Below are 109,152 nucleotides of genomic sequence, written 5' to 3' on the forward strand. Positions count from 1 at the left end.
CGCGCTCCCCGAACCACCCGTGGGCTGCCCAGTGGAAGACCAACGTCCAGAACTGCGCGCAGGCCCTCGCAGACCGCCGTGGGACGACCGTGGAGGCCATCGTGGAGCCGATCAAGGCCCGCGTCGAGAAGAAGGTCGCCAAGGAGAACAGCGGCTGGTGACAAGCACTTCGGTGGGGCGGCTTGACGGTCGCCCCACCGAGGCCTCATACTCGGAGCACCCACCCGGCCCACGAAGGAGCCTCCAGTGCGACCCAGCAGCATGAAGAACCACGTCGGCGAGACCAGCGCCTTCCGCGCCACGAAGCGCACCACGCGCATCCACGAGGCCCACGCCCTCATCGCCGAGCGCACGGCCGAGATCGAGGCCCTGCTGGCCGCTCTGGACGTCGAGCCGGACCGGAAGGCCCGCCGGGTGCTGACGCTCCGTCTGCAGGGCACACGCCGCAACCTCGCGTCGTGGGAGGCCTACGTGGCCAAGGGCAGCGAGCGCGAGGGTCGGGCGGTCATGGGCAGGGCTGCCTGACGACACGCCGACAACCACTTCGGCTGAATGAGTTGACAGCCCCCCACATCGTCTGCGCATAATGGACCCACACCAACCGACCGGCCCACGAAGGAGCCCCACATGAACCACAACTACGCCACCCACACCACCGCCCTCCCGCGCGCTGCCGCTGACGACGCCCCCCAGTACAACGCGGTCTCGTGGGCCTTCGCCAAGGGCCGCAAGGAGATCACCAAGGCGGGCCTCCCCATCACGGCCGGGCTCGTGCTCGTCGCCTTCGCCCAGCACGCCGAGGCCGCGCTCGCCTCGCCTGAGGGCTACGACCAGACGCAGTTCACCGACATGACGGCCCTCACCGGCCTGAGCATCTCGACGATCCGCACCCACGCGAAGTCGCTCGCCCGGCTCGGTCTCCTGCGCGAGCGGTCCTTCGGCTACCGCCTCCCGGAGGTCGCCTTCAACGCGGAGTGGCTCGCTTCCTGAGCCCCACCGCCCCCGCCCCGACGTAGGTCGGCACCGGTGTCACGGCCGAGCGGGAGGCACTCAGTCCCAACCAAACCCGACCCATGAAGGAGTCACACATGTTCCTCTCCGTCCCCGCCATCTCCGCCCCCACTGCCGCCGGTCGCAACGAGCGCCGTATGGCCGAGGTCCGCCAGAGCATCGACGACGCGCTGGCTCAGGCCAACGCCCTCGCCGACATCATCCGGGATGTGCGCCTCGACCTCGCGGCCAACGCGGACGCTCTCGTCGCCGACATGGACGAGCGTCGTGGCCCGGTCAACATGACCCAGCACTTCGCCAACAAGGCCGACGACGTGAACCGGCAGATTCTGAAGGTTCAGGAGGACATGCTCCGCGTCCTCGCCCTCGCCGCTGGCTTCGAGGTCACGGCCTGATGGGCGCGTTCCGGATCACCTTCAACGTCATGGTCGACGACCGCGAGAAGGCCCGTGACGCCGCCACGCACGCCATGCACGAGGCGGGCGAGGAGATCGAGATCGTCCGCTTCGGAACCCCGCGTCTGGCCCCCTCGGTCTACGGCGTGACCCTCTGGTTCCGCGCAGCCGACGCCAACGTCGCGGCCGACTACCTGAAGCGCCTCCAGCGCCTCCCCGGGCAGCCCCCGAGCGACGCCTACACCCTGCACCTCTGAGCCACCCCGACGCCCGTTTGGACCACGGCACAACGGCCTACAGGGCCACCTCGCACGACACACCGGCTACCGAGCACCAAGAGGATCTCGGGCAGGTGGGAGGGCGTCACAGACCCGCACACACAACCGACCCCCAGAAGGAGATCACCATGTCCCAGTTCCCCACCCAGCACTTCACCCCGACGAGCACGCAGGACAGCGCGAACGCGTGGGACCGCCTCGCCGACGGCGTCATCGGCCACGTCGGCACCACCACGACGCCGGAGCGCGCGCGTGCGGCCTTCTCCGCCCTCGACGAGGACGACAAGCGCCTGCTGCTCCACATCCTCAACAACGTGCCCGCGATGAAGACCCAGCACCTCAGCACGGCCCTCAGGTCGACCATGCAGCACACCTCCCGGCCCCACGCCGTCGCGTGGAAGGACGAGGTCGCCATCGCTGCCCAGCGGCTGCAGGACGCCCTCACGCTGGTGCCGAGCAACGTGGCCCACTACGCCGTCGAGCAGGCCCGCCCGCTGCTCCGTGTGCTCGCCAAGATCAACCTCCCGGGAGCCTGAGTGGAGACGCCCACCTTCCGCACCTCGTGCAAGGGCTGCTCGGCAGCAGCGTCCGGGCTCTTCGAGCAGACCGTCCCATGGTGGGTCGAGAACCACGCCGCCGTCGCTCACCCGCACTGGGACCCCCGGGTCGTCGAGCGCAACGTGACGGTCGAGCGCGACACGCTGACAACCAGTTCGCGCGTTTGAGTTGACGGGTGGTGGGGCCAGACCCCATACTGGTCTCACCACCCCAACCGGCCCACGAAGGAGCCCCAGATGAGCATTCGCCTCACGCACGCAGAGTTCGCCGCCACGCAGGACAAGGTCGCCAAGATCAACACCCGCGCCGCCAAGCGTGGCTTCACCGGCCGCTTCGAGGTCGTCGGCACGCCCGTCACGGTCACGAAGGTCGACGAGTCCACCGGCTTCGAGATCCGCCTCGCCTACATGGAGACCACCATCACGGGCGAGGCCCCCAAGTACAACGGCTGGACCTTCCTCGCCACGCTCGACTGGGACAGCGTCGCCGACGGCCTCATCGTCCGCGCCTTCTCGGAGGACGTGCAGGTCGACCGCGACGCGCTCGTCAAGGGCCACTGCGACCACTGTGGCGTCCAGCGCTACCGGAAGAACACCTACGTCGTCGTCAACGAGGCGGGCGAGCAGAAGCAGGTCGGCTCCTCGTGCATCAAGGACTTCCTCGGCCACGACGCCACCGTCGTCTTCATCACCTCCAGCGAGGTCTCCGAGGACGCCATGGGCGGCGGCTCGTTCGGTGACCCGGTCGCCGACACGCTGAACGTCCTCGCCATCGCGTGGGCAGCCACCCGCGCCTTCGGCTACGTCCCCGCCTCGGCCTTCTCCGGCTCCACCAAGGAGGTCGTCTCCGGCATCCTCTGGGGTCGCTCGAAGATGGACAACGAGGCCCGTGCCGCCATCACGGAGTACGTCGAGGGCTCGGACGCCGCTGCCGTCGAGGTGCGCGACTTCATCCTCTCCGACGCCTTCTCCGGCACCAGCGACTACGTCCTCAACCTGAAGGCCATCGTGGGCTCCGAGACGGTCACGCCGAAGAACATCGGCTTCCTCGTCTCCGCTCCGCAGGCCTTCGCCCGGGCCATGGAGAAGACGCTCATCCGCGAGCGCGAGAAGGACGCCACGGCTGACAGCGTCCACGTCGGCACGGTCGGCGACAAGGTCGAGATCGAGGCCACCATCACGCGCATCAACTTCATCGAGTCCAACTGGGGCGTCACGGTGCTCTACACCCTCCTCGCCACGGACGGGAACGTCTACAAGTGGTTCGCCTCCCGCGAGGCCCTCGGCGAGAAGCAGGGCGTCGAGGTGAAGGTCAAGGGCACGATCAAGGACCACGACGAGTACAACGGCACCAAGAGCACGGTGCTCACCCGCTGCAAGGCCCTCTGAGCCCACAGAACGACCCGGGAGGGGCTCCGGCCCCTCCCGGCCTCTCACAGCCCCGTACACAGCCCACGAAGGAGCACACAGCCATGAACGAGCACCTCACCGAGCAGACCGTGAAGACCCTGCTGGCCAAGCGCCTCCTGCGCCACAGCAAGCGCTGCGACGAGACGCGCGAGAGCCTGAAGCACGCCTACAGCCCCGAGGACATCTACCAGCACAGCCGCCGTCTCTCCGAACGCCTCTCGGCCATCGACGAACTGCAGGAGGTGTGGGAGCGCCTCTTCGGCAACACCCCCACCCTCGCCGAGGTCCACCAGCACGCCACCCACGAGGAGAACTGACATGCAGCCCCACGAGATCGCCGACGCCGCTGACAAGGCCCGCGTCTACCCCGGACCCAAGGACCGCGAGGCGATGGCCGCGTACCGCCAGCAGGGGTACGACATCCGCGACCAGTTCTCGGCCGACCTCTCCCGCGAGTACCTGCCGAACGAAGCCCGCCACGCCGCCACGAAGATCTTCGACAAGGCGTGGAGCGACGGCCACAGCGAGGGCTACCACCGGGTCGAGGAGATCTACGAGGAGATCGCGGACATCGTCCGTGTCGTGGTCGACGGGCTGCGCTGACAACCACTTCGGCGGTTCGGCTTGACGCGCCATGGGTCTAGGCCCCACACTGGACCCATGGCCACCAACAGCACCCACTCCGTCCGCATCTCCCGCATGAGCATCGAGCCCGGCATGAAGATCAGCCTCCCCGAGTACGACGTCCGCCCGTACGTCGTCACCGTCGGAAGCGTCGAGCACACCGCCGACAGCACCCGGATCGTCGCGGCCCGGTCCGGCGTCATCATCAACCTCAAGCCCGGCGAGCCCGTCGAGGTGTTCCCGAAGCCCGGCGAGATCTGGGCCTGAACGCCACCACTCCCACCACCCACCAACCCGCCCGAGAAGGAGCACACACCATGGGACACAGCACCGCATCCGACGCCGCCAACCTCGCCCGCGTCGGCGACATCAGCCTCCAGCGCGCTGTCGCGATGAACCTGCAGAGCAACCACTACCCGCCCATCCCGACCGCCTACGTCGAACCGGTCACCGAGGCCATCGCAGCCGCGCAGGACGACGACGCTGACCGGCTCATCTGCATCAACGGCGTCGAGAGCACGGGCATGCTGCCCCGGCAGGCGGAGACGGACGAGGACGGCATCATCACCGTCCCGGCGCGCGTGCTGCTGGACATCACGCACTCGTGGGTCTTCGTCGAGCAGGACGACGAGCCCTACGGCGACGAGGACGAGGACTGGGACCTCGACGGCCCGGCGCACGTGCGGGAGGCCTGAGATGACGCGCATGGTGATCGGCGACGACCTCTCCCCCCACTTCATCGACGACGGCCCTCAGCGTGACCGCTGCGACTTCTGTGGCCGCGTCGCCGTCGACCACGACTACGGCATGGTCATCGAGGGCCCCACCGGCCGCAGCAGCGAGGACGACGAGGGGCAGGACGGCTGGGGCCACGTCCACTGCATCGAGCAGGCCGGGCTCACCGTCGTCCACACCGACGACTGGTCCGGCAAGGACGATGGGATCCACTACGAGGATGTCCGCGAGGTCGAGCCCGACTTCGACTACGACGAGTTCTACGGCCGGAAGGGGCGCTGACCATGGCACTGCGCGAGTGGGGCATCTGGACCGAGAACGACGGCGGCTTCATCGAGGCCCAGATCTACAGCACCGAGCAGGGCGAGGCCCGCCTCGTCGAGTACTTCGAGGAGGACCCCGACAACGTGGGTGACCTCTCGCTCGTCGAGATCTGCCCCGACCACGAGCAGCAGCCCAAGGACGCGTGTGAGGAGTGCGCAGCCGAAGAGACCGACGACGACGACGAGGAAGAGGAGGACTGAGCATGCTGGTCTGGACCGCCCTGAGCATGGCCCACGGCATCGCGAGCAACCCCGAGCACCACAACTACCCGCTCGACGACATGGTGGCCGCACACGAGCGTCTGGAGCGCTCGGAGAAGAACGACCACTACCAAGAGGAGATCGAGACCCTCGCCCGCGCCATCCGACTGACCGAGGAGGTCTGACCATGGCTGAGACCACCACCTGCCGCAAATGCGGGAAGCGCATCAGGTTCGAGAGCCCACACACGGGCTGGGTGGAGACGCTCTCCGGCGATGAGGGCGGCAACTACGACCTCTGCATGAGCAACCAGCCGGACCTCGTCCACGTGCCCAAGCGCGCGACTCACGAGTTCGCCGCATACGACGACTGACCACCACACAGCGAGAGCCCCCAGCCGAATTGGCTAGGGGCTCTTCGCGTTATCGAGCGGGGATCTCGGCGGAGGAGAATGGTCCCAGCAGCACCAGCACACAGGGGGCCACCATGGCGCACATCCCAGACGAGTCCGACTTCACCAGCCGCGCATTGCGCGACCGCCTCATTCAGGCACCTGCGTGGCCCGCTGAGCGCCCTTTGCCCCCTCCGACGACCACGGACACCCAGCAGCCCGTTTAATCGCCGTAAATGGGCGCACAGCGCTGATTATCGGGGAATACGCACGGGCTTGTGGTGCGCGCGAAGAGGAGCGTTCAGGATCTCCACTCCAGCACCCTCGTCCGCGAGCATGTAGACCCACACCCGCGCGTGCCCTGCAGCCCTCACGATGTGGGTCGAGATCTCGTCCGGCAGGGCCATGACCTGCGCGTAGTCGAGCGGCTGCCGCTGGTCCCCACGGGCCGCACGCTGTGGGTAGCGCGACTTCGCGTAGGGCGCTGAGACGAGCACGTCCACGGTGTCCCGTAGGCGTGGCTTCTCCTCGGTCGCGTTCATCGTGCGGCTCAGGCCGTCGCCTTCTCGAATTGCGCGCGGACGTCCTCTGGGATACGCCCCTTGGCACCGACCGTCACACCCTCCTTGGCAGCCCACTCGCGAATTGCCGCCGCGTTGCCGTCGCTCTTCTTCGAGCCGCTCGGCTTGCTCGTCGACTTGCTCGCCTGCCTGATCGAGCCCGCCTTTCGAGCGTGCCCCACGAACGACGCCAAGGCCGCACGGAGCGCCTTAGCGTTCTTGTCGTTCAGGTCGATCTCGTAGGCCTTGCCGTCGAGCCCGAACGTCACGGTCTCGGTGGCGTCCGAGCCGTCGATGTCGTCGACCAGCAGGACTTCGATTTTCTGTGCCATGGGATAACGCTCCTCTGCGCTGCGAATTGGGTCGCGACGAGATTACCCACATGCGCCTGATAAAGCACGCTCAGGGCGTCAGCAGCCCGCGTGTCACGCGTACGCGAGCACGACACGGAGCGATTTCGGGCGGGATGAGAGGTCCTCCAGTTGCGGCACCACCCACACCCCCATACGGTCGACGAGCAACCGGTCGGCCTGCAGCCCCCGGCCCACGCGCTGACCCCCTTCCCAGCCGCGCGGTCCGGGGGTTGCCGTCGTCACCAGTCGCTGTCCTCGGCCCACGCGCTGACCCCCTTCCCAGCCGCGCGGTCCGGGGGTTGCCGTCGTCACCAGTCGCTGTCCTCGGGCACCCGGTCGTGCACCTCGCGCTGGTAGGTCCAGAACATCGAGGCCCACACGGTGCGCCCCTCGTGCTCCCGGAACCACCGGTACGAGTCCCACCAGAACGACGCCCGCAGGCTGACCTCACGCCACCTCTTGCCCATGCTGCACAGCGTAGGGCGAGGAGCCCCCCGAACAGATTTCGGGCGAGGCTGAGAGGTCCTCCAGCACCACCACTCCCATACAGCACACCACCGAGCGCCATGGCACCGACAGCCCTCCCGGCCACTGGCTGCACGCTCAGCGTGCGCTGTGCATTTACATGCGATTAATGCGTGAATACATTCATGAGTTGCTACTGACAATTCGAATATGTGTAGGATCAGGGCACAATCGCGGAGTCTCAATAATCGGAATATGTGCAGTGGTCGATTTACTCGATAATCGCGATAACTCACATATGAGATAATGGCGATAACTCACAATTGGTATGGCCGAAAGCCTTGACACGCGGCGATAAGCATGCGTCCCCCCTGCGAATGTGCTGATAAGGTTCATTATGTTCGATTGCTCGGCGGTTGCATCCACATCCGATGTGTGCATCATGGGATCTGGGCTTGACAACCACATCGTCGGTGTGCCTTGCAAGCGTGGGCTCATACCAGATATGAGTTGCGGCTATCGAAGAAATGCACCTGAAATGCATTTAAATATACCCGAGGGGGGTACCCTTAAACGCGCCGCGCTGGGGGGAGGGGCCTGATGACTCGCGAGACTCGAACCCATACGCGTACGGGACAGTGGTCGGAAGGGGCTGGCGCACAGGGAAATCGGGGGAATTGGGGGAGTCGGGGCACTGGGGAGCACGAGGGCCGACAAGTGGTTCGCGTGATACGGTTGCGGGCATGACCAAGACGAAGCACTGCTCGCGCTGCGACACGACCAAGCCCATCGACGAGTTCTACGCGAACAAGGCCACAGCCGACGGCGTTCAGACGTACTGCAAGGCGTGCTGGAAGACCTACCGGAGCAAGCGCTGGCACGCGGGCGAGCGGGAGTCGCAGTACGCGTGGCGTCGGGCAAACATCGAGAAGGTGTGTGAGTACAACCGACGCGCTGGCATCAAGTACCGCGCGAAGAAGCGCGCGGCTGCCACTGCAAAGCACATCGACTGAACGACTTGACGGCCCATAAATCACCTGTCACCATAGGAATATGAGCGATTTTGAGCCGGGCGTGGCGCAGCCCACGACGACAGACCGGGCGGATGCCTACAAGGAACTGATCCTGCGGCACTTCGGGCCCAAGCACGGCACGTGGCGCATCAGCATGGGGACGCTGCTCCCGGAACTGCTGAAGGCGGTGGACGTCGAGCGGGCTGAGGCGCTGGAGGATTTCGCGGCTGGCGAGAACACCGGCGACTACGGCTACGGCGATCAGGGCAGCGGCTGGTACGAGCGCTCGGCCGAGTCGGTGCTCGACGCGGCACGCAGCATGGCCGACACGATCCGGGAGGGGAAGAAGTGAGCGACGACAGGATGAGCGCGGAGATCCAAGAGGCCATCGAGCAGGAGCGGGAGGCTGAGGCGCTGGAGACGGCGCTGCTCGGCAAGACGACCCCGCCGGAGAAGCACGTGCACCCCGACCCGCTGACGGCGCTGCGGGACCGGTTCCTCGAACTGAGTGACGAGGTCGAGGGGGTGTTCGACCGGACGTTCGCGCTGCTGCACGAGGCCAAGCCGAAGTACGAGTACGCCCACCTGTACATCCTGAGTCGGGAGGTGCTCGACGACGAGCGCTACGAGACGCCGGAGCAGGCCACGCGCGCGTTGTCGGCATGGACGAAGCCCCACCACTACAGGGTCGTGCGCCGACCGAAGCCGCAGGAATGGGAGGAGATCTGATGGGCATCGGAGACAAGCAGCGCATGGAGGACGAGCGTTACCTGAAGTACTCCGAGGCGATCCACAAGGACGACAGGGTCCGGAGCGCCGTCGACCGGGTGCTGGCGCTGGTGGATGCTGAGACCGAGCCGCTGCAGGAGCAGATCGAGGCCGACGGCATGCGGATCGCGAGCCTGATGGGGCAGTCGCAGGCGCTGCGTGACCTGCGGGAGGGCGTCGCGGCGCTGTCGAGCCGGTTCGAGCGCGAGGGCATCACATGCGAGTGCGGGCACTTCGTGGGCAGCGACCACAACGGGCTCGGCTGCTACGCGAGGCTGTCGTACCAGCCGGTGCTCGTGACGTGCCCCTGCAAACTGACCGACGACCAAGACGAGTCCGAGATCGTCGCGAAGGCCATCCGGGCCCTCCTCGACGAGACCCCCGAGCCGGAGTACGACTACACCTTCGTGAGCACCGACGGCTACGTGTCTGGCATGCGCTACGACACGGTCGAGGCGGCTCAGAAGGCGCTGGACGACCTGAAGCGCCCGCACGACTGGCAGATCGCGCGCCGCCGCAAGGCCGGACCGTGGGAGGTCGTCGGTGCCTAACGTGCGACACACGCCCAAGCGGCGTCGCGCAGCGTGCCCGGGCTGCGGCCGGGACGTCGCCTACACGACCCCGTACTTCCGGGACACCGAGAGCGTGGCCGCGAGGGTCTACGGGGACAAGAAGATCTTCGTGCGCCACAACACCCCGGATGGTCAGCCGTGCTCGGGGAAGGAGACCAAGTGAGCGCGTTCATCGACACCAAGCGCCTCATCGTGGACTGGCACCGCCGCCCGCGTCCGGACGGTCGCCGATTCAGGGTTCGCCGCAACCGCCGAGCCGGGTCGGTCTATGTGCAGGTGCTCCGGCTGGAGATCGTGGTGTGGTACCGATGAGCGGCGTACGCATGCGCGCGGACCACTGCAAGTGCGAGCACTGCGAGGGCAGCGGGTACATCGACGTCGTGGAGGTCCGCAAGGTCGACCAAGGCTACGGCCACAAGTCGAAGCACGCCTTCAAGGAGTCGTACCCGTGCGGTCATTGCGACGGGCTTGGGTACACGTTCTGCTACCACACGGATACCACCTGACAAGCAGTACAATCGCTCCGGTTGCTCACGGGACACTAGGGAGAGCATTCAGCCCTAGGAGTCACCGTGAGCAACCGCCGATCACACAGCCGCTACACCGCGCCCACCGGGCTGCCACAGGTCAGTCGAGAGGACTCCGGGCAGACGTACTCGGGGCAGGACCACACCGGCGCGGCGTTCAAGCCGCTGCTGCCGGACGCGTGGCGGAACCAGTTGCGCGGCCCCAGTCAGTCGGTCGCCGTGTCGGGCAAGGATCGCGGCCCGGTCGGCCGGGTGCTGTCGCGGCTGCAGTTCGGGGGTGCCGCATGAGCAACCTGAGCCCCCAGCAGTTTCGGTACGAGCCCGAGGCGACGAAGATCGACCTCGGAACGCACCACCTGAACGCGTCGTTCGACCGTCAGGAGCGCACCAAGTCTGAGCGCGCGCACCGGGTCGGCGTGGAGCCCGCTCCGGACGGCTACTACCACCAGCCGCCGAGCGGCCTCCGCCAGCAGGCGCTCCCGGGCATGGAGATGTCGGTGCAGGACCACCTCGACGCCCTGAGCAAGGCCTCCGGCCACGAGGCGCGGATCGACAGCGGCAAGGTCAGCCACCGCCTGTCGCTGTACGACGTCTCCGAAGGGGCCCGCTACGGCGGCACGGAGAAGGCGCACCTCTCCTACAGCAACGAGCGCCCCGAGGAGGGCGTCCGCGACAACAACGACACCATCGGCGTCGGCCACGTGAACGCCTACCACGCGGGCGAGATCCGGATGGTCAAGTCCCACGTGCCCAACGGCGCAGGCATGATGCTGGAGACGGCAGAGCGCCTCGCGTCCGAGCACGGCATGGCCTACCCGAAGCACTCGTGGGACCGTTCCGTGCAGGGCGTCCAGTGGTCGCAGGGGCAGATGCGCAAACGCGGCGAAAAGGTCTGGTAGCACGTACACTCCCTCCATGGACACAGGGGTGCGTGCAGTGGCGGGCGTGTTGACGGTGATCGGTCTGGCAGCGGGCATGGTGTCCTGCAACGCCGACCGGCCGGAGGCCCCGAAGCCGGGCTACCAAGAGCGCTGCGAGTCGTGGGGCGGGACCTACGTGCAGGCACCCATGAACGGGGGAGCCGGGCGGTGCCTGAACCCCGACGGGCAGGAGATGGGTTTCGCGCTGTAGTCGCTGGACGGCAACCGGATCGACTGGTACGGTTGTCACATGCAACGACCGACTGAAGACCCGACCACCGACGCTGACGGCTGGGAGCACCACCCGGCCTTCGGCTCGATCACCGCCCACCGGATCAGCACGACCCCGGGCGCGGTGCTCTTCGACTCCGAGATCCGCCACACGTACTTCGTGCGGGTGACCATCTCCCCGATGCAGCGCAAGCGCGACCTCAACCGCGACTGGCTTCACACCGGCAACCGGCCGCTGATGGAGGTCGACATGTCCGAGGCCCAGTGGGCGTCGTTCGTGTCCTCGATGAACACCTCCGGGGTGCCGTGCACGATCCGCACCAAGGAGAACGACCACAACATCCCCAACCTGCCGTTCGACGCCCGGCTGGCCCTGAGCGCCAAGGAGACGCAGGACGCTGCTCAGCACGCGTTCGAGGGCATCAAGGAGGCGATGGACGCGCTGGAGGCCCTCCCGAGCAACGCCGGTGTCAAGGCCCGCCGCGAGGCCATGCGTCGACTGCACTTCGCCATCGAGAACGCCCCGAAGAACGTCGAGTTCGCCGCGAAGTCCCTGACCGAGCACACCGAGAACGTCGTCCAGAAGGCCCGGGCCGACATCGAGGCCATGGTCGTGTCCCGCGCGCAGGCGCTGGGCGTCGAGCCCTCGCAGATCGTCCGGGAGATCACGGCCGGAGGCGAGGATGCCTGACTACACCGACACCGAACTGAAGGTCGCGCGGCTCTACGCCGAGGAGCGCTGGATGAACCTCGACGCATCGTTCAGTGTCCGCTACGGCGCGGGAGTGCACCACGCGCGCCAGTACGGGAAGCAGGACATCCTCGACAACATCAGGAAGGCGCGAGAGGCCCTGAAGCCCGAGCCCAAGACGCTCCTGTTCCACCCGCGTCACGCCGAGCAGTTCGCCCTCTACGGCTCGCTCCTGAGGGAGTTGGGCTACACGGTGTCGACGAGCCCCGCCTGCCCCGAGGACACCGCCTACACCTTCCCCACCCGACTGACCGAACTGCCGAAGGAGGAGACCGATGCCTGAGAGCCACCCCAACAGCCCGCTCGGGCCGGGGGAGAAGTCGCTGCTCGCCGACCTCTACGCCGCAGACCAGCGTGTGCAGACACTCCGAGCCCAGATCCTCGCGACCCGGGACCTCGTCGAGGCGCAGCACCCCGTGCTGACCAACGTCACGAAGGGCTGCTGCGCGCCGCCCAAACTGTGCAACGGCCACGCCGACGAGTGCGGGGGGTCCCACGACTTTCTGAACCGTCCGCCGTGGCCCTGCCGGGACCTCCGCGCGCTGCGCGAGGCGCTGAAGGAGATCCCGTGAAGCCCCTGCTGTTCCTCGACGTGGACGGCGTGCTCAACATCCTCCCGGGGGTGCTGAAGGCCAAGAAGGCCCCGCCCACGGGCTTCCACGAGGCGCGCGTCGACCTGCGCAACGGGGACCTGCGCACCGTGCTCATCAACGAGGAAATCGGCGAAGGGCTCCGGTCGCTCAGCGACGACGTCGAGATCCGCTGGGTGTCGCACTGGAACAGCCGGGCCAACCTCCTCGGCAAGATGCTCGGCCTGCCCCGGTGCACCTTCGTGGCCATCAGTCCGTGGATGGGTGGGTCCAAGGCACCAACGATCTTCTACGAGATCGGAACGCGGAGCCCCAAGCGCCCGGCCATCTGGGTCGACGACGAGTGCACCTCCGACGACGTCTTCCAGATGCAGATCCGGATCTCCAGCCCGTTCTCGGCGCTCCGGACCGATCCGGCCGTCGGTCTGCGGCTGCAGGACATCGAACTCATCCGTTCCGAGTTCGCGCTTTTGGGCTAATTTTGCCCCCGCGCGTGAAGTACAACAACCCAACCACTTGACAACGCCGACACGAGGAAGCGACAATTTCTGCATGACCGACCCGACCATCCTCCCGCGACCGATCCAGCAGGCTGATCTCGCGCGCACCGACCACGTCCACGACGACATGGGCGTGTGCATCAAGAACCGCTACGCCGAGCGCTGCGCGCCCTTCTACTGCGAGAAGTGCCACCACCCGAGCGGCTACCACGACCCTGAGCGTGGCTGCACGATGCCGATCAACCACCGGGGGCTGCCCGCCAACGCCGGGGATCCCTCGCGCCCGTGCGCGTGCGGTCGGCCGCGCGACCTGCTCGTCGAGGACATCATCAACTTCGCCGAGGAGCGTCTCGGGATCGACCTGCTCCCGTGGCAGAAGACCCTCATGCGGGCCGTGCTCGGCGAGATGGAGGAGATCTGATGTTCCCCCGGATCAAGCGCCAGCACCGGCGCTACTGCCCCCGCTACCGCAGCATCTTCCGACGCTGCATCTGCAACAAGACCCCCGCTCGCCCCTTCGAGATCCACCCGAACTGGCACGAGCGGCTACCCATCGAGGAGGACCGGTGAAGCGCATGCTCGCCATCGACTTCGGCATCCCCAAGCCCGCCCCCGCGCGGGAGGAGGAGTTCGACGTGACCCTGTTCTACGACGGCTTCCACCTGAAGCGCCGGGTCACCGCCAAGACCCACTTCGACGCGCTCGACGTCGCCCACGCGGCCGAGAGGGCTGGCGACCCCGCCGTCCCCCGGCTCTACCGTGCGGGCAACGCCTCGCGCGTTCATGGCAAGGCCGCGCGGCAGGAGGCCTTCGCGTGAAGATCCACGCCACCTTCATCAGCCGCAAGGACGCACCGAAGGTCCCGGAACTCGTGGTCGCGTGGGACGAGTACGCCATCGACGAGGCCCCCGACGCCTACGCCAAGGACGTGGAGACCTCGATCCGGGTCTGCGGCGACGACGTGCACGCCCACGCGACCGTGGTGATCGTCATCCCCGAGTCGCAGGTCGTCGAGATCCTCAACCGGCGCGTCGTCCTCTACTCAGGCGACATCAAGGAGGCCTCGTGAGCCGGGACATCGTACGCGCGCTCACCGTCGACCGGGGACACCTCTACATGCACAGCCCCTACTTCAAGACGGCCATCGACACGCTGGCCACCATGCTGCCGCTGTGGGTCGAGGGGATCGCCGCCCAAGCGACCGAGCAGGACCGCCAGTACCACCGGGCGATGGAGTCCATCCGTCTCGACATGCAGCCACGCGTCTTCGTCGACCTGACCAAGGACGCACGCCGCGACATGGGCTTCCCGGGCGTACGGGACCTGTAGTGGCCCGGGTCATCCGTAGCAGCGCCTCGGCAAGGGAGACACCCCCGTGCACGGTCTGTGGGATGCCCTCCACCTCGCGCTGGAAGGCGCGTGCAGCCTCAGACATTCATCTGTGCGACGAGCATCTGGAGCGCCACAGAGACGCCTTGAAGAAGGCGGAGTACAGCCGGGTCGAGCCAGACTGACCCGTCGGCGGGAGCCGTGGTTCCGGAGGGGGAGCCACGGCTCCTTCATTTTGGCCAGATGAAGCAATCGGATCAACTGAACGAGTTGACAGAACCGGATCGAGACCCCATCATTGATGACATGACCACAGCACTTCAGGTCGCCGAGAAGGCGATTCAACTCGCAGACCAGAACCCGCACTTCGTCTACAAGTCCCCGCTCACCGGACCCGTCAAGGACTGCCTCTACGTCCACGAGGGCAAGGGCTCCTGCATCTTCGGTCAGGCGCTGCTGGCCCTCGGGGTCGCCGACGCCGAGTACCTCGACAAGAACAAGGACCTCCGCATCGGCACACTCCTCCGGCGCATGGCGGACGCTCGACTCATCGCGCCCATCCCCACCATCGACGATCAGGTGCTGCTCACTCGGATGGGGAGCGCTCAGCGCGCACAGGACGACGGGATGGAGTGGGGCGACGCGGTCGCGACCCTCCGCGAGCACGTGGGGAAGCAGGCGGCGTGAAGGCCCTCCTCTTCGCGATGCACCACGCGCAGGCCATGCACTTCATGCGTGAGATCTCGCCGGAGCAGCGACGCGAGTTCATCGTCCTGACCGGCGACGCGTCCCTTCACCGCGCGCAGGGCTTCCGGGTAAACCGAGCGCTCTTCCTCGACGACTGGTTCCGAGGTTGGAAGCCACAGGTGGCGCAGGACATCCACGCGATGCTCTACGTCATGGGCGTCACCGACGTTTGGGAGCGCCTCGACACCCTCCGCCAGAATCGCGCCCGCGAGGCGTTCGACCTCGGATTGACGGGCGAGAGCGAGTGGGTCTGCTTCCACATCCCGAGCATCGACCCGCCCGTGGAGCGGTACTGGTCGACGGCGAGATCCCGCAAGTTCCACGGCATGCTGCAGGCCGATAAGGGTCGCGCAGCGCTCAACGCCCTGCCCGGGCTGGACGACAAGAAGGGCAGCAAGAACCCCGTCGGCGGAATCGTCTTCAAGGAGATCCTCGACATCGACAGCCCGGACAGCACCTTCGCGTTCTACGCCGACTGGTACATCCGCCGCAACATCCGCACCCCCGAGCCCTACCTGAAGGAGATCAAGCGTGACAACATCAGCGCAGCCCTCGACTGGTTCCGACCGGCCCCTTCATCCCTCTGAGGTCCCCGCGCTCGTCGAGCGTCTGGAGGCCAAGATCGCGGCCGAGCCGCGCTCGGAGCGCAACCTCGCCCTCGACGAGGCGGTCTTCGTCCTCGACGACATGCGCCTGAAGTGGGACGGCGCGACGTGGGCGGGCATCCGCGCCCTCTTCGACGAGGCCATCAACCGCATCAACGCCCTCCGGGAGGCCTGAGATGGCTCAGACCATGGACGGTATCCGCGCCAGCGTTCATAGCGCCGCCAAGGTGGGCTGGAACGGGGCCATCAACCGGGTCGTCGAGCGCCTCCGGGCCGAGGCAGCAGCCCGTTCCGACGAGAAGGAGCGCGCGGCCTTCGTGACCGCCTCCGTGCTGGTCGAGGGGATGGCGAAGTGAGGGTCGCAGGCCTCATCCCGACCGTCGCAGAGACCGAGCGGGTGACCATCACGGCCCCCGACGGCCTCCAGTACGCCGTCGAGGTGGTTCAGGAGCGCAAGGGGTACTACCTGAGGGTCTCCACCCTCGACGGAACGCCTCTGTCGTCGCACCATCCGGCCTCCTACCCCTTCCAGAGTGTGCTTCTGGTCGGTCCGAGGTCCTGATGACGAACGAAAACGCGATTTCGTTCGATGTGGACGCCGAAACGGCCTCCCTCTGGCTCACTGAGCACGCCATCAGCGCCGGATTCCGCCCCTACGTGGGCTTCCAGCACTCCGTGACCGTCCAGATCGGCGAGAACGAGCGTGCGTGGAACCCCGACGGCCCCTACTTCAAGGGCCCGGACACCATCACGTACATCAAGAACACCACGACGGGCGTCGTCAGAGCCCGAGTCGCGGCCGAACTCTTCGAGTGAGTGTCAACCGGCACGCTCGAACCGCATGACCAGAACCGAAAGGCAACCATGACCGCTGCAATGCTCGAACCGCCCGCCCAGCACCCGGAACTGCCGGTCCTGCTGGAGGAGCCGGAGTACGACCTCTCCCACCTCGCCCCCAACATCACCCGACCGCTCGCGCTGGCCGTCGACATCGACGACGTCATTCATCCGTGGTACGCCCTCGCGCACAAGGCCTGCGTGGCGGCGAACCTCGGCAAGGCACGGAGCGTCATGCCCACCTCGTGGACCATGCACGAGGCCTACGAGGTCCCCCTCGACGAGTGGGTCAAGGTCATCAACGAGGCCACCCTCGGCGGCGACCTCTACACCGCCCCGCCGCTGCCGAACGTCGGCTACTGGCTCGACCTCCTGCGCGAGGTCGGTCACGAGGTCCACTTCGTCACGGCGCGCGGCCTTCATCAGGGCGAGGGCGTCATCGGCGACCTGCGCGACATCATCCGCAAGAAGACCGTCGACTACGTCTTCGAGAACGACCTCGCGCACGACTCGCTGACGTTCCTGAAGGACAAGCGCCGCTTCCTCGCCGACATCTACGTGGACGACGGCGTGCACAACATCAAGGCCCTCTCGGAGGCTGGCCGGGTCGCGTACCTCGTGGACGCTCCGCACAACCAGCGCTTCGACTACGCCCCTCGCGTGCCGTCCTTCGCGGCCTTCGCCAAGATGATCGTCGAGGCAACGTGACGGCCGTCGCCCGGGCTACCGACCCGGAGACCAGCCACGAGGCAGCCGCGTCCGTCGGCGACGTGCGTGAGTCCCAGCGGTTCGTCCACAGCCTGCTGAAGGCCTCCGGCGGCGCGACCGACGAAGCGCTCGTCAACACCACCCAGAACCTCGGGTTCCCGATCAGCCCGTCGGGGCTGCGCACCCGTCGCTCAGAACTCGTGCGGCTCGGGCTCGTGGAGGACTCGGGGGAGCGAGAGCGCCTCGCCAGCGGACGCCGAGCCATCGTCTGGCGGGTGCGCCGATGAGCGCCCACGCCATCCTGCGTCGCGACCTGATGGGGCTCAACCTCATCGTCAGCCCGGCACCGGGTCAGGTCATCCACTGGAACGCCCTCGGATACACGCTGGCAGAGGGGACTCGCCCGGGGCCGGAAGCGGACCTGCGGCTGTCCGAGGAGACCGCACGGGCCATCTACGAGGCCCTCGCCGAGCACTTCGGTCTGGCGGGCTCCACGGCCCTCCTGAAGGCCCACACGGAGGCCCTGCAGATCGAGCGGCAGCGCGTCGACAAGTTCATCAACCACCACCTCGACACCTGAGGAACGCCATGAGTGACAAGCCTCTCGGAGCGAACTGCTCCTCCGGCTGCAAGACGAAGAACCATGCGTCGTACGGCGAGTGCCTGCGGCAGAAGAACACCGGCGCACAGGGGATGTCATCCGCCCCCAGCGTCTTCTCGAAGAACACCCCGACTCCCAAGGAGAGCAAGTGAGCACGACCGTGAAGACCGTCACCGAGATCGAGTACGACGCCGCAGGCCGGGTCGTCAAGGAGACCAAGACGACGACCGAGACCCCGACCTACAACCCCGGGGGAACCGTCTGGGTCGACCCGCCCTACGGACACGGGCTCGGTCTCGGCGGTCATATCCGCCGCGTGACGCCGCCGTACACCGCCACCTTCGTCAACGACAAGACGGCGGGGGACAAGTGAACCGCAAGCGCAGGGTCACCCTCGCCGTCGGAGCCGCCATCCTCGCCTTCTTCACGCTGACCGCTGAGGGCTGTGACAAGGCCGTCGAGCAGTATCAGGACGCGCCCATCGGCCAGCGCATCAACAAGGACGTCACCATCGTCGAGATGCCGGACGGCTACGCCAACATCGCCACGGTCTGCAAGGCAGGCGTCCGCTACTCGTCGGCGACCGTCGGCGGGCAGACCGAGGCCCGGGCCATTCAGGTCACCCTCGACCCGGCCTGCGACGGGAAGTGACATGAGCCGCCAGACCAAGGAGAACGCCACAGCGGCCTTCCGCGCGGTCGTCATGACCCACTACCCCGCCTCCGATGGGCGAGAGGCTTCCGTCGTCATCAACGTCTACGGCCCGTACCAGAACATCGGTGCTGCCCGGGCTGCCGCCAAGCGTGAGGGTCAGGTCTGGGGCTACTCCGTCCAGCGCGGCATCACGAAGACGTCGAAGATCCAGCGCTCCTCGCTCGCGTGGGAGGACATCGAGCCGTGAGCGTCATGTGCCAGCAGGGCCTGAACCAGCGCAACAAGGCCCGCTCGGACTACGGGGTTCTCGCCCGTGCAGCCCGCAAGGCGGCGAGCACGAGGAACCCCAAGCACGAGGCCGAGGCTCTCCGGCTGAAGGCAGAGATCCAAGAGACCAAGCGGCTGCTCGCCGATCACGTGAGCCGCTGCATCACCTGCTCCACCTCATCTGACAACACCATCTGACGTTCGAGGCCCGGCATCCACGTAGGGTGCCGGGTCTTGACGTAAACCGGAACACCTGTCACGATTGACGCAACCGATTCGGAGAAGGGATTCACATGACCACTGTGATGTACGAGACCGACGCTGACCTTCATCGCGAGCAGGTCACCATCGACCGCTTCCTCGCCAAGTTCCCCGGAGCCACGGCCGAGAAGTTGGAGCGCCACTTCCACGCCGACTTCGCGATCCTCAGCGCCAAGGGCAAGACCGTCCTCTACGTCGAGGTGAAGGAGCGCTTCTGCTCCCGCCGCCGCTACAGCACGTACTGGATCGGGGAGTCCCGCCTTCAGCGCCTCGCCCGCACCGCTCTCCGCGACGGCGTGGAGCCCCTCCTGCTCGTGCAGTGGACGGACGGGCTCGGCTACGTCGACCCCCGTGTCGCGCTGGAGAACTCGACCATCTCCATCGGCGGGCGCACCGACCGCAACGACGAGCGCGACGTCGAGCGCATGGCCTCGTTCCCCTTCAGCCTCTTCACCTTCATCTGACCAAGGAGACCCTCTTGCTGCTTCGCTCACTCATCGAGCCCCTGCTGCTCCAGAACGAGATCGACGCGGGCTACATCACCGTCCGCAGTCATCCCGACGACGCGGACCTGAAGATCCTCAACTACACCGACAACGCCCAGTACGACGACCACTGGACGCCCGCCACGCTGCAGTGCCGGGGGCTCATCGTCCACGGCAAGACGTGGGAGACCGCCGTCGTCCGTGCACGCCCGTTCGACAAGTTCTTCAACCTCGGTCAGGCGTGGGCCCCGACCCTCTTCCCGGACACGTGGGTGACCGCGTACGACAAGATGGACGGCTCGCTGGGCATCCTCTACGTCGCGCCCGACGGGCTGCTCTCCGTGGCCACCAGAGGCGCGTTCACGTCCGAGCAGGCCCTTCATGCCACCCGTGTCTACCGGGAGCGCTACGCGGGCAAGTGGCACGAGGAGTCGGCCAATCTGGGGATCCTCACGTACCTCTTCGAGATCATCTACCCGGAGAACCGCGTCGTCCTCAACTACGGCGAGCAGGACGACCTCGTGCTCCTCGGCTGCCGGAAGATCAGCACCGGCCTGACCGACACCCCGAAGTTCGTCAGGGATGTCGACGGCTGGCCCGGGCCCATCACGGAGACGCTTCATCGCGGGTCCATGGCTGAGGTCATGGCGGCTCCGGACCGGAAGAACGCCGAGGGGATGGTCCTCGTCCTGAACGGCTCCGAGGAGCGTGTGAAGGTCAAGCAGGAGGACTACGTCGCCCTGCACCGGATCATCTTCGGCCTCAACGAGCGTGTCATCTGGACGCACATGGCCGTCGCCGCGTGCAAGGACCTCATCACTGAGCCCAACCACTGGGGCTCGTACCTGCGCATGGACCCGGCCGACGCAGCCGCGTCCCTCGCTCTCGGCGACGACTGGCTCGCCGGGCTCGTCGCGGGCGGCAAGGTCCCCGACGAGGTGTTCCCGTGGATCGAGGCGACCACCCGCAGGATCGCGGCCGAGCGCCGCAACCTGTTCCGGCACGGGCTCGGACTGGCGGAGTCAGTACGGGACATGTCGCCCTTCGAGCAGCACGCCGCTCTGCGGCACCACCCACTCGTCAAGGAGGTCCTGCACTACGTCCGCACGGGCGACCCCGACCGCCTCCGTATCCGTTCATGGGCGGAGAGCCAGCCCGAGGGCAACCGACCCTTCACCTACACCGCAGCAGCCTGAAAGGACCACCATGACCGACCTCATCATCACCCGGGGACTCCCCGGCTCGGGCAAGACCACCTTCGCCAAGAGCCTCGTCCAGTCGACGAATCATCCGATGCAGCGGGTCAACCGCGACGACCTGCGCGAGATGCGCTTCGGCAAGACCCACGGCCTGACCAAGGAGCAGGAGGAGCAGATCACCACCCTTGCCAAGGCGCAGGTCTCCGGGGCTCTGAAGGCGGGCATCAGCGTCGTCATCGACGACACCAACCTCAACAAGATGACCGTGAAGCAGTGGCAGCGCATGGCGTTCGACCACGACGCCGACTTCCGCTCGGTCGACTTCGAGATCCCCGTCGAGAAGTGCATCGCGTGGTCCATGCACCGCTGGTACGAGGGCGGGCGCAAGGTGCCGGAGGACGCCATCCGGAAGATGCACAAGCGCTACTTCAAGAACGGGGAGTTCCCGCTCCTGCCCGAGATCGAGACCCCGCCGGTCGAGCCGTACGTCGCGCCGAAGGGGAAGCCGGAGGCCTATGTCGTCGACATCGACGGGACGCTCACGCTGGGCCCGCACAACCGTGGTCCGTTCCAGTGGCACAAGGTCGAGCAGGACCTCCCGAACGCGGCAGTCATCGACGTCGTCAACAACCTGTGGTCGGGCGGCGACGAGATCATTTTCCTGTCCGGCCGCAGTGAGGAGGCCCGTGCGGGCACCAAGCGCTGGCTGGAGAAGCACACGCTGGTGTCGGCCCCCCTCTACATGCGCCCGGCGGGGGACTGGCGACGCGACGACATCGTCAAGCAGGAGTTGTTCGACCTGCACGTCCGCTACGACTACCACGTCCTCGGCGTCTTCGACGACCGTGCGCAGGTCGTCCGGCAGTGGCGTCGCATCGGGCTCCCGGTGTTTCAGGTCGCGGACGGTGACTTCTGATGGGCCCCGTCGACCGAGAGATCGCGGCCATCAAGAAGGTCATCGGCATGTTCCAGCCGGGCCTGCAGTACACCGCCGTGCAGATCCGCCAGATCGCCGGGTACGCCATCGCGGAGTACGAGCGAGAGGCCGAGAAGCAGGAGCGCCAGAAGGCGGCTCAGCAGGTCGTCAAGAACGCGCTGAAGGTCAAGGGCACCAAGGTCCACATCGGTGGCGTCACGCTCCACAACGTCCACCTGCCCTTCACCTGCCACGGCGAGACGTGCTGGATCCACAAGCCCTCCGCGCACCACATGCGGAACTGGGACGTCTCGTGGCGCGCAGACCGCCACATGCTGGAGCGCCACTGCCCCGAGCACGGCGTCGGTCATCCGGACCCGGACCAGCCCCTCTGGGACTGGACCCACGGATGCTGCGGCTGCTGCCTCGGTACCCACTACGCCCCAATCTCGGACATTTCATCCGAAAATGCGGCGTCAACCGTATCGGGTGAGCAGATTGCCTGATACGATTGTCGAAGACGCCTCAGGGAGAGTCGCCACCCACGTGGGTCGGTTTCTCGCCCTTCCGGTGTCACGGACCAACCTCAGCAAGGACCTCGCGGGCTTCTTCACCGAAGTCCTCGACGACGAGGATCACGACCAGATCCACAACCTCGTCAACTCGCTCATCGTGAACGTCCTCGACGCGCACCTCGACAACGCCTACTGGCAGGGTCGTAGGACCGGACACGGCGAGCACCACGGCACCATCCCCGGTGTCAGCACCACGTGATTCACTCCCATCAGACATCATCAACAGACCCTTCAGGAGCCGTCTTGACCGTTCAGCCCGAGGCCACCACGTACTCGCACTACTCGCCGTTCCCGTCCGAGCCGGAGAACCACTTCCGCGCCATCAAGGGAGAGGTCTTCACGGACAACCAGCAGTTCGTCACGCAGATCGACATCGCCTACCAGATCGGCTTCGCCGGACAGGTGACGAGCGTCCGCCTCAACGTGGCCGTGGACACCGACGAGCACGGCGTGCCGCTCTACGACGGCATGGACGAGGTCAACGCCGCCAAGGCCGATCTGGAGTTCATGCATCAGCACTGGATCGAGTTCTACGCGGCGGCGAAGTCGGCCCTCGAAGAGATCCCGTCAGCCGCCTGACCAACAGCACCACCCGCGAAGCGCTCCAGACACAGTGGTTGTCTGGGGCGCTTCGTGCGTTACGGACAGGTAACGGAATCCGCAAGCCAAGTGCAAGATTCGTATGAAAGGGCTTACATATATCGGCGAGAATTGACATGACAAGCGGCTCCTGCCACGCTGTTTCCAACAGGGTCGACACACAAATTGGAAGAGGAGCCATGGCAGACGAAGTCATCAAGCGTTGTGACTTGCTGGTCGGGCGGGGCCGGAACCGGAAGCCACACGGTGAGGTCATCGAGGACGGCCAGAGCACGAAGTTCCGAGTGAACGGCAGAGACTACGAGGCGGACCTGTGCACCGAGCACCGCGCCGCGCTGACCGAGGCGGTGTCCGACTTCATCGCGGTCTCCCGTCGATCTGGCACCAGCCTCCCGAGGAACGCACGAGGCCGCGCAGTGATGCGGGCCAAGGGTGGGGTGATGTTCACGACCAAGGACGTCCGGCGCTGGCTGGAGGACGAGGCCGCAGCAGGCAGAGGTGAAGCGCCCTCCCCCTCGGGGCGTATCCCGAACTCCGACATCGAGCGGTACAAGATGGCCAACGGCCTCGCCTGACCACCCGACGACAGAAGCCCCGATCCGAACCGGATCGGGGCTTCTGCGTTACCTGCATCAGGACGAAGAGACGACCGCCGTCACAGTGTCCACGACGGGGTCGACGACCGGCGTGGTCACCTCGGGAACCGGAACCGCCGGAACCGGAACATCGACCGGAGGGAGGGACACCTCGGGGATAGGGACGACGGGGACCGACGGCAGCGTGACCGGCGGGTTGGTGATGACCTTGGTGACCGACTTCGTGATCTTCTTCGGGAGGCTCGTGACCTTGGCAACCGCCTGCTGCGCTGCCTGCGCGGGGAGGGTCTTGGCGGGCTTGCTGATGTTCTTGACGGCCTTGTACGTGAGACTGGACATCTTCTCGGTGTGGTGGGAGGCCTTGGGCTTCTCGCCGCTCGCTGGCAAGGAGACCAGCACCCACAGGGGAGTGGTGATGGCTTCGATCCCCGCGCTCACCGACGGCTTGCGCTCTTCAGCCTGCCGGAGGGTGGGGGTGCTCGTGATGGCCTCGGCCGTTCTCTTGGCCGCGCTGGCGCTCAGGTGACCGCTCGCCGCCGGGGCAACCGCGCCGCTCCGGTTGCTGGTCATTTGCTGCGCGGCGTACGCGGCCGAGCCGACGAGCATGCTGGCTGCCACAGGGAGGGCCGCGCGGCGAAGGCGCTGGGTGGTTCGACGGGGGGCGGCATGCCTCGGCGCATAGTGCGCGAAGTGGACCTCGTCCTCCTCGTCGACCTCTTCGTGCCCGCACGCGGCGGGGAGGAAGGCGATCTGACCTGTCTCATCTACGACCGTGTCGATGAGTCCGAACTCGGAGGCCCACAGGATGAACGCATCCGTGGTGTTGGCGAGCCGCGTGTTGCGGTCCTCGGTGCTTTCCTCGGGACGGTGGGTGAATGGCATGTGCGCGCGTCTCTCTTGGCTGGTGGGGGGAAAGCGGAGGCCCCCGCCGGGCTGCTTCAGCGGAGATGAGAGGGGTGTGCACGTTGCTTCCAAGACCCCACTGGAGAGTCGTGCGAGTGGAACCATACGTCCGCTTTGTGGTACTCGCAAGTTTTTGCGGGAGCGACCTACGGAATGGGTATGTCCCGGCGTCGGCTGGAGTAGGCAATCAGATCGTGTGATACAGTTGACGAACTGCGGACCGATCAGGCCGTGGCGGGCCTCTAGCCCAACGGCAGAGGCGACGGACTCAAAATCCGTTCAGTCCGGGTTCGAATCCCGGGGGGCCCACTCTCGACACAGCGGACAAGGCTTAGGCCCGTAACCAACCGGGATGGGAAGCGCGTGGCTGACCAGTCGAGAACACGGGGCGCAATAGGCTTCGACGGCAGGTAGGACCGCATGCGGAACCGGCCGGAGACGGGTTCGACTCCCGAGCGCTCCACGCAGAGGTGCAATCCTTCCCGCACCAACCCGACGGCCTCTACAGCCGCGAGCGAGTATCGGGCGATCAAGGGTGGAAGGCGCGGCAGCGCGAGGGCTGCCACCTTGGTGTGTATCTCAGATGGCAGAGAGTCCGGCTGTTAACCGGAAGGTCGCAGGTTCGAGCCCTGCCGCACCAGCGCAGCACGGCACTTCCCGTAGCGGGCCACCACGAGCCGCTGGCACAAGACCGTGCAGCACTGGACCCGTACCTCAGTTGGTAGAGGGGCGGACTCTTAATCCGAAGGTCGCTGGTTCGAGCCCAGCCGGGTCCACCTTGTGTCAAGCACTTCGACGGTGTAGCATTACAGCATGCGAGTCGAGCAGATCATCCACACCGGCACGGTCCAGACGACTGGAGACCTGACCGGCAACGAGCGGTTCCTTCGTGTGGGCCCGCCCTTCTTCACCGTGCGGATCGACCCGGGCGAAGAGGCAGTGGTCGAGAACCCCGAGACGTGGGTCGAGCCCCTGCAGAGCGACGTGGTCGTCGACCGCCTCGTCGAGGCCTATCGTGAGTGGCTAATCAGCCAGCGGTAACCGATACCATGGAACCACTTGTCGCGTCAATTCAGGTGGTTCGATGCTCAACTCCGCGCAGTTCTCTCAGCCCGCGCTCCCCGGCATGGACGATGCTCCCCGGGTCGAGCGCGCGAAGGCTGCCCTGCCCTTCGTCGAGCACGCCCGCAGCAAGTGGTCGGGGGCCATCCCGGGCCAGCAGGTCATGGGTGTCCACGACCTCGGCGGTGACGGTCCCCGCAAGGTGACCTACGAGGTCGACAAGACCGGCATGGTCAACGAGAACGTGCTGATCCACGACGGCGAGCACGTCAAGGCGGGCGCGCGGATGAGTGGCCCGGCCACCACCGGCCCCGAGCAGCACCTCTTCGACTCCAAGCCCGCGCGCTTCATGTACGGCACCCACGGTGGCGCGCTGGCCAACAACGTCATCCAGCGCCTCCAGTCGGCGCACGGCCCGGGCCCCTTCGAGATGGAGGGTCACACCACGCCTGAGAGTTGGCTGAAGCACGAGGACGGCTGGAACACGCGGTCCATCGAGAGCGACGTCAACCGCACCAAGGCGCTGCACGAGCACTGGGCCTCCCAGCCGCTTCGGCAGATCCGCACGGACGCCCCCATCCACTCCGCGCAGTCCTCGGGCGAGACGGAGATGGAGAAGCCCTCCAGTCAGGGCCTGCGAGCCTCGCTGCAGAACGGCGAGGAGATCCGCGAGCCCGCGTGGATCATGAAGAAGGCCGGACGGCTCTACGCCCTCGACGCCCACCACCGCATGCACGCGGCCCGTCAGGAGGGTCTGGGGACCTTCCCGGCCCGTGTCTGGGACTGGGACGCCGAGAACCGCCCGGCCAAGGGGAAGCCGAAGGCTGCGCTCTCCGCCATCGCCGCGATGCCCAAGCCCAAGGGTCTCTGATGGTCGCCGTCGACACCCCCACCTACACCTACGACGCCGAGATCCTTCGCTGGGTCGACGGCGACACTGTCGACCTCCGTGTCATCTTGGAGGACGTCACGCAGGACTACGGCTTCCGCTTCTTCGAGCAGCGCAAGAAGTGGGTCGAGGACCGCTTCCGTCTCGCGCGCGTGGACACCCCTGAGCGCGGCCAGCCCAACCACGCCGAGGCGACGGCGTTCTCCACTGCGGCTGCACCTCCTGCGGCCAAGGTGAAGGTGCAGACCTTCCAGTCGCTGCAGGACAAGTACGGTCGGTACCTCGGGCTCGTGGAGCCGCTGCCGGTCGTCCTGCAGTCCGACGGCACGCCGCTCTCCGTCAACCAGATGCTCGTCGACAAGGGGCTGGCGAAGCCGTACTTCGGGGGGACGAAGGCATGACCGAGCAGTGGAACCTCCAGACGAACCTGAAGCCCAAGCCCAACGCGCAGGGGACCCTCTTCTCCGGCGGCAAGAGCCAGATCCCGGCCGAGAAGCGGTACCCCCGGGGCTACACCCCGGAGCGAATGCGTGCGGTGCAGAGCGCCACCATGGTCGAAGGTGCACAGATCTCGCCGAACGTTGGGCCCTACATGGCCACGCGCCACGACGTGCTCTCCAACCTCGCCAGATCTTCCGCTCCCGTCGAGGACATGCGGAAGTTACACGTGCAGGTCGGAAGCCTCACCGAGTCTCAGGAGATGGCAGAGCAGGGCAAGGCCGGGGACTACCGCTCCGGCGGCGGTGGCTGGGGGAGGGCCCGTGTGGCTCTCAACCAGATCCACGGTGACACCGTGATCCATGAACTGGGCCACCACGTCAGCCACACCCAAGGCACTGAGCACTCGGAGTACGCCCTTCCGAGCCAGCGCGGCCGGGAGGAGGGGTTCGCGGACGCCTACGCCGACAAGCACTTCAACCCCCACCCCTCCGCCAAGAAGTTGATGCTCGACGACGACCGCCGAGGAACGCTGCCCTACCTGCCCAGCGACCGGCAGGCGAGTACGCGGTTCGCCAAGGAGCACTTCGCCTCCGGGTACAACGCGATGCGTCCCATGGAGGGTCGCGTCCCCAACGGGGCGGACGAGTCGATGGCGCGCACAGCGGCGCGGGCAAGGCAGGAGATCCACATGGATCGGAACGTCCCCACCCTCCCGGGGCTCTGATGAGCAGCCTGATGAACGCCGACAGCATGAAGCGCCACATCACGGACATGCGGACCTTCGGCTACCCCTTCAACGAGGAGCACAAGCAGAGGCTCCTCAACGAGGACCAGTTCGGCAAGCAGGAGGGTTCGGAGCCCGCCGACGAGCGGCTCTAATTACCCTGATTTTCCCGACTAACGGCCTTCCACTCGGCCCACACCTCGGGGCTGAGGTGCCGGTAGAAGTCGTCGTAGCGGGCCAGATCCTCGCTCTGGACGTCCTGTGCGTCAGCCATCTCCCCAGCGTCTGAGGGCGTTTGCGCAGGTCAGAGGCCTGCCGACACGACACGCCGACGAAGAGCAGTTTGAACCAGTCTCACACCAGATGTCGATCTTCACGGTCGTGCAACCTACCCGCGCGCGCCCCTGTTCCCCGCATCGGGCGAGGCGTCCGTCACCCCCCGCGTGAGCGGGCGTATGCCGTTCAGCCGGCTCGGGCGATCCGGTGCAGGATCGCCGCGGCGGACTCCGCATCCCGGGTCTCGGGCAGCCAGTGCCCCGCGTCGAGCTCGACGAGCTCGTAGTCGCCCGTCACGTGCTCGTGCGTCAGCTCCGCCGCGGTCCGGCCGAGGAACGGGTCGCGCGAGCCCCAGACGTAGGTCGTCGGCACCTCGACCCGGTGCGCCCCGACGCCGGAGTGCCGGGCCGCCCGGTACCAGTTGATCGGCCCCGTGAGCGCCTCGGCGTGACCGAGCCGGACGGCATACCTGCTCCGGTCGGCGGCCGGCAGGCCCGAGCGGGCCATGAGGCCGTCGAAGCGGGCGGCGAGCGCCCGCTCGGGCAGCCGCGGCACCTGGAAGGCCGCCATGTACCAGGACTTGCGCTTCTGCTCGGTGCCGGACCGCCAGGCCCGCGACATCGCGGCCGGGTGCGGCGTCGACAGGACGGTCAGCGACGCGATGCGCGTCGGGTGGTTGCCCGCCACGAGCCACGCGAGGGCGCCGCCCCAGTCGTGGCCGACGAGGTGGACCCGCTCCCGCCCGGAGGCCTCGATGAGGCCGACGACGTCGCCGACGAGCTCGTCGAGGCGGTAGGCGTCCCGGTCGGGTGGGCAGGCCGTGGGGGAGTAGCCGCGCTGGTCCGGGGCGAGGGTGCGCAGGCCCGCCTCGTGCAGCCGGGCGGCGACCCGGTCCCAGCTCGTGCGGTCGGTCGGGAAGCCGTGGAGCAGCACGACGACGTCGCCGTCCAGCGGTCCCGTGTCGGTCACGTCGAAGCGGAGACCGTCGCGGCTGAAGGTCGTGATCCGGCTCTCGAGGGCTCGCATGTGCCCATCGTGCCCCGGCCGGCCGACGCGTGCCCGGCAGGGCACCCGGGTCAGGGTCGTCACCTAGGGGCCAAACCCGAGGCGGCGCGACACCGCGGCAACCTACTGTGGATCCATGCCCGACGTGTCCGACCAGCGCATCCGGCCCGGAGCGGGCCGCGCCTGGTGGCACGTCTCGCGCACCGGGCTGTTCTTCGGTGCCGCCTACTTCCTCACGTCGATGGCCCCGAGCCTGCTGCCGCGCACGTGGTACTACCAGGGCCTCATCAGCGGCCTGTGCGCCGTCGCCGGCTACGCGCTCGGCGTCTTCGTCGCGTGGGTCGTCCGGCGGGTCGCCCGCCTCATCGACCTGCGCGTCACGGTGAGCGGGGAGGCCCGGCACTGGCTGCTCGTCGCCGCACCGGTCTTCGGAGCGGTCGCGGTCCTCGGGCTCACGGTCGCCAACGTGCGCTCGCAGGCGCGCACGGCTGCGGTGGTCCGCCTGACTCCGCTCGACCCGATCGACTGGGCCCTCGCGCTCGCGCTCGCGGCCGTCGTCGCCGTCCTCTTCCTCGCGATCGCGCGTGGTCTGCGCGGCGCCACCCACCAGCTCGCCGAGGCCGCCGGTCACGTGCTGCCCAAGACGATCGCGACGCTCATCGCCGTCGTCGTCGTGGCCCTCGCGGCGGCGTGGGTGACCGACAGCGTGCTCTTCCACCGCGGCATGCAGGCCTTCGCCGGCGTCGCGGCCCAGGTCAACACCGCCCCGACCGGCCGGGCCGCGCCGACGTCGCCGCTGCGGTCGGGCGGTCCGGGGTCCCTCGAGTCGTGGGACAGCCTCGGCTTCCAGGGCCAGATGTTCGTCACGAGCGCGCCGACGCCCGCCCAGATCACCGCGGCGACCGACCGCGGGGCCATCGAGCCGATCCGCGTCTATGCCGGACGCACGCCGGGCCGCACGGTCGACGACGTCGCCGACGCCGTCGTCGCCGAGCTGCAGCGCACGAAGGCGTTCAACCGCCGGGTGCTCGCGGTCTTCACGACGACGGGCACCGGATGGGTCGACGACTGGTCGGCCCAGTCCGTCGAGTACCTCAGCAACGGCGACAGCGCGATCGCCGCGATGCAGTACTCCTACCTGCCCAGCGCGATGTCGATGATGACCGACCGCGACACCCCTCGCGAGGCGGGCAAGGCGCTCTTCGACAAGGTGTATGCCGTGTGGCGCACGCTGCCGCCCGACGACCGTCCGCAGCTCGTCGTCGGCGGGGAGTCGCTCGGGTCCTACGGCGGCCAGGCGGCCTTCACCGACGCGGACGACATGCTGGCGCGTGCCCAGGGTGGCGTCTGGGTCGGCACCCCGAGCTTCACCGACATCGCGGAGTCGCTGACGGCCCGGCGCAACGAGGGGTCGCCCGAGATCGTCCCGGTCGTCGACGCGGGCCTGCACATCCGCTTCGCCGCGAGCGGCGACCAGCTGACCCACGACTACTACGGTCGCGACTACGGCGCGTGGGACTTCCCGCGCTTCGTCTACGCCCAGCACCCGTCCGACCCCGTCGTCTGGTGGAACCCGGCCCTGCTCGGTGCCGAGCCCGACTGGCTGCGCGAGCCGCGGGGTCACGACGTCAACCCCGACGTCACGTGGATCCCCTTCGTGACGTTCTGGCAGCTGACGACCGACATGGCCGTCGGCCACGACCCGCCCGACGGCTACGGCCACCGCTACGGTCCCGAGCTCGTCCCGGCGTGGGGCTCGGTCCTCGGCGGCTCGCCCACCGACGACTACTCGAAGCTCGTCGCGGGGATCGAGGAGACGGTCTCTCGGGTCGAGTGAGGGCGGCTCCTCGCCTGACCTACGCTCGGACCGTGCCAGCACAGCGTTTCCACGGGCAGATCGCGGGCGTCGGCTCCACGTCCGGCGTCCGGGTCGTCATCGGGTCGTGGCTGCGCACGCCACTCGGCTCGTTCGGCGACGCGATGGTCGAGACGGCCGGTGGGCACCGCGTGCTCGTCGCGCCGACCCCGGAGGTCGCGGCGTTCATCGGGGCGACGTACGCCTTCGACGAGGTGCGCCTCGAGCCGATCACCGTGCGCGCCGGACGCGACCACTGGCAGGTCACGTCGTCCTCCCTCTCGCTCGACCTCACGGTCGGAGGGCGTATGCCGCTCGGCCGGCTCCTGCGGGTCGTGCCCGCGCGCGTCGCGTCGAGTCCCGCGTGGGCGACGGTCGTCGACCCCGTCGCCCGGGTCGTCCTGCGCGGGGTCCGCACCCGCGGCACGGCGCTCGAGGGCCGTCAGGAGTTCTACGGAGCCATCGACCTGCACGCCGTGACGGCGCTCGACGGGCGCTTCGACGGTGCGGCGCTGGGTGCTCTCGCGCCGGTGGACCCACCCTGCCGGTTCGGCTTCTCGTCGACGCCTCGCCGCCCGTCGGTGACGTCGGTCGTGACGACCGTGGTCACCGGCGACGAAACGAGCACCCTTCAGGCAGAGACGGATCCGAACCGCGCGACGTAGTGCCAGACCCGCTTGAGGGACTGCTCGTCGTGCCGCCCGGCTCGTGAGGCGTCCCCGATGACCTGCGGCGTGACGATGCCGTCGACGGCGAGCGACTCACCGAGCGCGACGAACTCCGGCCCGCGGTAGCCCGGGTGGGCGCGAAGGGTCCCGACATCGAGGCGGTAGCCCGGGTGCCACTCGACGGGCACGCCGAGCCGGAGCGCGTCGGCCTCGACGTCGGTGCCTCGGTAGCCGGGGTCGAGCACGAGTGCCTCGACGTCACGGGCGAGCTCGAGCACCCCGTGGGCGTGGGCCTCGACGTAGTCGTCGAGGAGGTCGTGGTCTGCGGCCTCGGCCTGCTCGCCGAGCGCGAAAGCCGTTGCGGTGCCGAAGTGCTCGGGCTCGAAGACGCTGTCGGGGAAGCAGAACGTCGTCCGCTCGAGCGTGTGCGCCGCGAGCCGCAGATGGGCCGACCCGAAGCGTGGCGCGGCGCCGTACGGGCGCCGGTGCAGGTCGAGTGCGCCGTACTTCGGCCGGAGCGCCGGCTCGGCGTCGTCGTACGCGCCGCCGAAGATCCGGCTCTCCCAGCGCCACCGGTCACCGCCGGGGTGCGCCGTCAGCCCGCCGTTGCCCGTGCCCGTCTCGAACTGGGAGCGGTAGACACCGTCGCGGGCCAGGACGGCGAGGATCGGCTCGCCGCGCACGAGCCGGTCCGGGTGGAAGTTGAGGGTGACGCGCAGCGTCGGGTCGAGCGGGCGTCCCGTCGAGAGGCCGCGCACGTGCTCGAGCGCCCTCGTGACGGCGGTGGGCTGGGTGGGCACGACGTCATCCTCACACCCGCGACCCGGCACCAGGGGGTAGGAATGGGGCATGGGCACGATGATCGACCTCCCCGAGCACGACCTCACCGCGTACCGCGCCGACCCGCCCGGGACACCCCGCGGCGCCGTGGTCGTCATCCAGGAGATCTGGGGCCTGGCCGACCACGTCAAGGACGTCACGGACCGCGTCGCCGCGCAGGGCTACGTCGCCGTCGCGCCCGACCTGCTCGGGCACGTCGGCCTGACGCCCGAGGTGGGGGCGCGGATCTTCGAGCTGATGTTCAGCGCGTCGGAGGAGGACCGGCTCGCGGCTCAGCCGCAGATGCGCGCGGCCACCACGCCGGCGCGACAGCCGGAGTTCGCCGCGTGGGCCGTGCCGGCCCTGCGCGCGGTCGTCGACGCGCTCGTCGACGAGCCGGGCGTCGACGGCCGGGTGGGCGTCGTCGGCTTCTGCTTCGGCGGGACGTACGCCTTCGCCCTCGCGGCTGCCGACCCGCGGCTGCGCGCGGCCGTGCCCTTCTACGGCCACTTCCCCGAGAACGCCGACCCCGCGACGATCGGGTGCCCCGTCCTCGCCTTCTACGGCGAGGACGACCACGGCATCACCGACGGGGTGCCCGAGCTCGAGTCACGGATGGAGCAGGCGGGCGTCGACTTCACGGCGCGCGTCTACCACGGCGTCGGGCACGCCTTCTTCAACGACACCTCGCCGTCGAAGTACAACGCCGAGGTCGCCGCCGACGCGTGGGGCCGGACGCTCGCCTTCTTCGACGAGCACCTGCCGTCGTGACCGGCTGCCGGGTCGTCGCGCCCCTCCGCGCCGGGATCTCACAGCCGGTTCGGTCCCCGGCTGCCCTTCGTGGGAGCAATGCTGGGGCATGACCGAATCCGACTCCGCACCTGACTCCACGCCGGACGCCATGCCTGACGCCACGCCCGACGCCGGGCCGAGCTCCGGGCCGCTCGTCCTCGGCCCGATGCTGCGCTACATCGGCGAGACCGATGCGACGGTGTGGGTCGAGACGTCCGCTCGGGGAGTCGTCGCGGTGCACGCCGACGGTCGCGACTGGACGGCTCCGACCTTCGCCGTCAAGGGCCACCACTACGCGCTCGTCGTCGTCGACGGCCTCGAGCCGGGCGGCTCGTGGGACTACACCGTCACCGTCGACGACGCACCGGTCTGGCCGCAGCCTGACAGCGCCTTCCCCCCGCCACGCATCCGCACCATCGACCGCGGTCGACCCACGCGGCTGCTCTTCGGGTCCTGCCGCACCACCGTGCCGCACGACCGCGAGGGTCACCGCACCAACGGCGTCGACGCGCTGCGCACGCTCGCGCTCGCCCTGGCCCGGGGCGAGGAGATGTGGCCCGACCTCGTGGCCTTCCTCGGTGACCAGGTCTACGCCGACGAGACGTCCGAGGCGATGCGCGAGTTCATCGCCGCCCGCCGCGACATCACCGAGCCGCCGGGGGAGGAGATCAAGGACTACGAGGAGTACTCCCACCTCTACGGGCTCGCCTGGGGCGACGCGGCGAACCGCTGGCTCCTCTCGACGGTGCCGAGCTGCATGATCTTCGACGACCACGACATCCGCGACGACTGGAACACGTCGTGGACCTGGCACGAGGAGATCAACCGCACCCCCTGGTGGCACGAGCGGCTCATGGGCGGCCTCTCCTCGTACTGGGTCTACCAGCACATCGGCAACCTCTCGCCGGCGCAGCTCGCCGACGACGAGATCTACGCGCAGGTCCTCGCCGGCGCCGACCGTGACGGGGAGGAGCTCGACCTGACCGAGGCGGTCTTCGACCTCGCCCGCCGTTCCGACCGCCACCCCGAGGTCTACCGCTGGAGCTTCCGGCGCGACCTCGGCGACGTCCGCCTCGTCGTCGTCGACTCGCGCGCCGCCCGGGTCCTCGAGCCGACGCACCGCTCGATGCTCGACCCCGACGAGATGAGCTGGCTCGACGAGCAGCTGACCGGCGACGTCGAGCACCTGCTCATCGGGACGTCCCTGCCGTTCATGCTGCCTCCCGGGCTGCACGACCTCGAGGCGATCGACGAGGTGCTCGCCATGGGCACGCACGGACGGATCATCGCCGACCGGGCCGAGAAGGTCCGGCAGTCCATCGACCTCGAGCACTGGGCAGCCTTCAACGACGGTTTCGTCGAGGTCTTCGACATGGTCATGCAGGTGGCGAGGGGTGAGCGCGGTGCGGCTCCGGCCAGCGTCGTCTTCCTCTCCGGCGACGTCCACAACTCCTACGTCGCGGAAGTCGTCGACGCGAGGACCCGCCACGGTGCGACGTCCCGTGTCATCCAGGCCGTCTGCTCACCGATCCGCAACCCGATGCCGCGGATGGTGCGCGTCATGATGTCCGCCTTCGCCCGCGGACTCGTGCGCCCCATGCGGTTCGTCGCCGAGCGCTCGAAGCACGTGCCCGACCCGGCCTACCCGTGGGCCGTCACCGACGGTCCGTGGTTCGACAACTGTCTCGCCGAGCTCACCGTCCAGGGCCGGGACCTCTCGATCGTCTGGCGCGGCGGCGAGATCCGCGACGGCGACGACGCCCACCCCGTGCTCACCACGGTGTCGAGCGTGCGCATCCCTGCAGCAGGCTGACGGGATGGCCGTGGACGAGGTCGAACGGCGGATCGCGCTGGCGGGCAAGGCGGTCCGGGCGTATGCCGCGAACCCCAAGGTCGCTGCTGCGCTCATCGGCGGGTCCGTGGCGCGCGGGCTCGCCGACGCGTCGTCCGACATCGAGCTCGACGTCTACTGGTCCTCCCCGCCGACCGTCGCCGACCGCCAGGCGGCGATCGAGGGCGTCGGGCTCACCCGCGTGTATGCGGAGGAGGACGACCACGAGTGGGCCGACGGCCTGCTCGTCGGCGGCGTCAAGACCGACGTCAGCGGCTTCGTCACGTCGACCATCGACACCTATCTCGACCGCGTCCTCGCAGGCGACACCGACGCGGAGCTCCAGGTGCGCGTCACGGCCGTGCGCGACGGCATACCCCTGCACGGCCACCGGGTCATCGAGGCGTGGCGGACCCGGTGCGACCGCTACCCGGAGCCGCTGGCCGTCGCCCAGGTGCTCGAGGCCCTCGACCTGAGGCCCCGCGAGCGGCTCGAGATGCTCGCGGCCCGGGACGACGTCGTGCTGCTCCACCGCGACCTGCTCGACGGCGTGCAGGGGGTGCTCGACGCGCTCTTCGCGGTCAACCGGGTGTGGATGCCCCATCCCTTCCACAAGTGGCTGGACCGTGAGGCGACGCTGCTCGCCCACCGCCCCGACCGTCTCGTCGAGCGCATCCGGTCGCTCCTCGTCGCGTCCCCGCACGACGCGGTCGCGACGCTGGTCGCCCTCGTCGAGGAGACGTACGACCTCGCGCACGGGCGGGTGCCCGAGGCCGACGTCGGCCCGTTGCGGGCGGCGTTCGAGCAGCGACGCGTCATCGGGACCTAGCGTCGGCGGCCGGGCGGTGGCCCGGCCGCGCCTCAGGTCACCCGGACGAGCAGGATGCGGTCGTCCCCCACCCCCGGGCTCTGCCGCCCGTCGCGGTTGCTCGTCGTCACGAGGAGGGTGTCCGGTCCGACGGTGAGCACGCTGCGCAGCCGCCCGTAGCGACCGACGAGGAAGTCCTGCGGCGTCGCCGCGGTCCCGGCGCCGTCGAGCGGGATCCGCCACAGCCGCTGCCCGCGAAGCGCCGCCATCCAGACCGACCCCCGGGCGATCGCGATCCCGCTCGGTGAGTCCTCCGGCGGGCCCCATTCGGCAACGGGACCCGTGACACCCGCCCGACTCGTGCGCCCCTCCGTCTGCGGCCAGCCGTAGTTGCGGCCGGGGCGGATGAGGTTGAGCTCGTCCTCGCTGTGGTCACCGAACTCGGAGGCCCACAGGCGCCCGGCTGCGTCCCACGCGATGCCCTGGACGTTGCGGTGGCCGTAGGACCACACGAGCGTCCCGAACGGGTTGCCGGGGGCCGGACGTCCGGCGGTCGTCATCCGCAGGATCTTGCCTCCGAGCGAACCGGTGTCCTGGGCCAGGGCCGGCTGCTGCGCCTCGCCCGTCGTGGCATAGAGGTAGCCGTCCGGTCCGAAGGCGAGACGACCACCGTCGTGGTGCACGTTGTGGGGGATGCCCGTGACGAGCACCCGCGGCGTGCCGAGCTGCCTGCCGGCAGGTGCGGAGGAGTCCCACGGGATCGCCGCGATGCGGTTGTCGTCCGCGGTGGAGTAGTACGTGTAGACGAGGTGGTCGCGGGTGAAGGCGGGCGAGACGGCGATGCCGAGCAGGCCGGCCTCACCCTGCTGTGCGACGTTCGAGACGACGCCCGGGACCGTGCCGACCCGGTCCAGCCGGGCGGCTGCGACGTCGAGGCGGTAGATCCGGAAGCTGTCACGCGCCGAGACGAGGACGGTCCCGTCGGGCAGCCGGGCCAGACCCCACGGCACGTCGATCCCGGTGGCCAGGGTGCGCACCACCGTCGCCGTGCCGGTCGGCCGGCCCGGGGCCGACGCGGGTGGCACGGTCGTCGGGGTGGCCGGCCCGGTCGAGGTCGCCGAGGGCGTACGCGTCGTCCCCGTCGTCGAGGAGGTGGTCGTCGCGCTCGTCGTCGCGCTCGTCGTCGCGACCGTCGAGGCTGCCGATGACGACGTCGATGACGTGTCCGCCGTGGTGGCACCGGCGGGGCCCGGGTGCCGGTGGAGCAGGCGGCCGCGGAGAGCGCGGTCAGACCGAGGGCGACGGTCGCAGCGAGCGTCCTCCGCCTCGTGCGCCTCGAGGGCGTCGTGTGCATCGGCATGGGCACCTCCGGTGCCGACGCTAGCCAGCGCGCCTGTGGGAGGACACAGGTGCGCTCGACGGTGAGCGCGTCATCGGGGCGGGGAACAATCGGGCCAGCCCCAGAGTTGAGTCGAGTGAACGCAAGATTTGCGAGTCCGGTTTTGACAATCACGTCGGAGCGGGAGCAGATTGAGCGAGGACCTGTTTCACCCGGACCACCAGCACCACGGTCTCCACCTAGATCATCAAGGAGTCACCCATGGCACGTGCCGTCGGAATCGACCTCGGTACCACCAACTCGGCCGTCTCCGTCCTCGAGGGCGGCGAGCCGAGCATCATCGCGAACGCCGAGGGCGGGCGGACCACTCCCTCCGTCGTCGCGTTCTCCAAGAACGGCGAGGTTCTCGTCGGCGAGGTCGCCAAGCGTCAGGCCGTCACGAACGTCGACCGCACGATCCGCTCGGTCAAGCGCCACATGGGCACCGACTGGAAGTCGCCCGAGATCGACGGCAAGACGTACACCGCCCAGGAGATCAGCGCGCGCATCCTCCAGAAGCTCAAGCGCGACGCGGAGTCCTACCTCGGTGAGACCGTCACCGACGCCGTCATCACGGTGCCCGCCTACTTCGACGACGCGGAGCGCCAGGCCACGAAGGAGGCCGGCGAGATCGCGGGCCTCAACGTCCTGCGCATCGTCAACGAGCCCACCGCGGCCGCGCTGGCCTACGGTCTCGACAAGGGCAAGGAGGACGAGCTCATCCTCGTCTTCGACCTCGGCGGCGGCACGTTCGACGTGTCCCTCCTCGAGGTCGGCAAGGACGCCGAGGACGGCTTCGCCACGATCCAGGTGCGCGCCACCAACGGCGACAACCACCTCGGTGGTGACGACTGGGACGACGTCGTCGTCCAGCACCTCATCACCCAGGTGAAGAACAAGACGGGCCAGGACCTGTCCAAGGACAAGATCGCGATGCAGCGCCTCCGTGACGAGGCCGAGCGCGCCAAGAAGGAGCTCTCGACCGCGACGAGCACCAACATCTCGGCGCAGTACATCTCGATGACGCCCGAGGGTCCGATCCACCTCGACGAGAACCTCACCCGCGCGCAGTTCGAGCAGATGACCAAGTCGCTCCTCGACCGCACCAAGGCTCCGTTCCACAAGGTCATCGAGGACGCCGGCATCAAGGTCGCCGACATCGACCACGTCGTGCTCGTCGGCGGCTCCACCCGCATGCCGGCCGTCACCGCGCTCGTCACCGAGCTGACCGGCGGCAAGGCCCCCAACAAGGGCGTCAACCCCGACGAGGTCGTCGCCATGGGCGCGAGCCTGCAGGCCGGCGTCCTCAAGGGTGAGCGCAAGGACGTCCTGCTCATCGACGTCACGCCGCTCTCGCTCGGCATCGAGACCAAGGGTGGCCTGTTCACCAAGCTCATCGAGCGCAACACCGCGATCCCGACGAAGCGCTCCGAGATCTTCAGCACCGCCGACGACAACCAGCCGTCGGTCCTCATCCAGGTCTTCCAGGGTGAGCGCGAGATCGCGCAGCACAACAAGTCGCTCGGCACCTTCGAGCTGACCGGCATCGCGCCGGCGCCGCGTGGTGTGCCGAAGATCGAGGTCACCTTCGACATCGACGCCAACGGCATCGTCAACGTCTCCGCCAAGGACCAGGGCACCGGCAAGGAGCAGAAGATGACGATCACCGGCGGCTCGGCCCTGTCGAAGGAGGAGATCGACAAGATGGTCAAGGACGCCGAGGCGCACGCCGACGAGGACAGGAAGCGTCGCGAGGAGGCCGAGGTCAGGAACCAGGCCGAGCAGCTCGTCTTCTCGACCGAGTCCTTCCTCAAGGAGTCGGGCGACAAGGTCCCGGCCGACGTCAAGACGCCGGTCGAGGAGTCCCTCGCCGACCTCAAGGCCGCCATCGCCGAGGGGTCCGAGGCCAGCGCCGACGACATCAAGGCCAAGGTCGAGGACCTCAACACCAAGTCGCAGGCCATGGGCCAGGCGGTGTACGCCACCGAGCAGGCCTCCGCGAACGCCGCGGGCGCAGCCGGGGCCCAGGACGGCGCCCCCGCCGACGGCACGACGCCCGACGGGTCCGGCGCGTCCGACGACGACGTGGTCGACGCCGAGGTCGTCGACGACGAAGAGGCCAAGGACGCCAAGTGACCGAGTCCCCGAAGCACGGCACGCCAGGCGAGCAGCCTGACGTGACCGCGACGGGCGCGACGGGTGCCGGCGGCGACGCCGCCGGCACCCCGCCGCGGGCAGACTCCGCCCACGGCGAGCGCCACCACACGTACTACGAGGGCGGTCCCGGCGCGTCGTCCGAGCCCGGTGGTGAGGACGAGTTCGACCACACCTCAACCGATTCCAACGAGACCGGCGGCGCCGAGCAGTCCTCGGAGACCGAGGGCGTGGCCCTCGCCGAGGAGGACACCATGGCGGCGACGCTGCTCGCCGACCTGCAGCGGCTGCAGGCCGAGTACGTCAACTACAAGAAGCGCGTCGACCGCGACCGTGAGGTCATCCGTCACACCGCGGTCGGCAGCGTCGTCGAGTCCCTGCTCCCGGTCCTCGACGACATCCACATGGCCCGCCAGGCCGGCGACCTCGCCGGAGGCCCCTTCGCCGCGATCGCCGACAAGCTCGAGGCGACCCTCGGTCGCTTCGGCGTCGAGCGGGTCGGCGAGGCCGGTCAGGAGTTCGACCCCAACGTGCACGAGGCCCTCATGCACGTCGAGGCCGAGCTGCCCGAGGGTGCGACGGGCACGACCGTCGTCCAGGTGCTCCAGCCCGGCTACCGCATCGGCGACCGGCTCGTCCGCGCCGCCCGGGTCTCGGTTGCCGACCCTGCCTGAGACGTCCGCCGCCGGGCTGCACACGCAGCCCGGCGGCATACCCGATGATGGGAGCAGCGTGAGAGTCACCGTGAACGAGGAGGTGCGCCATGGCTAGTCAGGACTGGTTCGAGAAGGACTTCTACGCGATCCTCGGCGTGCCCCAGGACGCCGACGCCGCGACGATCAAGAAGACGTACCGCAAGGTCGCGCGCACGATGCACCCCGACCACAACGTCGGCGACGCGAAGGCGGAGGAGCGCTTCAAGGAGATCGGCGAGGCGTATGCCGTCCTCTCCGACCCCGAGAAGCGGCGCGAGTACGACGCGATCCGCGCGATGTCGCACGGCGGTGCCCGCTTCACCGCGGGCGGCGCGGGCGGCCAGGGCGCCGGTTTCGAGGACATCTTCTCCGCCTTCGGCGGCGCGGGCGGTCCCGGTGGGCAGCGCGTGCGCTTCGACACCGGTGGCGCCGGCGGGCAGCCGAACCTCGAGGACATCCTCGGGCAGATGTTCGGCGGTGCAGCGCCCGGAGCCGGCTACGGCGGCTACGGCGCGACGGCCGGTCCACGCCCCGGAGCCGACGTCCAGGCCAACACGCGCATCGGCTTCCGCGACGCCGTCGAGGGCTCCACGGTCTCGCTCAGCTCCCCTGACCTCGGTCGCATCAATGCCCGCATCCCCGCGGGCGTCAAGGACGGCCAGCGGATCCGCCTGCGCGGCAAGGGTCGTCAGGGCGACCCCGGCGCGCCCGCCGGTGACCTCATCCTCACGGTGGGGGTCGACAAGCACCCAGTCTACGGACGTGACGGCGACAACCTCACACTGGACCTGCCCGTCACCTTCGCGGAGGCCGCGCTCGGCGCGACCGTCGCGGTCCCGACGCTCGACGGCGGGTCGGTCAAGGTCAAGGTGGCGCCGGGCACCCCGAGCGGCCGGGTCCTCCGGCTCAAGGGACGCGGCGTCAAGCGGGGCGACCACGTGGGCGACCTGCTGGCCCGCGTGCAGGTCGTCGTGCCGCAACGGCTGACCGACGAGGCCCGCGAGGCCATCGAGCGGATGGCTGCGGCCGAGAACGGCCACGACCCCCGGGCCGACCTCTTCCAGCGCGCCCGAGCCTGACGAACGAGGTGACGACGATGGCCCGCAAGAGCGCCCGCCCCGGTGGGCACGACGACGACGCACCCGTCTTCGTCATCTCCGTCGCGGCCGAGCTGGCCGGCATGCACGCGCAGACGCTGCGGCAGTACGACCGGCTCGGCCTCGTGTCGCCGTCGCGCACGCGCGGGGGCGGACGGCGCTACAGCACGCGCGACGTCGAGCTGCTCCGCGAGGTGCAGCGTCTGTCGCAGGAGGGTGTCTCGCTGGCCGGCATCCAGCGCATCCTCGACCTCGAGAACCACGTGACCGCCCTCCGGTCACGGGTCGAGGAGCTCGCCGCCGAGCTGGCGGCGGCCCAGGCTGCGCTGTCGGCCGGCGCCCGGGTCTTCGCGGTCGGTCCACGGGGCGAGGTCGTGGCGGTCCGACCGGGACAGCGCCCGCCTCGCGCCCCGTCCTCGCAGGCACTCGTCGTGTGGCGGCCCGAGCGTTAGGTCTCCGCCTCCCGTGGAGGGGCTCGTGTGTCAGACTGTGCACGCCTCAAGCAGACGGGGCGCGCCGTTGTGGAATGCCGCCGGAGGCAGCTTCTTGACCCCAGCCCGGAGGTCGTGTGACCCCGCACCACCCTGAGGGCGGCCTGCCCGGCGCCCCCACGACGAACGCCTCGACCGTCGGCGTCCCCTCGTCCGCGACGAGCATGCGTGACCTGTTCATGCGCACGGACTGGTCGGCGACCTCGCTGGGCCCGGTCGAGTCCTGGCCCGCCAACCTGCAGATCCTCGTCGACGTCTGCCTGTCGTCGCGCTTCCCCATGCTCGTCTGCTGGGGACCCGACCTGCTCATGCTCTACAACGACGGCTACCGCACCCTCCTCGGCGAGAGCAAGCACCCTGACGCGTGGGCGCGGCCGGTGCGGGACGTCTGGCCCGAGGTCTGGGACGTCATCGGCCCGATGTTCGAGGGGGTCACCAGTGGCGGCCCGGCGACGTGGGTCGAGGACGAGCTCCTCGTCGTCGACCGCGCCGGCTACCTCGAGGAGGCCTACTTCACGTGGTCCTACGGCGCCGTCCACGACGACTCGGGTGCCGTCGTCGGCGTGCTCAACGTCGCCACCGAGACCACGGCGAAGGTGGTGGCCGAACGCCGGGCCGACGTCGCGTCGCGGCTCTTCGCCTCGCTGGCCGGCGCCGAGGACGCCGAGGACGTACGCCGTCGTGCCCTCGACGTGCTCGGCTCGGACGGTTTCGACCACCTCGCGAGCGACCTGCGCTGGTGCGCGCCGGGGGACCCGACTCCTGACGCCGTGGACGGCGAGGGCCGCACGGTGCACGTCGTGCCCGTCGTCGAGCCCGGCCTGCTCGAGCCCACCGCGCACCTGCTGCTCACCGAGAACCCGCGCCGCCCGTGGGACGCCCAGCTCCAGGTCTATGCCGAGCTGTGCGCCGCGCACGTGGCGATGGCGCTGAGCGGCATCCGCCGCCTCCAGGAGGAGCGGCACCGGTCCGAGGCCCTGGCCGAGCTCGACGTCGCCAAGTCCGACTTCTTCGCCAACGTCAGCCACGAGCTGCGCACGCCGCTGACCCTCATCGCCGGACCGGTGCAGGACGCCCTCGCCGCCGACGGTCTCGATCCCGAGCAGCGCCAGCGCTTCGAGCTGATCCGCCGCAACACCGACCGTCTCGCCGGCCTCGTCGACCGCATCCTCGACCTCACGCGGGTCGAGGCCGGAGCCGTCGAGCCGCACTGGGTCCAGGCCGACGTCGAGGAGCTCGTCACGGGCCTCGGCGCGAACTTCCGCCCGGCCATCGAGCGCACGGGTCTCGAGTTCGAGGTGGTGTGCGACGACCTCGACCACGAGGCCTACGTCGACGTCGACATGTTCGAGCGCATCGTGCTCAACCTGCTGTCGAACGCCCTGAAGTTCACGGCGCGCGGACGCATCTCGCTCCACCTGGGCGGCACCGACACCGGGTTCGCCGTCTCGGTCACCGACACCGGCATCGGCATCGCCGAGAAGGACCTCGACCTCGTCTTCGACCGCTTCCGGCAGCTCGACCGCGGCGACGACCGACGCTCGCGCGAGGGCGCCGGCATCGGCCTGTCGCTCGTGCGCCAGCTCGTCGACCTGCTGGGCGGCCGCGTCGCCGTGCAGTCACGTCAGGGCCGGGGGAGCACCTTCACGGTGTCCTTCCCGTGGGGCCGACCCGCGGCACGCGCCGCGCTGCGCCCCTCGATCACGCCGCGGTCGGCCGAGTCCTTCATCCACGAGGCGAGCAGCTGGGTCGTGCGCGACGCGGTCGCGGCCGAGATGCAGGCGTCGTCCGCGGACACCGAGCACGTCCCCGGCCCGATGTCGCCGGCCACTCGGCCGGACGGCGTGCGTCCGACCCTGCTCGTCGTCGAGGACAACCACGACATGCGCGACTACATCGCGCGCCACTGCGTCGTGGACTACGACGTCGTGTCGGTGCGCGACGGGGTCGAGGCCCTCGAGCACCTGCGCGCCCGACGTCCGTCGATCGTCCTCGCCGACGTCATGATGCCGCGCATGGACGGCCTGACCCTCGTGCGCGAGATCCGCGCCGACCCGAGCCTGCGCGACCTGCCCGTCGTCCTGCTCTCCGCGCGGGCCGGTGTCGAGGCCAGCACCACCGGGCTGCTCGAGGGTGCCGACGACTACGTCATCAAGCCGTTCCAGCCCCAGGAGCTCCGCGCGCGCCTGGCCGCCAACCTCGTGCGGGCGCGCTCGCGGTCGCGCGACGCCGCGTGGCTTCGGGCCATCCTCGGCGCCATCCAGGAGCCGTTCGTCGTCGTCGACGCGGAGGGCCTCGTCGTCCAGGTCAACGACGTCTTCACCCGGACCTTCGGCTGGTCGCTCGCCGACGGCCCGCTCGTGCCGCCGTACCCGTGGTGGATCCCGGAGTCGGAGTCGTCCGACGAGCGTCGGCAGCACGAGCGACGCATGGAGCTGCTCCAGTCCGGCCGACCCGTCGAGGACGACCGCTACCGCATCCTTCGGCGCGGGGGCGGTGAGGCCTGGGTCCACGTCCGGTCGGCGAGCGTGTCGGGCACCGCGGAGCACGACGGCTTCGTCATCGTCGTCGTCCGGGACGAGACGCGCGAGCGTGAGTCCCGTCTGCGGCGCGAGCTCGCCGCGCGGATCGCCGTCGACCTCGCCACCGCGGAGGAGCTCGACCAGGTGCTCGCCACGGCCGTCACGGGATTCACCGTGCTCTTCGACGGTGCGGTGACCCTGCGCGTCTCCCCGACGAAGGGGGAGCCGGTCGTGCTGTCCCCCCGTGGACGCGTGGCCGTCGGCGACCTCGAACCGGGAATCCGACAGGGGCTCGACTCCTCGCCGCACCGTCACGACGTCCTCGTCGGCGACAAGCGAGAGGGCCTGCTGCTCCTGCCGACGGCGCACGAGTCGGACTGCCGCGCCTGGGTGCAGTTCGACGAGCCGCGTCTCGTCTCGAGCGACGAGCTCATCGTCGGCGACCTGCTCGCCCAGTCGCTCGGCCAGGCCGTCGACCGTGTCGTGGCGCGGCAGGCGCGCGCGCAGAAGGAGCACCAGCTCGAGCAGGCCATCGAGAGCCACCGGCTCATCGGCCACGCCGTCGGAGTCCTCATCGAGCGCCACCGGATCACGGCGACGCAGAGCTTCGAGATGCTGCGCCAGGCCTCGCTCAACCGCAACGTCAAGCTGCGCGAGATCGCGGCACGTGTCGTCGAGAGCGGGCAGGACCCCGACCAGGCCTGACCGCCGCCGTCGAGTCGCGACCTCCGGGGCCCCGCTCCGGAGGTCGCGTGCGTGCGGCTCTGTGCCGCGGGGGAATTGGTCGCTCCGCCTTTGCCTCGTGTCGTGCTTTGGCCGGAGGTGTCACGGGATGCAACACTGTCCTGCCTCCAAGTTCGCGGGCCTTCCCACGCATACCCTGGAGGCCCCGTGACCGTCCTGCGTCCGGCGACCGCTGCGAACGACGACCGCGGGCTCGACGCCGCGGCGCGGATCACCGCCGCCGCGCGGCTGCTGGTGCGCGCGGAGGACCTCGAGGAGGCGCTCTCGCTCGCCGCGTCCGCCATCGGTGAGGCGCTCCTCGGCGAGGCGGTGATGCGGGTGACCACGACCCAGCACGACGTGCTCGCCGGCGCCTCCGGTGTCGTACCGCCGTCCGCGCTGCCCCCGGCCGTCCGCGAGGTTCTCTCCGGGCCCGTCGACGTCGACGCTGCGACGATGGACCCGGTGGACGCCGGGTCCCCTGGCATCCTCATGGAGTCGTCGGGGATCCATGCCACGTGCCGGGTGTGGGCCGGTGTCGGCCGGACGTCGTCTCCCGGTGTGGCCGAGCGGACCGTCGCGGAGCTGCTCCTGCACTCCCTGGCGCAGGCCGTCGACCGGATCGTCACCGTCGACCGCTTCCGGCAGGACGAGGCCAACCTCGAGCGCGCCGTCGAGAGCCACCGGCTCGTCGGCCAGGCCATGGGCATCCTCATCGAGCGGCACCGGATCGTGTCGGAGGAGGCCTTTGACGTGCTCCGCCGCGCGTCCCAGGACCACAACGTCAAGCTGCGCGAGATCGCCCAGCGCGTCATCGAGACCGGCGCCGAGCCGGACGAGGTCGTCGGTCGGTCCTAGGCTGGACGGGTGAGCCCGACGGACGAGACCCAGCACCTCATCGTGCTGCCGGAACGTGACACCGCCGAGGAGCTCGCCGACCAGCTCGAGGCCGAGGGGCTCGTCGACGTCCGCGTCGTGCGAGAGGCGCTCGCGGGCGAGGACGACTCAGAGGCCCACGAGTGGGCCGTCTACGTGCGCACCCCGCCCGACCCGGCGTATGCCGTCCGCTTCCACGCGCTGGCCGCCGCCCACGACGGCTGGTACGACCCCGACCCGCACGACTGAGGAGTGATGATGGCCCGCGCGTTCCAGGTGACGATCGACAGCAGCGACCCCCGCGCCCTCGGTGGATTCTGGGCCGAGGTCCTCGGCTACGTCGAGGACGCTCCGCCGCCGGGCTTCGCGACGTGGCCCGAGGCGCTCACCGCCTGGGGGCTGCCGCCCGAGCGGCACAACGACGCGTACGCCGTCGTGGACCCCGACGGGGCGGGGCCGCGGGTCTTCCTCCAGAAGGTGCCGGAGGGCAAGACGGCGAAGAACCGCCTGCATCTCGACGTCCGGGTCAGCGGGGTGGCCGGTCCCGCCGAGGGCAAGGGCGAGCAGCTGCACGGTGAGGCCGACCGGCTCGTCGCACTCGGGGCCACGATCGTGCGCGAGACGCTCACGGACGCGGACCACTACCTCGTCATGCAGGACCCCGAGGGCAACGAGTTCTGCCTGACCTGAGCGCGGCTCGTGGCGGGGTCAGCGACCGAGGAGGCGGGCGAGGAAGCCGCGCGGAGGCTCCGTGACCGCGGAGGGGAGCGGCGCGGCCGTCGTCGGCGCCCCACCGAGGGCGGTGGTGACCCTCTCGAGGGCGGCATCGACGTCAGCCATGTCGTAGCCGCGCCGGGCGCTCGTCGTCGGGAACCGGCAGGCGTCCACCTCGGCGACGATCTCGCGGTCGCCGTCGCCCGAGAGCAGCCGCCGGACGAGTCCCTCGATGAGGTCGTCGACGGCGCCCTCGTCATACCCCTGGCGGAACTGGGTCATGCGGAAGCGTGCGGTGCGCAGCTCGTCGGCGATCGCGGTGCGGTCCATCCCGCGAGCCTAGGGGGCGGCCCCGCGTCGGCGCGGCGGCGCGCCCCGCGGCATCCGTCACCCTTCCGACGTCGCTCGAAGTTGAGTGGAATAGACTCAAGTCAGCGCCAGTTGATCCGAGTGAACCGATCCCCTCACCAGGAGTACGCATGGACCTACAGCTGACCAACAAGGCTCAGGAGGCCTTCGCCCAGGCCGCGACGACCGCGACCGGCAAGCACCACCCGAACATCGAGCCGGCACACCTGCTGCTCGCGTTGGCAGCCCAGAGCGGCACGACCACCCCGGCCCTGCTCACCGCCGGAGGCTCGAGCGTCGCCGCCGCGACCGCCGCCGCCGAGCGCGCCATGGCCGCCATGCCGCAGGTCACCGGCGGCGCCCAGCAGCCGCAGCTCTCGGCCACGGCTGGACGCGTCGTCCAGCAGGCTCAGCAGTACATGACGGCGATGGGCGACTCCTACGTCTCCACCGACCACCTCCTGCTCGCGCTCGCGCGCACGGGCCAGTTCGCCCTCGACGCCGACGCGATCGAGGCGGCCATCCCGGGGCTCCGCGGCGGGCGTCCTGTGACGTCCGACAACCCCGAGGGCACCTTCGAGGCGCTGTCGAAGTACGGCACCGACCTCACCGCCCGCGCGCGCGAGGGCAAGCTCGACCCCGTCATCGGCCGTGACGCCGAGATCCGCCGCGTCGTGCAGGTCCTCTCGCGGCGGACGAAGAACAACCCCGTCCTCATCGGCGAGCCCGGCGTCGGCAAGACCGCCGTCGTCGAGGGTCTCGCCCAGCGCATCGTCGAGGGCGACGTGCCCGAGAGCCTGCGCGACAAGACCCTCTACTCGCTCGACCTCGGCTCGATGATCGCCGGGGCCAGGTACCGCGGCGAGTTCGAGGAGCGGCTCAAGGCCGTCCTCGAGGAGATCAAGGGCAGCGACGGCCAGATCGTCACCTTCATCGACGAGATCCACACCGTCGTCGGCGCGGGCGCCGGTGGCGAGGGCGCGATGGACGCCGGCAACATGCTCAAGCCCATGCTCGCCCGTGGCGAGCTGCGCCTCGTCGGCGCGACGACCCTCGACGAGTACCGCAAGCACATCGAGAAGGACGCCGCCCTCGAGCGCCGCTTCCAGCAGGTCTTCGTCGGCGAACCCTCGGTCGAGGACACCATCGCCATCCTCCGCGGGCTCAAGGAGCGCTACGAGGGGCACCACAAGGTGACGATCGCCGACTCGGCGCTCGTCGCGGCGGCCAGCCTCTCCGACCGCTACATCAGCGGGCGCCAGCTGCCCGACAAGGCCATCGACCTCATCGACGAGGCCGCCTCCCGGCTGCGCATGGAGATCGACTCGAGCCCCGTCGAGATCGACGAGCTCCGGCGCGCCGTCGACCGGCTCAAGATGGAGGAGTTCGCCCTCGAGCAGGAGAGCGACGCGGCGAGCAAGGACCGGCTCGAGCGCCTGCGCAAGGACCTCGCCGACCGGTCCGAGGAGCTCGCCGCCCTCAACGCCCGGTGGGAGGCCGAGAAATCCGGGCTCAACGCCGTCGGTGACCTCAAGGCCCGCATCGACGACCTGCGCACCCAGGCCGACCGGCTCCAGCGCGAGGGCGACCTCGGCGCCGCCTCGAAGATCCTCTACGGCGACATCCCGACCCTCGAGAAGCAGCTCGCGACCGCCCAGGAGCGCGAGGCCGCGGCCACGACCGGCGAGGAGGAGCCGATGGTCAAGGAGGAGGTCGGCGCCGACGACATCGCCGACGTCATCTCCGCCTGGACCGGCATCCCCGCCGGCCGGCTCATGGAGGGAGAGTCCGAGAAGCTGCTGCACATGGAGCAGCACATCGGCGCGCGGCTCATCGGCCAGGCCGACGCGGTGCGAGCCGTCTCCGACGCGGTGCGCCGCACCCGCGCCGGCGTCTCCGACCCCGACCGGCCGACGGGCAGCTTCCTCTTCCTCGGGCCCACCGGCGTCGGCAAGACCGAGCTGGCCAAGAGCCTCGCCGACTTCCTCTTCGACGACGAGCGGGCCATGGTGCGCATCGACATGTCGGAGTACTCCGAGCGCCACTCCGTCGCGCGCCTCATCGGTGCGCCCCCCGGCTACGTCGGCTACGAGGAGGGTGGACAGCTCACCGAGGCCGTCCGCCGTCGGCCCTACTCGGTGATCCTCCTCGACGAGGTCGAGAAGGCCCACCCCGAGACGTTCGACATCCTGCTCCAGGTGCTCGACGACGGTCGGCTCACCGACGGCCAGGGCCGCACCGTCGACTTCCGCAACGTCATCCTCGTGCTGACCTCCAACCTCGGGTCGCAGTTCCTCACCGACCCGACCTTGAGCCCTGACGCGCGGCGCGAGTCGGTCATGGGGGTCGTGCGCTCGTCGTTCAAGCCCGAGTTCCTCAACCGGCTCGACGAGGTCGTCGTCTTCGACGCCCTGAGCCGCGACGACCTCGCCCACATCGTCGACCTGCAGGTGCGGGCCTTCGCCGAGCGTCTCTTCGACCGGCGCATCACGCTCGAGGTCACCGACGACGCGCGCCAGTGGCTCGCGGAGCGGGGCTACGACCCGGCCTACGGCGCCCGGCCGCTGCGACGCCTCGTCCAGCGCGAGATCGGCGACCGGCTCGCCCGCGGACTGCTCTCGGGCGAGGTGCGCGACGGCGCGACGGTCACGGTGGGTGTCGAGCCGGACGGCGAGGCGCTCGTCCTCGCCTGACTCGTCACAGCCCTCAGCGGGTGAAGAGCTCTGCGTCCCAGCCGAACTCGCGGGCGGCGGTGACGTTGTCGTCACGGTCGTCGGTGAACCAGACCTCGTCACGGGTCACCACGCGCCCGAGGTCGGCCTCGATGGCGCGGTGGGCGGCGGCATACGCGAGCGGGTCCGGCTTGGCGACGCCGAAGTCGGCGCTGTTGAGCAGGCCGTCGAAGAGCCGGGTGATCCCGAGCAGCTCCATCTCCTGGGGCACGTGGTCGGTGCCGTTGGTGAAGACGTAGGTGCGGTGGCCGCCGGACCGCAGCGCCTCGAGGCGCTCGACCGTCTCGTCGATGACGGTGCCACGGTGCTGACGCCACCGCGCCATGTGCTCGTGCACCCGCGCCGGCTCGGGGACGACCTCCTCGAGCGCGGCGCAGATGGCGGCATACCACTCGTCGAAGGTGCGCCGACCGGTGATCGTCGGCAGGAGCAGCTCGCTGCGGAACGCCGTCGCCGACACGTGCCCCGCGGGCAGCCCGAGCGCTGCCTCGATCGCGGGGTTCGCGTCGCCCGGGGCGAAGTCCCGGACGACGCCGTCGAGGTCGAAGACGTAGGCGGTGTGGTCCCTCACACCGTCGAGTCGCGCTGCTCGCGCTCGTCGGAGGGGGTGGTGTCGGCCGGGTCGAGCGCGTCGGTGCGGTCGGCGCGACGGCTGCTCCGCGTCTCGGCCGGGCGCTCGACGTTGCCCGCCGAGCGCGGCTCGTCCGCCCACGACGCGGTGCCCTCGTTGACGCTCCCGTCGGCGCGGCCGGTCACGACGTCGGCGACCGACGGGCCCTCGCGCTCGCGCCACTCGGCCTCGCGGCGCGACAGCTCGGCCTCATGGGTGTCGAGGCCCTCGTGGCGAGCCGCCAGCTCGCTCTCGCGGCGGCGCAGGTCCTCGTCCCGCAGACCGGCCTCCTCGAGGCGACGCTCGTGGTCGAGGCGCGCGGCCTCGGCGTTCTCCTCGAGCTCGGTGACGCGGGTCGCCTCCTTCTCCTCGCGGCGCAGGCGGGCCCGGCGGCGGGCGGCGGCCGAGACCATGGCCCAGCCGAGCGCGAAGAGCAGGACCGCGGCTGCGCCGTAGACGACGAGCTCGAGCGGCGTCGCGTTGCGCGTGAAGCCGAAGGCCGTGACGGCGACCGTCCCGGCGGCGGCGTGGGTCGCCAGGTAGGCGACGACGCCGACTCCGGCGCCGACCAGCAGCAGGATCACTCCGAGCAGGGCCATGGGTTCGTGCTCCTTCGTCTGGTGGCAGGGTTGTCCCGCCGTGATCGTCCCCGACCCTAGCCATACCCACATTGCCGTGGCGGACCGAGGGGAGAGGCCTCCTCGGTTAGCCTGACCCCCATGCGCATCACGGGAACGCTCGCCGCCGCTGCCCTCTCGGCGCTCTGCGTCGTCGGGGTGGCCTCCTGCTCGAGCAGCCCGGACGGGTCGACGCCGAGCGCGTCGCTGCTCTCGCCGGCGCAGCAGCTCGCTGCCGCCAAGGCCAAGGTCGACGCTGCCCCCTCGGTGCACCTCAGGCTCGCGAGCAGCAACGTCCCCCAGGGTGCGAGCGGCGTCGTGTCGGCCGACGGCTGGGGCAAGCACCCGCCGGCGTTCAAGGGCACCTTCAAGGTGACGCTCAAGGGCATCCAGGCCGACGCCGAGATCACCTCGCTCGACGGCGACGTCTACGCCAAGCTGCCCCTCGTCCCCGGCACCAACAAGATCGACCCCAAGACCTTCGGCCTCCCCGACCCGGCCGTCCTCTTCTCACCCGACAAGGGGCTGACGACGCTCCTCACCGCGACGGCCTCCCCGGTCGCGGGCGAGAAGGTGAGGCAGGGCTCCGAGGTGCTGACGACGATCAAGGGCAGCGTGCCGGGCAAGGCCGTCACCGACCTCTTCCTCATCGGTGACCCCAACGGCACGTTCCAGGCGACCTACGGCCTGACGGACTCCCAGGAGCTGCGCCAGGTCGTCATCACGGGCCCGTTCTTCGGCGCCGGCACGACGTCGACGTACACCCTGACGCTCGACCAGTACGGCCAGCCCGTGACCATCACCAAGCCCTGACGCGCCGGTGACGTCACCACACCCGTCCGGAGCCGCTGCCGGCACGCACCGCCTCGCGCTGCTCGCTGCCGCGTCCGCCGCGGTCGCGCTGGCCGCCGCCGACACGTACGTCGTCGTCCTGGCGCTCACCGACATGATGGCCGGCGTCGGCATCGGCATCGACGCCCTCCAGCGGGCGACACCGATCATCTCAGGCTTCCTCCTGGGCTACATCGCAGTGCTGCCGCTCATCGGCCGGCTCTCCGACCTGCTCGACCGACGGCGCATCCTGCTCGGGTGCCTCCTCGTCTTCGTCGTCGGCTCGGCGGTCACGGCGCTCGCCGTCGAGATGCCGGTGCTCGTGACCGGTCGGGTCCTGCAGGGCATCGGTGGCGGCGGTCTCGTCCCGGCCACCCTCGCCCTCGTCGCGGACCTCTGGCCGCCGCACCGGCGTGGGACTCCGCTCGGGGTCGTCGGCGCCGTGCAGGAGCTCGGCTCGGTGCTCGGCCCGGTCCTCGGCGCAGTCGTGCTGGCGTGGTCCGGATGGCGGGCGATCTTCTGGCTCAACGTCGCCGCCGCCCTCGTGCTGTATGCCGTCATCCACCTCCTCGGTCCCCGTGGCGCCTCGCGGGGGTCGGCTGACGTGCCTCGCCAACGCTCTTCGGGTGGCCGCCGCGTCCTGTCGGCGATCACGGCCGTGCTGCTCGTCCTCGGTCTCGCCGTCACCGGGCTCGCGCTCGCCGCTCCCGAGTCCCTCGTCACCGACGTGGCCCTCGGTGCGCCCTTCGTGCCCTTCGCCGGCAGCTCGCGCGTGCTGACCCCGGTCGGTGTCGTCGGCCTCGCGCTGCTCGTCGTCGTCGCGGTGCTGACGGCGCCGCGGTGGTGGGCCGTCCTGCGGCGGGCCGACCTCGTCGGCGCCCTGCTCGTGGCGGTCGCGCTCGGCAGCCTCGTGCTGACGTTCGCGTCGTCCGACCCGGAGAAGGAGGTCGTCGGCCCGCTCGGCTACAGCCTGCTGCCCGTCGGCGCCGTCGCCCTCCTCGCCCTCGTGTGGTGGCACCGTCACGCGGCGGACCCCCTCATCCCTCGGGGAGTCGTCGGGGCGCGCGGCGGCCGCTCGCTCGTCGTCAGCCTCCTCGTCGGGGCGGCGCTCGTCTCGGTCGTCGTCGACGTGCCGCTCCTCGCGCGGCTCACCGACACCTACGACGAGACCGGCGCGGCGCTCGTCCTCGTCCGCTTCCTCCTCGCCGTGCCCGTCGGTGCCCTCGTCGGCGGCTGGTCGCTGCGCCGACTCGGTGACGGTGCCGTCGCCGGTGCCGGCCTGCTCCTCGCCGGGGTCGGCCTCGTCGTCATGTCCCGCTGGACGCTCGAGTCGGTCGGCGACACCGTCCCGGCGACGGTCGTCCTCGTCGTCGTCGGCCTCGGCATGGGCCTCGCGCTCGCGCCCGTCAACAACGCGGCGCTCGCGGACTCCCCGGCCGACGCGCACGGGGTCGCGAGCTCGCTCGTCGTCGTGGCCCGGATGGTCGGCATGGTCGTCGGGCTCGCGCTGCTCACGTCGATCGGGCTCAACCGCTACTTCGAGGCGGTGCGCCGGCTGCCGGACCAGCTCGACACGGACGCCCTCATCGGGGCCGGCGTCGTGCAGGTCCAGACGGTCTTCCTCGGGGGCGCGATCGCCGCCCTGCTCGGAGCCGGCGTGGCGTTCACCCTCGGGTTGGGTCGCCGCACGTCCGCCGCCGAGCCGGCGGACGCCGACGCACCCCGCTTCGTCGCCCTCTGAGGCGACGCCGGTCGGAGGTCCCGTCCGGACTCAGACGGTGGCGGGACGGGCGCGCAGCTCGGCGAGCAGACCGCGTACCTCGTCGGCGACGACGTCCGTCGCCTCCCACGGCAGCATGTGGCCGGCGCGCGGGATGTCGACGAACGTCGCGTGCGGCAGGGCGACGCGCAGCGCGCGCGCCCGCGTCACCGGCATGAGCGGGTCCAGACGTCCGGCGACGATGGCGACCCGGACGCGTTCGAGGGCGGGGAAGCCGGCCCGCTGGTCGACGGAGAGCAGCGCGCCGTAGAAGGCGGCGAAGGTCGTGAGCTTCGTGGAGGCCACCTGCTCGCACGCGGTCTCGACGTCCGCCGGGTCGGCGTCCTCGCCGAAGAGGCCGCGCACGAGGGAGCGGATCCGGGCGTTGCCGCCGGGGGGCAGCGGCAGGCCGCGGGCAGCCATCCGCATCACGGCGGCCTCACCGGTGCGCTCGCCGAGGGCGACGTGGGAGGCCGCGGTCGCGACGAGGAGCGCCGCCCGCACGCGCGTGCCGAAGAGGTCGGGGCGCTGCTCGGCGAGGGCCATGACCGTCATGCCGCCCATCGAGTGCCCGGCGAGCAGCACCGGGGAGGAGGGCGGCACGACACTGCGCAGCACGACGTCGAGGTCGCGTCCCGTGTGCTCGACCGACATCGACGCGATCTCGGCCCGACGCAGCCCGATCGTCGAGCGCCCGTGCCCCCGCTGGTCCCAGAGCACGACCCGGATCGGCTCGTCGGCGAGCTGCTCGACGACCGGCAGCCAGCTCTCGTGGTCGACGGCCCACCCGTGGGCCAGCACGAGGGTCGGCGCGTCCGCCGGGAGCTGCGGGTCGACGTGGGTGTGCACCGAGAGGATGGCGCCGTCGGGGGTGACGATGCCGCGGCGGTCGTGGCGCCTCACGCGTCAGCCCCCGTCGTCCCGACGTGCTCGGGCTGTCCGGTGTCGCCGACCTGGAAGACGACGGGCGCGTGGTCGGAGGCACCCTTGCCCTTGCGCTCCTCGCGGTCGATGGCGGCCCCGACGACGCGGTCGGCGAGGGCGGGCGAGCACAGCGCGAAGTCGATGCGCATGCCCTGCCGCTTCTGGAAGCGCAGCTGCGTGTAGTCCCAGTAGGTGAAGGTGCCGGGCTCGCTCGTGTGCGGGCGCACGACGTCGCTGAAGCCGGCGTCGACGACGGCCTGGAAGGCGGCGCGCTCACCGGGCGAGGTGTGGGTCTTGTCCTCGTAGTAGGGGACGCTCCACACGTCGGCGTCCGTCGGCGCGATGTTCCAGTCGCCGAGCAGGGCGATCTGCGCCCCGGGGTCGTCGGCCAGCCACCCGCGACCGGCCGCCGCCAGCGCCTCGAGCCAGCTCAGCTTGTAGGCGAGGTGCGGGTCGTCGAGCGAGCGGCCGTTCGGGACGTAGAGGGACCACACGCGTACGCCGTCGCACAGGGCGCTGATGGCGCGCGCCTCGGGCGCGACCGGGTCGCCCCAGCCCGGCATCCCGTCGAACCCGACCTGCACGTCCTCGAGACCGACGCGCGACACGACGGCGACGCCGTTCCACTGGCTCAGCCCGTGGTGGGCGACCTCGTAGCCGAGAGCCTCGAACCGCTCGAGCGGGAACTGGTCGGCGCGCGCCTTGGTCTCCTGGATCGCGAGCACGTCGACGTCGCTGCGCTCCAGCCAGGCGGCGACGCGGTCGACGCGGGATCGGATGGAGTTGACGTTCCAGGTGGCGATGCGCACAGTCGGCCACCCTAGACCGCGGGGCCGACGGCCGATCCCTAGGGTGAGCCACATGACTGCACCGCGCACGACGCGACCCACCGCCCTCGTCACCGGCGCGAGCGCCGGCATCGGACACGAGTTCGCGCGGCAGCTCGCCGCCCGCCAGCACGACCTGGTCCTCGTCGCGCGCGACCGTGAGCGCCTCGACGCCGTCGCCGCTGAGCTGACGAGCAGGTATGCCGTGACGGCCGAGGTGCTCGTCGCCGACCTCTCGGACCGGGCGGCCCTGCAGACGGTCGCCGACCGCGTCGCCGATCCCGAGCGTCCCGTCGACGTGCTCGTCAACAACGCCGGCTACGGCCAGCGCCGCAGCTTCCTGCGCAACGACGTCGCCGTCGAGGAGGCCGCCTTCGACGTGTTGACGCGGGCGGTGCTCGTCCTCTCGCACGCGGCCGGTGTCGCGATGCGCGAACGCGGACGGGGCCGCATCGTCAACGTCTCGTCCGTGGCCGGCTTCATCGCCTCCGGCTCCTACTCCGCGGCCAAGGCGTGGGTCACGACCTTCAGCGAGGGGCTCGCCAGCGAGCTCACCGGGTCGGGCGTCACCGTGACGGCCCTGTGCCCCGGGTTCACCAACACCGAGTTCCAGCAGCGCGCGGGGATCAGCAAGCCCGGGCCCGAGTTCATGTGGCTCGACCCGACGCGGCTCGTCTCCGACTGCCTGGACGACGTCGACAAGGGACGGGTCGTCTCGGTCCCGGGCCTCCAGTACAAGGCGATCGTCGGGCTGCTCCGTGTCGTGCCGCGGTCGGTCGTGCGCCGCCGGGCGCGCCTCGTCCGCCGCTGAGTCGAGGCGCTCCTCGTCGGCGTTGCTGCATCGGAGAACGGGGGGAGTTGTGTCGGATGTCCAGTTCGTGCAAGGGAACTCGGCGATCCCGCTCGGTTGCCGCCACCCGGTGTTACCGTGAAACGGCAGGAGGTCGCCGACTCCTCACACTAGGTCCGCGACCGCCGGAGGGTCGGGAGTGGGCCTCGGCTCCTACAGTTCTGGACCTCAGTGATGACAGTGAGACGGCAGCCTTCCGGCCTGGGGGGTCGGATGTGCGTCGGGTGGGGCGCCCGGCGACTGCCGCCGCGTCGGCCGGATCCCGTCACGTCACCCGATCGGGTGACTGACGGTCCGTCGCCGGTCGCGACGGTGCTCTGCCATGTCACCCCTGAGGCGGGCCGAGCGGGGCTCTCGGCCTGAGTACACAAAGACAATGTCCGGGGGGACCGCATGTCGAACCGAAAGTCGGACTACATCCGTCGTGGCGCGCAGCCTCGTCGCGACGTACGCATCGAGGGTGGTCACCGCGCGCCGTGTCGTCCGGGCGCCGGTGACGCCATACGCGGGCACGGCGATGACGCGATGCGTGCCCTGTGCCACGACCTCATCCAGCCGTTGACCACGATCAGCCTCCTCGCCGACCCACAGGTCCTCGACAGCACGGAGCGCCTGACCCGGATCCAGCACGAGGTCGCCTGGCTCACCGAGCTCGTGGGATCCGTCCTGGGTGACGGGCCCGGAGACGACCAGAGAATGCTCGACCTCAGGGACGTCGCGGCCTACGCGGTCTCCTGCTGCGCACTGGTCACGTCGTCCACCGTCACGATCGAGGCGGAGGAGCCGGTGCCCGTGCTCGCGTCGCGCATCTCGCTCGTCCGTGCGTTGATCTGCTTGCTGGACAACGCTGCTCGCGCGGCAGGAACGGACGGACACGTGGCGGTCGTCGTCCGTGCTGATGCCCCGTGGGCTGTGCTCACGGTCGTCGACGACGGACCAGGACTGGGTCGCCTCGTGCCCCAGCACTCCATCGGTCTCGTGACCGTGGCAGCGGTCCTCGAGGAGTGTCGGGGACGACTCCGGCTCGAGAACGGTGTCCACGGAGGCGCTGTCGCGACCATCGAGCTGCCACTCCTGCCGTGGGCCGAGGCGCGATGAGAATCGTGGTCTGCGACGACCATCGCCTCCTGCTCGAGGCTCTCGGCGCCTCTCTCGAGGCCCGCGGTCACGACGTCGTGGCGATGACCCTCACGCCCGACGACGCGGTCGCCGCGGTCGCCGAGCACGCGCCCGACGTGTGCCTCATCGACCTGCACTTCCCGGAGGGGACGAGCCTCGAGGCGGTGCGCGCGCTGACGGCACGCCATCCGGGCACCAAGGTCGTCGTCCTCTCGGCGACGGCCGATCCGCAGGCGGTCGTCGGGGCCCTGTCGGTCGGTGCCGCCGGCTTCCTCTGCAAGGCCATGTCCCTCGATGCGATCTGCCTCATGCTCGACCGGGCCGTCGAGGGGCAGGTCGCGGTGGAGGCGACGCTGCTGCAGCGGGCGTTCCTGCCGCCGTCCGCCCACGACCCGCTCTGGGCGCTCCGCTTCCTGACCGACCGGGAGTGGGACGTGCTGTGGTGCATCACGAGGGGACTGGCGACGCAGCAGATCGCTCATCGACTCGGCGTACAGAACAGCACGGCGCGCACGCACGTGCAGAACCTGCTGACCAAGCTCGGGGTCCACTCCCGGCTCGAGGCGGCAGCCCTGCTCGCCGACCACGGGAGCGCGGCGATCTGGCCGGCGCGACTGCGCGCCTGAGGACGACACGGTCGGCCATGTGACGTAGCCGCAGGTCGTCCAGACGGCGGGTGCGTACGGCGCCGTCCCGATCGATGCTGGGTCGATGGCGCCCCAACCTGTTCGGGTTGCGGTCTTCGCCCGACAGCAGCTGGTGCTGGAGGCGTTGGCGGAGGCCCTCGAAACCCGACCCGACATGCGGGTGGTCGGCCGGACGAGCACGTCGGCGGGTCTGCCCCAGCTCCTCGGGTCGGGCCGCGTGGACGTGCTGGTCCTGCACGCCCTCACCCGCCAGGAGGTCTCGTCCGACCTCGTGCGCAGTGCCCTCGCGCGCGATCACGACCTGGGCATCGTGCTCCTGACCGAGGCAGGCGCGGCCGACCTGGTGCGTGATGCCCTCGAGTCCGGCATCCGTGGATGGGTGTGCAGCGACGAGCCACTCGAGCGGCTCGTGGCCGCCGTTCGGGAGGTGGGGGCGCACGAGGTGTTCATGCCGGTGTCCCGGATGACCGCCGTGCTCGCTCCACCGAGCGGCGTGACGAGGTCGGATGCGTCGAACCGCCTTGTCCTGCGGCTGACTCCGCGCCAGCAGGACGTCCTGCGGTGCCTCATGGACGGGTGCACGCGGGACGAGACGGGGCGGCTGCTCGACATGTCGCCCAACACCGTCCGCACGCACGTGGGAGCCATCCTGCGGCGGCTCCAGGTCCACTCGACGCTCGCGGCCGTGGCGGAGGCCCGTCGCGGCGGCCTTCTCGGCCGGAGTGCCGAGGGAGCGTCTACCGCGAATGGCGTAGGCGGACTCGGGCGCTGAGCGGGTGTGGGTCCGCCGCCCTGTTCCTACCGTCGAGGGAGCGGGCACCGCCCGCGCCAACGTTCGCAGTCTCTTCACGTCCAGGGGTAGCCATGACGGTCCACACATCCGCACCACGAGTGGCCGCGGCTCGCTCGATTCCCTTCGCGCGCACGGTGATCGGTCCCGATGCCCGCTCCGCAGTCGCCCAGGTCCTCGAGTCGGGGTGGGTGACGACGGGGCAGCAGGTCGTCGACTTCGAGCGAGAGTTCGCCGATCACGTCGGTGCCGCCCGGGGCGTCGCGGTCAGCTCCTGCACCGCGGGACTGGAGCTCGCCCTGCGCGGCCTGGGTCTGCCCCGTGGGTCGCGCGTGCTCATGTCGACGAACACGTTCTGTGGCGCGGCCGGAGCCATCACCCACGCCGGCCTCCTGCCGGTCCTGGCCGACGTCGACCCGTGGACGGCCGTCCCGAGCGAGGAGCACATCCGCGCCGCCGTGCGCGACGTCGGTGGTGTGTCGGCCATGGTCGTCATGCACCTCGGCGGCAATCCGGTCGACGTGGGGGCGGCCGCCGCGGCAGCCGGGATCGGTCTCGACCACGTCATCGAGGACGCGGCGCACGCGCTCGGCACGTGGGTGGGGTCGCGACCGGTCGGGTCGATCTCCCGCGCGACGTGCTTCAGCTTCTACGCCACGAAGAACCTGGCGATCGGGGAGGGCGGCATGGTGACGACGCTCGACGAGGACTTCGCCGAGGTCATGGCCCGCACCCGGCTGCACGGGATGTCGCGTGACGCGTGGCGGCGCTACACGCCCGGCGCGAGCTGGCGCTACGACGTGGCGGACGACGGCCTCAAGGCGAACCTCACGGACGTCCAGGCAGCGATCGGTCGTGCGCAGCTGCGCCGGTTCGACATCGACCAGGCACGCCGTCGCGAGGTGGCTGCGCGCTACGACGCGCAGCTGAGCAGCCTCCCCTGGGTCAGCCTGCCGCCGCGCCCGGTCGAGGGCCGACACGCCTGGCACCTCTACGCCGTGCGAGTCCACTCAGGCTTCGCGGTCACCCGCGACGAGCTCATCGACCGGCTCAACGACCTGGGGATCGGCACCTCGGTGCACTTCATCCCGCTGCACCGGCTGACCTGGCACGTCGAGCACTGCGTCGTGCCTGCCGGCGGCCTTCCCGGCGCCGACGCCGTCTTCGCCACCACCCTGTCGCTGCCCTTCGACCAGAACCTCACGGACGACGACGTCGACGAGGTCTGTGCGGCTCTCTGGCGGATCGGGGGCGCGCGATGACCTCCCAGGTGGTCACCATGCCGGGGCTCGGCAGCGCCGGTCCCGGCCTCAGGCTCCGGACCCTCATCGTGGGAGCCGGGGCAGCAGGCAAGGCTCTCGCGCGGGACCTGCAGCGGGTCGACGACTTCGGGCTGTGTCCCGTGGGTTTCCTCGACGACGACCCCTCCAAGCGGCGGGTTCGACACCTCCCCGTGCTCGGCCGGCTGGCCGACGTCCTGCAGGTCGCGACGGCCGAACGGATCGACGTCGTCGTGCTCGCGATCCCGGGGCTGCCCGAGGCCGAGGTGACCCGGCTGGCCACCGCCGCCGCCCGGGTCGGGGCCAGTGTCCGCAGGCTGCCGTCGTTCGTGGCCCTGCTGCGACGCGACGTCGTGGGCACGGACATGTGCTCGCTCGACGTCGCGAACCTGATCGGCCGCTGCGAGCTGCACGTCGCGTCACCGGAGGTCGCCGAGATCATCACGGGCAGAACGGTGCTCGTGACCGGGGCCGGTGGCTCGATCGGCAGCGAGCTGTGCCGCCAGGTCAACGGCTTCGTGCCGGAGCGCCTCGTCATGCTCGACCACGACGAGTCCAACCTCCACCGCCTCCAGCTCGAGCTGCGGGGAGAGGCGTTCCTCGAGTCGCACGACACCGTCGTGGCCGACATCCGCGATGCCGAGCGCATGCGACAGGTCATGGGGCAGTACAGGCCGCAGGTGGTCTTCCACGCGGCTGCCCTCAAGCACCTCCCGATGCTCGAGGAGCATCCGTGCGAAGGCGTGAAGTCGAACGTCCAGGGCACCGAGAACGTGCTGGTCGCGGCGGTCGAGGCGGGGGTCGAGCGCTTCGTCGCCATCTCCACCGACAAGGCCGCTGACCCGACCTCCGTGCTGGGCGCGACGAAGGCCCTCGCCGAGCAGGTGGTCAAGAAGCACGCAGGCGGGCGCACCGTGGTCTCGGCCGTGCGCTTCGGCAACGTGCTCGGCAGCCGCGGCTCGCTCCTTCCCGTGCTCGTGGCCCAGATGGCGGCGGGACGGGATGTGACCGTGACGCATCCGGACGTCACGAGGTACTTCATGACGATCGAGGAGGCGGTCGGTCTCGTGCTCGAGGCAGCGCACCTGACGACCGGCTCGGAGACCTTCGTGCTCGACATGGGCTCACCCGTCCGGATCGTCGACCTCGTGGCCAACTTCGCACGACAGCTCGGCGTCCGCGACGTGCACGTCAAGTTCACCGGGCTCCGTCCCGGCGAGAAGCTCCACGAGTCGCTGTTCAGCGACAACGAGGAGTGCCTCCCCACGAGTCATCCACGCATCTTCGGCGCACAGGCCGTCCCCGTGCACGAGCACTTCGACGCCCTGATGCTCGCGCTCTACGACGCCGCCCGGCGGAACGCGGCGGACGACGTGCGCCGCGCCCTCGGTGCGGTGCTGCCCGTCTACCACCCCGAACCCGGCGACGCGTTCGCCCTCCAGACGTCCGCACCGTACCCGGACGACTACTGATGCATCCCGCACCCCACGAGGACAGGTTCGCCCCATGAAGATCACCGTCATCGCCGGTCGCGCCGCCGAGCCCACGTCGGACCGGCCGTCAGGCCACCACGAGGCACGGGTGTTCGACAGCGACCGCGTCCCGGCGGACCGAGACCTCGTCGCGTCGCTGAACTCCGCCACGCTCGGGATGGACCTCGTGGCGCCACCGGTCGTCCTTCCCGACTTCCACCACAAGTCGGCCATGGAGATGCCGTCGAGCATCGCCGTGGCGACGGCAGGGACGATCCGGCCGACGCTGACGAGCTCCTCGGTCAACTGTGGCATGGCGCTCATCGCCCTGGGCTGCGACCGACCGAGCGATGCCGCCGTCAGCGACTTCTACCGTCGGGTGCGCGAGCGCTACCCCTATCCCACGACCAACCGGCGCGACCTGTCGTACCGAGACGTCATCGCCGCTGCCACCGAGGGCGCCGGCTTCGCCGTCGAGCGGAACGGGGTCGACCCCGCCGAGCTCGAGCGGGTGGAAGAGAGCGGCCGGATCGACCTCGCTCCGTGGGGCGGCGGCGAGCGTCTCGTCGCAGAGGTCCCCGCGCTGACGTGGCAGCTGGCCCGGCTCCGCTTCGGCACCGTGGGTCCGACGAACCACTTCGTCGAGCTGCAGGTGGTCGAGGAGATCCTCGACCCGGTCGCCGCCCGGCAGCTCGGGGTCCACGAGGGCCAGGTGACGCTGCAGTACCACGCGGGCGGCGGCGTGCTGACGGGCGAGATCGGTCACCTGTTCGCCCGCCGACGTGACACCGCCCGCGTCATGCGGGCGGCGATGGCGGTCCAGAAGCCGTTGTTCCACCTCGCCACGGCGCGATCCACGCAGCAGGTCCGCGAGCGGATGCGCCTCTTCTTCACCGCGGCGTGCCCGCCGGTCGGTCTCGACTCGGACGAGGGGAAGCGGCTCATGCTCGCCAACGCCGCGGCCATGAACTACGGCTTCGCGTTCCGCATGGCGACCTACCAGGCGCTGCGGCAGCTGGCGACAGAAGCCTTCGGCGGCGCCCCGGGCCGGCTCGTCGTCGACTCGCCCCACAACTCGATCTACGAGGAGGACGTCGCGGGGGAACGTGCCGTCGTGCACCGCCACAACTCGTGCCGCGCCTACCCGGCGCACCTCATGGCGCCCGGGACCACCTTCGCCCAGACGGGTCAGGCAGTCCTGCTGCCCGGGACGCACCGGACGTCCTCGTACCTCGCGGTCGCCGGCCCGTCCAGCGGCCAGAGCCTCCACTCCGCCTGCCACGGGGCGGGCACCGTCATCGACCAGTTCGCGACGAGCGGGGCCTCCCAGCCCGATCCCGCGGGGCGCTCCACGCTCCGGTTCCGCTACGACGACACCGCGCCGTGCGAGACGGCGCACCTCGACGACGCCGGGGTCAACGCGGCGATGTCCGTGCTCTCGAGCCATCGGATCATCCGTCCCGTCGCCCGGATGCGGCCCTTCGCCGTCCTGCACTAGTCCCCGCCTGGTCCTGAAGGAGAGAGCACATGCGCTTCGACGAAGCCTTCCGCCGGCTGATCGGCGGCTACTGGTGGCTGATCGGGTTGCTCGTCCTGGTGACGTCACTGGCCGCAGGCGTCTACGCCACGAACCAGGACGCGCAGTACCAGGCCTCTGCCCGTGTCCAGATGTCGGGCGGCCTCGCGAGCACCAACGTGCAGGCGGACGCGGCGACCCAGTGGCTCCAGGGTGTCATCACGACCCCGAACATGGTGCGTCAGGCGATGGCCGCGGCGGGGATCACGGGCGACCCGAGCCGCTTCGCCACCCACTCGATCGCCGTGAACCGGGTGGGCGTCTCCACGGTCAACGACGTGCTCGTCACCACGGGCAACGCGGACCGGTCGGTCATCGTCGCGAACTCGCTCGTCCAGCAGGCCCTCAGGTACGCCAACACCACCCACCAGAGCGACGCCGTCAAGATGGCCTCGCTCAACAAGCAGATCGACCGCTTCACCAAGGAGCGGGACAGTCTGATCCACCAGCTGGCGTCGGCGTCCCCGGGGGCGGTGCTCGAGCTGCAGGCCCGGATCGCGGCGGACGCGCCCACTCTGACGGATCTGCTGCGCCAGCGCTCCGACCTCGTCCTCGCCTCGTCGCAGCGCTCGAGCATCGGTCTGCTCGACCCCGCCGTGGCCTCGACGGAGCCGGTCGGTCCACGGGTGGGCCAGCTGGTGGCGCTGGCGGCCCTGGCTGCGCTGATCCTCGCCCTGGGGATCGTCGCCCTCATCGAGGCGGTGCACCCGCGGGTCCGAGGCCGGCGGTGGGTCGCAGGCGAGCTCGAGGCGCCCCTGCTCGGCCACCTTCCGACCCTGAACCTCACCAGCACGAAGGGGGCCCGTGCACTCCGGGAGTTCGGCACGGCAGCCACCGTGGTCGCCGCTCGGTACGGCGGGCGGCCGGTTCTGCTGCTCCCCGTCGAGACGTCGCACGACCGGTGGGCCGCACACGCCTGCGACGAGCTCGAGGCGCTCACCGGACTGCGCCTCGAGCATGATCCCGATGCGGCGATCGCGCTGTCCGGCTCCGCAGGGCGCGACGTCGACGGACCCGTCGTGATCGCCCTGAGCCCGGCGGTCGAGTCGCAACGCAGCCTCGAGGACGTGGTCTGCAGGGCTGCTGCGATGCAGTGGCCGATCGTCGGCGTGCTCACCTTCCGGCGCCGGCTCCTGCTCGACCGATGGACCCTGGCCCGGGGCGGCCCCCGCGCGCCGCGACCGCCCATCACGCCGGTGGCGCCCACCACGTCGACGACGTCGATGACATCGACGGACCCGGACTCGCCGGACACGCCCGAAACGCAGGAGACGCCGGCGTCCACGACCGCCCCGACGCCGTCCGTCCCCTCCGGTGCGGGTGTACGGACGGCGGCGCCCGAGCCCGCGCGGCGGACCGCCGACCACGGGGCGCTCAACGGGCGGAAGCTCGGGAGCATGCCGTGAGCCGTCGAGCCACGTCGTGCGGCCTGGTCCTCGAGGTTCGCTCGTCCTCCAGGGCCATGAGGGGCGTGACGGAACGTGCCTTCGGCGACCGGTCAGGGGCGGCCCCTCCCTCGCAGGAGACGGAGGTTCCCCGCGGGACGGCCGCACTCCTCACCCCGGACGTCGTGGTGACGGTCGAGTCCACGCACGCGCCCTTCGACCTCCGCGATCTGACGCCGGTCACGCGCGGAGCCGCCGGGGACGGCCGCCGGGTGGTCCTCGCGGATGCGTGCGGCAGCGGACTCGACCTGCTCGTCGAGCCGTCCTCCGGGACGCTCGCCGTCACCGCGAGGTCCCGACCGCTGGCCCGGCACCGTGCCCTGCGCCTCGTGACGCCGGGACGGACCGAGCTGCTGTGGCGAGCCGCTCTCCTTCAGTACCCGACGCTCTGGTGGGGCGGGGTCCGCGGGGACGTGCCGCTGCACGTGTCGGCGGCCCAGGTCCGGGGCCAGGGCGTGGTCCTCGCCGGCCCGGGGGGAGTGGGCAAGTCCACCCTGCTCGCCGGCCTCGGTCGCGAGGACGGGACCCCGGTGAGCGACAACCTCTGCACCTACGACGGTGAGCAGCTCAACGCGCTGCCCGAGCCGCGGCGCGTCGAGGGCGCAACGGTGGGGTCCGGGCACCGGCGGATGCCGCACGGTCGCGTCGAGCAGCCGTGGGACTCCCGGCAGGACAGCATCGTCCCCACCCTCGTGGTCGTGCTCCGGCGAGGCACCGGCGACCGGGCCGCCCTCCGGGCGATCCCACCGGCCGTGGCCGCCCGCGCGCTCGTCACCGGTACCTACGCGGCCGGCGAGCTGCGACGGTACTGGGCCTTCGCCGCCACCCTCGCCCTCGGCACGGGTCTCGGGCCGGCGCACCCCGCGATCGTCAGCGGGGCAGAACGTCTGGCTCGGTCCGTACCCTGCGTGGAGGTGGTGCTGCCGGGCCGGCCGGTGGCCTCCCTCGCCGAGCTCGTCGACCTCGCGGTCGGCGTCGGTCGTCACCCCGCCGCCGCCGAGCAGACCGAGCCGCTCGAGCCTCTCGAGCTCTCTCCCCTGGCGGTCCCGGGCCCCCCGCTGACGCGAGCACGGCCATGAGCCAGCGGGTGGCGCACATCATCACGCGGTGCGTTGCAGGCGCCGGAGGTGTTGCGGTGCGTGGCGCGGTGAGCCTGCCCCCGGACCTCTACCGGAGCACGCTCATCGTCGGGTCTGGGGACATCCTGCTCGACACCGCTCGCGCCCACGGGGTCGAGGTCGTCGTCGTGCCCGAGCTGGTGTCCCCGATCAGCCCGATGCAGGACGCCCGAGCCCTGAGGTCGCTCGACAGGCTCGTCCGGGCCGGGGAGTTCGACGTCGTCCACACGCACAGCGCCAAGGCCGGCGTACTCGGTCGCGTCGCCGCCGCCAGGGCGGGGGTGCCGCGCGTGGTGCACACCATGCACGGGTTCCCTTGGCACGACTTCCAGTCCGCCGCAGTGCGTCAGGCCTACATTCGCACCGAGCGTCGACTGTCGCACGTCACCGACATCTACCTCGCGGTCGGCACGGGCGTCGCGGTCGAGGCCCTGCGCCGCCGGGTCGCGAGGCCCGAGCAGCTCGTCACGATCGGACCAGCCGTGGAGCCGGCGTCGGTCACCCTGTCTCCGGCCTCACGCGCCCGCGCCCGGGCGCTCCTGGGACTGCGCCAGGACGCGACCGTCGTCGGCACGGTGGGCCGGATGGACTTCCAGAAGGCACCCGAGGTCATGCTCGAGGCGTTGACCCGGATGACCGTCCCCGCCACGCTCGTCTGGGTGGGTGGCGGCCCCCTCCTCGAGGAGACGGCCCGCCGGGCGCGCAGCCTGGGGATCGAGGACCGGGTGCTGCTGCTGGGCAACCGGGACGACGTGGCCCGGCTCCTCCCCGCCTTCGACGTCTTCGCGATGTCGAGCCGCTACGAGGGCCTCCCGTGCGCCATCGTCGAGGCCCAGGGGTGCGGTGTGCCGGTGGTGGCGACATCGGTCAACGCCGTCTCCGACGTCGTCGTGCCCGGAGTGACCGGTCTGCTCGTCGCGCCCCAGAACCCGGGCGAGCTCGCCCGGGCGGTCGACCACGCGTTGACGCACCCGCTGCAGGCCGCCGCGTGGGCGGACCGGGCCATGGCGCAGCTCGGCGCCCGCTACGACGCGAGCACGCTGGGCACCACCCTCTGTGAGGTCTACACGCCGGAACCGGCCGCCGGCCGCCCGCATCCGGCAACGGTCGCCCGATGGGACCGGGCCTCGTGACCGCCGTCGACGCCGCCCTCGCCCTGCTCGTGCCCCCGGGGACCCCGGTGGTCGTCGTGCCCGGCACCGGGTCGGCGGCGCGGACCGCAGTTCCGCAGGTCTCCTCGGGTGACCAGCTCGTCCTGCTCACGGACCGCCGTCTCGGTGCCCGCCGTCTCCGACACCTTGCGCGGGAGGCAGGTCTCGTCGTCGACCGAGAGCTGGTCGTGCTGCCCAACCTGCGCGCGGCCGCGTTCGTCGTCGAGGATGCGGTCGAGAGCATGAGCTGGTTCTGGAACGCGTTCGCGACCGTGCCTCCCGGGCTCTCGAGAGGCTCCCTGATCGTCAGCGCCCTGACCCGCGCCGGTCGCCCTCGCCCGGTCGTCCGCTGGGTCGGCCGTCTCGTGCCCGGGCGCATGGTCATCGGCCACCGCCCATGACCACCTTCGCCGGCGCGGCATCCGCCCCCGACCTCGTCCTCGTCGGTGACGTCCTTCGGCAGCACCTGGGGCCGCGTGACGTCCGGCTCGCGGTCGTGGCCATGTCGCGCGATGACAACCCCAAGGCGGTCGTCATCGCGACCCCGGTCGGGGCCCGTGGGCCGGCCCTCGCCGTGAAGGTCGCGCTGACGCCGGCTGCCGTCGAGTCGGTGCGCACCGAGGCGGCGGGGCTCGAGCGGGTGCGCGACCTCGACCCGGGCCTCGTCGACGGCACCGTCCCGGGTCTCGTCGCCGTGCACGAGGCCTCGGGCTGCACCCTCCTCGTCACCACGGTGGCGCCGGGCCGCCCGCTCTCCGTGGACTACCACCGGTGGCACCACTGCGCGCGCCCGCGCGCCGTGGGCGCCGACTTCGACGCGGCGAGTGCCTGGCTCACCCGGCTCCACCCGGTCGTGGTCCCCCCTGCGCCCGAGCCGGACGTCGGCGACGCGCTGCTCGCCCGCTGGCCCGGCGACGGGATCGCCGAGATGGCCGCAGAGGTGTGTCGTCGCGCGCGGGAGCGCCTCGGCGAGCTGGACGCGGCACACGTCGTGCACGGCGACTTCTGGTGCGGCAACATCCTGCGCTCGGGTCCGCGCGTCACCGGCGTCGTCGACTGGGAGCACGTCCGCTTCGGTGCCGCCCCGCTCTGGGACCGCGTCCGGTTCGCGTTGGCCTACACGCTCTACCTCGACCGGCACACCGCAGCTGGCGCCCGCGTGCACGGCCACGGCGACCTGAGGGCGGGGGCTTGGGGTGACCCCGTGCGCCACCTGCTGGCCGGACGGGGTTGGTACGCCGAGCGCGTGGCCACGTTCATCGCCCCGGGGCTGGGGCCGGGTCCCTCGACCACGACGTGGCGTGACGCGCTCCTCGTCGGTCTCGGTGAGGTCGCGGCGAGCAGTGACCAGCCCGAGTTCGCCCGGGCACACGTGCGGCTGCTCGCGGAGGTGCGGTCATGACCACGGCCCCGACGAGAACGACGGACACCGCCGACCCCGCCGACACCGCCGACACCGCGGCCACCGCTGACCCTGCGGCCACCGCGCACAGCAGCACGGCCCGGAGGTCGCCGGAGCGTCGCCGTGAGGTGACGCCGGCATCCCCGTCCCTACGCCGTCTCATCGCGGTCGCCATCGCCTGCATGCCCGTCCTCGTGCCCTCCGGGCCCGGCAACACGTCTCCCGCCGACCTGCCGATCGTGCTCGCGGTCGTCGGCATCGTGCTGTGGCTGTCGCGCAACCGTGCGCGCCTGCACGTGCCGTACGCCGCGGGCATGTGGCTGATGATGGTGGCCGGCGCCGTCGCGGCGCTCGCCAACCAGCACCTGGGTTCGATCGCTGTGCTCGGCCAGGACCTCTTCCTGCTCGTCTGGGCCGGCGCCATCGCCTGCGCGGTGCGTGCGGACCGGTCGCTCGTGCGCCTCGTGTGCGTCACGTGGTGCTGGAGCGGGATCGTCTGCGCGGGGTTGCTCGTCGTCGGTCGCCTCGGCAACCTTCCGTGGCTCGCCGGCCAGACCGCCCGCGACGGCTCGCGCTCCGCCCTGACCTTCGGCGACCCCAACCTGGCGGGCAACTACTTCGTCGCCTCCCTCTTCCTCCTCCTCGCCTTCCGCTACCCCCGGCGCCGCATCCTCCGGGGCGGGGCCGTGCTCCTCGTCGTCGCGGCGGTCGTCTTCACGGGCTCCAACGGCGCCATGCTCGGGATGGTGGCCGGTGTCGGTGCGGGCGTCGTCGTCGGTGTCTGGCGCTCCCGCGGTGCAGCACTCGCCATCGTGCTCATCGCGGTGCTCACCGTGGGTGGAGGGCTTCTCGTCACGTCGGTCGACTGGGGATCCCTGCAGGCCCAGGCAGCCTCGGGTGGGCCGATCCTGCACGACTCGTTCGGCCGAGGGGACTCCTCCAGCCAGGACCGGCAGGTCCTGTTCGCCGAGACGACACGGCTCTTCTGGAACGGCACCCTCGTCGGCGTGGGGCCGGGTCGGACGCAGGAGGTCCTCGCCTCGATCCCCGCCCCCTACGTCAAGGAGGCGCACAACGACTACACGGCGACGCTGGTCGAGCTCGGGGCGGTCGGCGGCCTCGGCCTCGTGGTGCTGCTCGCCTCGGTGGCGGTCCGGCTCGCGAGTGTCTCGACGACGCGCGGACGCGCGACGCGGGTGCCGCTCTCCGGGAGGCTCCTTCCCGCCCCGCACTGGCTCGTCGCCATCGGCGTCTCGTTCGTCATGGCGGGCCTGTTCTACGAGGTTCTCCACTTCCGTCACCTCTGGGCCTTCCTGGGTCTGCTCGCCGGGCTGGACCTGCTCCGGAGCGAGGGCGCTCGCGCGGCGTCGGTGCCAGATGCCCCGGGCGCTCCGGGCGCCCGGGCGCAGGTCGGACCGACCGACGTCCCTCCGCCGCGCCCGCCGCAGCCCGCTGTCGCAGCGGGGCGGGGCCTCGGTAGGGCCTCCCGGCCCGCCGACCGGGAACCGCCCTCCGGGAGGCGTCGTCCGCGCATCCCGGGGCGCGACGTCCTGGACAACATCGCCGCCCGTCTCGTCGCCGTGGTCGCGCTGGGGGTGGGAACGATCATCGTGGCCCGCGTCGGGGGCGCCGAGGACGTGGGTGTCCTCGCCCTGCTGCGCGTCGTCCCTGGTCTCGTCGGGGTCGTGGCGGCCTGTGGGCTGGCCGGAGCCATGGGCTACTTCCTCGCGGGCCCCCACTCCGACGACCCGCGGCTGTGGCCGACGATCATCGCCCTCCTCGCCGGGGGAGTGCTGCTCGGCACCGGGGCCTGGCTGCTGCTCCTGCCCCTCATCCCGTCGAGCCTCTTCGGCACGACGAGCACGCTGGTCATGGTCCTGGCAGGGGTCAGCGTCGGCACCCAGCTGCCCCTGGGAGTGGCGAAGTCGAGCCTGCAGGGGCTGGGCGACCGGCACGGTTCCAACGTGGTCACCGCCGCGGAGGAGGTGGCCTTCCTCCCCGCCTTCGGCATCGCCTATCTCGTCGGCCTGCGTGGGCCGCTCCTGCTCGTGGTCGTGCTCATCGTCGCGGACGTCGTCGTGGCCGGTGGGGGCTGGGTGCGCCTCGTGCGCGAGGTGCACCGCAGAGGCTCGCGGATGACGGGACGTCCCGATCGCAGGCTGGCCCGAAGCATCGTGTCCTTCGGGCTGCTGGGCCAGGTCGGGGGTCTGGTGAACCTGCTCAACCTCCGCCTCGACTTCCTCGTCCTCGGTGCGCTGGCAGGTCCGGCACCCTTGGGCGTCTACGCGGTCGCCTCGAAGTTCGCGGAGCTCGCCAGGCTGCCGGCCCTCGCCGTCACCTGGGTCAGCTACCCGCGCATGGCACGGATGGGCCCGGCGGTGTCCGCGAGGGTGGCGCGCCGACAGCTTCCGCGGTTGGCGGGTCTGGGGGTCGTCAGTGCACTCGTGCTGGCCTTGGCCGCCAGACCTCTCCTGCCCGCGTTCTACGGGTCCGAGTTCCTCGCCTCCGTGCTACCGGCCGTGATCATCGCCGTGGGCCTGGTCGCCTCACCAGCCGGCGGTCTGGCGAGCGGCTACCTGCTCGGCACGCGCCGTCCGGGCACCAACTCGGTCCTGCAGACCGCGGGCCTCGTGACGACCCTCGTGCTCGACCTGGTGCTCATCCCGCCGTTCGGTCTGCTCGGGGCAGCGGTGGCGAGTGCGCTCGCGTACCTCGTCACCGACCTCACGACGATCTTCGTCGTCGGTCGCCTCACGCGGAGGACCCATGCGACGTAGGCGCACCGTCGTGGCGCTCGCGCTCGCCTCACTGCTCGTCGGCGGGTGCAGCTCCCCGACGCCCGGAGCCACCTCGCCGTCAGCAGGCCTCGAGGGGGCGCGGTCGATGACGGACGGCAGGTACGCGCTGCTCGTCGCGGACCTGCACCACCGAGGCACCGGCGTCTGGATCGAGTCCGACTTCGTCAAGGCCTACCTGGACGGACCATCGCGCTACCACCAGGTGCTCGAGGCCGCTCTGGCGCTCGCCCGACGTCCCGGGGTGTCCGGCATCAAGGTCGCCGACGAGCTCGGGTACCACGACGGCACCGACCCCGAACAGGCCTTGGCGGTGGTGCGAGCAGCCGTTCGGGACATCCACACGGCGTCCCCGACGACGAAGGTGCTCATCGACGTCGTCGTCCCCGAGCTGGGATGCCTGTCGTGGACCCCGACGTCGACGCCTGCCATGCGGATGTGCGGGGCGAACGCGCAGAGCTCGAGCCCGGGGGCGAGCGTCGGAGCCGTGGACGGATACGTGGCCGCGGGCGTCGACGTCATCGACCTCAGCACGGGCCTGCAGGACGACGGCTGGTACGACGAGCAGGGAACCTCGCGCGACGAGGCGATGCGCCAGTGCTGGCGCGAGGCCGTACGCCGGTGGGGCACCCGGGTGACCCTCCAGGCGCGCAAGGCGCTGGCCCACCCCGGTGCGTACGCCGGCGACGCCGCGCGGGCCGAGGCCGACGTGCACACCTACGTGGACATCCCCCTCGCCGAGGGTGCGAGAGCGGTCGACATCTGGACCTGGGCGCAGCACTACCGGGGCCAGCTCGTCACCCTTGCCGACCCGGGGGACGTCCCGAACGCGCTGACCAGGGCGCTCGAGCAGAGGCGGAAGAAGGGAGCGCAGCTGTGGACACACATGACGCCCTCGGCCTACGTGGTGGACCGGGGACACGACGTCCGCGCGGTGACGAGCCAGTTCGACGTCGTCTTCGTGGCGGCCGGAACCGGCTGAGCACAGCCGAGGCCGCTCGGGTCAGCTCCGCTCGTCGGGCGCTCGACGTCGTGGTCGCCGCGGTGGCCCTCGTGCTGAGCGCGCCGCTCGTCATGGTGGCGGCCGTCGCGATCCGCACGACGAGCCCGGGGCCCGTGCTGTTCCGTCAGGAGCGGGTCGGCGCGGGCGGGCGACCCTTCACCATCCTCAAGCTGCGCACCATGACCTCGGGTGGCGAGGGCCTCGACATCACGTTGGGGCGCGACCCTCGCGTCACGAGGGTCGGGGCCGTGCTCAGACGCACCTCGCTCGACGAGCTGCCGCAGCTGCTCAACGTCCTTCGCGGCGAGATGACCCTCGTCGGCCCCAGGCCCGAGACGGTCGCGCTGGCGCGCCGCTACCCGTCGGCGTGCCGCTGGGTGCTCGAGGCCACCCCGGGACTGACCGGCCCCGCGCAGATCAGGATGCGCGACTCACGCGTGCTCGAGCCACCGCTCGCCGCCGTCCCTTCGGGCCCGGCCCCGGACCCCGAGACGTGGTACCTGGAGCACGTCGTCCCGCGCCGGGTGGACCTCGACGCCGGCTACCTCTGCGCTCCGTCGCTGCCGCGCACGGTGGCCGTGCTCATCGAGACCGCGGTCTACCTGCTCCACCCCCAGTGAGGCGCCCCCGACGGCGCGACCACCCGCCCGCCGGACCGCTCGTCAGCGACCGGACGCCAGCGGTGCCGGCGCCGGGCTCACCCGGAGCGGGTCGCACCTGGCGTTGAGGCACGTACCGGTCTCGAGGTCGAACTCGAAGTTGTGCCCGAGGCACCGGAGCCTCCCGTCGCGGACGACGCCGCCGTACTGGAGGTCCTCGCCGGCGTGGGGGCAGTAGCGGCTCACGACGTAGTCCGTCCGCCCGTCGGAGAGCACGACCGTCTCGGCAGGGTCGCGGCTCGTCTCGTACCCCTCGACGGCCTCGAGGGCGTCCCGGTCCGCGTGCTTGAGCAGGCCGACGAGGTAGTCGTTGTAGACGTCGGGGTCCCGGCTGGCGCGGATGCGCAGCGAGAGGAAGAGGTCCTCCCACCGGACGCGACCCGTGAGCACCGCGTCGAGCCACCGGGCCTCGACCGTGAGGTGGTAGCCGGGCGTCCCGCCGGCGGGGGTCAGGTCCACCTCCGTGGTCTCGGGTCCGAGGCGCACGTCCCACGTCCCGCCCGCCCGGCCGAGGACCTCGAACCGCACCGTCATGCCGATCCTCTGCAGGAAGTAGTCGGACAGCGCTCCGAGGGCGAGGAAGTGGTCGCGGAAGCGCTCGCCCAGCCGGCTCTCCGGAGGCGGGTCCGGCAGCTCTGCGTAGACCGCGGCGATCTCGTCGGCGCGCCGGCCGGCATACGCCGTCAGGTACTCGGAGGTGTCGTCGAAGGAGAAGTCCGCCCACGTCGGGTCGCGCTCGACGTCACCGGAGCCGACGTGGAGGCGGTCGCCGGGCAGCAGGTAGAGCGAGGTCTGGCCCGGGAGCCGGTCGCGCAGGAACGCGAGCGCCTGGGCCTGGTCGGGGAAGATGCCGGGAGGCTGCACCGCGGCGTTGTGGTGCGCGAGGGCGGGGTCGAGGAAGGCGGGTGGGCCGGCATACGGCATGACGATCTTCGGCGGCGCCGACCGCAGCAGGCGCGTCACCGCACGGAACTTGCCCAGGCGCTTCTCGGAGCTGATCCGCTCGACGACCTCGGGTGGGTAGTCGTAGCAGATGGGGTGCCAGGAGGCCCCGGACATCTGCACGCCCATGACGTCGAGGGGACGTCCGGACTCCTCAGCGGCCCGGCGGAGCTGGCTGACGCTGAGGCGCGCGTCGTTGGTGTGCAGCACGGCGTGCCCGTCGACGTGGACGAGGATCGCGGCGTCGTGGCACATCGGGCTCAGCTCGGGGATGACGGTGACCCAGTCGCCACGGTCGTTCAGGGCCAGCCGCTCCCACGCGTCGAGCTCGATGACGACGTTGCGGATGCCGGCTCCGGCGATGCGGTTGCGCATCTCCCTCGAGGGGTAGCGCGGGATGACGAGACGCGTCGACGGCGAGAGGCCTTGCAGCAGTGGCAGATCCAGGTGGTCGAGGTGCTCGTGCGAGATGGCGACCCAGTCGGCGTCGAGCATCCGCGGCGTCCGCACGTGGGCGTTGTCGGGGAACGGGAACCAGGACCCGAGGAACGCGCCGCGTGGCGACATCCACGGGTCGCACAGCATCCGCACGCCGGGTGCGTCGATGCGCAGACCGGCGTGGCCGAGGGAGGTGACGAGTGGTCCGTTCATGCCTCGACGATCCGCCCCCGCGCCTGCTGTGCACACCCGCGTGGGCCCGACCCGCGTCTACGTCGTTTGACGGAGCCTCAGTGCCCGCACAGCCGGCGCAGGGCGGTCAGGTCGGCGCGAACCGCCGCGGCGATGTCGGCGTGGCGGTCGGTGGCCGGTCGGGCCACACTCAGGCGGTAGGCGGCCAGGTCGTCGGCGAGGTTCTGCACGGACTCGCGGGCGTCGTCCGAGGCCGCCGTCCGCGCGAGGCCCCTGGCCCGGGAGAGCACGGTGTCGACCCCGGTACGGACGGCCGCCGCGGGCACGCCGTGCGCTGACGCGGTCGTCGTCGTGGCCGCCGCGACGAGCGACCCGATGACGGCGCAGTCACCGGCCGCCGACTGGGACGCGGCGCTCGGCGCGGCCGGGGAGCCGCCGCGTGTCGCGCCGCTGAGGACGAAGGCCGATCCGAGCGCGACGACGATCGTCAGCGCGACGCCGAGCAGGAGCTGCCAGCGGTGTGTGGAGGTCGTCGACGCGCTCATGATGTCGCCCTGCTCGGTGTCGGAGGTTGGTACTCGAAGGCGCCGCGGTCGTCGTAGGAGCGCACGCCGACCCCGCTGTCAGGGGTGCTCGGGTCGTCGACCCGAGGTCGGCCGGCAGCATCGAGCGCCGGCTGGCCCGGCGCGTTCGAGTCGGCCGAGTCGATCGCCGGCGACCCTGCGCGGAGGCTGAAGTCGGCCTGCGCGGGGCTGGTCCAGCGCGGGTCGGCCTGCCGTCCGTGCGACTCCTGTCCGCTCGCCGACTGGAAGGCGGCGAGGGAGGTGTAGGACGTCGATCCCCACACCATCATCGTGCCGCTGACGCTGAGGTTCACGAGGTCGTAGTCGAGTCTCGTGCCGAGCTGCGACGTCGCGTCGACGCGGATGTCACCTCTCGTCCGGGGGCACTTCACCGTGCCGCCCGCGCCGTTGGGGCACGACGCGGCGTTGTCGACGGAGATGTTGTCGGCGAACGTGAACCCGCTCGGGGTGCCCGATGCCACCCCTTCGAGGTTGATGCCGGCCGACACGTTGTCGTAGACGGTGTTGCCGACGACGGAGCTGCCGGTGACGCCGAAGTCGTCGATGCCGTGGTCGCCGGTGATGCACCCGGCCGTGTTGCCGGTGGGCGGGGCGCTGCAGTTGGTCAGGGGCGTGGTCGTGAAGCCCTTGTTGTGGTAGCTGACGTTGTCGACGATCGTGTTGCGGTCGCCGCCCGGGTAGGACTGGATGCCCGAGTCCTCGTTGTCGTGGACGCGGTTCCCGCTCACGAGGTTGCCGGGCGCCCGCAGGTCGATGCCGACCGCGTTGCGCACGTAGCCGTACGCGTTCCACGAGCTCTCGTTGCCGGTGATCTGGTTGCCGGTCGAGCCGTTCGTCAGGTAGATCCCGGAGGCCGAGTTGTCGGTGACGAGGTTGCCGGTGACGACCGACCCGGTCATCGAGTTGAGGTACATGCCGTATGCCGTGGCGCCCTCCACGGGGCTGCCTGACCCCCGCGCCGTGTTGTTCGACAGCCGGACGCCGGTCGCGTTGAAGACGTAGAACGCGTTGCTCGTGGTGTCCCGGACGGTGAAGCCCGACACGGTGATCCAGCTCTGGTTGGAGATCGTGAACCCGTGCTTCGCCCCTGCGATGGTCACGACGGCCCCCGCGGCCGGCTGGAAGGTGATGGGGGAGCCGGAGGTGCCCGAGTGCCAGGGGAACACCTCGTCGGTGTACGTCCCCGATGAGACGAGAACCGTCTGGCCCGCGACGGCGACCTTCGCGGCCTTGGCGATGGTGCAGAACGGCACCGCGGCGGTGCCCGAACCGGTGTCCGAGCAGCCGCCGCCGCCCACGTAGAGGTAGGCGGCGGCGCCTGCCGCGGCCCCGACGGAGCTGACCGCGAGGCCCAGGCCCGCGACGAGGGTGCTGAGGGCGAGGACGGCTCGTCGAGCGGGGGTGTGCGGGGGGGCCATGACTCGTCCATCCCTTCTTGCGGATGCCTGATCCTCCAGTCTGTCGACCGGCTCGCACGATCACCCCGAGCGAAAGGAGGAGGACGGCATACGCCCAATGCAGGAGAGCCCAGGACGGACGACCCCGGTGCGACGGGGCGCGCCCGGGCGGCCCTACTCGGGCTCCCAGGCGACGAGCCGGTCGAACACCTCCCGGTCGCCCTCCAGCGTCAGGGAGTCCAGCGGGTGCCGGCCGTAGAGGACGAGGACGACGTCGCTCGCCGAGCCTGTCATGCGGGCGTCTGCCCGAGCCTCGCCGTCACCGGTCTCGTCGACGTGGGCCGCGTCGAGCGGGGCGTAGCGAGAGCCGTCGGCGTCGACCCACTGGCGCCAGGCGCGGCCCTCGGTCGCGACGTAGTCGACGACGGCCGGCTCGTGCGGCCACGGGCTCGTCGTCGAACAGCACGTGGACAGGAACTCCTCGACACCGTCGAGGGCCACGTCGTCGGGCAGCGGCTGGGGCGCGCCGGCCGTGAGCTGGGCGTCGTAGGCGTGCACCGCGATCTCCTGGAGCTGGTGCCGGGCGACGGCTCCGCAGGTCTGTGGCGACTGCGAGTCGCCCCACCACGTCCAGCAGCCGCGCTCGGGGCCGGCCTCGCGCAGCGACTGCACGAGCTGCCCGGTGGAGGCGGCGAGCCAGGCGTCGAGTGCCTCGGGGTCGCTCGGCACGGCCCCGTCGCCGTCGGTGGGAGCCGGGAGCTTGGAGGTCGCGTCCGGGCCGGCCGCGACCGTGGCGGCCCAGGACCGGCGCCCGGTGCCCAGGTGGTGCACGAGGTCGAGCAGCGTCCAGTCGGGACACGTCGGCACCTGCACGTCGAGCACGTCCGCCGTCGAGACGGCCGAGCGGAACGCTCGCGAGCGGTCGTCGATGAGGCGTAGCAGGTCGCTGAACCCGAGCTCACTCGTCACGCCGGATGTCTACCACCCGACCGCGCCCACCCGACAGCGCTTTTCGGGTCCAGGCGGCGCCATCTGATGCTGCACGGTCGCGCCCGGTGCGCCGTCACGGGCCACGACCGCTACCCCGGAGGGCCGTCCTGCTGAAGGCGTCCGACACGGACCGCGCGCGAGGTCTGGCCCCCGGCCGGTACGTCGGGTCGAGGTGCACCCGTGGCAGATCGGGGGCCGACCCGATCGACGTGGGCCCTACGATGGAGCCTCGTGACCGTCACTGACACCGCCGCTGCCCGTGCCCGCCTGCTCGAGATCATCCGAAGCCGCGCCATCGTGCACGGTCGCGTGACCCTCAGCTCAGGCAAGGAGGCCGACTACTACGTCGACCTGCGCCGCATCTCCCTCGACGGGGAGGCCGCGCCCCTCGTCGGGATCGTCATGCGCGAGCTGACGCGGGACCTGACATATGACGCCGTGGGTGGCCTGACGCTCGGCGCCGACCCCGTCGCGACCTCGATGCTGCACGCGGCGGCCGCCGCCGGTGAGCGCCTCGACGCCTTCGTCGTGCGCAAGGCCGGCAAGGCGCACGGCCTCCAGCAGCGCATCGAGGGGCCGTCGATCACGGGTCGACGGGTGCTCGTCGTCGAGGACACGACGACGACGGGCGCGTCGCCCCTCGCCGCCGTCGAGGCGGCCCGTGAGGACGGTGCCGAGGTCGTCGCCGTCGCCACCATCGCCGACCGCGCCACCGGGGCCGGCGACCGGATCACCGCCGAGGCCGGCGTGGAGTACCGCTACGCCTTCTCGCTCGAGGAGCTCGGGCTCGCCTGAGGCCCGCCCGGGCCCGGCCCGACGTGGACCTCGAACCCCGCCCGCAGTGCCTCGACCGACGACGGAGGCGTGATCACCGTCGCGATGCCGCCGAGGGGGCGCTCGACGGTCGCGGCGGCATACGTGTTGTCGGGCAGCCACGGCAGCAGGCCCCCGCTCGTGACGACGGCAGGACCTGACCCCAGGAGCACGTAGGTCCCGTCGGGCAGGTCGTCCCAGGCGTAGGCGTGCAGCCGGCGGGTGCGGCGGCGCGCGTCCCAGCGCTCGTCGTGGAGCAGGCGGTCGAGGCCGGGGGCCGGCAGGTGGGTCGTGCGGTGCGCCTCGGCGACGAGGTCGCGGAACCGGCTGAAGTCGGCGCGACGGCACTCGGCGCACGGCCGGTGCCCGGCCGCGAGTGCGAGCGCCTCGTCGAGGAAGAAGAGCGGCGTGTAGTGGCTCGGGTCCCACTGCCGCACACGGCGGTCGCGGAAGTCGAGCAGGCACGTGATCCACGCGCGCCCGACGTGGTGGCGCCGCACGTCCCGGGTGCCCGCGCCGTCGTGGAGGCGGCCGCGGTTGCCCATGAGGGCGCCCCGCCCGGCGGCCGCGACGACGTCCCCGAAGGGGTCGACGCGGTTGCGGGCCGGGGTGGCGGTGCCGCTCACTCGAGCACCTCGAGGACGACGTCCGCGGGGTCGCCCTCGTCGAGCCCCTCGGCCCGGCGGACCGCCTTCTTGACCGGGAGCACGTAGGCGCCCCGGCTGGAGTCGGGGAAGACGGACGTCGTCCACGACGTGGCCCCGACGGTGGCCCGGACACGCACCGACCCGAAGCCCCGCGGCGGACGCGGGACCTCACGGATGCGCGCCGACGCGTCGTCACCGACCGTCACGAAGAACCATCCCGTCTGGGACTCCCAGCGCCACAGGTCGGCCGTGAACCGGAGCGTCGTCATGCGTCCACGCTAGGGCCCGGCACCGACAGGAACCGGGGGAGCGGCGCCTGCGTCGCACCCGCGACCCGGTCCGTACGCGTGTGCCCAGCACTAGGATCGGTTCGATCGGCACTCCGACCCGCCGCCCTCTATCGGGAGAACCCATGATCATCGTCTGGATCCTGCTCGGCCTCGTCGTGCTCCTCGCCGTTGTCGGCGTCGTCATGTACAACGGCCTCATCGGCCTGCGCAACAAGGTCGAGGAGGGCTGGCGCCAGATCGACGTCGAGCTGAAGCGTCGCCACGACCTCATCCCCAACCTCGTCGAGACGGTCAAGGGCTACGCGTCGCACGAGCGCGGCACGCTCGAGGAGGTCATGCAGGCCCGGTCCGCCGCGATGTCGGGCGCGTCGACACCCGCCGCGGCGGCCCAGGCCGAGGGCCAGCTGAGCCAGGCGCTCGGTCGCCTCATGGCCGTCGCCGAGGCCTACCCCGACCTCAAGGCCAACCAGAACTTCCTCGCCCTCCAGCAGGAGCTGACGAGCACCGAGGACCGCATCGCGAGCTCCCGCCGCTACTACAACGCCCTCGTGCGCGAGCTCAACACCAAGGTCGAGTCCGTCCCCTCGAACATCGTCGCCAACATGGCGGGCGTCAAGCGCGCCGAGTACTTCGAGACCCCCGCGACCGAGGCCGTCGCCCCGAGCGTCTCCTTCGGGGGCGACAGCGCCGCCGGGGGCTCCGGCACCCCGGGGGTCTCGGCGTCGACCCAGCCCGGCGCCGTCGGCGGCTCGTCGACCCAGCCGGGTGGCGCGCCGGGCGCGCTGCCGCAGGCCCAAGCCCCGGGTGCTGCCCAGCCCGACCCGACGTCCGACTCGGCCGGCCCGGGCACGTCCGGCGCCTGACCGGAGGGTTCTCGGGGCGTCAGCCCTTGACGTACGACAGCTTCTCGCACACCTGGCCGTCGCGCAGGCGCACGACGTCGATGCCGCGCACGTGACCGGGCGAGCCGTCGGGGGCGACCCAGGAGAAGCGCCAGCGCAGCACCCCGCGGTCGCCGGCGACGAAGGACTCCTCGGCCGTGAAGAGCGGGCTGCCCGTCTCGGTGAAGAGCGACTCCCACACCGAGCGCACGTCGCCCGCTCCCTCGTGGCGTATGCCGTCCGGCGCCGGCCCCGTGGCCTCGAAGACGCAGTCGTCGGTCATGAGCGACATGATCGCGTCGACGTCGCCGCGGCCGAACGCCGCGACGAAGGCGGTGAAACCCGCGTGGTTCGGACCCCATGCGGCATCCCGTCCGAAGCGCGCGAGGAGGTCGGTCTGCGCGTCGCCACCGGACGGCATACGCGGTCCGACGGCCCCGCCGGAGCGGTAGGCCTCCTCCATGCGGTCGAACCACGTCGCCACGTCGGCGACGAGCCCCGGATCGAGCGTGCGGTCCTGCCCGATCGCCGCGGCGAGGTCCCAGCCGTGCACGAGGTGGTCGGCCACGAGCTGGCGGACGTACTCGTCCATCGACTCCTCGCCGTAGGACAGCTGCACGGTGCCGTGCGAGGGGAGCGTCTCGGCGACGGTGCCTAGCGCCTCGGTCGCGGCCGACGCCGCGGCGTCCCGGGCGTCCTCACCGAGGAGGTCGCCGTCGAGCCGGCTGCCGACGTCGGCGATGGTGCGGCCGCGCATGAGCGGTGAGGTCCAGAGGTCCTCGCCCGTCACGTGGTTCACGAGGTCCCGCACCGTCCACTCGCTGCACGGCGTCGGCAGGCCCCACTGGTCGTCGGCCACCGAGGCGACCTGCTGCGACCACCACTGCACGCTGCGGCGGTAGGCGCCGCCGAGGTCGGACCCGGTCTGCGGGGTCTCGGTCGTTGCCGCCATGACGTCCTCCCATCGCCCCTGCAGCACCAGTGTGCCCCGGGCTCGGGAGGCGCGTCAGGACATCACGTCAAGAGGTCGGGACGCGGTCAGGAGGCGCGGTCGCCGTCCGTCGCGTGGTCCGCGATGTCACCCGCCGCGTCGGCGGTCTCGACGGCGAGGGCCTTGGCCCGGCGGCGGTGCTTGACGAACTCGTAGACCATCGGCAGCAGCGACACCGCGACGACGAGCAGGATCGCGACCTCGAGCTTGTCGGTGAGCCACGGGAAGGCCTGCCCGAGGAAGTAGCCGAGGAGGGTGATCCCGGCCGCCCACAGGACGGCGCCGACGGCGCTCCACGTGAAGAAGCGGCGGCGCTCCATCCGGCTGACGCCGGCGACGACGGTGATGTAGGTGCGCACGATCGGGACGAACCGGCCGATGACGAGGGCCTTGTTGCCGTGCCGGTCGAAGAAGTCCGTCGTCTGGTCGAAGTACTTCTTCTTGAGCACCTTGCCGTCGCGCGAGTAGAGCGGTGTGCCGAGGGCACGACCGATCTCGTAGCCGACGACGTTGCCGAGGAAGGCCGCCGCGCACAGGATCACGATGGCCACGCCGAGGTTGACGTGCACCTGGCCGGTGGCGATGAACAGGCCCACCGCGAAGAGGAGGGAGTCGCCGGGCAGGATCGGGAAGAGGAGTCCGCACTCGATGAAGACGATGGCGACGGCGATCCAGAAGAAGGCCTCGCCGTACTGCTGGAGCAGGTAGGTGGGGTCCATCCACTTGGGACCGAGGGCCGGCGCGACGGCAGGCAGGACGGAGGCGAGTGCGTGCATGGGTGACAGGGTATGCCGTGTGCCCGGGAGCCCCTGAATCCGCGCTGTCAGCGCGCTGTGGGTCTCGAGCGGGTCTCGAAGGGATATCGATGGGACGACGTCCCTTCCGTCGGTGCGCGCGCGCGGTTCACGATGGACGCGGGAGCGAAGGAGGAGTGGCGGCACCTGCTGGACACTCGGGGTCGTGGGCGCTCTGGCGCACACGACGGCGGACGTGCCGTCCTCCTCCTGATCCCGTTCCGTGCCCGCGGGCGGTCGGCCGGTGGGTCGGCCGGGCGGTCAGGCGGTCAGGCGGTCAGGCGACGGGCAGGTCCGCGAGGTTCACGGCGGCCACGGCCACGGTCGCGATGGCGGCCACGACGAGCAGCAGGCGTGCCGGCCGGTAGCGGAAGCTCGACAGGACGCCCGAGAAGAAGAGTGCGACGGCGAGCAGGATGGTGTTGACGACGTACTCGTGCGCGACGTCCCCGGCGTGCAGGGCCTCCTTGCTCGAGGCGTCCGCCTTCGCCGTGGACGTGCGGTAGGGGCCGAGCTGGTCGTTGATGTAGCTCGTGTCGTCGATGAGCCTCGTCGGGGTGCCGCCCGCACGGATCTCGGCCTCCCACCGGTCGATGACCGGGAGCAGCTCCTCGCGGATGAGGGTCGCGCGGTAGAAGGCGACGAGCGGGGTGTTCTTCGCCTGCACCGCCTGGGCGTACTGCGCGATCATGCTGCTGTCGTAGCTGACCTTCTGGGTCGCCACCCCGAAGAGCCGGCTGGCCTCGACGCGCTGGTCGGTCGAGGTGCTCGTCGCGGCGCTCTGCACGCCGTTCCACTGCGAGGCCTGGTAGCCGCACCATGCCGTCCCGACCGTGGCGAGCCCGAGCACGAGCACCGTGACCATCTCGATGAGGCGGTCGACGAAGGAGTCCTCGCTCTTCATCGCGGTTCGGTGCTCGCCGGCGGCTGTTCGGACGCGGGGGCGGGCTCGCCGGCGGGGGTGTCCTCACGGACCGTGAGCCCCAGCCGGCCGGGACCGTAGCCCGGACGGCGGCGGCCCACCTGGACGCCGTCCGAACGCTGCACGAGGTCACGCCACAGGTCGGTCTCGCGGTAGCGCCAGGCCTCCTCGCGCACCGTCGTGATCTCCTGCTCGAGCCGGCCGTCGTTCTGGGCCTGGGCGATCCGGGTGGCGGCCTCGGCCTCCTCGAGGGCGAGCTCGAACGTGGCGCGCACGGTGGCCTGGATGACCTCACCCGTGCGGCCGAGGTCGACCGGACCGAGCACGAAACCGGTGACACGGAGGCCGTGCTCCTCCAGCGCCGCGGTCACGGCCTCCGCGAGCCTCGCCTCGGTGTCGGACCGGGCCCGCCCGAAGAGCGTCTCGACCGTGACGGCGGGGTCGCTCAGCGCCCGGCTGACGGCCCGGCCGCTCGCGTCCCGGACGAGTCCGTGGATGCCCTCGGGCCCGAACCGTTCGTGCACCGTGCGCAGTCGCTCGGGGATGATCGCGTAGCGCACGGTGTACGCGACGTCTGCCAGGGCCCGGTCGCCGAGGGCGCAGCTGAGGCTGGGGCCGGTGCTGTCGAGCTGCGACGCCGCCGACGAGGCGTCCTCGCCGGCCCGGTACGCCATCTCCACCGACGGGTACTCCACGACGAGCGTCTTGCGCAGCAGGGGCACCCAGTGGCGTCCGGGCGTCAGGGAGTGCTCGGTCGCCTTGCCGTTCTTGAGCACGAGTCCGAGGGCCCCGGCCGGCACCTTGATCAACGAGGCCGAGATCACGATGAACGCAACGATGCCGAGGATCGGCAGGAGGAGCACGATGAGGATCACCGTGGCTGCGGTGCTCATGACGCCCGCCGGAGGGCCGTGGCGGTGGTGGTGACCGAGCCGGTCGCCGGGGTCGTGGAACGCATGGCAGGTCTCCTGTCGCCACCGGGCCGCCCCCGGTGGGTCGTCCGGCCGTCGCCCGGTGGTTAGTCTTCCGGGCATCCGATGTGACACCAGACTGAACCGGAGGGGGATCCGTGGCATCGCCTGAAGGGGGTGAGACCCCGAGCGAGTCGGACGAGGTGACCCCCGCCGTCGGGGTCGGCCCCTGGCCGGGACCGTGGCCGTCCGGCGACCACTGGGATCCCGAGCTGCTCGAGCACGGCGACCGGCGCAACGTCGTCGACGCCTACCGGTACTGGCGCCACGACGCGATCGTCGCCGACCTCGACGTCCGACGCCACGACTTCCACGTCGCCGTGGAGAACTGGGGCCACGACTTCAACATCGGGTCCGTCATCCGCACGGCGAACGCCCTGGGCGCCCGGGCGTTCCACATCGTCGGCAAGCGGCGGTGGAACCGCCGCGGGGCCATGGTCACCGACCGCTACCAGCACGAGCACCACCACGCGGACGCCGCCTCGCTCGCTGCATGGGCGCGCAGCGAGGGGCTCGCCCTCGTCGGCGTCGACAACCTGCCCGGCTCGGTGCCCATCGAGACCTTCGACCTGCCGCGCCGGTGCGTCCTCGTCTTCGGCCAGGAGGGCCCGGGGCTGTCCGAGCCGATGCGGGCCGAGTGCACGGCCGTGCTCCACATCGAGCAGTTCGGCTCCACCCGCTCGATCAACGCCGGCGCGGCCGCGGCGATCGCGATGCACGCCTGGGTGCGGCGGCACGTCTTCGACCAGCGGGTGTAGCTCAGCCCTGGGGGTCGCGGCCGCGCCAGCGCAGGGGCTCCTCGGCATACTCCTCGACGACGTGGGCGGCGACGCCGACCGACCTCGCGACCTGGAAGACCACCTCGCCCGACTCGGCGGGCAGGCCGAGGGCGTGGAGCACGGCGGCGCTCGCGAGGTCGATGTTGGGCAGCGCTCCGGTGCGCTCGGCGACGAGCGCCGCGAGCGCGTCGACGCGCCGCCGCAGCCGGGTGGTGCCGCGCCGACGCCAGAGGGCCTCGAGCACGACGTCGGCCCGCGGGTCGCCGTCGGGGTAGAGGAAGTGCCCGAAGCCGGCCACCACGCCCCGCTCGCGCAGCGATCGCGCCACGAGCACGGCGGGGTCGACGCCCTCGGCGAGCAGCGCGTGGGCGGCCACGGGGGCCGCGCCGTGGAGCGGTCCGGCCATCGCGGCGTACGCGGCCGACAGGCAGTCGTGGAGCCCGGCGCGCGTCGAGGCGGCGACCCGCGCGGCGACGGTGGAGGCGGTCAGGCCGTGGTCGAGGAGGGCCACGAGCAGCACCCGGAGCACGGCGACGTCGCCGCCGGCAGCCGGGTCACCGCCGAGGGCGGTCAGCGTCAGGCCCGTGAGGTCGCCGGACCGGGGACGGGTCGCCGGACGGAGCGACGGGGCGCCGGCCAGTGCGACCGCGGCCCGCACCACGGGCAGCGCCGCGTGCCTGACCCTCTCGGGGTCCGTGTCCGAGGCGAAGGGGTCGGCCGCCGCGAGCAGCTGCACGGCCACGGGCATCCGCCGTTCGAGCGGCAGGGCCGTCAGGTCGAGGTCGGCCGTCTCCGGCACCCCCGAGACGGCCTGCGGCACCGTCGTCCCCAGCACGACCGCTGCCGCCTCCTCGAGCGATCGCAGGGCGACGACGTCGCCCAGGGCGCGTCCTCGGTAGAAGAGCTCACCCTCTGCCTGTCGGCTCACGGCGGTGGCGATGCTCCGGAAGCGCAGGACCGGCTGCGGGCCGCCCGGGGGGCGGGTCGCCGAGGCCATGGCGTCGATCTGCGCCCGGTCGAAGAGGCTCTCCTGCTGGCCCGGGCGGCGCTCGCTCCGCAGCAGGCCACGGCTGACGTACGCGTAGAGCGTCGCGCGCTTGACGCCGAGTCGCTGGGCGGCCTCCGTCGTCGTGATCCACGTGCCTCGTGCGGTCGTCACGTCGCCTCCGGGTGCGTCGGGTCGATGGCGTCGACGAGGTTGATCGAGTCAACCCGTTGACACGATCAACATTGACGATGTTGATCAACATCGTTGACAGTGACGAGTGAACCTGAAAGGAGGACCCCATGTCCACCACGTCCACCGGATTCATCACCGTCCCGAAGGGTCTCGCCAAGGTCGTCGTCACCGACACCGAGCTCGGCGACGTCCGCGGCGACGAGGGCTTCTTCCACTACCGGCAGTACTCCGCCGTCGAGCTCGCCGAGCAGGTCGGCTTCGAGCAGGCCTGGCACCTGCTCGAGCGCGGTCACCTGCCCGACGACGCAGAGCTGGCGGCCTTCACCGCAGACGTGGGGCGCCTTCGGGTCCTGCCGCCCGGTCTCGCCGACCTGCTCCCGGCCATCTGCGCGACGACCACGGACTCGCTCCAGGTGCTGCGCACGACGCTGTCCGCCTGGGGCGGGATCGCCGGCCTGCGCCCGCTCTACGACTGCGACGAGGACGAGAAGGCCGCGGCGGCGCTGGCGGCCGTCGCCGTCACACCGACGATCCTCGCGGCGGCGCACCGTCTCCACCACGGCCTCGAGCCGGTGCCGGCCGACCCGACGCTGGGCCACGCCGAGGACTACCTGCGCATGGTGACGGGGCGGCGGCCCTCGGCGCGAGACGCCCGCGCCGTCGAGCAGTACCTCGTCGCGACGATGGACCACGGTTTCAATGCCTCGACGTTCACCGCACGGGTCATCGCGAGCACCGGCGCGGACCTCGCGGCCTGCCTCGTCGGGGCGATCGGCTCCTTCTCGGGCCCGAAGCACGGCGGCGCGCCCAGCCGGGCGCTCGAGGCGCTCGACGAGATCGGCACCCTGGACCGGGCCGACGACTGGGTGCGCGACCGCATCGGGTCCGGCGACCGGATCATGGGGTTCGGTCACGCCGTCTACCGGACGCGCGACCCGCGCTCGGAGATGCTCAAGCAGGTCGCCGGCGGCTGGGACGACCCGCTCGTCGACCTCGCCGTCGGGGTCGAGGACGCCATCGAGCGCGCCCTCGCCGAGCTGAAGCCGGGGCGCGAGCTGCACGCGAACGTCGAGTTCTACGCCGGCGTCGTCATGAAGCTCGCGGGGCTCGAGCCGTCGATGTTCACGCCGACCTTCTGCGTCGCGCGCGTCGTCGGCTGGACGGCCAACGTCCTCGAGCAGAGCCGCGACCCGAAGATCATCCGGCCGGCCGCACGCTACGTCGGGCCGCCGCCGCCCCAGCCCGTCCCCACCGGGACGCGCGCCTCGCAACCGGCCTGACCGGGGGAGGGCATCGAGCAGGCCCCGACGCATCCGGTTGCCGGGGCCTGCTCGGCGCGACCGGGGGAGCATCCGGTCGCTGGTGGTCGCCCGGAGCCCTCCGAACGTCACGTCCACGGTAGGACAGAATCGGAGTCTCGGGTCGACGTTCAGGTCAGGACTCGACAAGGTGGTGTCAAGGAAGGGTAGGCATCGCGTAAGGAGTGGGCTCGGGGTGTCACGAACGTCGGTCGAATCGCCCGGTAATGCGGCATTCGTCCGTTTCTGGGTCGCCGACGCCGTCTCCAACCTCGGCACCTTCGTCTCGGCGCTCGCCCTCCAGCTGCTCCTCATCGAGACCCTCCACGCCGACCAGACCGAGCTCGGGATCGTCCGGGCGGCGACGTGGCTGCCGTACCTCCTCTTCGGCATGCTCGCCGGCGTCGTCGTCGACCGGATGCGGCGCCGGCCGCTGCTCGTCGCGGCCGACCTGCTCTGCGCTCTGCTCGTCGGTACGATCGGGGTGCTCGCCCTGACCGGCCACCTGACGGTGCCGCTCGTCGCCGTCCTCGTCTTCGGCGCCGGCTCGGCCTCGATGTTCTTCAGCGCCGCCCACCTGTCGTTCCTGCCGACGGTCGTGCCGGAGACCCGCCTCGCCTCGGCTAATGCCCGGCTCGCCCAGACCTACTCCGCGACGCAGTCGCTCGGCCCGCTCATTGGCGGTGCACTCGTGCGGCTGCTGTCCGCGCCCGTCGCGGTGCTCGTCGACGCCGTGTCGTATGCCGTGTCTGCCCTCGTGCTCCTGACCGTCCGTGTCCCGGAGCGGGCTCCCGAGCGCGCTCCTGAGCGGCACGTGTGGCGCGAGCTGCGCGAGGGCGCGGCCTGGGTCTACCGGCACACGGTGCTGCGCCCGTACGCCATCTCGCTCCACCTGTGGTTCTTCGCCAACGCGATGGTCACGACGGTGCTCGTCTACTTCGCCACGACGGAGCTGCACCTCGACGCGCTCGCGGTCGGGCTCGTCCTCGCCGCGACCGGTGTGACCGGCGTGCTCGGAGCCGGCCTGTCCCCGCGACTCGGCGTGCGCTTCGGCACCGGCCGGGTGATCACGACGACGGAGTGGCTGAGCCCGGCGGCATACGCCCTCCTGCTGCTCGCCCAGCCCGGGCCGTATGCCATCGTGTGGCCGCTCGTCGCCAACGCGCTCTTCGGCCTGGCGATGGGGCTGCGCGACCCGCTCGACATGAGCTACCGCAACCTCGTGACGCCCGACCGGCTGCGGGGACGGATGAACGCCACGATCCGGTCGCTCAACTGGGGATCGATCGCCGTCGCGGCTCCCCTCGGTGGCCTCGTCGCCGCGACGTGGGGCAACCGGGTCGCCATCGCCGTCGGGGTGGTCGGGCTCGCGGTCGCGGCCCTGCTGCTCTGGAGCTCGCCGTACCGTCACGTCACGGCGCCGGGTGAGCGCCCCGTGCGGGGTGCGGTGCAGGGCCGCGCCTGAGGTCAGTCCGCCGTGCGCAGGGCCTGCTTCCACGACATCCGGCCCCGGGTCTGCATGAGCGACCGTCGGTAGACCTTCTCGCCGATGACGACGGTCACCGCGGAGAAGGCTGCCATGAGCAGGAGGGCCACGACGGGCTCCCACCAGGCGGCGTCCCCCGCGATGATGCGGCCCGGCATCGCCACGACCGACACGATCGGCACGAAGGATGCGACCTTGAGCGGCGTGCCGGTCAGGGCGAAGCTCGCGAAGTAGACGAGCATGAGCAGCGTCGTCAGGGGGGAGGTCGTCGACTGGAGGTCCTCGGTGCGCGAGGCGAGGGCGCCCGCGACGGCGAAGAGGCAGGCCAGGGCGAAGAAGCCGACCGCGAAGAAGAGGACGAACCACACGACGGCGGTCGAGAGGGCCGGCAGCAGCGACGACCACTCGGTGAACGACACCGCCACGAGCCCGACCCCGGCGAAGAGCACCACCTGGGCCATCGCGATGACGGCGTTGCCGACGACCTTGCCGGCGAGCAGGGCGCGCAGCGGGATCGCCGTCGCGATGATCTCGACGAGGCGCGACTGCTTCTCCTCGACGACGCTCGCAGCGATCTGCTGGCCGAACATCAGGGCGCCCATGAAGAAGAGCAGCGCGAAGGCGAAGGTCGCGGCCTGCACGAAGCCCCGGTTCGTCGTCTGCCCGTCGAAGCGGTCGGCGACGAGCGTCGCCCCGCGCTCGAGGGCCTCGACCGTCGTGCCGGCGGCCGCCGCGTTGCGGTCGAGCGCGGCGTCGCGGACGGCTCCCTCGAGGGGCGTCCGCAGCGACGCTGCCACGTCGTCGCCGGACGTCACGGTCCAGCCGGCCGACGTCTGGTGCAGCCACGCGTCGACCTCACCCCGGTCGACGGCGGCGTGCGCGGCGTCCTCGCCGGCGACGGTCGTCGGGGTGATGACGACGGTGTCGCTCGTCGAGCGGGCCGTCGACGCGGCGTGCTCGACGAGGCGCGTGCCCTCGGCCGACGACACGGCGACCGTGTAGGTCGTCGTCTTGCCCGCCTGCCAGGCCGAGAAGGCCGCGAAACCGGCGATGAACACGAGCGTGAAGAGGGTGGAGAAGAGGAACGTGCGGTTCGTGACGCGGACGACGACCTCGCGCACGGCCACGATGAGCCACGGTCGCCCACCGCCGGACGACGGCTCGTCGGTGAGCCCGGCCTCGGCGCCACGGACGCTCTCGCCGGTGGTGTCGGGGTCCGGTCGGTGCTGCAGGGTGGTCATGCCGTCACCTCACGGTAGATCTGGGCCAGGGTGGGTCGCTGCGGCGAGAACTCGTGCACGTCGCCGCGTCTCAGGGCCTCCTCGAGCAGGGTCCGTTCGGCGCCGTGCTCGACGATCTCGAGCAGGGCCGTGTGCCCCTCGACGTCCACGGCGTGCACGCCCCCGACTCCGCGCACCCATCCGGCGTCGCCCGACAGGACGAGCCGGTGCCGCGAGACGGAGGTGGAGCGCAGCTCGTCCGGGGAACCCGACGCGACGACCCGACCCTTGGCGAGCACGACGAGGCGCTCGCAGAGCCGCTCGACGAGGTCGAGCTGGTGGGAGGAGAAGAGGACCGGCACGCCCTGCGTCGTGTGCTCGCGCAGCAGGTCGGCCATGTTGTCGACCGCGGCGGGGTCGAGGCCGCTGAACGGCTCGTCGAGCACGAGCGCCCGGGGTCGGCCCATGAGCGCGGCGATGATCTGGACCCGCTGCTGGTTGCCGAGGGAGAGCTTCTCGACGTGGTCCTTGGCGCGCTCGGCGAGACCGAGGCGCTCGAGGTGGGTCGTGACCGACGACCGGGCCGCCGAGGCGCTGAGCCCCCGGAGCCGTCCGAGGTAGACGAGCTGGTCGAGCACCGCCTGCTTGGGATAGAGCCCGCGCTCCTCCGGCATGTAGCCGAACTGGCGCCGGTCGAGGGCGGTGATCGGACGACCGTCCCAGAGCACCTCGCCACCGCTCGGCGACAGGACGCCCATGACCATGCGCATCGTCGTCGTCTTACCGGCACCGTTGCCGCCGACGAAGCCGGTCAGCCGACCGGCCCCGACCGTGAAGCTGATGTCGTCGACGGCGCGGATCTCGCCGAAGGTGCGGCTCAGGTGCCGCAGCTCGATGTCGGCCGTGGCGCGTGGTCTGGTGAGTCGGTCCCCGTCTTCGCTCATGACACCCACGCTAGGCCGCGCGGGAGCGCCCAGGATCAGCCGCTCGGTTGATCCTCGGGGTCCCCCCGGAGGATGAGACCGGCCTCGTAGGCCAGCACGACCGCCTGGACGCGGTCGCGCAGGTGCAGCTTGGCGAAGACGTTGGACAGGTGCGTCTTGACGGTGGCCTCGCCGACGAAGAGCCGACCGGCGATCTCGGCGTTGGAGAGCCCACGTCCCACGAGACCGAGCACCTCGAGCTCGCGGGGTGTCAGGTCGTCGAGCCGCGGGTCCCGCTCGGCCCGCCGTGGGGCGACCCGATCGTCGGCGACCGGCCCGCTCGTCATCTGCTCGATGACGCGCCGGGTGACCTCCGGAGCGAGCAGGGCGTGACCACCCGAGACGGCACGCACCGCCTCGATGAGGTGGTCGGCGTCGGCGTTCTTGAGCAGGAAGCCGCTCGCCCCGGCGGCGAGGCCGGCGAAGACGTAGTCGTCCCGGTCGAACGTCGTGAGGATGACGACCCTGGCGAGGTCGTCGGCGACGATGCGCCGGGTCGCCTCGATGCCGTCCATGAGCGGCATCTGCACGTCCATGAGCACGACGTCGGGTCGCAGCTCGCGCGTGAGCCGCACGGCCTCCTCGCCGTCGCTCGCCTGCCCGATGACCTCGATGTCGTCCTCCACCGAGAGGATGAGCGAGAATCCGGACCGCACGAGCAGCTGGTCGTCGACGAGCAGGACGCGTACGGGCGCACTCACGGCGCCTCCTCGGGCAGCGGCATCCGCACGCGGACCCGGTAGCCACCGGTGACCCGGGGCCCGATCTCGCTCACCCCGCCGTGCGTCGCGAGGCGCTCGCGGACGCCGAGGAGCCCGAGCCCGGTCCCCGACGTCCCCGACCGCGGCCGCCCGCCGTCGAGCACCTCGACCTCGGCGTACCCGTGCGCGAAACCGTGCTCGGGTCGTCGGTCGACGCGGACGAAGACGGTCGCGGAGGCGGCGGTCGAGTGCCGGCGCACGTTGGCCAGCGCCTCCTGCGCGGTGCGGTAGAGGGACAGCCCCAGCGGTGCCGGGACGGAGGCGGCTGCGCCGGGCACGTCCTCGACGACGTGGCACTCGACCTCGAGACCGTGGGTCGCAGCATCCCGCGCGAGAGCCGCGACGTCCGTGAGCCCGGGCTCGGGCGCGCGGGTGCGGGCGCCCGGGCCCGTCCCGTCGGGGCCCACCTCCTGGTCGTCGGCGCGCAGCGTGCCGAGCAGCCCCCGCATCTGCGCCACGGCATCGCGCGACGACGTCTCGACCGACCGCAGGGCGCCCTCGGCGGCGTCGGGGTCGCGCCGGAGCACGCGACGGGCTGCAGCGGCCTGGATCCCGATGACCGACACGTGGTGGGCGACGACGTCGTGGAGCTCGCGCGCGATCCGAAGCCGCTCCTCGACGACGGCCTGCCGCTGCAGGCTCGCGGCCTGGGCGTCGATGGTGCGGGCCTGGGCGGCGAGCCGGTCGCGCTGGAGCGCGGCGCGCCAGGCGGCCTGGCCGCCGATGATGGCGCCGCCGAAGTAGAAGACGTTGATGAGCAGGGTGTAGACGACGTAGGCACCCGCCGGGCTGAAGAGGCCCTGGTGGACGAGGGGCTCGTCACCGCGGCTCATCGCCTCCTCGACCCCGCTGCCGACCGCGAGCTGCCAGGCGAGCCAGCCGAACATGAGCAGCACGACGCCGGCCACGACCCCGAGCATGGCCTGGCGGTCCCGCGCCCAGGCGACGCCGGTGAAGAGGGCGAGGAAGTAGACCACCTGCATCGGCATCGAGACCGCGACGGCGGGCATGAGCAGTCCGAAGACGAAGAGGTGCAGCGACAGCCCGGCCGCGACGAGCAGCGGCCACCGGTGGCGCCAGATGAGCGGGACCGTGCCGAGAGCCACCGCGACATGTGGCCAGACCCACGAGTCCTGCTGGGCGCCGAGGGAGTCGATGCTGCGCAGCAGCTCGACGCCGAGGGAGCCCGCGACGAGGAAGCCGAGGGCGACCCACAGGTCGGTGCGCCGTTTGCGGGGCGAGTCGTCGGGCACCCGCTCCCAGTCGGTGTCGACGCCGAAGTACGCCCTCACCCGCGCCACGAGGGCAGTCCACCGGCCGTCCATGGGATCCAGCCTAGGCAGGCCGGTGCCCGAGCCGGCTCCCCCTCGAGGTGGAGGGCGTGGCGGCGGTAGGTTCGGCGCATGGGTGTCAGCTCCTCCGTCCTCGACGTCTCGACGATGCGCTCCCGGCTCGACCGGCTGCGCCACCACGCGGCCGACGCCGGCGTCGCCGCGACGGTCGTGTCGCCCGGCTCCGACCTGCGCTACCTCACCGGCATCGCGGGCTCGTCCTTCGAGCGCCTCACGGCCCTCGTCGTCCCGAGCGACGACGCGGTCGCCCCGGTCTTCGTCTCGCCGGCGCTCGAGTACGCCGGCCTCGGCCACGTGCCGCTCGGCGAGCTCGGCGTCGAGGTGCGCACGTGGGTCGACGGCGAGGACCCCTACGCCCTGGCGCTCGGCGGAGTGCCGAGCGGTCGCGTCGCAGTGTCCGACATGACGCCGGCGCTGCACCTGCTGCGGCTCCGCGACGCGGGGGCCGGCGACCAGCAGCTCGCAGGGCCGGTCCTGCGCGAGCTGCGGATGCGCAAGGACGCACTCGAGCTCGCGGAGCTGCGTGCGGCCGGAGCCGCGATCGACCGGGTGCACGCGCGGGTCGGCGAGTGGCTCCGGCCCGGTCGCACCGAGGCCGACGTCGCCGCCGACATCGCTGCCGCGATCGTCGAGGAGGGCCACGCCACGGCCGAGTTCGTCATCGTGGGGTCGGGTCCCAACGGTGCGAGCCCGCACCACTCCGTCAGCGACCGCGTCATCGAGGACGGCGACGTCGTCGTCGTCGACATCGGCGGCCCGCTGCCGTCGGGCTACGGCTCCGACAGCACGCGCACGTATGCCGTCGGGTCGCCCCGTGAGCCCGGCGTGGCCGAGGCGTATGCCGCGCTCCAGGCGGCGCAGCAGGCGTCCGTCGAGTCGGTGCGTCCCGGAGCCACGTGCGAGGAGATCGACCGGGCGGCTCGCGACGTGCTCGCGGAGGCCGGCCTCGCCGAGCACTTCATCCACCGCACCGGCCACGGCATCGGCCTCGACGGCCACGAGGAGCCCTACATCGTCGCGGGCAACGACCTGCCGGTCGAACCCGGCATGACCTTCAGCATCGAGCCCGGCGTCTACCTCGCGGGCCGTTGGGGTGCACGGATCGAGGACATCGTCGCGGTGACCGACGACGGTGTCGAGCGCTTCAACACGAGGCCGACCGACCTCGTCGTCCTCTGACGACAGACACGCGTGACGACGGGGCCACTCGACGGTCGAGTGGCCGCGTCGTCCCAGGGCCAGGTGGGCGCCCTCAGGAGTCGAAGCCGACGCCGATCCGGTCGAGAGCGCGGAGCCACAGGTTGCGGCGCCCGGTGCGGTCCTCGGCCGCGAGCGACGACCGCGTGGCCCGCACCGCGGCATACCGGATCGGCTCGGGAGGGAAGGGGATCGGCTTGCGCCGCACCATCTCGAGACGGGTCAGCTCGGTGTCCTTGCCGTCGACGAGGTCGAGGGCGACGGCCGCACCGAAGCGGGTCGAGGCGACGCCCAGCCCGGTGTAGCCGACGGCATACGCCATCCGTCCTCCGAGCGCCGTGCCGAAGACCGGTGTGAAGCGCGACGTCGTGTCGATGACGCCGGCCCAGCGGTGCGTGAAGCGGATGCCCTCCAGCTGAGGGAAGAGGTCGAGGAAGTGGTCGGCGAGCAGCCCGTGGGAGGCGTCCGACTGCTCGAGCGCGGGGTCGATGCGTCCGGGGAAGTGGTAGTTCGCGTCGTAGCCGCCGAAGAGCACCCGGTCGTCGAGCGTCCTTCTGTAGTAGTGGAACTGGTTGCCCGCGTCGGTCAGTCCCTCGCGTCCCTTCCACCCGATGGCGTCGAGCTGGCCCGGCGTCAGGGGCTCGGTCATGAGGACGTGGTCGTAGACCGGGAGCACCCACGCGCTGAAGCGCCTGAGCACGCCCTGCGACGCGTTCGTGCCGATGACGACGCGTCGCGCGTGGATCGAGCCGCCGTCGAGCGTCACCCTCACCCCGTCGCCCTCCGTGTCGAATCGCGTGGCACGCGTGTGCTCGTGGAGCCGCACGCCCAGCGACTCGGCCGCGCGTGCCAGGCCCCAGACGAGGCGCGCGGGGTCGACGAGCGCGACCTCGGGGTCGTACATCCCGGCGAGGTAGCGCGGCGAGTCGACGCGCGCCCGCGCCTGCTCTGCGTCGAGCAGCAGGGCCGGCACGCCGTGCGCCCGGTGCAGCTCGTAGGACTCACGGACAGAAGGGATCTGGTGCTCGGTCAGGGCCAGCGTCAGCTCGCCGGGCACGTGGTGGTCCGCGTCGATGCCGTATGCCGTCAGCGTCCTCTCGATGCCCGCGACGTTCTCGGTCGCGAGCCGGTCGAGGGTCTCCATCTCGTCGGGCCAGCAGCCGACCCCCTGGGCGAGGCCGTGGGTCAGTGACGGCGCCATGAAGCCGCCGTTGCGCCCGGACGCACCGTCGGCCAGCCGGGCTGCCTCGACGACGACGACGTCACGTGACGGGTCGGCCTCCTTGGCCTGGATCGCGGCCCAGAGCCCGGTGAACCCGCCGCCGACGACGAGCAGGTCGGTGCGGGGCGCCGCGCCGGTCAGGGCCGCCCGTGGGTCGGGCCGCTCGGGTCGGTCGATCCAGAACGGGACGGGGCGCGCGTCGGCGAGGGCAGCGGCGGCGCGGGGCGAGAGCGGGGAAACAGGCATGACGAGACGGATCAGACCATGCTTGGCTGGTGCCTGTGAACCCCCGTTCGTTCCAGAGCGATGCCGCGTCGGCGTCGGCGCCCGTGCCCGAGCAGCTGCTGCGGGTCTTCCACGACCAGACGCGCGCGCCCGTCCCGCTCGGGACGGCCGAGCGCCCGCTCGAGCTCGACGGCCCCGTGCGCAAGCACTACGACCTCGACCCGGCCGGTCACTTCGCGATGGTCGAGAGCCCGGACGGCCTCGGTGACGACCCCGACGGCCTCGTCGCCCGGGTGCGCGACTTCTTCGCCGAGCGGGGGCAGAAGGTCGAGTGGAAGACGTACGACTACGACGAGCCGAGCGACCTCGGTGCGCGCCTCGAGGCAGCGGGCTTCGTCCGCGAGGACGACGAGGCGCTGATCCTCGGTGAGGCCTCGCCACTCGCGGCGCAGGACCTCGCACTGCCCGAGGGCGTCGTCGTGCGTGCCGCAGACGGCTTCGAGGACTTCGCCCGGATGCGCACGATGTCCGAGACGGTCTGGGGGGAGGACCACGCCTGGGTGACCGAGTCGCTCTACCCCGAGTGGGTCGCCCGGCCCGAGTCGATGGACGTCGTCGTCGTCGAGGAGTCCCGTGAGGGGCCGGTCCTCTGCGCGGCCCGTGGCGAGTACGACGCGAGCGGGTTCACCGGCCTGTGGGGTGGCTCGACGCTGCCCGAGTGGCGCGGCCGCGGGCTCTACCGCGCCACGCTGCTCCACCGGGCCCGCCTGGGCCTCGACCGCGGCAAGGAGTACGTCCGCGTCGACGCCTCGCCCGACTCCGAGCCGATCCTGCGTCGCCTCGGCCTGCACCGCGTCGCGACGACGACCCCGTACGTCTTCGATCCCACGGCCTGACGGGGCGACGGTGGTGACGCGGGCACCACGGCGGCGCACCGCCACGACCCCTCGGTCCGCTGTGGCCGCCGCGGCGCTGGCCGCCACGCTGCTCGGCGCCTGCACCACGGAGAGCCCGGACCCCTCTGGCCGCAGTGCCACGTCGACGACGGGGCCGGCGCAGCCCGATCCGGGCATGACGTTCATCGAGGCCGCCCCGCGGTGCACCACGACGAGGCCGCTCACCGGCAGGGGCCGCGTCCCCCTCGACGCCGTCTTCCCCGGCGCCGAGACGAGCGCGTTCTCCGCCCCCAAGGAGGCGGTGCCGGGGCCCGACGCCGCCGACCGGACGCGGTGTCCCGGCGAGCTGCCCTCCCGGCCGCAGTGCGACGCCCTCGTGCCGTGGACCGGCCTGCTCGCGGACGCGTTCGTCCCGGCGAGCGGGGTGCGGCGCCTCGTCGAGGGCTACCTCCTGACGATGCCGAAGCAGGCCGGCAACCAGGCCCCACCGGAGAGCTCGGCCGGCACGAAGGTCGTCACCTTCAGCCTCGTCGACCTCGCCGCGGGTGACCCGCGAGGCCTCGTCGCCTACCTCGACGCGGCGTTCACGACCTGCGCGAAGGCGTCGCCGAGCCGCGTGGCCGGTGTCGCCGCCCGCATCGGGACGGTCCCCTCGGAGTACGGCGCCGGGTCGGCCGAGGTGGTCCTCCTCCGCCGCGGACCCCACCTCGTGTGGGCCACGCTCGACGGCAGCGGGTGGCATCCGGGGGAGCAGCAGAAGGCCCTCGCGGTGCTCGTCGCGCGCCTCCTCTGAGCGGGCGCTCACCGGTGGGTGGTCACCCGTGGGCACGCAGCGGCATACGTGGCAGGATTCACGGCGGATCGTGAACCCGCTCACCAGACAGCAGGAGTAGCAATGCCCATCGCCACCCCCGAGGTGTATGCCGACATGCTCGACCGCGCGAAGGCCGGCTCCTTCGCGTACCCCGCCATCAACGTCTCGAGCTCGCAGACGCTGAACGCCGCGCTCAAGGGCTTCGCCGACGCCGGCTCCGACGGCATCATCCAGGTCTCGACGGGTGGGGCCGACTACCTCTCCGGCCCGAGCATCAAGAACATGGTGAGCGGCTCGCTGGCCTTCGCGGCCTACGCGCACGAGGTGGCCAAGAACTACCCCGTCAACATCGCGCTGCACACCGACCACTGCCCCAAGGACAAGCTCGACACCTTCGTGCGCCCGCTCCTCGCGGCGAGCACCGAGCGCGTCCAGGCCGGCGGCACGCCGTGGTTCCAGTCGCACATGTGGGACGGCTCGGCCGTGCCCCTCGACGAGAACCTCCAGATCGCCCAAGAGCTGCTCGCGCTCGCCAAGGCCGCGCACGTCATCCTCGAGATCGAGGTCGGTGTCGTCGGCGGCGAGGAGGACGGCGTCGAGGGGGCCATCGACGACAAGCTCTACTCGACCCCCGAGGACGCGATCGCGACGATCAAGGCCCTCGGCTCCGGTGAGAACGGCCGCTACCTCACGGCCCTCACCTTCGGCAACGTCCACGGCGTCTACAAGCCGGGCAACGTCAAGCTGCGCCCCGAGATCCTCCTGCAGGCCCAGCACGCCGCCGCCAAGGAGCTCGGTCTCTCCGACGACGCGCGCCCCTTCGACCTCGTCTTCCACGGCGGCTCGGGCTCGCTGCCCGAGGAGATCTCGGCCGCCGTCGACAACGGCGTCATCAAGATGAACGTCGACACCGACACGCAGTACGCCTTCACGCGCGACATCGCCGGTTGGATGATCGGCAACTACGCCGGCGTGCTCAAGATCGACGGCGAGGTCGGCAACAAGAAGCAGTACGACCCCCGCGCCTGGGGCAAGTCGGCCGAGGAGGCCATGGCCAAGCGCGTCGTCGAGGCCTGTGACGCCCTGCGCTCGGCGGGGACGCACCAGTGAGCGACAACCTGCTCGGCATCCCCGAGACCCGGCTCGCCGTCGACCCGGCCGCCGAGAAGCTCGACGCCGGGGTCGACCCGGTGCAGGTCGCGGCGACCCACCCCGCGAGCTCGCTCGCGTGGGCCGTCCTCGCCGAGGACGCGCTCGCCGACGGTGACCGCGACGTCGAGGCGTACGCGTACGCCCGCACCGGCTACCACCGGGCGCTCGACTCGCTGCGCAAGTCCGGCTGGCGGGGGCAGGGTCCGGTGCCGTGGTCGCACGAGCCCAACCGCGGCTTCCTGCGGGCGCTCGCGGCGCTCGCCCGGGCGGCCCGCGCCATCGGCGAGAGCGACGAGGAGGCGCGCTGCACGCAGTTCCTGCGCGACAGCTCGGCCGAGGCGGCGCGCGAGCTCGGTCTCTGACCGGCCCGACCGGGCACCCCACCGCATGACGCTCTTCTGCTCCGACGTCGACGGCACGCTCCTCGACCACCGACGCACGCTGTCCTCCCGCACCGTGGCCGCCATCCGGGCGGTGCGGGAGGCCGGGCACACGTTCGTGCTCTGTTCGTCCCGCATGCCGGCGTCGCTGGAGGGTCTCGAGCGGCTCTGCGGCGTCGAGCCCACCCCGCTCATCGCGTACAACGGCGGGCTCGTGCTGCGTGCCGACCGCTCGGTCGTCACTGACGTCGCGATCACCCCCGACGACGCGAGGGCCACGTATGCCGTGTGCGAGCGGCTCGCGCTCCACGCGAGCTTCTTCGCCGGGGACGACTGGTACGCCTGGGGTCCCGACGAGTGGACCGAGCGCGAGGCGACGATCACCGCTGTCGACCCGAGTTCGCGGTCGGCGCACGACTACGTCTCGAGCGGTCGCGTCGACGGGCAGCCGCCGCACAAGGTCATGGCGATGGGCGACCCGGGGCTCGTCGACGAGCTCGAGGCGGCGCTGGCCGGCCGGGCGGGCCTCGTGAGCTACCGGTCCAAGGACACCTACCTCGAGATCGCCAACGCCACTTGCTCCAAGGGGGACGGGCTGCGCGCCCTCGCCGGCGAGCTCGGGATCGACGTCGCCGACACGGTCTTCTTCGGCGACAACCACAACGACGTCTCGGCCTTCGCCGTGGCGGGCACTGCGGTCGCGGTCGCCAACGCCGTCGACCCGGCCCTCGACGCGGCCACGGTCGTGACGGGCCACCACCGCGAGGACGGCGTCGCCGCCTACCTCGAGGACTGGCTCGCGAGCCACTGACCGGCGGGGAGCGGGCGGCGTCCGTCGCACCGGTCTCGAACCGATAACCTTGCGGTTGGCTTGGACCACAACCGGAAGGCAGACCGATGCCGGCAATCGTGCTCGTCGGAGCGCAGTGGGGTGACGAGGGCAAGGGCAAGGCGACCGACCTGCTGGGCAGCAGCGTCGACTACGTCGTCAAGTTCAACGGCGGCAACAACGCCGGCCACACCGTCGTCATCGAGAAGGACGGCAAGCGCGAGAAGTACGCGCTGCACCTGCTGCCCTCGGGCATCCTCAGCCCCAACTGCGTGCCGGTCATCGGCAACGGCGTCGTCATCGACCTCGGCGTCCTCTTCGAGGAGCTCGAGGGTCTCGAGGCGCGCGGCGTCGACACGAGCAAGCTGCTCGTCAGCGCCAACGCGCACGTCATCCCGAGCTACAACCGCACCATCGACAAGGTGACCGAGCGCTTCCTCGGCAAGCGCCGCATCGGCACGACCGGCCGCGGCATCGGCCCGACCTACGCCGACAAGATGAACCGCGTCGGCATCCGCATCCAGGACCTCTACGACGAGGGCATCCTGCGCCAGAAGGTCGAGGCCGCCCTCGAGCTGAAGAACCAGGTGCTCGCGAAGATCTACAACACCCGCGCCTCCGCCGTCGACGACGTCGTCGAGGAGCTGCTGTCGTATGCCGCCCGCCTCGCTCCCATGGTCGCCGACACGAGCCTGGTGCTGACCCAGGCGCTCGACCGCGGCGACACGGTGCTCTTCGAGGCGGGGCAGGCGACCCTGCTCGACGTCGACCACGGCACCTATCCCTACGTCACGTCGAGCAACGCCGTGTCGGCCGGCGCCTGCACCGGCTCCGGCGTGCCGCCGACCCGCATCGACTCGGTCATCGCGATCCTCAAGGCCTACACGACCCGCGTCGGTGAGGGCCCGTTCCCGACCGAGCTGCACGACGACAACGGCGAGTTCCTCCGCAAGACGGGCGCCGAGTACGGCACGACGACCGGACGCCCGCGCCGGTGCGGCTGGATGGACACCGTGGTCGGCCGATACGCGACCCGCATCAACGGCGTCACCGACTTCGTCATCACCAAGCTCGACGTCCTCACCGGCCTCGAGAAGGTCCCCGTCTGCGTCGCCTACGACGTCGGCGGCGTCCGCCACGACGAGATGCCGGTCAACCAGACCGACTTCCACCACGCGACGCCGATCTACGAGGAGCTCGACGGCTGGTGGGAGGACATCACCGGCTGCCGCTCCTTCGAGGACCTGCCGGCCAACGCCCAGGCCTACGTGCTGCGCGTCGAGGAGCTCATCGGCGCGCGGGTCTCGGCCATCGGTGTCGGCCCGGGCCGCGACGAGATCATCGAGCGCTTCCCGCTCAAGCCGGCCGTCGCGCACTGACGCGGTCGCGCGGTCGCACGCACACGGCATACGAAAGCCTCTGTAACTGAAGGAAACCCATGACTGAAGAGGTCACCCCGCTCGACTGGGTCACGCGTCTGGCCGACGACGTGATCGCCGAGGCGCAGGAGCGCAACCCCGGCGAGACCATCGTCTGCGCGTCGGGCATCAGCCCGTCCGGGCCGATCCACCTCGGCAACTTCCGCGAGCTCATCACCCCGCACCTCGTCGCCGACGAGATCAAGCGGCGCGGGATCGACTGCGAGCACATCCTCAGCTGGGACGACTTCGACCGCTTCCGTCGCGTGCCGAAGAACCTTGCGGGAGTGGATGACTCGTGGGAGCAGTACATCGGTATGCCGCTGACCTCCGTGCCGCCGCCCGCCGGTTCGGCGCACGTGAGCTGGGCCGACCACTTCAAGGCGCCGCTCATCGAGGCCATGGTGGCCACGGGCATCGAGGTGCGCCAGATCAGCCAGACCGAGCAGTACCGTGCCGGTGTCTACCGCGACCAGGTGCTGCTCGCGATGCGTGAGCGCTTCGCCATCGACAAGGTGCTCGACCAGTACCGCACGCTCGAGGCCGTCGAGGCCGCACGCCAGAAGTCCAGCGGCAAGGGCAAGGGCCAGCAGCAGCAGAAGGCGGCCAAGCTGACCGAGGAGCAGGCGGCCGCCGCGACGGAGGCCGAGCGCGGCTCGGGCGCGGCGTCCGAGGACGACGGCAGCGAGGGCAAGGCAGGCTACTACCCGTTCAAGCCCTTCTGCTCCTCGTGCGGCACCGACTTCACGACCGTCACGGCCTACGACGACGACAGCCACGAGCTGACCTACGACTGCACGAGGTGCGGGCACACCGAGACCGTCGACCTCGACACCTTCACGAACGGCAAGCTCGTGTGGAAGGTCGACTGGCCGATGCGCTGGGGGCACGAGCACGTGCTGTTCGAGCCGTCGGGTGTCGACCACCAGAGCCCGGGCAGCAGCTTCGTCGTCGGCAAGGACCTCGCCCCGATCTTCGGCTGGGAGCGCCCGGTCGGCCCGATGTACGCGTTCGTCGGCATCGCGGGCATGGCCAAGATGAGCTCGAGCAAGGGCGGTGTGCCGATCCCCACCGACGCGCTCGAGGTCATGGAGGCGCCGGTGCTGCGGTGGCTCTATGCCCGACGCCGGCCCAACCAGAGCTTCGACGTCGCGTTCGGACCCGAGCTGCAGCGCCTCTACGACGAGTGGGATGCGTTGGGCCGCAAGGTCGCCGACGGTTCGGCGCAGGCCGGTGACCTCGCCGCGCACCTGCGTGCCACGTCCACAGCCGCAGGGCCGCTGCCGACGACGCCGCGCCCGATGCCCTTCCGCACCATCGCGTCGGTCATCGACGTGACGCAGGGCGACGAGGAGCAGGCCGTGCGCATCCTCAGCGAGCTCGAGCCCCACAACCCGGTGGCGTCCACCGACGACCTGCGGCCCCGGCTCGACTGCGCCGAGCGCTGGATGCTCGGCTACGTGCCCGCGGAGGACCGCACCATCGTGCGCACCGAGCCTGACGCCGAGCTGCTCGGCAGCCTCGACGAGCAGCAGCAGGAGTCGCTGCGGCTGCTCGCCGAGGGTCTCGACGAGCACTGGTCCCTCGACGGCCTGACGCACCTCGTCTACGGCGTCCCGAAGATCCAGCGCGGCATCGACCCCGAGGCGAAGGTCAAGGACCCGGAGCTGTCGGCCGCCCAGCGCGCCTTCTTCGTCCTCGTCTACCGACTGCTGGTGTCGAAGGACACCGGCCCGCGCCTGCCGACGCTGCTGCTGGCCGTCGGCGCCGACCGCGTCCGCACCCTCGTCGGCCACTGAGCCACCGGCACACCCCCTCGACGGGGAAGGCCCCGACCACGTCTGTGGTCGGGGCCTTCGCACGTCTGCCGCTGGTCGACCCTCGCAGGTCGGCGAGCGGTCCTGGTCAGCTGACGCCCACGGCGGACCATGCGGCGGCGGTGGCGGCGTACTGGGTGCTGCCGGCGCCGTAGAGGTCGGTCGCGGCCGAGAGCATGCCGGCGCGGGCACCGGCGTAGTTCGTCGACGAGGTCCAGTAGGTCGTCAGGGCGCGGTACCAGATCGCGGCCGCGGCGTCGCGGCCGATGCCGGTCACCGTGCTGCCGTTGCACGTCGGGCTGTTGTAGCTGACGCCGTTGAGCGTCTTCGCCCCGCTGCCCTCGGACAGCAGGTAGAAGAGGTGGTTGCCCACGCCCGACGAGTAGTGGACGTCGAGAGTGCCGACCCGCTTGCTCCAGCAGTCAGCGGACGCGCCGTCCTTGCTCGGCTTGTCCATGTAGCGCAGCGGGCCCGCTCCGTTCTTGGCGAAGCGCTCACCGATGAGGTAGTCGCCCGGGTCGCCGCTCGTGTTGGCGGTGAACTCGACCATCGTGCCCATGACGTCGGACGTCGACTCGTTGAGGCCGCCGGACTCGCGCGCGTACGTCAGCCCTGCCGTCGCCGAGGTGACGCCGTGGCTCATCTCGTGGCCGGCGACGTCGAGCGAGACGAGCGGACCGTAGCTGACGCCGTCACCGTCGCCGTAGCGCATGCAGAAGCACGTGTCGCTCCACGAGGCGTTGACCCAGCCGGTGCCGACGTGGACGAGGCTGCGGGCGCCCTTGCCGTCGTTCTTGATGCCGTTGCGGCCGAAGGTGTTCTTGTAGAAGTCCCAGGTGGCGCCGACGCCGAAGTCCGCGTCGACCGCGGCGGTCTGCCGGTTCGTGTTGGAGCCGGCGGTGCCCCAGACGTTGTCGGCGTCGGTGAAGAGCGTGCCCGTGGTCGAGGTCGTCGACCCGTTGTTGCCGTCCTCGGTGCGGGCGCCGCCGCGGGTGGCGTCGATCATCTGCCACTGGCCGCCTGACGGGGTGGTCTGCACGGTCACGGTGCCGAGGTAGAGGCTGTTGCCCGTGCCGGCGTCGTTGACCTCCGTGGCCCAGTGGTCGACGACGGAGCCGGAGCGCGCATCGACGAAGACGACCGTGCCGGCCGGCTCCCCGTGCGCGCCGACCCCGTCGACCTGTGTCTTCCAGACCAGGCGGGCCGGGCCGCCCATCGCGTAGACGGCGAGGGAGGGCCTGCTGCTGCTGACGCTGAAGTCGACGGTGCGGGCGGCGGTGGCGGCGGCGGTCGCCGGAGCGACGGTGGGAGTGGTGGACGCGACCCGGACGGACGTGGAGGCCGCGTTGGCGCCCTTCCACGTGCCGGCCTTGTCGGTGTGGACGACGAGATCGCCACCGACGACGGGCAGGCCCTTGAACGTGCGGTCGAAGCGGACGTGCGTCGTGCCGTCCTTGTCGGTCGCGACGCTGCGGGACGTGAGGCCCTGGTCCTGGTCGAGGCCGAAGGCCGAACCGTGGGCCCTCGCGGCGGCGACGGCCCGGTCCTGGCCGGCTCCCGAGGTGGACTGGGTGGCTGCCTGCGCGCCGCTCGTGGCGATCGTCGCAAGGGCGGTGGCGGCGATCGCTGCGGTGGCGACCGACGTCGTGATGAAGCTCTTCTTCAAGGCGTACTCCTGGCTACCGAGGTGCCCCCGAGGGCGGTCGGATGACCGTTCCGCCACATTTGTCGGTTTGCGGGCGTGACGCCAGAGAGCAGGGTCATTGTTTGCCGCTGCTTGAACAAGAAATGAACCGGGCCGAGGGCTGTTCCCAGACTTCTCTCAGGAAGTGGGCGAGACGGCCGGACGAGCCCGGACATGGAAGCGGGCGAGGGGCGAGATGCAGGGGGGTTGCATCTCGTCCCTCGCCCGGTGCGTCGTCCACATTGGGGGCGGGACTTCGCCGAACGCCAAGGGCCTCAGGGGGGAGGAGGCGGCGGGGAGGGTAGGTTCGCGCGCCTTGACGTTGAAGCAATCATCCCCCCGGGCGGGGGCACAGTCGACGGTTCGCGGAATCCTTGAACAAGTCTTTACCTAAAGGAAAATCGGCCGGACGAGCCTTCCTGCGCCCGGGCGAGGCTGCCGGTCCACATTGGGCGACGGTGCGTCGTGCAGACGGCGAAGTCTGCGCCGAACGGCCCCGAGATCAGGACGAACCGATCACGCCGAAACGTCCCGAAGGCCGGAGTGCGGGGCCCGCGACGGCCCTGCACGGTCAGGCCAGGATCGTCATCCGGTGTGCCGCACGGGTCAGGGCGACGTAGAGCACCCGGATCCCGCCGGGCGACTCACGAGTGATCTCGTCGGGGTCGACGACGACGGTGGCGTCGTACTCGAGGCCCTTCGTCGACATCGGGTCGATGACCTGGACGCGGCCCTCGCCGAGCTGGGAGACCGGTTCGAGAAGCGCCGCGTGCACGGCCGGGGTGATGACCGCGATGGCCCCCTCGACCTCCCCGAGCAGCGACTCGACGGCGGCCCGGACCGAGGCCAGGGCGTCCGGACCGAGGGGACCCTCCAGCGGGTCGATCCCCGTCTCGCGGACGGCCTGCGGGATGTCCGCGTCGGGCACCTCGCGGCGCACGACCTCGGCGGCGTAGTCGAAGATCTCGCGCGCGTTGCGGTAGTTGGTGTCCATGTGGAACTGCTGGCGCGCCTGCGACCCGAAGGCCTCCTCTCGCGCGGCAGCCGCCTCGGCGGCATCGGGCCACGAGGCCTGGGCTGCGTCACCGACGACGGTCCACGACGCATACCGCCCGCGACGGCCGATCATCCGCCACTGCATGGGCGAGAGGTCCTGGGCCTCGTCGACGAGGACGTGGGCGTACTCGTCGGGCTTGCCGATGCGGCCGGCGAGGAGCTTGTCGCGCGGGTCGGTGAGAACCCGCGGCGCGCCGGCGTCGCGCGCCGCGCTGACGACCGGCTGCACCTCGGTGACGCCGTACTGGCTGAGGTCCTCGAGCTCCTCGATCTCGTAGAAGCCGCGCTCCTCCTTGGGGGGCTCCTGCACCGGGCCGACGCGGGCGGCGATGTCGTCGACGAGCGCGACGTCGGCCACCGACCACGTGCCGGTCTCCAGCGCGAGCCGGAACGAGGCGGCCAGCGGCTCGATCTCGTCGTCGCGGAGGGTGCCGCGGGCGTGCCGGCGCACGAGCTCGGGGTCGCCGAGCCACAGCAGCACCTCGCGGGGGTCGACCTGCGGCCACCAGACCTGCATGAACGCCTCGACGTCGAGGTGGTCCTCCCACTTGTCGAGGAACTCCTCCTTGGCCTCCCGGTCGCCCGTGATGCCGAGGGAGGCCCAGGCGGCCTCCCCGAGGGCGTCCTGGGCCGCGGCCGTGCCCGTGTTGCGCTGGTGCTGACGAAGGACCTGCGAGCGGACGCGGTCGAGCTCGCGCACCTCGAGGCGGACCGGGCGGCCCGCCACCATGGCCCGGAACTCGGTCGGCGTGCCCGGCACGCGGCCGCGTGCCGCGGCGCCGAGCAGGGCGCGGATGCGGGTCGAGCCCTTCGTGCGCGCGACGGCCGGCGGGTCGAACCGCTCGGTGTGCACGACGTCGAGGACGTCGCCGAGGGCGCGCAGGATGACGCTGTCCTCGCCGAGCGAGGGAAGCACGCGCTCGATGTACGCGGTGTAGGCGCCCGAGGGGCCGACGACGAGGATGCCGCCGGACTCGAAGCGGCGGCGGTCGGAGTAGAGCAGGTAGGCCGCGCGGTGCAGCGCGACGACCGTCTTGCCGGTGCCGGGGCCGCCCGTGATCTCCGTGATGCCGCGGGCGCTGGCGCGGATCGCCTCGTCCTGGTGGGCCTGGATCGTCGCGACGATGTCGCGCATCCGCTCGCCGCGGCTGCGGGTCAGGGCGGCCATGAGCGCGCCGTCCCCGACGATGACGAGGTCGTCGGGGGCCTCGGGCACCATGAGGTCGTCCTCGATGCCGATGACGACGGTGCCGCGGCTGCGCAGGACGCGGCGGCGCAGGACACCCATGGGCTGCGTCGGGGTCGCGCGGTAGAAGGCGGAGGCGGCCGGGGCGCGCCAGTCGATGACGAGGGGCTCGTAGTCGTCGTCGCGGACTCCGAGGCGACCGATGTAGCGGATCTCGCGGTCCCCGCCCGAGCTGCCGTCGGCCGGCCGGTGGCCGTTGCCGTTGGCGTCGACCGCGGCCGCGCGCAGCATCGCGTGGTCGATGTCGAGGCGCCCGAAGACGAGGCCTTCGTACTGCGTGTCGAGGGCGGTGCGTCGCTTGGCGGCGTGGAACATCAGGGCGTCGCGCTCGAACAGGGCCGCGCCCTCGGCGTCGCCGACCTCCACCTGCCGGCCGAAGTGGCTGCGCGCGAGGCCCTCGGCCTGGACGCTGTCGGCGCGCACGCCGGCCTTCTCCAGCTCCTCGTGGACGCGGTCGACGTGGGACTGCTCGACGGCGATCTCGCGCGCGAGCTCGTCGGGGATGCTCTTGGTCGACACCGGCGAGGCGCCCCGCGATCCGGGGGCGCTGGTCCGCTGGGACGATGCGTTCGAAGTGCTCACTGACATCCAAGGACTCTGAGGGACGCGCCGGGTGGCGCGGGAACCATCAAGTCTACTGTCAGTTCATGCCCATCGAGGTCTGTGTCCCGCCCACCGGCGCGCCGCTCGTCGGCCGCTTCGTCCGCCTCGACGTGACGACCCCCGACGACGCCCCCGGACTGTTCGCCGTCTACTCCGACCCGCGGTGCTACGAGCAGGGCTTCGCGATGATGCGACCGCACACGTCGGTGGCCGAGACCGAGGCGCTCGTGGGCGCCGCGGTCGCGGCGCGCGGTGCCCACGGGACGGGCCGGACGGCATACACGATCAGGCTCGTCGCCGACGGCGACCTCGGCCCGGCGGGCACCGTCGTCGGGTCGAGCTCGCTCGGCGACGTCGACACCGAACGGCAGCACGTGCACCTCGGCTGGACGATGTACGGCTCGCGCTGGTGGGGCACGCAGGTCAACCCGGAGGCGAAGTTCCTGCTCCTCGCGCACGCGTTCGAGACGTGCGGCTTCGGGCGGGTCAAGATCCAGACCGACGTCGTCAACGCTCGCTCGCGGGCAGCCATCGTCAAGCTCGGCGCGACGTTCGAGGGGATCACGCGGCGCGACGTGAGGCGGGCCGACGGGTCGTGGCGCGACACGGCCGTCCACTCGATCCTCGTCGACGAGTGGCCGCGGGTGCGGGCGGGCCTGCTCGAGCGGCTCGGCTGAGCGCGGTCGTCAGCGGTGCGCGTCTGCTGCGGCCTGGACGCGAGTGAGGTAGGCGTCCCACCAGTCGGCGTCGACCCCGGGCATGTTGTCGCGGTCGCGGAAGCGCCCGACCGAGCCGTCGAGCTGCTCGCGCAGGATGTCGGCGTGCCCTGCGTGCCGGGCGGTCTCGGCGACGAGGTGACCGAGCACGAAGCGGACGTCGACGTGGGCCCGCTCCTCGGGCCAGTGCGGCACGCGGCCCATGGTGTCGAGACCGAGGGCGATGGTGCCCTCGCCGTGCCGCCAGGCCGCGCGGTAGAGGTCGACGACCTCCTCGCGCGACTCGTCGGCGCGGGCGTAGAGGTCGTCGTTGACCTCGGCGTCCTCCGACCAGGCGGGCAGCGGTCGGTCCGCGGGTCGGCCGAACGTCTCGCCGAGATAGCCGAACTCGACGTACGCGAGGTGCTTGACGAGTCCGAGGAGGTTGGTCCCCGTCGGGGTGAGCGGTCGGCGGACGTCGTGGTCGGACAGGCCGTCGAGCTTCCACAGCACCGCCTCGCGATGGGACTGGAGCGTCTGCACCAGCCACGCGTCGTGGTCGGGTGCCGGATGGGTGTCGGGCATCGAGACAGCGTGGCAGGGCCGGCACGGTGAGCCAATAGGGTGGGCGCCGTGAAGGTTCTCGTCCTCGGCTCCGGCGCCCGTGAACACGCTCTCGTCAAGGCCGTCGCGGCCGATCCCGAGGTCGACGCGGTCATCGCCGCGCCGGGCAACCCGGGCATCGACGCGACCGCGCTGTGCGTCCCCGTCGACATCCTCGACGGCGCTGCCGTGGCCGAGCTGGCCCGCGAGCACGACGTCGACCTCGTCGTCGTGGGGCCCGAGGCCCCCCTCGTCGCGGGCGTCGCCGACGTATGCCGTGCGGCCGGGTTCGCCGTCTTCGGGCCCTCCGCGGAGGCGGCCCGTCTCGAGGGCAGCAAGTCCTTCGCCAAGGAGGTCATGGCCGCGGCCGACGTGCCGACCGCCCTGGCCCACGTCTGCACGACGATGGACGAGGTCGAGGCCGCCCTCGACGCGCTCGGTGCACCGCACGTCGTCAAGGACGACGGTCTCGCCGCCGGCAAGGGCGTCGTCGTCACCGACTCACGTGAGGTGGCCGTCGAGCACGCGCGAGCCTGCCTCGCCAAGCCCGACGGTCGTCTCGTGGTCGAGGAGTTCCTCGACGGACCCGAGGTGTCGGTCTTCTGCATCAGCGACGGCGAGACCGTCGTCGCGCTCGCGCCCGCCCAGGACTTCAAGCGCGTCGGCGACGACGACGCCGGGCCCAACACCGGTGGCATGGGCGCCTACTCGCCCCTCGACTGGGTGCCCGACGGTCTCGCCGACGACATCGTGCGGCGCGTGGCCCAGCCGACCATCGACGAGATGCGCCGTCGCGGCACGCCCTTCGTCGGCGTGCTCTACGTCGGCCTGGCCCTGACGTCGAGGGGGCCGCGGGTCATCGAGTTCAACGCGCGCTTCGGCGACCCCGACGGGCAGGCCTCGCTCGCCCGCCTCGAGACGCCGTTCGCGCAGCTGCTCCTCGCCGCGGCCACGGGCGGGCTCGGCGACTTCGGCCGGCTGCGCTGGTCGTCGGACCACGCGGTCGTCGTCGTCATCGCCTCCTCGGACTACCCCGCATCGCCCCGCACCGGAGACCCCATCACCGGGCTCGACGCCGCGGCCGAGGTGCCGGGCACCGTGGTCCTGCACGCCGGCACGGCGATCGACGGTTCCGGTGCGCTCGTCTCGGCCGGCGGCCGCGTGCTCGACG

General features: G+C 71.1%; 137 protein-coding genes and 3 tRNA genes (2 of these 140 only partly in view). 109 read left to right on the forward strand and 31 right to left on the reverse strand.

Annotation, left to right across the window (positions count from 1 at the left end; all coding sequences use genetic code 11):
* The 16 genes from H283_RS24000 to H283_RS24005 form a co-directional block, all read left to right on the forward strand.
* Positions 1–161, forward strand: the final stretch of a protein-coding gene (locus tag H283_RS24000; protein ID WP_020142301.1) for a hypothetical protein. It extends 757 nt beyond the left edge of the window; 161 of the gene's 918 nt are visible here — the last part of the coding sequence; the start codon falls outside the window, past its left edge; it ends in the stop codon at positions 159–161.
* Between the two features lie 85 nt (positions 162–246).
* Positions 247–525, forward strand: coding sequence for a hypothetical protein (locus H283_RS0104370; RefSeq protein ID WP_156022962.1), 279 nt, complete (start codon positions 247–249; stop codon positions 523–525).
* Positions 526–627: 102 nt separating this feature from the next.
* Entirely contained in the window at positions 628–990 is a 363-nt protein-coding gene (locus tag H283_RS0104375; RefSeq protein WP_020142303.1) for a hypothetical protein, read from the forward strand.
* A gap of 98 nt (positions 991–1,088) precedes the next feature.
* Complete coding sequence (locus H283_RS0104380) at positions 1,089–1,406, forward strand: hypothetical protein (protein ID WP_020142304.1); 318 nt, start codon at positions 1,089–1,091, stop codon at positions 1,404–1,406.
* Entirely contained in the window at positions 1,406–1,663 is a 258-nt protein-coding gene (locus tag H283_RS0104385) for a hypothetical protein (RefSeq protein WP_020142305.1), read from the forward strand. Before H283_RS0104380 ends, H283_RS0104385 begins: the two co-directional genes overlap by 1 nt.
* A 149-nt stretch (positions 1,664–1,812) precedes the next feature.
* On the forward strand, positions 1,813–2,220 hold the full coding sequence (locus H283_RS0104390; RefSeq protein WP_020142306.1) for a hypothetical protein: 408 nt from the start codon (positions 1,813–1,815) through the stop codon (positions 2,218–2,220).
* On the forward strand, positions 2,221–2,409 hold the full coding sequence (locus tag H283_RS0104395) for a hypothetical protein (RefSeq protein ID WP_020142307.1): 189 nt from the start codon (positions 2,221–2,223) through the stop codon (positions 2,407–2,409).
* A 69-nt stretch (positions 2,410–2,478) separates the two neighbouring features.
* Complete coding sequence (locus H283_RS0104400) at positions 2,479–3,630, forward strand: hypothetical protein (RefSeq protein WP_020142308.1); 1,152 nt, start codon at positions 2,479–2,481, stop codon at positions 3,628–3,630.
* An 83-nt stretch (positions 3,631–3,713) separates the two neighbouring features.
* A complete protein-coding gene (locus H283_RS0104405; RefSeq protein ID WP_020142309.1) occupies positions 3,714–3,968 on the forward strand; it encodes a hypothetical protein in 255 nt (84 codons plus the stop codon).
* A 1-nt stretch (position 3,969) separates the two neighbouring features.
* A complete protein-coding gene (locus tag H283_RS0104410; RefSeq protein ID WP_020142310.1) occupies positions 3,970–4,254 on the forward strand; it encodes a hypothetical protein in 285 nt (94 codons plus the stop codon).
* A 57-nt stretch (positions 4,255–4,311) separates the two neighbouring features.
* Positions 4,312–4,542 (forward strand): hypothetical protein, encoded by a 231-nt coding sequence (locus tag H283_RS0104415; protein ID WP_020142311.1) that lies wholly within the window; start codon positions 4,312–4,314, stop codon positions 4,540–4,542.
* A gap of 50 nt (positions 4,543–4,592) precedes the next feature.
* Positions 4,593–4,970, forward strand: a complete 378-nt coding sequence (locus H283_RS0104420) for a hypothetical protein (protein WP_020142312.1) — start codon at positions 4,593–4,595, stop codon at positions 4,968–4,970.
* A 1-nt stretch (position 4,971) separates the two neighbouring features.
* Positions 4,972–5,292: a hypothetical protein gene (locus H283_RS0104425; protein WP_043647942.1), complete on the forward strand. Its 321-nt coding sequence runs from the start codon at positions 4,972–4,974 to the stop codon at positions 5,290–5,292.
* Positions 5,293–5,294: 2 nt separating this feature from the next.
* The gene (locus H283_RS0104430; protein WP_020142314.1) at positions 5,295–5,534 is read left to right on the forward strand and encodes a hypothetical protein; all 240 of its coding nucleotides are present in this window, start codon (positions 5,295–5,297) and stop codon (positions 5,532–5,534) included.
* Positions 5,535–5,536: 2 nt separating this feature from the next.
* The gene (locus tag H283_RS0104435) at positions 5,537–5,719 is read left to right on the forward strand and encodes a hypothetical protein (RefSeq protein ID WP_020142315.1); all 183 of its coding nucleotides are present in this window, start codon (positions 5,537–5,539) and stop codon (positions 5,717–5,719) included.
* 2 nt (positions 5,720–5,721) lie between these two features.
* A complete protein-coding gene (locus H283_RS24005) occupies positions 5,722–5,907 on the forward strand; it encodes a hypothetical protein (protein WP_043647945.1) in 186 nt (61 codons plus the stop codon).
* A gap of 272 nt (positions 5,908–6,179) precedes the next feature.
* On the opposite strand, the gene H283_RS0104445 is transcribed toward H283_RS24005, so the two are convergent.
* The 3 genes from H283_RS0104445 to H283_RS27550 all read right to left on the reverse strand — a co-directional run bounded on the left by H283_RS0104445 (position 6,180) and on the right by H283_RS27550 (position 7,305).
* Positions 6,180–6,422 (reverse strand): hypothetical protein, encoded by a 243-nt coding sequence (locus H283_RS0104445; protein WP_156022963.1) that lies wholly within the window; start codon positions 6,420–6,422, stop codon positions 6,180–6,182.
* A 53-nt stretch (positions 6,423–6,475) separates the two neighbouring features.
* Positions 6,476–6,817 carry an Lsr2 family protein gene (locus tag H283_RS0104450; RefSeq protein WP_020142318.1) on the reverse strand — a complete coding sequence of 114 codons (342 nt, stop codon included), beginning with the start codon at positions 6,815–6,817 and terminating at the stop codon, positions 6,476–6,478.
* A gap of 329 nt (positions 6,818–7,146) precedes the next feature.
* Entirely contained in the window at positions 7,147–7,305 is a 159-nt protein-coding gene (locus H283_RS27550; RefSeq protein WP_020142320.1) for a hypothetical protein, read from the reverse strand.
* 741 nt (positions 7,306–8,046) lie between these two features.
* On the opposite strand from H283_RS27550, the gene H283_RS24010 reads away from it, so the two are divergent.
* From H283_RS24010 to H283_RS0104660, 39 genes are all read left to right on the forward strand, one after another.
* Positions 8,047–8,316: a hypothetical protein gene (locus H283_RS24010; protein WP_020142321.1), complete on the forward strand. Its 270-nt coding sequence runs from the start codon at positions 8,047–8,049 to the stop codon at positions 8,314–8,316.
* 40 nt (positions 8,317–8,356) lie between these two features.
* Positions 8,357–8,668 carry a hypothetical protein gene (locus tag H283_RS0104470; RefSeq protein ID WP_020142322.1) on the forward strand — a complete coding sequence of 104 codons (312 nt, stop codon included), beginning with the start codon at positions 8,357–8,359 and terminating at the stop codon, positions 8,666–8,668.
* Positions 8,665–9,045 carry a hypothetical protein gene (locus H283_RS0104475; RefSeq protein ID WP_020142323.1) on the forward strand — a complete coding sequence of 127 codons (381 nt, stop codon included), beginning with the start codon at positions 8,665–8,667 and terminating at the stop codon, positions 9,043–9,045. Before H283_RS0104470 ends, H283_RS0104475 begins: the two co-directional genes overlap by 4 nt.
* Positions 9,045–9,635, forward strand: a complete 591-nt coding sequence (locus H283_RS0104480; protein WP_020142324.1) for a hypothetical protein — start codon at positions 9,045–9,047, stop codon at positions 9,633–9,635. The genes H283_RS0104475 and H283_RS0104480 overlap by 1 nt, the downstream gene beginning before the upstream one ends.
* A 1-nt stretch (position 9,636) precedes the next feature.
* Positions 9,637–9,819 (forward strand): hypothetical protein, encoded by a 183-nt coding sequence (locus H283_RS0104485; RefSeq protein ID WP_020142325.1) that lies wholly within the window; start codon positions 9,637–9,639, stop codon positions 9,817–9,819.
* Positions 9,816–9,968 (forward strand): hypothetical protein, encoded by a 153-nt coding sequence (locus H283_RS27555; RefSeq protein ID WP_020142326.1) that lies wholly within the window; start codon positions 9,816–9,818, stop codon positions 9,966–9,968. Before H283_RS0104485 ends, H283_RS27555 begins: the two co-directional genes overlap by 4 nt.
* Positions 9,969–10,228: 260 nt before the next feature.
* The gene (locus H283_RS0104500) at positions 10,229–10,471 is read left to right on the forward strand and encodes a hypothetical protein (RefSeq protein ID WP_020142328.1); all 243 of its coding nucleotides are present in this window, start codon (positions 10,229–10,231) and stop codon (positions 10,469–10,471) included.
* Positions 10,468–11,082: a hypothetical protein gene (locus H283_RS0104505; protein ID WP_020142329.1), complete on the forward strand. Its 615-nt coding sequence runs from the start codon at positions 10,468–10,470 to the stop codon at positions 11,080–11,082. Before H283_RS0104500 ends, H283_RS0104505 begins: the two co-directional genes overlap by 4 nt.
* A 16-nt stretch (positions 11,083–11,098) precedes the next feature.
* The gene (locus H283_RS0104510) at positions 11,099–11,314 is read left to right on the forward strand and encodes a hypothetical protein (protein WP_156022964.1); all 216 of its coding nucleotides are present in this window, start codon (positions 11,099–11,101) and stop codon (positions 11,312–11,314) included.
* Between the two features lie 39 nt (positions 11,315–11,353).
* On the forward strand, positions 11,354–12,025 hold the full coding sequence (locus H283_RS0104515) for a hypothetical protein (protein ID WP_020142331.1): 672 nt from the start codon (positions 11,354–11,356) through the stop codon (positions 12,023–12,025).
* On the forward strand, positions 12,018–12,368 hold the full coding sequence (locus tag H283_RS0104520) for a hypothetical protein (protein ID WP_020142332.1): 351 nt from the start codon (positions 12,018–12,020) through the stop codon (positions 12,366–12,368). The genes H283_RS0104515 and H283_RS0104520 overlap by 8 nt, the downstream gene beginning before the upstream one ends.
* Entirely contained in the window at positions 12,361–12,657 is a 297-nt protein-coding gene (locus H283_RS0104525; protein ID WP_020142333.1) for a hypothetical protein, read from the forward strand. The genes H283_RS0104520 and H283_RS0104525 overlap by 8 nt, the downstream gene beginning before the upstream one ends.
* Positions 12,654–13,154 (forward strand): hypothetical protein, encoded by a 501-nt coding sequence (locus H283_RS0104530; RefSeq protein ID WP_020142334.1) that lies wholly within the window; start codon positions 12,654–12,656, stop codon positions 13,152–13,154. Before H283_RS0104525 ends, H283_RS0104530 begins: the two co-directional genes overlap by 4 nt.
* A gap of 73 nt (positions 13,155–13,227) precedes the next feature.
* A complete protein-coding gene (locus H283_RS0104535) occupies positions 13,228–13,596 on the forward strand; it encodes a hypothetical protein (RefSeq protein WP_020142335.1) in 369 nt (122 codons plus the stop codon).
* A complete protein-coding gene (locus H283_RS27560; RefSeq protein ID WP_020142336.1) occupies positions 13,596–13,745 on the forward strand; it encodes a hypothetical protein in 150 nt (49 codons plus the stop codon). Before H283_RS0104535 ends, H283_RS27560 begins: the two co-directional genes overlap by 1 nt.
* On the forward strand, positions 13,742–13,993 hold the full coding sequence (locus H283_RS0104545) for a hypothetical protein (protein ID WP_020142337.1): 252 nt from the start codon (positions 13,742–13,744) through the stop codon (positions 13,991–13,993). The genes H283_RS27560 and H283_RS0104545 overlap by 4 nt, the downstream gene beginning before the upstream one ends.
* On the forward strand, positions 13,990–14,244 hold the full coding sequence (locus H283_RS0104550; protein WP_020142338.1) for a hypothetical protein: 255 nt from the start codon (positions 13,990–13,992) through the stop codon (positions 14,242–14,244). Before H283_RS0104545 ends, H283_RS0104550 begins: the two co-directional genes overlap by 4 nt.
* A complete protein-coding gene (locus H283_RS0104555) occupies positions 14,241–14,504 on the forward strand; it encodes a hypothetical protein (RefSeq protein WP_020142339.1) in 264 nt (87 codons plus the stop codon). The genes H283_RS0104550 and H283_RS0104555 overlap by 4 nt, the downstream gene beginning before the upstream one ends.
* Positions 14,505–14,810: 306 nt before the next feature.
* Positions 14,811–15,191, forward strand: a complete 381-nt coding sequence (locus tag H283_RS26495; RefSeq protein ID WP_020142340.1) for a hypothetical protein — start codon at positions 14,811–14,813, stop codon at positions 15,189–15,191.
* Complete coding sequence (locus tag H283_RS0104565) at positions 15,188–15,838, forward strand: hypothetical protein (RefSeq protein WP_020142341.1); 651 nt, start codon at positions 15,188–15,190, stop codon at positions 15,836–15,838. Before H283_RS26495 ends, H283_RS0104565 begins: the two co-directional genes overlap by 4 nt.
* Positions 15,783–16,031, forward strand: coding sequence for a hypothetical protein (locus tag H283_RS0104570; protein WP_020142342.1), 249 nt, complete (start codon positions 15,783–15,785; stop codon positions 16,029–16,031). The genes H283_RS0104565 and H283_RS0104570 overlap by 56 nt, the downstream gene beginning before the upstream one ends.
* A gap of 1 nt (position 16,032) precedes the next feature.
* Entirely contained in the window at positions 16,033–16,212 is a 180-nt protein-coding gene (locus tag H283_RS27565) for a hypothetical protein (protein WP_156022965.1), read from the forward strand.
* Positions 16,209–16,418 carry a hypothetical protein gene (locus H283_RS0104580; protein ID WP_020142344.1) on the forward strand — a complete coding sequence of 70 codons (210 nt, stop codon included), beginning with the start codon at positions 16,209–16,211 and terminating at the stop codon, positions 16,416–16,418. The genes H283_RS27565 and H283_RS0104580 overlap by 4 nt, the downstream gene beginning before the upstream one ends.
* Complete coding sequence (locus tag H283_RS0104585) at positions 16,418–16,672, forward strand: hypothetical protein (protein WP_156022966.1); 255 nt, start codon at positions 16,418–16,420, stop codon at positions 16,670–16,672. The genes H283_RS0104580 and H283_RS0104585 overlap by 1 nt, the downstream gene beginning before the upstream one ends.
* Positions 16,673–16,720: 48 nt before the next feature.
* Positions 16,721–17,401, forward strand: coding sequence for a hypothetical protein (locus H283_RS0104590; protein WP_156022967.1), 681 nt, complete (start codon positions 16,721–16,723; stop codon positions 17,399–17,401).
* On the forward strand, positions 17,398–17,688 hold the full coding sequence (locus H283_RS24020) for a hypothetical protein (protein ID WP_051103521.1): 291 nt from the start codon (positions 17,398–17,400) through the stop codon (positions 17,686–17,688). The genes H283_RS0104590 and H283_RS24020 overlap by 4 nt, the downstream gene beginning before the upstream one ends.
* Positions 17,685–17,981: a hypothetical protein gene (locus tag H283_RS0104600; protein WP_020142346.1), complete on the forward strand. Its 297-nt coding sequence runs from the start codon at positions 17,685–17,687 to the stop codon at positions 17,979–17,981. Before H283_RS24020 ends, H283_RS0104600 begins: the two co-directional genes overlap by 4 nt.
* 8 nt (positions 17,982–17,989) lie before the next feature.
* Positions 17,990–18,154, forward strand: a complete 165-nt coding sequence (locus H283_RS27570) for a hypothetical protein (RefSeq protein WP_020142347.1) — start codon at positions 17,990–17,992, stop codon at positions 18,152–18,154.
* Positions 18,151–18,375 (forward strand): hypothetical protein, encoded by a 225-nt coding sequence (locus H283_RS0104610; protein ID WP_020142348.1) that lies wholly within the window; start codon positions 18,151–18,153, stop codon positions 18,373–18,375. Before H283_RS27570 ends, H283_RS0104610 begins: the two co-directional genes overlap by 4 nt.
* Positions 18,372–18,653 (forward strand): hypothetical protein, encoded by a 282-nt coding sequence (locus H283_RS24025; protein ID WP_020142349.1) that lies wholly within the window; start codon positions 18,372–18,374, stop codon positions 18,651–18,653. The genes H283_RS0104610 and H283_RS24025 overlap by 4 nt, the downstream gene beginning before the upstream one ends.
* A gap of 1 nt (position 18,654) precedes the next feature.
* Positions 18,655–18,903 (forward strand): hypothetical protein, encoded by a 249-nt coding sequence (locus H283_RS0104620; RefSeq protein ID WP_020142350.1) that lies wholly within the window; start codon positions 18,655–18,657, stop codon positions 18,901–18,903.
* On the forward strand, positions 18,900–19,121 hold the full coding sequence (locus H283_RS0104625; RefSeq protein WP_020142351.1) for a hypothetical protein: 222 nt from the start codon (positions 18,900–18,902) through the stop codon (positions 19,119–19,121). Before H283_RS0104620 ends, H283_RS0104625 begins: the two co-directional genes overlap by 4 nt.
* Before the next feature lie 95 nt (positions 19,122–19,216).
* Entirely contained in the window at positions 19,217–19,648 is a 432-nt protein-coding gene (locus H283_RS28035) for a hypothetical protein (protein ID WP_196805903.1), read from the forward strand.
* A 14-nt stretch (positions 19,649–19,662) separates the two neighbouring features.
* Positions 19,663–20,865 (forward strand): RNA ligase, encoded by a 1,203-nt coding sequence (locus H283_RS24030; RefSeq protein ID WP_020142353.1) that lies wholly within the window; start codon positions 19,663–19,665, stop codon positions 20,863–20,865.
* A 10-nt stretch (positions 20,866–20,875) separates the two neighbouring features.
* On the forward strand, positions 20,876–21,784 hold the full coding sequence (locus H283_RS0104640; RefSeq protein WP_020142354.1) for an AAA family ATPase: 909 nt from the start codon (positions 20,876–20,878) through the stop codon (positions 21,782–21,784).
* A complete protein-coding gene (locus tag H283_RS0104645; RefSeq protein ID WP_020142355.1) occupies positions 21,784–22,290 on the forward strand; it encodes a hypothetical protein in 507 nt (168 codons plus the stop codon). The genes H283_RS0104640 and H283_RS0104645 overlap by 1 nt, the downstream gene beginning before the upstream one ends.
* A gap of 40 nt (positions 22,291–22,330) precedes the next feature.
* A complete protein-coding gene (locus tag H283_RS0104650; protein ID WP_156022968.1) occupies positions 22,331–22,558 on the forward strand; it encodes a hypothetical protein in 228 nt (75 codons plus the stop codon).
* Positions 22,559–22,602: 44 nt separating this feature from the next.
* Positions 22,603–22,938 (forward strand): hypothetical protein, encoded by a 336-nt coding sequence (locus H283_RS0104655; RefSeq protein ID WP_020142357.1) that lies wholly within the window; start codon positions 22,603–22,605, stop codon positions 22,936–22,938.
* Between the two features lie 200 nt (positions 22,939–23,138).
* Entirely contained in the window at positions 23,139–23,534 is a 396-nt protein-coding gene (locus tag H283_RS0104660) for a histone-like nucleoid-structuring protein Lsr2 (protein WP_020142358.1), read from the forward strand.
* Positions 23,535–23,591: 57 nt separating this feature from the next.
* Here the strand turns inward: H283_RS0104660 and H283_RS0104665 are convergent, their stop codons facing one another.
* Positions 23,592–24,437, reverse strand: coding sequence for a hypothetical protein (locus H283_RS0104665; protein ID WP_020142359.1), 846 nt, complete (start codon positions 24,435–24,437; stop codon positions 23,592–23,594).
* A gap of 257 nt (positions 24,438–24,694) precedes the next feature.
* Here H283_RS0104665 and H283_RS0104670 point away from each other — a divergent pair.
* The 8 genes from H283_RS0104670 (at position 24,695) to H283_RS27575 (ending at position 27,729) form a co-directional block, all read left to right on the forward strand.
* A tRNA-Leu gene (locus H283_RS0104670) sits at positions 24,695–24,767 on the forward strand.
* A gap of 259 nt (positions 24,768–25,026) precedes the next feature.
* Positions 25,027–25,099, forward strand: a tRNA-Asn gene (locus H283_RS0104675).
* A gap of 62 nt (positions 25,100–25,161) precedes the next feature.
* A tRNA-Lys gene (locus H283_RS0104680) sits at positions 25,162–25,234 on the forward strand.
* 37 nt (positions 25,235–25,271) lie between these two features.
* Positions 25,272–25,499, forward strand: a complete 228-nt coding sequence (locus tag H283_RS0104685; protein ID WP_020142360.1) for a hypothetical protein — start codon at positions 25,272–25,274, stop codon at positions 25,497–25,499.
* A gap of 43 nt (positions 25,500–25,542) precedes the next feature.
* Entirely contained in the window at positions 25,543–26,391 is an 849-nt protein-coding gene (locus H283_RS0104690; protein ID WP_020142361.1) for a ParB N-terminal domain-containing protein, read from the forward strand.
* Positions 26,391–26,810, forward strand: coding sequence for a thermonuclease family protein (locus tag H283_RS26500; RefSeq protein ID WP_020142362.1), 420 nt, complete (start codon positions 26,391–26,393; stop codon positions 26,808–26,810). Before H283_RS0104690 ends, H283_RS26500 begins: the two co-directional genes overlap by 1 nt.
* Positions 26,807–27,574 carry a hypothetical protein gene (locus tag H283_RS0104700; protein WP_020142363.1) on the forward strand — a complete coding sequence of 256 codons (768 nt, stop codon included), beginning with the start codon at positions 26,807–26,809 and terminating at the stop codon, positions 27,572–27,574. The genes H283_RS26500 and H283_RS0104700 overlap by 4 nt, the downstream gene beginning before the upstream one ends.
* On the forward strand, positions 27,574–27,729 hold the full coding sequence (locus tag H283_RS27575) for a hypothetical protein (RefSeq protein ID WP_020142364.1): 156 nt from the start codon (positions 27,574–27,576) through the stop codon (positions 27,727–27,729). Before H283_RS0104700 ends, H283_RS27575 begins: the two co-directional genes overlap by 1 nt.
* 307 nt (positions 27,730–28,036) lie before the next feature.
* Here H283_RS27575 and H283_RS0104715 read toward each other — a convergent pair whose 3' ends face one another.
* A complete protein-coding gene (locus H283_RS0104715; protein WP_020142366.1) occupies positions 28,037–28,876 on the reverse strand; it encodes an alpha/beta fold hydrolase in 840 nt (279 codons plus the stop codon).
* Positions 28,877–28,991: 115 nt separating this feature from the next.
* Between H283_RS0104715 and H283_RS0104725 the strand changes: the two genes are divergently transcribed.
* Positions 28,992–30,692 carry an alpha/beta-hydrolase family protein gene (locus tag H283_RS0104725; RefSeq protein ID WP_020142367.1) on the forward strand — a complete coding sequence of 567 codons (1,701 nt, stop codon included), beginning with the start codon at positions 28,992–28,994 and terminating at the stop codon, positions 30,690–30,692.
* 32 nt (positions 30,693–30,724) lie between these two features.
* Complete coding sequence (locus tag H283_RS0104730; RefSeq protein ID WP_051103546.1) at positions 30,725–31,375, forward strand: hypothetical protein; 651 nt, start codon at positions 30,725–30,727, stop codon at positions 31,373–31,375.
* On the opposite strand, the gene H283_RS0104735 is transcribed toward H283_RS0104730, so the two are convergent.
* Complete coding sequence (locus H283_RS0104735; protein ID WP_020142369.1) at positions 31,342–32,178, reverse strand: DUF3626 domain-containing protein; 837 nt, start codon at positions 32,176–32,178, stop codon at positions 31,342–31,344. The two genes, H283_RS0104730 and H283_RS0104735, sit on opposite strands and share 34 nt — an antisense overlap.
* Positions 32,179–32,227: 49 nt before the next feature.
* Between H283_RS0104735 and H283_RS0104740 the strand changes: the two genes are divergently transcribed.
* The 3 genes from H283_RS0104740 to H283_RS0104750 all read left to right on the forward strand — a co-directional run bounded on the left by H283_RS0104740 (position 32,228) and on the right by H283_RS0104750 (position 35,649).
* Positions 32,228–32,968 carry a dienelactone hydrolase family protein gene (locus tag H283_RS0104740; RefSeq protein WP_020142370.1) on the forward strand — a complete coding sequence of 247 codons (741 nt, stop codon included), beginning with the start codon at positions 32,228–32,230 and terminating at the stop codon, positions 32,966–32,968.
* A gap of 130 nt (positions 32,969–33,098) precedes the next feature.
* Positions 33,099–34,802 (forward strand): alkaline phosphatase D family protein, encoded by a 1,704-nt coding sequence (locus tag H283_RS0104745; protein WP_020142371.1) that lies wholly within the window; start codon positions 33,099–33,101, stop codon positions 34,800–34,802.
* A 4-nt stretch (positions 34,803–34,806) separates the two neighbouring features.
* Positions 34,807–35,649 (forward strand): hypothetical protein, encoded by an 843-nt coding sequence (locus H283_RS0104750; protein ID WP_020142372.1) that lies wholly within the window; start codon positions 34,807–34,809, stop codon positions 35,647–35,649.
* Positions 35,650–35,681: 32 nt separating this feature from the next.
* Here H283_RS0104750 and H283_RS0104755 read toward each other — a convergent pair whose 3' ends face one another.
* Positions 35,682–36,713, reverse strand: coding sequence for a sorbosone dehydrogenase family protein (locus tag H283_RS0104755; protein ID WP_020142373.1), 1,032 nt, complete (start codon positions 36,711–36,713; stop codon positions 35,682–35,684).
* Between the two features lie 515 nt (positions 36,714–37,228).
* Here H283_RS0104755 and dnaK point away from each other — a divergent pair.
* The 8 genes from dnaK to H283_RS0104795 all read left to right on the forward strand — a co-directional run bounded on the left by dnaK (position 37,229) and on the right by H283_RS0104795 (position 46,254).
* Complete coding sequence (gene dnaK / locus H283_RS0104760; protein WP_020142374.1) at positions 37,229–39,142, forward strand: molecular chaperone DnaK; 1,914 nt, start codon at positions 37,229–37,231, stop codon at positions 39,140–39,142.
* Entirely contained in the window at positions 39,139–39,834 is a 696-nt protein-coding gene (locus tag H283_RS0104765; RefSeq protein WP_020142375.1) for a nucleotide exchange factor GrpE, read from the forward strand. The genes dnaK and H283_RS0104765 overlap by 4 nt, the downstream gene beginning before the upstream one ends.
* A gap of 89 nt (positions 39,835–39,923) precedes the next feature.
* Complete coding sequence (locus tag H283_RS0104770; protein WP_020142376.1) at positions 39,924–40,934, forward strand: DnaJ C-terminal domain-containing protein; 1,011 nt, start codon at positions 39,924–39,926, stop codon at positions 40,932–40,934.
* Positions 40,935–40,951: 17 nt separating this feature from the next.
* Positions 40,952–41,404 carry a heat shock protein transcriptional repressor HspR gene (locus H283_RS0104775; protein ID WP_028785322.1) on the forward strand — a complete coding sequence of 151 codons (453 nt, stop codon included), beginning with the start codon at positions 40,952–40,954 and terminating at the stop codon, positions 41,402–41,404.
* 116 nt (positions 41,405–41,520) lie between these two features.
* Positions 41,521–44,670, forward strand: coding sequence for an ATP-binding protein (locus tag H283_RS24040; RefSeq protein WP_020142378.1), 3,150 nt, complete (start codon positions 41,521–41,523; stop codon positions 44,668–44,670).
* A gap of 186 nt (positions 44,671–44,856) precedes the next feature.
* Positions 44,857–45,546 (forward strand): ANTAR domain-containing protein, encoded by a 690-nt coding sequence (locus tag H283_RS0104785; RefSeq protein WP_020142379.1) that lies wholly within the window; start codon positions 44,857–44,859, stop codon positions 45,544–45,546.
* Positions 45,547–45,555: 9 nt separating this feature from the next.
* Complete coding sequence (locus H283_RS0104790) at positions 45,556–45,813, forward strand: hypothetical protein (protein WP_020142380.1); 258 nt, start codon at positions 45,556–45,558, stop codon at positions 45,811–45,813.
* Positions 45,814–45,822: 9 nt separating this feature from the next.
* The gene (locus H283_RS0104795) at positions 45,823–46,254 is read left to right on the forward strand and encodes a VOC family protein (RefSeq protein WP_028785323.1); all 432 of its coding nucleotides are present in this window, start codon (positions 45,823–45,825) and stop codon (positions 46,252–46,254) included.
* Positions 46,255–46,272: 18 nt separating this feature from the next.
* Here the strand turns inward: H283_RS0104795 and H283_RS0104800 are convergent, their stop codons facing one another.
* Positions 46,273–46,608: a DivIVA domain-containing protein gene (locus H283_RS0104800; RefSeq protein WP_020142382.1), complete on the reverse strand. Its 336-nt coding sequence runs from the start codon at positions 46,606–46,608 to the stop codon at positions 46,273–46,275.
* Positions 46,609–46,757: 149 nt separating this feature from the next.
* Between H283_RS0104800 and clpB the strand changes: the two genes are divergently transcribed.
* Complete coding sequence (gene clpB, locus H283_RS0104805) at positions 46,758–49,319, forward strand: ATP-dependent chaperone ClpB (RefSeq protein ID WP_020142383.1); 2,562 nt, start codon at positions 46,758–46,760, stop codon at positions 49,317–49,319.
* 13 nt (positions 49,320–49,332) lie between these two features.
* Here clpB and H283_RS0104810 read toward each other — a convergent pair whose 3' ends face one another.
* The gene (locus H283_RS0104810; protein ID WP_020142384.1) at positions 49,333–49,929 is read right to left on the reverse strand and encodes an HAD family hydrolase; all 597 of its coding nucleotides are present in this window, start codon (positions 49,927–49,929) and stop codon (positions 49,333–49,335) included.
* On the reverse strand, positions 49,926–50,567 hold the full coding sequence (locus tag H283_RS0104815; protein WP_028785324.1) for a hypothetical protein: 642 nt from the start codon (positions 50,565–50,567) through the stop codon (positions 49,926–49,928). The genes H283_RS0104810 and H283_RS0104815 overlap by 4 nt, the downstream gene beginning before the upstream one ends.
* Before the next feature lie 120 nt (positions 50,568–50,687).
* On the opposite strand from H283_RS0104815, the gene H283_RS0104820 reads away from it, so the two are divergent.
* Together H283_RS0104820 and H283_RS0104825 are read left to right on the forward strand one after the other, a co-directional pair.
* On the forward strand, positions 50,688–51,398 hold the full coding sequence (locus H283_RS0104820; protein WP_020142385.1) for an LppX_LprAFG lipoprotein: 711 nt from the start codon (positions 50,688–50,690) through the stop codon (positions 51,396–51,398).
* Positions 51,399–51,405: 7 nt separating this feature from the next.
* Positions 51,406–53,157, forward strand: a complete 1,752-nt coding sequence (locus H283_RS0104825) for an MFS transporter (protein ID WP_020142386.1) — start codon at positions 51,406–51,408, stop codon at positions 53,155–53,157.
* A gap of 30 nt (positions 53,158–53,187) precedes the next feature.
* Here the strand turns inward: H283_RS0104825 and H283_RS24045 are convergent, their stop codons facing one another.
* Positions 53,188–54,078, reverse strand: a complete 891-nt coding sequence (locus tag H283_RS24045; RefSeq protein WP_020142387.1) for an alpha/beta fold hydrolase — start codon at positions 54,076–54,078, stop codon at positions 53,188–53,190.
* Positions 54,075–54,908 (reverse strand): exodeoxyribonuclease III, encoded by an 834-nt coding sequence (locus H283_RS0104835; RefSeq protein WP_020142388.1) that lies wholly within the window; start codon positions 54,906–54,908, stop codon positions 54,075–54,077. Before H283_RS0104835 ends, H283_RS24045 begins: the two co-directional genes overlap by 4 nt.
* 52 nt (positions 54,909–54,960) lie before the next feature.
* Between H283_RS0104835 and H283_RS0104840 the strand changes: the two genes are divergently transcribed.
* From H283_RS0104840 to H283_RS28045, 15 genes are all read left to right on the forward strand, one after another.
* Entirely contained in the window at positions 54,961–55,737 is a 777-nt protein-coding gene (locus H283_RS0104840) for an SDR family oxidoreductase (RefSeq protein ID WP_020142389.1), read from the forward strand.
* A gap of 564 nt (positions 55,738–56,301) precedes the next feature.
* On the forward strand, positions 56,302–56,874 hold the full coding sequence (locus H283_RS26505; protein ID WP_020142390.1) for a sensor histidine kinase KdpD: 573 nt from the start codon (positions 56,302–56,304) through the stop codon (positions 56,872–56,874).
* Positions 56,871–57,521 carry a response regulator transcription factor gene (locus H283_RS24055; RefSeq protein ID WP_156022970.1) on the forward strand — a complete coding sequence of 217 codons (651 nt, stop codon included), beginning with the start codon at positions 56,871–56,873 and terminating at the stop codon, positions 57,519–57,521. Before H283_RS26505 ends, H283_RS24055 begins: the two co-directional genes overlap by 4 nt.
* Positions 57,522–57,606: 85 nt before the next feature.
* A complete protein-coding gene (locus H283_RS0104855) occupies positions 57,607–58,314 on the forward strand; it encodes a DNA-binding response regulator (RefSeq protein WP_020142392.1) in 708 nt (235 codons plus the stop codon).
* Positions 58,315–58,406: 92 nt separating this feature from the next.
* Positions 58,407–59,594 carry a DegT/DnrJ/EryC1/StrS aminotransferase family protein gene (locus H283_RS0104860; RefSeq protein ID WP_051103522.1) on the forward strand — a complete coding sequence of 396 codons (1,188 nt, stop codon included), beginning with the start codon at positions 58,407–58,409 and terminating at the stop codon, positions 59,592–59,594.
* The gene (locus H283_RS0104865; RefSeq protein WP_156022971.1) at positions 59,591–61,084 is read left to right on the forward strand and encodes a polysaccharide biosynthesis protein; all 1,494 of its coding nucleotides are present in this window, start codon (positions 59,591–59,593) and stop codon (positions 61,082–61,084) included. Before H283_RS0104860 ends, H283_RS0104865 begins: the two co-directional genes overlap by 4 nt.
* A 34-nt stretch (positions 61,085–61,118) precedes the next feature.
* Positions 61,119–62,582, forward strand: a complete 1,464-nt coding sequence (locus H283_RS0104870; RefSeq protein ID WP_020142395.1) for an RNA-splicing ligase RtcB — start codon at positions 61,119–61,121, stop codon at positions 62,580–62,582.
* 29 nt (positions 62,583–62,611) lie between these two features.
* Complete coding sequence (locus tag H283_RS0104875; RefSeq protein ID WP_020142396.1) at positions 62,612–64,066, forward strand: hypothetical protein; 1,455 nt, start codon at positions 62,612–62,614, stop codon at positions 64,064–64,066.
* A gap of 167 nt (positions 64,067–64,233) precedes the next feature.
* Positions 64,234–65,184 (forward strand): hypothetical protein, encoded by a 951-nt coding sequence (locus H283_RS0104880; protein WP_156022972.1) that lies wholly within the window; start codon positions 64,234–64,236, stop codon positions 65,182–65,184.
* Between the two features lie 68 nt (positions 65,185–65,252).
* Positions 65,253–66,356, forward strand: a complete 1,104-nt coding sequence (locus H283_RS24060; RefSeq protein ID WP_196805904.1) for a glycosyltransferase — start codon at positions 65,253–65,255, stop codon at positions 66,354–66,356.
* Entirely contained in the window at positions 66,338–66,775 is a 438-nt protein-coding gene (locus H283_RS0104890) for a hypothetical protein (RefSeq protein WP_020142399.1), read from the forward strand. The genes H283_RS24060 and H283_RS0104890 overlap by 19 nt, the downstream gene beginning before the upstream one ends.
* The gene (locus H283_RS0104895) at positions 66,772–67,776 is read left to right on the forward strand and encodes a phosphotransferase family protein (RefSeq protein WP_020142400.1); all 1,005 of its coding nucleotides are present in this window, start codon (positions 66,772–66,774) and stop codon (positions 67,774–67,776) included. The genes H283_RS0104890 and H283_RS0104895 overlap by 4 nt, the downstream gene beginning before the upstream one ends.
* Positions 67,773–70,553, forward strand: coding sequence for an O-antigen ligase family protein (locus H283_RS0104900; RefSeq protein ID WP_020142401.1), 2,781 nt, complete (start codon positions 67,773–67,775; stop codon positions 70,551–70,553). Before H283_RS0104895 ends, H283_RS0104900 begins: the two co-directional genes overlap by 4 nt.
* The gene (locus tag H283_RS28040) at positions 70,543–71,553 is read left to right on the forward strand and encodes a hypothetical protein (protein WP_196805905.1); all 1,011 of its coding nucleotides are present in this window, start codon (positions 70,543–70,545) and stop codon (positions 71,551–71,553) included. Before H283_RS0104900 ends, H283_RS28040 begins: the two co-directional genes overlap by 11 nt.
* Positions 71,550–72,194 carry a sugar transferase gene (locus H283_RS28045; protein ID WP_051103547.1) on the forward strand — a complete coding sequence of 215 codons (645 nt, stop codon included), beginning with the start codon at positions 71,550–71,552 and terminating at the stop codon, positions 72,192–72,194. Before H283_RS28040 ends, H283_RS28045 begins: the two co-directional genes overlap by 4 nt.
* A gap of 42 nt (positions 72,195–72,236) precedes the next feature.
* On the opposite strand, the gene H283_RS0104915 is transcribed toward H283_RS28045, so the two are convergent.
* The 4 genes from H283_RS0104915 to H283_RS0104930 all read right to left on the reverse strand — a co-directional run bounded on the left by H283_RS0104915 (position 72,237) and on the right by H283_RS0104930 (position 76,755).
* On the reverse strand, positions 72,237–73,826 hold the full coding sequence (locus tag H283_RS0104915; RefSeq protein ID WP_020142404.1) for a Rieske 2Fe-2S domain-containing protein: 1,590 nt from the start codon (positions 73,824–73,826) through the stop codon (positions 72,237–72,239).
* Positions 73,827–73,903: 77 nt separating this feature from the next.
* Positions 73,904–74,350 carry a hypothetical protein gene (locus tag H283_RS0104920; RefSeq protein ID WP_020142405.1) on the reverse strand — a complete coding sequence of 149 codons (447 nt, stop codon included), beginning with the start codon at positions 74,348–74,350 and terminating at the stop codon, positions 73,904–73,906.
* On the reverse strand, positions 74,347–75,807 hold the full coding sequence (locus H283_RS0104925; protein WP_020142406.1) for a right-handed parallel beta-helix repeat-containing protein: 1,461 nt from the start codon (positions 75,805–75,807) through the stop codon (positions 74,347–74,349). The genes H283_RS0104920 and H283_RS0104925 overlap by 4 nt, the downstream gene beginning before the upstream one ends.
* 153 nt (positions 75,808–75,960) lie before the next feature.
* On the reverse strand, positions 75,961–76,755 hold the full coding sequence (locus tag H283_RS0104930; protein WP_020142407.1) for a maleylpyruvate isomerase N-terminal domain-containing protein: 795 nt from the start codon (positions 76,753–76,755) through the stop codon (positions 75,961–75,963).
* A gap of 252 nt (positions 76,756–77,007) precedes the next feature.
* Here H283_RS0104930 and pyrE point away from each other — a divergent pair, with 252 nt between their 5' ends.
* A complete protein-coding gene (gene pyrE, locus H283_RS0104935; RefSeq protein WP_020142408.1) occupies positions 77,008–77,571 on the forward strand; it encodes an orotate phosphoribosyltransferase in 564 nt (187 codons plus the stop codon).
* Here the strand turns inward: pyrE and H283_RS24065 are convergent.
* Together H283_RS24065 and H283_RS0104945 are read right to left on the reverse strand one after the other, a co-directional pair.
* The gene (locus tag H283_RS24065) at positions 77,535–78,215 is read right to left on the reverse strand and encodes a hypothetical protein (RefSeq protein ID WP_020142409.1); all 681 of its coding nucleotides are present in this window, start codon (positions 78,213–78,215) and stop codon (positions 77,535–77,537) included. The genes pyrE and H283_RS24065 overlap by 37 nt on opposite strands.
* Complete coding sequence (locus H283_RS0104945; RefSeq protein WP_020142410.1) at positions 78,212–78,505, reverse strand: DUF1905 domain-containing protein; 294 nt, start codon at positions 78,503–78,505, stop codon at positions 78,212–78,214. The genes H283_RS24065 and H283_RS0104945 overlap by 4 nt, the downstream gene beginning before the upstream one ends.
* 143 nt (positions 78,506–78,648) lie before the next feature.
* On the opposite strand from H283_RS0104945, the gene H283_RS24070 reads away from it, so the two are divergent.
* A complete protein-coding gene (locus H283_RS24070) occupies positions 78,649–79,389 on the forward strand; it encodes a LemA family protein (protein WP_020142411.1) in 741 nt (246 codons plus the stop codon).
* A 19-nt stretch (positions 79,390–79,408) separates the two neighbouring features.
* Here H283_RS24070 and H283_RS0104955 read toward each other — a convergent pair whose 3' ends face one another.
* The 4 genes from H283_RS0104955 to H283_RS0104970 all read right to left on the reverse strand — a co-directional run bounded on the left by H283_RS0104955 (position 79,409) and on the right by H283_RS0104970 (position 83,007).
* Positions 79,409–80,359, reverse strand: a complete 951-nt coding sequence (locus H283_RS0104955; protein ID WP_020142412.1) for a TIGR03086 family metal-binding protein — start codon at positions 80,357–80,359, stop codon at positions 79,409–79,411.
* A gap of 86 nt (positions 80,360–80,445) precedes the next feature.
* Positions 80,446–81,174 carry a DedA family protein gene (locus H283_RS0104960; RefSeq protein ID WP_020142413.1) on the reverse strand — a complete coding sequence of 243 codons (729 nt, stop codon included), beginning with the start codon at positions 81,172–81,174 and terminating at the stop codon, positions 80,446–80,448.
* Between the two features lie 295 nt (positions 81,175–81,469).
* Positions 81,470–82,096 (reverse strand): hypothetical protein, encoded by a 627-nt coding sequence (locus H283_RS0104965; RefSeq protein ID WP_020142414.1) that lies wholly within the window; start codon positions 82,094–82,096, stop codon positions 81,470–81,472.
* Positions 82,093–83,007: an SPFH domain-containing protein gene (locus H283_RS0104970; RefSeq protein ID WP_043647950.1), complete on the reverse strand. Its 915-nt coding sequence runs from the start codon at positions 83,005–83,007 to the stop codon at positions 82,093–82,095. Before H283_RS0104970 ends, H283_RS0104965 begins: the two co-directional genes overlap by 4 nt.
* Before the next feature lie 176 nt (positions 83,008–83,183).
* On the opposite strand from H283_RS0104970, the gene H283_RS0104975 reads away from it, so the two are divergent.
* A complete protein-coding gene (locus tag H283_RS0104975) occupies positions 83,184–83,843 on the forward strand; it encodes a TrmH family RNA methyltransferase (RefSeq protein ID WP_051103524.1) in 660 nt (219 codons plus the stop codon).
* Between the two features lies 1 nt (position 83,844).
* Here H283_RS0104975 and H283_RS0104980 read toward each other — a convergent pair whose 3' ends face one another.
* Positions 83,845–85,023, reverse strand: a complete 1,179-nt coding sequence (locus H283_RS0104980; protein WP_020142417.1) for a citrate/2-methylcitrate synthase — start codon at positions 85,021–85,023, stop codon at positions 83,845–83,847.
* A gap of 128 nt (positions 85,024–85,151) precedes the next feature.
* Here H283_RS0104980 and H283_RS0104985 point away from each other — a divergent pair, with 128 nt between their 5' ends.
* Together H283_RS0104985 and H283_RS24075 are read left to right on the forward strand one after the other, a co-directional pair.
* Complete coding sequence (locus tag H283_RS0104985) at positions 85,152–86,324, forward strand: citrate/2-methylcitrate synthase (RefSeq protein ID WP_020142418.1); 1,173 nt, start codon at positions 85,152–85,154, stop codon at positions 86,322–86,324.
* A gap of 214 nt (positions 86,325–86,538) precedes the next feature.
* Entirely contained in the window at positions 86,539–87,807 is a 1,269-nt protein-coding gene (locus H283_RS24075; RefSeq protein ID WP_020142419.1) for an MFS transporter, read from the forward strand.
* A gap of 2 nt (positions 87,808–87,809) precedes the next feature.
* On the opposite strand, the gene H283_RS0104995 is transcribed toward H283_RS24075, so the two are convergent.
* The 4 genes from H283_RS0104995 to H283_RS0105010 are packed head-to-tail and all read right to left on the reverse strand — an operon-like array spanning position 87,810 to position 92,117.
* Positions 87,810–89,069 (reverse strand): ABC transporter permease, encoded by a 1,260-nt coding sequence (locus H283_RS0104995; RefSeq protein ID WP_020142420.1) that lies wholly within the window; start codon positions 89,067–89,069, stop codon positions 87,810–87,812.
* On the reverse strand, positions 89,066–89,992 hold the full coding sequence (locus H283_RS0105000) for an ABC transporter ATP-binding protein (protein WP_051103548.1): 927 nt from the start codon (positions 89,990–89,992) through the stop codon (positions 89,066–89,068). Before H283_RS0105000 ends, H283_RS0104995 begins: the two co-directional genes overlap by 4 nt.
* A gap of 35 nt (positions 89,993–90,027) precedes the next feature.
* Positions 90,028–90,732, reverse strand: a complete 705-nt coding sequence (locus H283_RS0105005; protein WP_020142422.1) for a response regulator transcription factor — start codon at positions 90,730–90,732, stop codon at positions 90,028–90,030.
* Positions 90,729–92,117: a sensor histidine kinase gene (locus H283_RS0105010; RefSeq protein ID WP_020142423.1), complete on the reverse strand. Its 1,389-nt coding sequence runs from the start codon at positions 92,115–92,117 to the stop codon at positions 90,729–90,731. The genes H283_RS0105005 and H283_RS0105010 overlap by 4 nt, the downstream gene beginning before the upstream one ends.
* Positions 92,118–92,195: 78 nt before the next feature.
* On the opposite strand from H283_RS0105010, the gene H283_RS0105015 reads away from it, so the two are divergent.
* On the forward strand, positions 92,196–93,323 hold the full coding sequence (locus H283_RS0105015) for a Xaa-Pro peptidase family protein (RefSeq protein WP_020142424.1): 1,128 nt from the start codon (positions 92,196–92,198) through the stop codon (positions 93,321–93,323).
* Positions 93,324–93,396: 73 nt separating this feature from the next.
* On the opposite strand, the gene H283_RS0105020 is transcribed toward H283_RS0105015, so the two are convergent.
* Positions 93,397–94,809 (reverse strand): FAD-binding oxidoreductase, encoded by a 1,413-nt coding sequence (locus tag H283_RS0105020; RefSeq protein WP_020142425.1) that lies wholly within the window; start codon positions 94,807–94,809, stop codon positions 93,397–93,399.
* Positions 94,810–94,838: 29 nt separating this feature from the next.
* Here H283_RS0105020 and H283_RS0105025 point away from each other — a divergent pair, with 29 nt between their 5' ends.
* The 7 genes from H283_RS0105025 to lysS all read left to right on the forward strand — a co-directional run bounded on the left by H283_RS0105025 (position 94,839) and on the right by lysS (position 102,076).
* The gene (locus H283_RS0105025) at positions 94,839–95,684 is read left to right on the forward strand and encodes a GNAT family N-acetyltransferase (protein WP_156022974.1); all 846 of its coding nucleotides are present in this window, start codon (positions 94,839–94,841) and stop codon (positions 95,682–95,684) included.
* Positions 95,685–95,859: 175 nt separating this feature from the next.
* The gene (locus H283_RS24080) at positions 95,860–96,477 is read left to right on the forward strand and encodes a hypothetical protein (RefSeq protein WP_156022975.1); all 618 of its coding nucleotides are present in this window, start codon (positions 95,860–95,862) and stop codon (positions 96,475–96,477) included.
* A 102-nt stretch (positions 96,478–96,579) separates the two neighbouring features.
* The gene (fbaA, locus tag H283_RS0105035; protein WP_020142428.1) at positions 96,580–97,608 is read left to right on the forward strand and encodes a class II fructose-bisphosphate aldolase; all 1,029 of its coding nucleotides are present in this window, start codon (positions 96,580–96,582) and stop codon (positions 97,606–97,608) included.
* A complete protein-coding gene (locus H283_RS0105040; RefSeq protein WP_020142429.1) occupies positions 97,605–98,012 on the forward strand; it encodes a DUF3151 domain-containing protein in 408 nt (135 codons plus the stop codon). Before fbaA ends, H283_RS0105040 begins: the two co-directional genes overlap by 4 nt.
* A 25-nt stretch (positions 98,013–98,037) precedes the next feature.
* Positions 98,038–98,841: a Cof-type HAD-IIB family hydrolase gene (locus H283_RS0105045; RefSeq protein WP_020142430.1), complete on the forward strand. Its 804-nt coding sequence runs from the start codon at positions 98,038–98,040 to the stop codon at positions 98,839–98,841.
* A gap of 86 nt (positions 98,842–98,927) precedes the next feature.
* Positions 98,928–100,238: an adenylosuccinate synthase gene (locus tag H283_RS0105050; protein ID WP_020142431.1), complete on the forward strand. Its 1,311-nt coding sequence runs from the start codon at positions 98,928–98,930 to the stop codon at positions 100,236–100,238.
* A gap of 59 nt (positions 100,239–100,297) precedes the next feature.
* A complete protein-coding gene (gene lysS, locus H283_RS0105055) occupies positions 100,298–102,076 on the forward strand; it encodes a lysine--tRNA ligase (protein WP_020142432.1) in 1,779 nt (592 codons plus the stop codon).
* A gap of 106 nt (positions 102,077–102,182) precedes the next feature.
* Here lysS and H283_RS0105060 read toward each other — a convergent pair whose 3' ends face one another.
* Together H283_RS0105060 and H283_RS0105065 are read right to left on the reverse strand one after the other, a co-directional pair.
* Positions 102,183–103,760, reverse strand: a complete 1,578-nt coding sequence (locus tag H283_RS0105060; protein ID WP_020142433.1) for a M4 family metallopeptidase — start codon at positions 103,758–103,760, stop codon at positions 102,183–102,185.
* Positions 103,761–104,349: 589 nt separating this feature from the next.
* A complete protein-coding gene (locus H283_RS0105065) occupies positions 104,350–106,668 on the reverse strand; it encodes an ATP-binding domain-containing protein (RefSeq protein ID WP_081633767.1) in 2,319 nt (772 codons plus the stop codon).
* A gap of 59 nt (positions 106,669–106,727) precedes the next feature.
* On the opposite strand from H283_RS0105065, the gene H283_RS0105070 reads away from it, so the two are divergent.
* Entirely contained in the window at positions 106,728–107,360 is a 633-nt protein-coding gene (locus H283_RS0105070; RefSeq protein ID WP_020142435.1) for a GNAT family N-acetyltransferase, read from the forward strand.
* A 9-nt stretch (positions 107,361–107,369) separates the two neighbouring features.
* Here H283_RS0105070 and H283_RS0105075 read toward each other — a convergent pair whose 3' ends face one another.
* Positions 107,370–107,963: a DinB family protein gene (locus H283_RS0105075; protein WP_020142436.1), complete on the reverse strand. Its 594-nt coding sequence runs from the start codon at positions 107,961–107,963 to the stop codon at positions 107,370–107,372.
* A gap of 48 nt (positions 107,964–108,011) precedes the next feature.
* On the opposite strand from H283_RS0105075, the gene purD reads away from it, so the two are divergent.
* Positions 108,012–109,152, forward strand: partial view of a phosphoribosylamine--glycine ligase gene (gene purD, locus H283_RS0105080; protein WP_028785327.1) — the 5' portion only. The gene runs 137 nt beyond the window's last position; the window shows 1,141 of its 1,278 coding nt (coding positions 1–1,141); the start codon lies at positions 108,012–108,014; its stop codon lies off the right edge, out of view.

The sequence above is a fragment of the Terracoccus sp. 273MFTsu3.1 genome, assembly GCF_000383675.1.
Lineage (GTDB): Bacteria > Actinomycetota > Actinomycetes > Actinomycetales > Dermatophilaceae > Terrabacter.

Coding starts and splice junctions, on each gene's coding strand:
- lysS (WP_020142432.1), top strand. CDS start 100,298: ATGACTGAAGAGGTCACCCCGCTCGACTGGGTCACGCGTCTGGCCGAC.
- H283_RS0105075 (WP_020142436.1), bottom strand. CDS start 107,963: ATGCCCGACACCCATCCGGCACCCGACCACGACGCGTGGCTGGTGCAG.
- H283_RS0104620 (WP_020142350.1), top strand. CDS start 18,655: ATGAGCCGCCAGACCAAGGAGAACGCCACAGCGGCCTTCCGCGCGGTC.
- H283_RS0104925 (WP_020142406.1), bottom strand. CDS start 75,807: ATGGCCCCCCCGCACACCCCCGCTCGACGAGCCGTCCTCGCCCTCAGC.
- H283_RS0104515 (WP_020142331.1), top strand. CDS start 11,354: ATGCAACGACCGACTGAAGACCCGACCACCGACGCTGACGGCTGGGAG.
- H283_RS0104900 (WP_020142401.1), top strand. CDS start 67,773: ATGACCACGGCCCCGACGAGAACGACGGACACCGCCGACCCCGCCGAC.
- H283_RS0104955 (WP_020142412.1), bottom strand. CDS start 80,359: ATGGCGGCAACGACCGAGACCCCGCAGACCGGGTCCGACCTCGGCGGC.
- H283_RS0104430 (WP_020142314.1), top strand. CDS start 5,295: ATGGCACTGCGCGAGTGGGGCATCTGGACCGAGAACGACGGCGGCTTC.
- H283_RS0104390 (WP_020142306.1), top strand. CDS start 1,813: ATGTCCCAGTTCCCCACCCAGCACTTCACCCCGACGAGCACGCAGGAC.
- H283_RS27570 (WP_020142347.1), top strand. CDS start 17,990: ATGAGTGACAAGCCTCTCGGAGCGAACTGCTCCTCCGGCTGCAAGACG.
- H283_RS28040 (WP_196805905.1), top strand. CDS start 70,543: ATGCGACGTAGGCGCACCGTCGTGGCGCTCGCGCTCGCCTCACTGCTC.
- H283_RS0104535 (WP_020142335.1), top strand. CDS start 13,228: ATGACCGACCCGACCATCCTCCCGCGACCGATCCAGCAGGCTGATCTC.
- H283_RS0104470 (WP_020142322.1), top strand. CDS start 8,357: ATGAGCGATTTTGAGCCGGGCGTGGCGCAGCCCACGACGACAGACCGG.
- H283_RS0104770 (WP_020142376.1), top strand. CDS start 39,924: ATGGCTAGTCAGGACTGGTTCGAGAAGGACTTCTACGCGATCCTCGGC.
- H283_RS0104590 (WP_156022967.1), top strand. CDS start 16,721: ATGACCGCTGCAATGCTCGAACCGCCCGCCCAGCACCCGGAACTGCCG.
- H283_RS0104745 (WP_020142371.1), top strand. CDS start 33,099: ATGCCTGACGCCACGCCCGACGCCGGGCCGAGCTCCGGGCCGCTCGTC.
- clpB (WP_020142383.1), top strand. CDS start 46,758: ATGGACCTACAGCTGACCAACAAGGCTCAGGAGGCCTTCGCCCAGGCC.
- H283_RS0104725 (WP_020142367.1), top strand. CDS start 28,992: ATGCCCGACGTGTCCGACCAGCGCATCCGGCCCGGAGCGGGCCGCGCC.
- H283_RS28035 (WP_196805903.1), top strand. CDS start 19,217: ATGACCACTGTGATGTACGAGACCGACGCTGACCTTCATCGCGAGCAG.
- H283_RS0104400 (WP_020142308.1), top strand. CDS start 2,479: ATGAGCATTCGCCTCACGCACGCAGAGTTCGCCGCCACGCAGGACAAG.
- H283_RS0104520 (WP_020142332.1), top strand. CDS start 12,018: ATGCCTGACTACACCGACACCGAACTGAAGGTCGCGCGGCTCTACGCC.
- H283_RS0104815 (WP_028785324.1), bottom strand. CDS start 50,567: ATGGCCCTGCTCGGAGTGATCCTGCTGCTGGTCGGCGCCGGAGTCGGC.
- H283_RS0104865 (WP_156022971.1), top strand. CDS start 59,591: ATGACCTCCCAGGTGGTCACCATGCCGGGGCTCGGCAGCGCCGGTCCC.
- H283_RS0104660 (WP_020142358.1), top strand. CDS start 23,139: ATGGCAGACGAAGTCATCAAGCGTTGTGACTTGCTGGTCGGGCGGGGC.
- dnaK (WP_020142374.1), top strand. CDS start 37,229: ATGGCACGTGCCGTCGGAATCGACCTCGGTACCACCAACTCGGCCGTC.
- H283_RS0104890 (WP_020142399.1), top strand. CDS start 66,338: ATGGGACCGGGCCTCGTGACCGCCGTCGACGCCGCCCTCGCCCTGCTC.
- H283_RS0104915 (WP_020142404.1), bottom strand. CDS start 73,826: ATGAACGGACCACTCGTCACCTCCCTCGGCCACGCCGGTCTGCGCATC.
- H283_RS0104870 (WP_020142395.1), top strand. CDS start 61,119: ATGAAGATCACCGTCATCGCCGGTCGCGCCGCCGAGCCCACGTCGGAC.
- H283_RS0104895 (WP_020142400.1), top strand. CDS start 66,772: ATGACCACCTTCGCCGGCGCGGCATCCGCCCCCGACCTCGTCCTCGTC.
- H283_RS24055 (WP_156022970.1), top strand. CDS start 56,871: ATGAGAATCGTGGTCTGCGACGACCATCGCCTCCTGCTCGAGGCTCTC.
- H283_RS24080 (WP_156022975.1), top strand. CDS start 95,860: ATGACGTTCATCGAGGCCGCCCCGCGGTGCACCACGACGAGGCCGCTC.
- H283_RS0105000 (WP_051103548.1), bottom strand. CDS start 89,992: ATGAGCGAAGACGGGGACCGACTCACCAGACCACGCGCCACGGCCGAC.
- H283_RS0104775 (WP_028785322.1), top strand. CDS start 40,952: ATGGCCCGCAAGAGCGCCCGCCCCGGTGGGCACGACGACGACGCACCC.
- H283_RS27565 (WP_156022965.1), top strand. CDS start 16,033: ATGGCTCAGACCATGGACGGTATCCGCGCCAGCGTTCATAGCGCCGCC.
- H283_RS26495 (WP_020142340.1), top strand. CDS start 14,811: ATGACCACAGCACTTCAGGTCGCCGAGAAGGCGATTCAACTCGCAGAC.
- H283_RS0104405 (WP_020142309.1), top strand. CDS start 3,714: ATGAACGAGCACCTCACCGAGCAGACCGTGAAGACCCTGCTGGCCAAG.
- H283_RS0104960 (WP_020142413.1), bottom strand. CDS start 81,174: ATGCACGCACTCGCCTCCGTCCTGCCTGCCGTCGCGCCGGCCCTCGGT.
- H283_RS0104995 (WP_020142420.1), bottom strand. CDS start 89,069: ATGACCACCCTGCAGCACCGACCGGACCCCGACACCACCGGCGAGAGC.
- H283_RS0104985 (WP_020142418.1), top strand. CDS start 85,152: ATGTCCACCACGTCCACCGGATTCATCACCGTCCCGAAGGGTCTCGCC.
- H283_RS0104415 (WP_020142311.1), top strand. CDS start 4,312: ATGGCCACCAACAGCACCCACTCCGTCCGCATCTCCCGCATGAGCATC.
- H283_RS24010 (WP_020142321.1), top strand. CDS start 8,047: ATGACCAAGACGAAGCACTGCTCGCGCTGCGACACGACCAAGCCCATC.
- H283_RS0104410 (WP_020142310.1), top strand. CDS start 3,970: ATGCAGCCCCACGAGATCGCCGACGCCGCTGACAAGGCCCGCGTCTAC.
- H283_RS0105065 (WP_081633767.1), bottom strand. CDS start 106,668: ATGTCAGTGAGCACTTCGAACGCATCGTCCCAGCGGACCAGCGCCCCC.
- H283_RS0104585 (WP_156022966.1), top strand. CDS start 16,418: ATGACGAACGAAAACGCGATTTCGTTCGATGTGGACGCCGAAACGGCC.
- H283_RS0104690 (WP_020142361.1), top strand. CDS start 25,543: ATGCTCAACTCCGCGCAGTTCTCTCAGCCCGCGCTCCCCGGCATGGAC.
- H283_RS0104525 (WP_020142333.1), top strand. CDS start 12,361: ATGCCTGAGAGCCACCCCAACAGCCCGCTCGGGCCGGGGGAGAAGTCG.
- H283_RS0104640 (WP_020142354.1), top strand. CDS start 20,876: ATGACCGACCTCATCATCACCCGGGGACTCCCCGGCTCGGGCAAGACC.
- H283_RS0105045 (WP_020142430.1), top strand. CDS start 98,038: ATGACGCTCTTCTGCTCCGACGTCGACGGCACGCTCCTCGACCACCGA.
- H283_RS0104385 (WP_020142305.1), top strand. CDS start 1,406: ATGGGCGCGTTCCGGATCACCTTCAACGTCATGGTCGACGACCGCGAG.
- H283_RS0104510 (WP_156022964.1), top strand. CDS start 11,099: ATGGACACAGGGGTGCGTGCAGTGGCGGGCGTGTTGACGGTGATCGGT.
- H283_RS0104600 (WP_020142346.1), top strand. CDS start 17,685: ATGAGCGCCCACGCCATCCTGCGTCGCGACCTGATGGGGCTCAACCTC.
- fbaA (WP_020142428.1), top strand. CDS start 96,580: ATGCCCATCGCCACCCCCGAGGTGTATGCCGACATGCTCGACCGCGCG.
- H283_RS0104685 (WP_020142360.1), top strand. CDS start 25,272: ATGCGAGTCGAGCAGATCATCCACACCGGCACGGTCCAGACGACTGGA.
- H283_RS0104945 (WP_020142410.1), bottom strand. CDS start 78,505: ATGACGACGCTCCGGTTCACGGCCGACCTGTGGCGCTGGGAGTCCCAG.
- H283_RS0105050 (WP_020142431.1), top strand. CDS start 98,928: ATGCCGGCAATCGTGCTCGTCGGAGCGCAGTGGGGTGACGAGGGCAAG.
- H283_RS0104505 (WP_020142329.1), top strand. CDS start 10,468: ATGAGCAACCTGAGCCCCCAGCAGTTTCGGTACGAGCCCGAGGCGACG.
- H283_RS0104715 (WP_020142366.1), bottom strand. CDS start 28,876: ATGCGAGCCCTCGAGAGCCGGATCACGACCTTCAGCCGCGACGGTCTC.
- H283_RS24005 (WP_043647945.1), top strand. CDS start 5,722: ATGGCTGAGACCACCACCTGCCGCAAATGCGGGAAGCGCATCAGGTTC.
- H283_RS0104970 (WP_043647950.1), bottom strand. CDS start 83,007: ATGAGCACCGCAGCCACGGTGATCCTCATCGTGCTCCTCCTGCCGATC.
- H283_RS0104380 (WP_020142304.1), top strand. CDS start 1,089: ATGTTCCTCTCCGTCCCCGCCATCTCCGCCCCCACTGCCGCCGGTCGC.
- H283_RS0105015 (WP_020142424.1), top strand. CDS start 92,196: ATGGGTGTCAGCTCCTCCGTCCTCGACGTCTCGACGATGCGCTCCCGG.
- H283_RS24070 (WP_020142411.1), top strand. CDS start 78,649: ATGATCATCGTCTGGATCCTGCTCGGCCTCGTCGTGCTCCTCGCCGTT.
- H283_RS0104645 (WP_020142355.1), top strand. CDS start 21,784: ATGGGCCCCGTCGACCGAGAGATCGCGGCCATCAAGAAGGTCATCGGC.
- H283_RS0104795 (WP_028785323.1), top strand. CDS start 45,823: ATGGCCCGCGCGTTCCAGGTGACGATCGACAGCAGCGACCCCCGCGCC.
- H283_RS0104750 (WP_020142372.1), top strand. CDS start 34,807: ATGGCCGTGGACGAGGTCGAACGGCGGATCGCGCTGGCGGGCAAGGCG.
- H283_RS0104480 (WP_020142324.1), top strand. CDS start 9,045: ATGGGCATCGGAGACAAGCAGCGCATGGAGGACGAGCGTTACCTGAAG.
- H283_RS0104425 (WP_043647942.1), top strand. CDS start 4,972: ATGACGCGCATGGTGATCGGCGACGACCTCTCCCCCCACTTCATCGAC.
- H283_RS0104665 (WP_020142359.1), bottom strand. CDS start 24,437: ATGCCATTCACCCACCGTCCCGAGGAAAGCACCGAGGACCGCAACACG.
- H283_RS0104450 (WP_020142318.1), bottom strand. CDS start 6,817: ATGGCACAGAAAATCGAAGTCCTGCTGGTCGACGACATCGACGGCTCG.
- H283_RS0104855 (WP_020142392.1), top strand. CDS start 57,607: ATGGCGCCCCAACCTGTTCGGGTTGCGGTCTTCGCCCGACAGCAGCTG.
- H283_RS0104840 (WP_020142389.1), top strand. CDS start 54,961: ATGACTGCACCGCGCACGACGCGACCCACCGCCCTCGTCACCGGCGCG.
- H283_RS0104860 (WP_051103522.1), top strand. CDS start 58,407: ATGACGGTCCACACATCCGCACCACGAGTGGCCGCGGCTCGCTCGATT.
- H283_RS26505 (WP_020142390.1), top strand. CDS start 56,302: ATGCGTGCCCTGTGCCACGACCTCATCCAGCCGTTGACCACGATCAGC.
- H283_RS0105010 (WP_020142423.1), bottom strand. CDS start 92,117: ATGGACGGCCGGTGGACTGCCCTCGTGGCGCGGGTGAGGGCGTACTTC.
- H283_RS0105070 (WP_020142435.1), top strand. CDS start 106,728: ATGCCCATCGAGGTCTGTGTCCCGCCCACCGGCGCGCCGCTCGTCGGC.
- H283_RS0105020 (WP_020142425.1), bottom strand. CDS start 94,809: ATGCCTGTTTCCCCGCTCTCGCCCCGCGCCGCCGCTGCCCTCGCCGAC.
- H283_RS27550 (WP_020142320.1), bottom strand. CDS start 7,305: ATGGGCAAGAGGTGGCGTGAGGTCAGCCTGCGGGCGTCGTTCTGGTGG.
- H283_RS27575 (WP_020142364.1), top strand. CDS start 27,574: ATGAGCAGCCTGATGAACGCCGACAGCATGAAGCGCCACATCACGGAC.
- H283_RS0104965 (WP_020142414.1), bottom strand. CDS start 82,096: ATGAAGAGCGAGGACTCCTTCGTCGACCGCCTCATCGAGATGGTCACG.
- H283_RS0104700 (WP_020142363.1), top strand. CDS start 26,807: ATGACCGAGCAGTGGAACCTCCAGACGAACCTGAAGCCCAAGCCCAAC.
- H283_RS27560 (WP_020142336.1), top strand. CDS start 13,596: ATGTTCCCCCGGATCAAGCGCCAGCACCGGCGCTACTGCCCCCGCTAC.
- H283_RS0104875 (WP_020142396.1), top strand. CDS start 62,612: ATGCGCTTCGACGAAGCCTTCCGCCGGCTGATCGGCGGCTACTGGTGG.
- H283_RS0104420 (WP_020142312.1), top strand. CDS start 4,593: ATGGGACACAGCACCGCATCCGACGCCGCCAACCTCGCCCGCGTCGGC.
- H283_RS26500 (WP_020142362.1), top strand. CDS start 26,391: ATGGTCGCCGTCGACACCCCCACCTACACCTACGACGCCGAGATCCTT.
- H283_RS0104740 (WP_020142370.1), top strand. CDS start 32,228: ATGGGCACGATGATCGACCTCCCCGAGCACGACCTCACCGCGTACCGC.
- H283_RS0104800 (WP_020142382.1), bottom strand. CDS start 46,608: ATGGACCGCACCGCGATCGCCGACGAGCTGCGCACCGCACGCTTCCGC.
- H283_RS0104820 (WP_020142385.1), top strand. CDS start 50,688: ATGCGCATCACGGGAACGCTCGCCGCCGCTGCCCTCTCGGCGCTCTGC.
- H283_RS0104375 (WP_020142303.1), top strand. CDS start 628: ATGAACCACAACTACGCCACCCACACCACCGCCCTCCCGCGCGCTGCC.
- H283_RS0104920 (WP_020142405.1), bottom strand. CDS start 74,350: ATGAGCGCGTCGACGACCTCCACACACCGCTGGCAGCTCCTGCTCGGC.
- H283_RS0104435 (WP_020142315.1), top strand. CDS start 5,537: ATGCTGGTCTGGACCGCCCTGAGCATGGCCCACGGCATCGCGAGCAAC.